The organism is Cupriavidus basilensis (genome assembly GCF_000876015.1).
Classification (GTDB): domain Bacteria; phylum Pseudomonadota; class Gammaproteobacteria; order Burkholderiales; family Burkholderiaceae; genus Cupriavidus; species Cupriavidus basilensis_B.
Window position 1 is genome coordinate 230,687 of record NZ_BBQM01000024.1, and the last position, 89,349, is coordinate 320,035.

Annotated in this window: 84 protein-coding genes and 1 riboswitch (1 of these 85 running past the window's edge); of the genes, 36 read left to right on the forward strand and 48 right to left on the reverse strand. The window is 71.5% G+C overall.

The window, feature by feature from the left end:
• Positions 1–24, forward strand: partial view of an efflux transporter outer membrane subunit gene (locus tag KF708C_RS26945; RefSeq protein ID WP_059414113.1) — the 3' portion only. The gene continues 1,494 nt to the left of window position 1, outside the view; only the last 24 of its 1,518 coding nucleotides appear in the window; its start codon lies beyond the left edge, outside the window; its stop codon occupies positions 22–24.
• Between the two features lie 228 nt (positions 25–252).
• Here KF708C_RS26945 and KF708C_RS26950 read toward each other — a convergent pair whose 3' ends face one another.
• Positions 253–990 (reverse strand): flagellar brake protein, encoded by a 738-nt coding sequence (locus KF708C_RS26950; protein WP_059414115.1) that lies wholly within the window; start codon positions 988–990, stop codon positions 253–255.
• Positions 991–1,197: 207 nt separating this feature from the next.
• Between KF708C_RS26950 and KF708C_RS26955 the strand changes: the two genes are divergently transcribed.
• On the forward strand, positions 1,198–1,461 hold the full coding sequence (locus tag KF708C_RS26955; protein ID WP_231586597.1) for an oxidoreductase-like domain-containing protein: 264 nt from the start codon (positions 1,198–1,200) through the stop codon (positions 1,459–1,461).
• Positions 1,430–2,347, forward strand: a complete 918-nt coding sequence (locus KF708C_RS26960; protein WP_370552860.1) for an NAD-dependent protein deacetylase — start codon at positions 1,430–1,432, stop codon at positions 2,345–2,347. The genes KF708C_RS26955 and KF708C_RS26960 overlap by 32 nt, the downstream gene beginning before the upstream one ends.
• 47 nt (positions 2,348–2,394) lie before the next feature.
• Here the strand turns inward: KF708C_RS26960 and KF708C_RS26965 are convergent, their stop codons facing one another.
• On the reverse strand, positions 2,395–2,997 hold the full coding sequence (locus tag KF708C_RS26965; RefSeq protein WP_156173969.1) for a class I SAM-dependent methyltransferase: 603 nt from the start codon (positions 2,995–2,997) through the stop codon (positions 2,395–2,397).
• A 296-nt stretch (positions 2,998–3,293) separates the two neighbouring features.
• Here KF708C_RS26965 and KF708C_RS26970 point away from each other — a divergent pair, with 296 nt between their 5' ends.
• The 4 genes from KF708C_RS26970 (at position 3,294) to KF708C_RS26985 (ending at position 9,154) form a co-directional block, all read left to right on the forward strand.
• Positions 3,294–5,507: an EAL domain-containing protein gene (locus tag KF708C_RS26970; protein WP_082079952.1), complete on the forward strand. Its 2,214-nt coding sequence runs from the start codon at positions 3,294–3,296 to the stop codon at positions 5,505–5,507.
• A gap of 409 nt (positions 5,508–5,916) precedes the next feature.
• Complete coding sequence (locus KF708C_RS26975; RefSeq protein WP_059414124.1) at positions 5,917–6,828, forward strand: LysR family transcriptional regulator; 912 nt, start codon at positions 5,917–5,919, stop codon at positions 6,826–6,828.
• 239 nt (positions 6,829–7,067) lie between these two features.
• The gene (locus KF708C_RS26980) at positions 7,068–7,763 is read left to right on the forward strand and encodes a DUF4286 family protein (protein WP_231586599.1); all 696 of its coding nucleotides are present in this window, start codon (positions 7,068–7,070) and stop codon (positions 7,761–7,763) included.
• A gap of 92 nt (positions 7,764–7,855) precedes the next feature.
• Complete coding sequence (locus tag KF708C_RS26985; protein WP_029043970.1) at positions 7,856–9,154, forward strand: MFS transporter; 1,299 nt, start codon at positions 7,856–7,858, stop codon at positions 9,152–9,154.
• A 77-nt stretch (positions 9,155–9,231) separates the two neighbouring features.
• Here the strand turns inward: KF708C_RS26985 and KF708C_RS26990 are convergent, their stop codons facing one another.
• Together KF708C_RS26990 and KF708C_RS26995 are read right to left on the reverse strand one after the other, a co-directional pair.
• A complete protein-coding gene (locus KF708C_RS26990) occupies positions 9,232–9,939 on the reverse strand; it encodes a GntR family transcriptional regulator (RefSeq protein WP_059414127.1) in 708 nt (235 codons plus the stop codon).
• Positions 9,940–10,034: 95 nt separating this feature from the next.
• The gene (locus KF708C_RS26995) at positions 10,035–10,247 is read right to left on the reverse strand and encodes a DUF3820 family protein (protein ID WP_059414129.1); all 213 of its coding nucleotides are present in this window, start codon (positions 10,245–10,247) and stop codon (positions 10,035–10,037) included.
• A 252-nt stretch (positions 10,248–10,499) separates the two neighbouring features.
• Here KF708C_RS26995 and KF708C_RS27000 point away from each other — a divergent pair, with 252 nt between their 5' ends.
• Positions 10,500–10,970 (forward strand): DUF2127 domain-containing protein, encoded by a 471-nt coding sequence (locus KF708C_RS27000; protein WP_020204752.1) that lies wholly within the window; start codon positions 10,500–10,502, stop codon positions 10,968–10,970.
• A gap of 38 nt (positions 10,971–11,008) precedes the next feature.
• On the opposite strand, the gene KF708C_RS27005 is transcribed toward KF708C_RS27000, so the two are convergent.
• Positions 11,009–12,889 carry an ExeM/NucH family extracellular endonuclease gene (locus KF708C_RS27005; protein WP_231586600.1) on the reverse strand — a complete coding sequence of 627 codons (1,881 nt, stop codon included), beginning with the start codon at positions 12,887–12,889 and terminating at the stop codon, positions 11,009–11,011.
• Between the two features lie 398 nt (positions 12,890–13,287).
• Here KF708C_RS27005 and KF708C_RS27010 point away from each other — a divergent pair, with 398 nt between their 5' ends.
• Together KF708C_RS27010 and KF708C_RS27015 are read left to right on the forward strand one after the other, a co-directional pair.
• The gene (locus tag KF708C_RS27010) at positions 13,288–13,911 is read left to right on the forward strand and encodes an HAD family hydrolase (protein WP_059414131.1); all 624 of its coding nucleotides are present in this window, start codon (positions 13,288–13,290) and stop codon (positions 13,909–13,911) included.
• Between the two features lie 60 nt (positions 13,912–13,971).
• The gene (locus KF708C_RS27015; RefSeq protein ID WP_029043969.1) at positions 13,972–14,604 is read left to right on the forward strand and encodes a CDP-alcohol phosphatidyltransferase family protein; all 633 of its coding nucleotides are present in this window, start codon (positions 13,972–13,974) and stop codon (positions 14,602–14,604) included.
• A 78-nt stretch (positions 14,605–14,682) separates the two neighbouring features.
• On the opposite strand, the gene KF708C_RS27020 is transcribed toward KF708C_RS27015, so the two are convergent.
• The 11 genes from KF708C_RS27020 to KF708C_RS27070 form a co-directional block, all read right to left on the reverse strand.
• Positions 14,683–16,134, reverse strand: coding sequence for an aldehyde dehydrogenase family protein (locus KF708C_RS27020; protein WP_059414134.1), 1,452 nt, complete (start codon positions 16,132–16,134; stop codon positions 14,683–14,685).
• Between the two features lie 270 nt (positions 16,135–16,404).
• Positions 16,405–18,243, reverse strand: coding sequence for an ATP-binding response regulator (locus KF708C_RS27025; protein WP_020204746.1), 1,839 nt, complete (start codon positions 18,241–18,243; stop codon positions 16,405–16,407).
• Between the two features lie 3 nt (positions 18,244–18,246).
• Positions 18,247–18,942, reverse strand: coding sequence for a response regulator (locus KF708C_RS27030; RefSeq protein WP_020204745.1), 696 nt, complete (start codon positions 18,940–18,942; stop codon positions 18,247–18,249).
• A gap of 518 nt (positions 18,943–19,460) precedes the next feature.
• The gene (locus KF708C_RS27035; RefSeq protein ID WP_059414136.1) at positions 19,461–20,348 is read right to left on the reverse strand and encodes a phosphodiesterase; all 888 of its coding nucleotides are present in this window, start codon (positions 20,346–20,348) and stop codon (positions 19,461–19,463) included.
• A 55-nt stretch (positions 20,349–20,403) separates the two neighbouring features.
• Positions 20,404–21,471, reverse strand: coding sequence for an ABC transporter ATP-binding protein (locus tag KF708C_RS27040; RefSeq protein ID WP_059414138.1), 1,068 nt, complete (start codon positions 21,469–21,471; stop codon positions 20,404–20,406).
• Positions 21,464–22,345 carry an ABC transporter permease gene (locus tag KF708C_RS27045; RefSeq protein ID WP_029043967.1) on the reverse strand — a complete coding sequence of 294 codons (882 nt, stop codon included), beginning with the start codon at positions 22,343–22,345 and terminating at the stop codon, positions 21,464–21,466. The genes KF708C_RS27040 and KF708C_RS27045 overlap by 8 nt, the downstream gene beginning before the upstream one ends.
• Positions 22,346–22,359: 14 nt before the next feature.
• The gene (locus KF708C_RS27050; RefSeq protein WP_020204741.1) at positions 22,360–23,175 is read right to left on the reverse strand and encodes an ABC transporter permease; all 816 of its coding nucleotides are present in this window, start codon (positions 23,173–23,175) and stop codon (positions 22,360–22,362) included.
• Between the two features lie 187 nt (positions 23,176–23,362).
• Positions 23,363–24,385 (reverse strand): ABC transporter substrate-binding protein, encoded by a 1,023-nt coding sequence (locus KF708C_RS27055; protein WP_020204740.1) that lies wholly within the window; start codon positions 24,383–24,385, stop codon positions 23,363–23,365.
• 47 nt (positions 24,386–24,432) lie between these two features.
• Positions 24,433–25,536, reverse strand: coding sequence for a substrate-binding domain-containing protein (locus KF708C_RS27060; RefSeq protein ID WP_082079956.1), 1,104 nt, complete (start codon positions 25,534–25,536; stop codon positions 24,433–24,435).
• A 499-nt stretch (positions 25,537–26,035) separates the two neighbouring features.
• Positions 26,036–26,578, reverse strand: a complete 543-nt coding sequence (locus tag KF708C_RS27065; protein WP_020204738.1) for a cytochrome b — start codon at positions 26,576–26,578, stop codon at positions 26,036–26,038.
• Positions 26,575–27,684, reverse strand: a complete 1,110-nt coding sequence (locus tag KF708C_RS27070) for a catalase family peroxidase (protein ID WP_059414139.1) — start codon at positions 27,682–27,684, stop codon at positions 26,575–26,577. Before KF708C_RS27070 ends, KF708C_RS27065 begins: the two co-directional genes overlap by 4 nt.
• Before the next feature lie 251 nt (positions 27,685–27,935).
• Here KF708C_RS27070 and KF708C_RS36005 point away from each other — a divergent pair, with 251 nt between their 5' ends.
• Both KF708C_RS36005 and KF708C_RS27075 read left to right on the forward strand, forming a co-directional pair.
• Positions 27,936–28,184 carry a hypothetical protein gene (locus KF708C_RS36005; RefSeq protein ID WP_156173972.1) on the forward strand — a complete coding sequence of 83 codons (249 nt, stop codon included), beginning with the start codon at positions 27,936–27,938 and terminating at the stop codon, positions 28,182–28,184.
• Positions 28,185–28,264: 80 nt separating this feature from the next.
• On the forward strand, positions 28,265–28,552 hold the full coding sequence (locus KF708C_RS27075) for a type II toxin-antitoxin system PemK/MazF family toxin (protein WP_156173973.1): 288 nt from the start codon (positions 28,265–28,267) through the stop codon (positions 28,550–28,552).
• A 236-nt stretch (positions 28,553–28,788) separates the two neighbouring features.
• Here the strand turns inward: KF708C_RS27075 and KF708C_RS27080 are convergent, their stop codons facing one another.
• The 3 genes from KF708C_RS27080 to KF708C_RS27090 form a co-directional block, all read right to left on the reverse strand.
• Positions 28,789–29,013 (reverse strand): hypothetical protein, encoded by a 225-nt coding sequence (locus tag KF708C_RS27080; protein WP_020204733.1) that lies wholly within the window; start codon positions 29,011–29,013, stop codon positions 28,789–28,791.
• 353 nt (positions 29,014–29,366) lie between these two features.
• Complete coding sequence (locus KF708C_RS27085; protein WP_063923067.1) at positions 29,367–30,023, reverse strand: hypothetical protein; 657 nt, start codon at positions 30,021–30,023, stop codon at positions 29,367–29,369.
• 117 nt (positions 30,024–30,140) lie between these two features.
• Positions 30,141–30,809 (reverse strand): Crp/Fnr family transcriptional regulator, encoded by a 669-nt coding sequence (locus tag KF708C_RS27090; protein ID WP_020204731.1) that lies wholly within the window; start codon positions 30,807–30,809, stop codon positions 30,141–30,143.
• Between the two features lie 242 nt (positions 30,810–31,051).
• Between KF708C_RS27090 and KF708C_RS27095 the strand changes: the two genes are divergently transcribed.
• Together KF708C_RS27095 and KF708C_RS27100 are read left to right on the forward strand one after the other, a co-directional pair.
• Positions 31,052–32,689, forward strand: a complete 1,638-nt coding sequence (locus KF708C_RS27095; protein ID WP_020204730.1) for an acyl-CoA synthetase — start codon at positions 31,052–31,054, stop codon at positions 32,687–32,689.
• A gap of 92 nt (positions 32,690–32,781) precedes the next feature.
• The gene (locus KF708C_RS27100; protein ID WP_059414250.1) at positions 32,782–33,222 is read left to right on the forward strand and encodes a glyoxalase/bleomycin resistance/dioxygenase family protein; all 441 of its coding nucleotides are present in this window, start codon (positions 32,782–32,784) and stop codon (positions 33,220–33,222) included.
• Positions 33,223–33,314: 92 nt separating this feature from the next.
• Here the strand turns inward: KF708C_RS27100 and KF708C_RS27105 are convergent, their stop codons facing one another.
• From KF708C_RS27105 to KF708C_RS27130, 6 genes are all read right to left on the reverse strand, one after another.
• Positions 33,315–34,634 (reverse strand): D-amino acid dehydrogenase, encoded by a 1,320-nt coding sequence (locus tag KF708C_RS27105; protein WP_059414141.1) that lies wholly within the window; start codon positions 34,632–34,634, stop codon positions 33,315–33,317.
• A gap of 48 nt (positions 34,635–34,682) precedes the next feature.
• Positions 34,683–34,807, reverse strand: a riboswitch (glycine riboswitch).
• A gap of 150 nt (positions 34,808–34,957) precedes the next feature.
• Complete coding sequence (locus tag KF708C_RS27110; RefSeq protein WP_059414143.1) at positions 34,958–35,542, reverse strand: DUF1294 domain-containing protein; 585 nt, start codon at positions 35,540–35,542, stop codon at positions 34,958–34,960.
• 102 nt (positions 35,543–35,644) lie between these two features.
• On the reverse strand, positions 35,645–36,055 hold the full coding sequence (locus KF708C_RS27115) for an FKBP-type peptidyl-prolyl cis-trans isomerase (protein ID WP_059414145.1): 411 nt from the start codon (positions 36,053–36,055) through the stop codon (positions 35,645–35,647).
• Positions 36,056–36,175: 120 nt separating this feature from the next.
• Positions 36,176–37,621 (reverse strand): short-chain fatty acid transporter, encoded by a 1,446-nt coding sequence (locus KF708C_RS27120; protein ID WP_020203607.1) that lies wholly within the window; start codon positions 37,619–37,621, stop codon positions 36,176–36,178.
• Positions 37,622–37,631: 10 nt separating this feature from the next.
• Complete coding sequence (locus KF708C_RS27125; protein WP_059414147.1) at positions 37,632–38,615, reverse strand: ornithine cyclodeaminase family protein; 984 nt, start codon at positions 38,613–38,615, stop codon at positions 37,632–37,634.
• Positions 38,616–38,680: 65 nt separating this feature from the next.
• A complete protein-coding gene (locus tag KF708C_RS27130) occupies positions 38,681–42,148 on the reverse strand; it encodes a molybdopterin-dependent oxidoreductase (RefSeq protein WP_059414150.1) in 3,468 nt (1,155 codons plus the stop codon).
• 96 nt (positions 42,149–42,244) lie between these two features.
• Between KF708C_RS27130 and KF708C_RS27135 the strand changes: the two genes are divergently transcribed.
• Positions 42,245–43,156: a LysR family transcriptional regulator gene (locus KF708C_RS27135; protein WP_059414153.1), complete on the forward strand. Its 912-nt coding sequence runs from the start codon at positions 42,245–42,247 to the stop codon at positions 43,154–43,156.
• Positions 43,157–43,207: 51 nt separating this feature from the next.
• On the opposite strand, the gene KF708C_RS27140 is transcribed toward KF708C_RS27135, so the two are convergent.
• Both KF708C_RS27140 and KF708C_RS27145 read right to left on the reverse strand, forming a co-directional pair.
• On the reverse strand, positions 43,208–44,200 hold the full coding sequence (locus tag KF708C_RS27140) for a Bug family tripartite tricarboxylate transporter substrate binding protein (protein ID WP_043366834.1): 993 nt from the start codon (positions 44,198–44,200) through the stop codon (positions 43,208–43,210).
• Positions 44,201–44,377: 177 nt separating this feature from the next.
• Positions 44,378–45,289, reverse strand: coding sequence for a LysR family transcriptional regulator (locus tag KF708C_RS27145; protein WP_020203602.1), 912 nt, complete (start codon positions 45,287–45,289; stop codon positions 44,378–44,380).
• 346 nt (positions 45,290–45,635) lie between these two features.
• Between KF708C_RS27145 and KF708C_RS27150 the strand changes: the two genes are divergently transcribed.
• The 4 genes from KF708C_RS27150 (at position 45,636) to KF708C_RS27165 (ending at position 51,927) form a co-directional block, all read left to right on the forward strand.
• Complete coding sequence (locus KF708C_RS27150; protein WP_059414155.1) at positions 45,636–46,991, forward strand: MmgE/PrpD family protein; 1,356 nt, start codon at positions 45,636–45,638, stop codon at positions 46,989–46,991.
• A gap of 16 nt (positions 46,992–47,007) precedes the next feature.
• Entirely contained in the window at positions 47,008–49,251 is a 2,244-nt protein-coding gene (locus KF708C_RS27155; protein WP_231586602.1) for an acetate--CoA ligase family protein, read from the forward strand.
• A gap of 46 nt (positions 49,252–49,297) precedes the next feature.
• Positions 49,298–50,461, forward strand: a complete 1,164-nt coding sequence (locus tag KF708C_RS27160) for an acyl-CoA dehydrogenase family protein (RefSeq protein ID WP_020203599.1) — start codon at positions 49,298–49,300, stop codon at positions 50,459–50,461.
• Between the two features lie 233 nt (positions 50,462–50,694).
• Positions 50,695–51,927, forward strand: coding sequence for a bifunctional alpha/beta hydrolase/OsmC family protein (locus tag KF708C_RS27165; protein ID WP_020203598.1), 1,233 nt, complete (start codon positions 50,695–50,697; stop codon positions 51,925–51,927).
• A 144-nt stretch (positions 51,928–52,071) separates the two neighbouring features.
• On the opposite strand, the gene KF708C_RS27170 is transcribed toward KF708C_RS27165, so the two are convergent.
• On the reverse strand, positions 52,072–52,473 hold the full coding sequence (locus tag KF708C_RS27170) for an OsmC family protein (RefSeq protein WP_059414157.1): 402 nt from the start codon (positions 52,471–52,473) through the stop codon (positions 52,072–52,074).
• Between the two features lie 346 nt (positions 52,474–52,819).
• On the opposite strand from KF708C_RS27170, the gene KF708C_RS27175 reads away from it, so the two are divergent.
• Entirely contained in the window at positions 52,820–53,743 is a 924-nt protein-coding gene (locus KF708C_RS27175) for a transporter substrate-binding domain-containing protein (protein ID WP_059414159.1), read from the forward strand.
• A gap of 59 nt (positions 53,744–53,802) precedes the next feature.
• On the opposite strand, the gene KF708C_RS27180 is transcribed toward KF708C_RS27175, so the two are convergent.
• Positions 53,803–54,696 carry a MurR/RpiR family transcriptional regulator gene (locus tag KF708C_RS27180; protein WP_020203595.1) on the reverse strand — a complete coding sequence of 298 codons (894 nt, stop codon included), beginning with the start codon at positions 54,694–54,696 and terminating at the stop codon, positions 53,803–53,805.
• 201 nt (positions 54,697–54,897) lie between these two features.
• On the opposite strand from KF708C_RS27180, the gene KF708C_RS27185 reads away from it, so the two are divergent.
• From KF708C_RS27185 to KF708C_RS27210, 6 genes are all read left to right on the forward strand, one after another.
• On the forward strand, positions 54,898–56,223 hold the full coding sequence (locus KF708C_RS27185) for an aspartate aminotransferase family protein (RefSeq protein ID WP_020203594.1): 1,326 nt from the start codon (positions 54,898–54,900) through the stop codon (positions 56,221–56,223).
• Between the two features lie 262 nt (positions 56,224–56,485).
• Positions 56,486–57,316, forward strand: coding sequence for a phosphonate ABC transporter ATP-binding protein (gene phnC, locus KF708C_RS27190; protein WP_059414160.1), 831 nt, complete (start codon positions 56,486–56,488; stop codon positions 57,314–57,316).
• Positions 57,317–57,425: 109 nt separating this feature from the next.
• Positions 57,426–58,421, forward strand: coding sequence for a phosphonate ABC transporter substrate-binding protein (gene phnD / locus KF708C_RS27195; RefSeq protein WP_020203592.1), 996 nt, complete (start codon positions 57,426–57,428; stop codon positions 58,419–58,421).
• 177 nt (positions 58,422–58,598) lie between these two features.
• Entirely contained in the window at positions 58,599–59,390 is a 792-nt protein-coding gene (gene phnE / locus KF708C_RS27200; RefSeq protein ID WP_020203591.1) for a phosphonate ABC transporter, permease protein PhnE, read from the forward strand.
• Between the two features lie 67 nt (positions 59,391–59,457).
• On the forward strand, positions 59,458–60,003 hold the full coding sequence (locus KF708C_RS27205; protein ID WP_059414162.1) for a phosphonate degradation HD-domain oxygenase: 546 nt from the start codon (positions 59,458–59,460) through the stop codon (positions 60,001–60,003).
• 1 nt (position 60,004) lies between these two features.
• On the forward strand, positions 60,005–60,511 hold the full coding sequence (locus tag KF708C_RS27210) for a GNAT family N-acetyltransferase (RefSeq protein WP_059414164.1): 507 nt from the start codon (positions 60,005–60,007) through the stop codon (positions 60,509–60,511).
• 24 nt (positions 60,512–60,535) lie between these two features.
• Here the strand turns inward: KF708C_RS27210 and KF708C_RS27215 are convergent, their stop codons facing one another.
• From KF708C_RS27215 to KF708C_RS27225, 3 genes are read right to left on the reverse strand one after another with little or no spacing between them, the layout of a single operon-like run.
• Complete coding sequence (locus tag KF708C_RS27215) at positions 60,536–61,648, reverse strand: alkene reductase (RefSeq protein ID WP_020203588.1); 1,113 nt, start codon at positions 61,646–61,648, stop codon at positions 60,536–60,538.
• Between the two features lie 58 nt (positions 61,649–61,706).
• Entirely contained in the window at positions 61,707–62,909 is a 1,203-nt protein-coding gene (locus KF708C_RS27220; protein WP_059414167.1) for an alpha/beta hydrolase family protein, read from the reverse strand.
• Between the two features lie 54 nt (positions 62,910–62,963).
• Positions 62,964–64,157, reverse strand: a complete 1,194-nt coding sequence (locus KF708C_RS27225) for an FAD binding domain-containing protein (RefSeq protein ID WP_059414169.1) — start codon at positions 64,155–64,157, stop codon at positions 62,964–62,966.
• A gap of 125 nt (positions 64,158–64,282) precedes the next feature.
• Here KF708C_RS27225 and KF708C_RS27230 point away from each other — a divergent pair, with 125 nt between their 5' ends.
• Entirely contained in the window at positions 64,283–65,203 is a 921-nt protein-coding gene (locus tag KF708C_RS27230) for a LysR family transcriptional regulator (RefSeq protein WP_059414171.1), read from the forward strand.
• 46 nt (positions 65,204–65,249) lie between these two features.
• Here KF708C_RS27230 and phnN read toward each other — a convergent pair whose 3' ends face one another.
• The 4 genes from phnN to phnF all read right to left on the reverse strand — a co-directional run bounded on the left by phnN (position 65,250) and on the right by phnF (position 68,704).
• Positions 65,250–65,879, reverse strand: coding sequence for a phosphonate metabolism protein/1,5-bisphosphokinase (PRPP-forming) PhnN (gene phnN, locus KF708C_RS27235; protein WP_059414172.1), 630 nt, complete (start codon positions 65,877–65,879; stop codon positions 65,250–65,252).
• Positions 65,876–66,610 (reverse strand): DUF1045 domain-containing protein, encoded by a 735-nt coding sequence (locus KF708C_RS27240; RefSeq protein ID WP_020203583.1) that lies wholly within the window; start codon positions 66,608–66,610, stop codon positions 65,876–65,878. The genes phnN and KF708C_RS27240 overlap by 4 nt, the downstream gene beginning before the upstream one ends.
• A 20-nt stretch (positions 66,611–66,630) precedes the next feature.
• On the reverse strand, positions 66,631–67,824 hold the full coding sequence (locus tag KF708C_RS27245) for an alpha-D-ribose 1-methylphosphonate 5-triphosphate diphosphatase (protein WP_020203582.1): 1,194 nt from the start codon (positions 67,822–67,824) through the stop codon (positions 66,631–66,633).
• A gap of 145 nt (positions 67,825–67,969) precedes the next feature.
• Complete coding sequence (gene phnF, locus KF708C_RS27250; protein WP_059414174.1) at positions 67,970–68,704, reverse strand: phosphonate metabolism transcriptional regulator PhnF; 735 nt, start codon at positions 68,702–68,704, stop codon at positions 67,970–67,972.
• 197 nt (positions 68,705–68,901) lie between these two features.
• Between phnF and phnG the strand changes: the two genes are divergently transcribed.
• The 7 genes from phnG to KF708C_RS27285 all read left to right on the forward strand — a co-directional run bounded on the left by phnG (position 68,902) and on the right by KF708C_RS27285 (position 75,003).
• The gene (gene phnG / locus KF708C_RS27255) at positions 68,902–69,414 is read left to right on the forward strand and encodes a phosphonate C-P lyase system protein PhnG (RefSeq protein ID WP_059414176.1); all 513 of its coding nucleotides are present in this window, start codon (positions 68,902–68,904) and stop codon (positions 69,412–69,414) included.
• Positions 69,415–69,487: 73 nt separating this feature from the next.
• Entirely contained in the window at positions 69,488–70,066 is a 579-nt protein-coding gene (phnH, locus tag KF708C_RS27260) for a phosphonate C-P lyase system protein PhnH (protein WP_059414178.1), read from the forward strand.
• 1 nt (position 70,067) lies between these two features.
• On the forward strand, positions 70,068–71,213 hold the full coding sequence (locus KF708C_RS27265; protein ID WP_059414180.1) for a carbon-phosphorus lyase complex subunit PhnI: 1,146 nt from the start codon (positions 70,068–70,070) through the stop codon (positions 71,211–71,213).
• Entirely contained in the window at positions 71,210–72,172 is a 963-nt protein-coding gene (locus KF708C_RS27270) for an alpha-D-ribose 1-methylphosphonate 5-phosphate C-P-lyase PhnJ (protein ID WP_059414182.1), read from the forward strand. Before KF708C_RS27265 ends, KF708C_RS27270 begins: the two co-directional genes overlap by 4 nt.
• Positions 72,169–72,951, forward strand: coding sequence for a phosphonate C-P lyase system protein PhnK (gene phnK, locus KF708C_RS27275; protein WP_020203576.1), 783 nt, complete (start codon positions 72,169–72,171; stop codon positions 72,949–72,951). Before KF708C_RS27270 ends, phnK begins: the two co-directional genes overlap by 4 nt.
• Positions 72,952–72,953: 2 nt before the next feature.
• The gene (phnL, locus tag KF708C_RS27280) at positions 72,954–73,736 is read left to right on the forward strand and encodes a phosphonate C-P lyase system protein PhnL (RefSeq protein ID WP_020203575.1); all 783 of its coding nucleotides are present in this window, start codon (positions 72,954–72,956) and stop codon (positions 73,734–73,736) included.
• Positions 73,737–73,779: 43 nt separating this feature from the next.
• Positions 73,780–75,003, forward strand: coding sequence for an alpha-D-ribose 1-methylphosphonate 5-triphosphate diphosphatase (locus KF708C_RS27285; RefSeq protein ID WP_020203574.1), 1,224 nt, complete (start codon positions 73,780–73,782; stop codon positions 75,001–75,003).
• A gap of 73 nt (positions 75,004–75,076) precedes the next feature.
• Here the strand turns inward: KF708C_RS27285 and KF708C_RS27290 are convergent, their stop codons facing one another.
• A complete protein-coding gene (locus tag KF708C_RS27290; RefSeq protein ID WP_029043733.1) occupies positions 75,077–75,349 on the reverse strand; it encodes a hypothetical protein in 273 nt (90 codons plus the stop codon).
• 395 nt (positions 75,350–75,744) lie between these two features.
• Between KF708C_RS27290 and KF708C_RS27295 the strand changes: the two genes are divergently transcribed.
• Complete coding sequence (locus KF708C_RS27295; RefSeq protein ID WP_059414183.1) at positions 75,745–76,917, forward strand: AGE family epimerase/isomerase; 1,173 nt, start codon at positions 75,745–75,747, stop codon at positions 76,915–76,917.
• A 39-nt stretch (positions 76,918–76,956) separates the two neighbouring features.
• Here KF708C_RS27295 and KF708C_RS27300 read toward each other — a convergent pair whose 3' ends face one another.
• From KF708C_RS27300 to KF708C_RS27345, 10 genes are all read right to left on the reverse strand, one after another.
• Positions 76,957–78,417 (reverse strand): alginate export family protein, encoded by a 1,461-nt coding sequence (locus tag KF708C_RS27300; protein WP_059414185.1) that lies wholly within the window; start codon positions 78,415–78,417, stop codon positions 76,957–76,959.
• Entirely contained in the window at positions 78,404–79,105 is a 702-nt protein-coding gene (locus KF708C_RS27305) for a YoaK family protein (protein WP_059414187.1), read from the reverse strand. The genes KF708C_RS27300 and KF708C_RS27305 overlap by 14 nt, the downstream gene beginning before the upstream one ends.
• Before the next feature lie 27 nt (positions 79,106–79,132).
• Entirely contained in the window at positions 79,133–80,047 is a 915-nt protein-coding gene (locus KF708C_RS27310) for a hypothetical protein (protein ID WP_059414189.1), read from the reverse strand.
• Between the two features lie 83 nt (positions 80,048–80,130).
• On the reverse strand, positions 80,131–80,457 hold the full coding sequence (locus KF708C_RS27315) for a XapX domain-containing protein (protein WP_059414191.1): 327 nt from the start codon (positions 80,455–80,457) through the stop codon (positions 80,131–80,133).
• 40 nt (positions 80,458–80,497) lie between these two features.
• Positions 80,498–80,944, reverse strand: coding sequence for a DoxX family protein (locus KF708C_RS27320; RefSeq protein ID WP_059414193.1), 447 nt, complete (start codon positions 80,942–80,944; stop codon positions 80,498–80,500).
• Positions 80,945–80,984: 40 nt separating this feature from the next.
• Complete coding sequence (locus KF708C_RS27325; RefSeq protein ID WP_059414195.1) at positions 80,985–82,844, reverse strand: amidohydrolase; 1,860 nt, start codon at positions 82,842–82,844, stop codon at positions 80,985–80,987.
• 131 nt (positions 82,845–82,975) lie between these two features.
• Positions 82,976–83,662 carry a hydrolase gene (locus KF708C_RS27330; RefSeq protein WP_059414197.1) on the reverse strand — a complete coding sequence of 229 codons (687 nt, stop codon included), beginning with the start codon at positions 83,660–83,662 and terminating at the stop codon, positions 82,976–82,978.
• Positions 83,663–84,317: 655 nt separating this feature from the next.
• Positions 84,318–85,199 (reverse strand): helix-turn-helix transcriptional regulator, encoded by an 882-nt coding sequence (locus KF708C_RS27335; RefSeq protein ID WP_059414199.1) that lies wholly within the window; start codon positions 85,197–85,199, stop codon positions 84,318–84,320.
• Positions 85,200–85,429: 230 nt separating this feature from the next.
• A complete protein-coding gene (locus tag KF708C_RS27340) occupies positions 85,430–86,251 on the reverse strand; it encodes an aldo/keto reductase (protein WP_059414201.1) in 822 nt (273 codons plus the stop codon).
• Between the two features lie 143 nt (positions 86,252–86,394).
• Positions 86,395–87,255, reverse strand: a complete 861-nt coding sequence (locus tag KF708C_RS27345) for a LysR family transcriptional regulator (protein WP_059414203.1) — start codon at positions 87,253–87,255, stop codon at positions 86,395–86,397.
• A gap of 187 nt (positions 87,256–87,442) precedes the next feature.
• Between KF708C_RS27345 and mdtD the strand changes: the two genes are divergently transcribed.
• On the forward strand, positions 87,443–88,846 hold the full coding sequence (gene mdtD, locus KF708C_RS27350) for a multidrug transporter subunit MdtD (RefSeq protein WP_052165894.1): 1,404 nt from the start codon (positions 87,443–87,445) through the stop codon (positions 88,844–88,846).
• A gap of 223 nt (positions 88,847–89,069) precedes the next feature.
• Here the strand turns inward: mdtD and KF708C_RS36775 are convergent.
• A partial coding sequence (locus KF708C_RS36775) for a hypothetical protein (RefSeq protein WP_231586603.1) occupies positions 89,070–89,349 on the reverse strand: 280 nt, incomplete at its 5' end.

Genomic DNA, 89,349 nt, shown 5'->3' on the forward strand with positions numbered 1-89,349 from the left:
GCGCCGCTCGCGGCGAACCCGTGAAGCGGTAAGGCCGCGGCGCGCCGACATGGCCGCCGCCCCGATGGCGCAAACCTGAGGCGACTGACGAAGCCGCCAGAACGGGCCAAAGCCGCCAGAGCTGGCCCAAGCAAGGTGTCCTCCCTCTCCCCCGACCCCTCTCCCGCAAGCGGGAGAGGGGAGCACACAAGCGGCAGGCCGATGTCGTCACCACTCCCAAAAGTGCCCCCAGGGCGCTTTTTTTTTTCGCGCCTAGGCCCGATGCGCCAGTTCGCAGGCGAACACCAGGCGCTGCAACTGCTTCTCGGTCTGGCCGTCGACATGGCGGAAGGCGCCGCCGAAATGGTGGACGGCCTTGCCGCCGCGCCAGGCAACGCGGTGCCTGACCACCTCCAGATCGACCTCGAGCGTGCCCAGGTCTGCGCACGACAGCCGGCACCGCCTGATGCGCGCATCGCGCAGCAGTGGCGGCGCGTCGGCCTGCGGGGCGCGCAGGCCGACGCCGGACACGGACAGGTCCGCGATGCGCAGATGCGCGAGCTGGCCGTCGTCGAGCGGGATCTCGCAGCGAAAGCCGCTGCCCGCGGGCACGCTGGCGCGGAAATGCCGGCGGCGATGCAGGTAATGGACGCTGGCCGGAAACGGCGTGACGAAGGCGGGCCGGTCGTCGAAGCGGGTGATGGCCGGCGTGCCGACCGGGAAGCGGACGGGTGCGCCGTTGAGCGAGCCCGAGAGCGTCAGCTCGCGGGCGTTCAGGATGGCGTCGAGCTCGGCGCCGTTGCGGCACCATTCCAGGATGCAGGCGCGGCTTGCCGGCTCGGCCAGCAGCAGCCGGGTGGCGATGGGATGCATGCCGGCGGGCCGCAGGCGCAGCGACGCGCCCTGGCGGGCCAGGCCCAGCAGGACGAGCAGGATCTGGTCCGGATCGGTGAGCCCGCCCTCGTGGTCGGGCGCCGGGGGCGTTCCGGTCTGCGGTGTCGTGGCTGGCATGTCGGTGTTCGTGGTATTGCGCCCGCGGCCCGGGCATGGGCCGCGGGCTGGCGCATGCGGGACCCGCGAGGGGCCGGCCAGCCCGTGATTATGCCAGCGCCGCCGCCGCGCCCGAATGCGCGGGACCGTTGCGCGGGCGCTCCCACGGCGGCCGCAGCCGGGTTGTCCGCCCGGCGGTATACTTGGGGTGCAATCCAACCGGAGTCGATGGTGTCGGTACAAAACCCCGCGTTCACAGCAGAGCGCAGCGCAGCCGCGCAGCCCGCGCCGCAGCCCGCGGCGGCCTTGCCGCCGCGGCCGCAAGCGCCGGTCGCGCCGGACATCAACGAGTGCTGCGGCAACGGCTGCGAGCCCTGCATCTTCGACCTGCACGCCGAGGCGATGGCGCGTTACCGCGCCGAGCTGAAGGCGTGGCAGGCCCTGGCCGGCGAGACGGCGGATGCCGCCGCCGCCGGCGGCCCGAGCTTCTGAAAGCGTGCGCGCCGCCTTGTCTTCCGAATCTCCCGAGTCTCCCGTACTCGCCGCCGGCCAGCCCGCCGTGGCCGATCTCCACGATTTCGTGCGGCGCCATCCGCGCCTGCTGGTGCTGACCGGCGCCGGCATCAGCACCGATTCCGGCATTCCCGGCTACCGCGACGCGCAGGGCAACTGGCAGCGCACGCCGCCGGTGCAGGCGCAGGACTTCTTCCGCTCGCACGCGGTGCGCCAGCGCTACTGGGCGCGCAGCATGCTGGGCTGGCCGGTGCTGGCCAACGCGCAGCCCAACGCCGCGCATTTCGCGCTGGCGCGGCTGCAGGCGGCCGGCCACGTGCGCCTGCTGGTCACGCAGAACGTGGACGGCCTGCACCAGCGTGCCGGCAGCCACGGCGTGATCGAGCTGCATGGCCACGTGGGCACGGTGGTCTGCCTGCAATGCGGCACGCGCCGTCCGCGCGCCGCGTTGCAGGCGCAGCTCGAGGCGGACAACCCGGCGCTGGCCGAACTGCGCGCGTTGCCCGCTTCCGACGGCGACGCCCATCTGGAACTGGCCAGCTTCGAGGCCGTGCGCATTCCCGCGTGCGGCCATTGCGGCGGCGTGCTCAAGCCCGACGTGGTGTTCTTCGGCGAGTCCGTGCCGCGCGAGCGCGTCGATGCCGCCATGCAGGCGCTGGCGCAGGCCGATGCCCTGCTGGTGATCGGTTCCTCGCTCACGGTGTTCTCCGGCTATCGCTTCTGCCTCGAGGCGCAGAAGCAGGGCAAGCCGGTGGCCGCCGTCAACCTCGGCCAGACCCGCGCCGACGCGCTGCTGGCGCTCAAGGTGGACGCCGCCTGCGCGCCCGCGCTGGCGGAACTGAACGCGCGGCTGGGCCTGGCCTGAGCGCCGCGGGCGGCGTCTAGCCGCATCAAGCCTTCATCAGGCCTCCATCAAGCCGCCGCCTTGCGCACGATCAGCCTGTGCATCCGCTTGCCCGGCGGCGGGCCCGCCTCTTCCTGGTCGGACAGCACGCTGTCGCCGCGCCCCAGCGCGCCGGCCACCAGCGCCTTGTCGAAGGCCGCGTAGAAGCGGCCGTCCGGGTCGCGCCGCGAGACGTGGTCGGTGACGCGCCAGCTCAGGCACAGCGTGCCGCCAGGGCGCAGGATGCCGAGCAGGTGCCGCACGGCGCTGGCGATCATGCGTGGCTCCAGGTGCATGATGACGGCCTCGCACAGCACGTTCTGGTAATAGCCGCGCGGCACGCCTTCGAGTTCCGGCAGCGCGGCCTGCTCGAAGGGCAGGGCGGGGTAGCGCCGGCGCGCCTCTTCCAGCAGCGCTTCGCAGGGATCGAAGCCGCACGGGTCGAAGCCGTGCGCGGCCAGCCACGCCGTGTCGCGGCCCGCGCCGCAGCCGATGTCGGCGCTCGGACCGGGCGCGAATGTTGCAAGCAGCGTGGCGTAGAGGCCGGCCGGCGCGGGCTGCGCGTGCCAGTCCCTGGCATGGTCGGCGGCGGCGCGGTCGTAGGCTTGCAGTGTCGCGGTATCGGTGCTCACGATGTGCCCCCTGTGCGCAGTCGCCATGCGGCGCGGAATGCGCCGGGCCCGCAAGGCAAATCTAGCAGATTCCGGCGCCAATCCGGCCCCGCCGGCCCCGTCGGCGGCGCTGCGTGCCGCAACGCACGGAGCGCGCGCCGGCACGCAGCGCATAGTCCGGGCGGCGGCTGTCATGCTGCCGCGCTTGTGCCGCACGCCGCCGCCCGGCTAATATGGATCGCGAGTTCCCACGGAACATGGGAAAGTGGCGCGCAAGCCGCCGGTTGGCGCATCGCCGGTCTCATGAGGATGCCTGAATGTCATCGCAGATGAATCGCCTGTTCGTTCCCGGCGCGCGCTTTGGCGGGCTTGCGGCGGCGCCGCCCGCGATCGGGCTGGATACGATGGACAGCCCGGTGGCCGTTGCCGACGCGCGCGGCCGCATCGTCCAGGCCAATGCCAGCTTCGTGTCCCTGTTCGGCCCGCTGGCCGGCCCGGCGGGCGGCGCGGCCTTGTGGGCGTGGCTGCAGCCGGCGACGCCGGCCGGCGAGTTCCTGGGCCGGCTCGCGGCCGGGCAGGCGGTGCGCGGCGAATGCCTGCTGGACACGGCCGGCGGATATCCCCGCTGGTTTTCCGCGCTCACCAATCCGGTGCTCGACGACCACGGCGCGCTGGCCAGCCTCGTCTGCGTGCTGACCGACATCACCGAGACCAAGCTGCGCGACGGCATCCAGCGCACCGCGCTCGAAGCCATCGCGCAGGACCGGCCGCTGGCGGAAATCATGGACGCCATGTGCCGCGCGATCGAGCGCGTCACGCCCGGCGTCGCGGTCTCGGTGCTGCGCGTCGACGCCGAAGGGCGCCTGCGCCCGCTCGCCGCGCCCAGCCTGCCGCCGCGCTACTCCGCCGGCATCGACGGCGCGCCGGTCGGTCCGTGCAACGGCTCGTGCGGCACGGCGGCGTTCCGCGGCGAGCCGGTTGCCGTCACCGACATCTTCACCGATCCGCTGTGGGCGTCGTTCCAGGACATGGCCCTCCTGTCCGGCATGGCCGCCTGCTGGTCGACGCCGATCAAGTCCGGCGACGGCAGCGTGCTCGGCACCTTCGCGTTCTACTATTCCACCCACCGCGGCCCGGACGCCTATCACTGCCGCCTCACCGAGATCTGCACGCATCTGTGTGCGCTGGCGCTGGAGCGCGACGCCGCGCGCGAGCGGATCCGCTGGCAGGCCAATCACGATGCGCTGACCGGTCTGCTCAATCTTCACGCCGTGCGCCGCCTGACCGAGGACGCCATCGCGCAGACGGACCGCGGCGGCGTGCCGCTCGCCGCCCTGTTCATCGATCTGGACGATTTCAAGCAGATCAACGACGTGCTGGGCCACCGGCAGGCCGACCTGCTGCTGGAGGAAATCGCCGGGCGCCTGCGCGCCCAGGCGCCCGCCGCCGCGCTGCTGGGCCGGCGCTCGGGCGACGAATTCGTCATGATCCTGCCCGGCCTGGACGCGCCGGCCGCGCTGGCGCTTGCTGAAAACCTGCGCGCGGCCATCGCGCGGCCGCTGGTGTCGATACCCGGGCGCAAGCTGAACGTGTCGGCGAGCATCGGCGCCTGCGTCTGCCCCGCGCACGGGCGCGACTGGGACACGCTGATGCGCCATGCCGACCTCGCCCTGCGCGAGGCCCGGCACGGCGGCCGCAACCGCGTGCGCCTGTTCGACGCCGAGCTGGGCGCGCGCGAGCTGGCGCGCGCCCGGCTCGAGCAGGCGCTCAAGGCGGCGCTGCTCGAGAACCGGCTGCAACTGCACTACCAGCCCAAGATCCGCCTGTGCGACAACAGCCTGGCCGGGGTCGAGGCGCTGGCGCGCTGGCACCACGGCGAGACCGGCAACGTTTCCCCGGACCAGTTCATTCCGCTGGCCGAGCAATGCGGCCTGGTCGTCGACCTTGGCTACTGGGCCCTGGACGAGGCCTGCGGGCAACTGGCGCGCTGGCGGGCCGGCGGGCTGCGGGTGCCGTCGGTGGCCGTCAACCTGTCGCCGCTGAACTTCCATCACCACGAGCTTCCCGACGTCATCGCCGGGATACTGCGGCGGCATCGCCTGGCCGGCAGCGACCTGACCGTGGAGATCACCGAGGGGCTGGTGATGGAGAGCAAGCCCGAGATACAGGCCACGCTCGCCGCGGTGCGCGGGCTGGGCGTGCGCCTGTCGATGGACGACTTCGGCACCGGCTACTCCAGCCTCGGCCACCTGCTGAACCTGCCGGTCGACGAGCTCAAGCTCGACAAGAGCTTCGTGCAGGGCCTCGACTCGCACCACGCCGCCGCCACGCTGGTGGACGCGGCCATCCGCATCGGCCAGAGCATCGGCCTGACCCTGGTCGCCGAGGGCATCGAGGAAGAGTCGCAGCGCGCCTTCCTGTGCGCGCACGGCTGCGAGATCGGCCAGGGCTACCTGTTCGCCATGCCGATGCCGCCGGCGGCGTTCGAGACGTGGCTGGCCGAGCGCGGCGTGGCGGAGCCGGCTGCCTGACGGCGGGTGGCGGGCGGCGCGCGCGGCTGCCGCCGCTGCGTCGGTCTTCCTGCTTGCCTTTTCGTCCGCTTTTTCGTTCGCCTCCGCGCCCGCCGCTTTCCTAGGGAATCCCACTACAGCACTGGTGCGGAAATTGCATGAGAATCGCCCTGCCATTACTGTGAAATTTCAGTTTATCGAACAGGGGGAACATGCGAATGACGGCATCCGGGGCGTTCCGGACATCCCGCGCGCCCGGGACATCCGGCGTGCCGGCGGCCACGGCTGTGGCCGCTGCGGTAGCCAGGCAGGCGCCGCTGGCGCCGCGCCGGCGCGGCGGAGGCGGCTCGTGCGGCGGGCACGGCGGGCACGGCGGCCGGCGCTGGTGCCGGCATGCGTGCCGGCGTGGGCGCGGGGCAGGCCCGGCGCCATGAACACGCGCTTCATCGAAGCCTTCATGTGGGTGGCCCGCCTGGGCAGCTTCCGCGCGGCGGCCGAGAAGCTGCACATCACGCAGGCGGCGATGTCCAACCGCATCGCCTCGCTCGAGCAGGAGATCGGCGCGCGGGTGTTCGAGCGCGAGGCGCGCGACCTGCGCCTCACGCCGGTCGGCCTGCGCCTGCTCGGCTACGGCGAGCGGCTGCTGGAGCTGCAGCGCGAGATCATGGTGCTCGGGCGCGCTGGCGACGCGCCGCTGGGGCTGGTGCGCATCGGCGCCATCGAGAGCGTGGTGCATACGTGGCTGGTCGATTTCCTGCGCCACCTGCAGACGCACTATCCCGGCATCGAGGTGCAGCTCACCTCGGAGACCACGCAGAGCCTGCACAACACCCTGCGCGCGGGCGGCATCGACATTGCCCTGCAGACCGATCCGGCGGTGGGCGAGGGCATCACCAGCACGCCGTGCCTGCCGATGGCCATCGGCTGGGTCGGCCCGCCCGGGCCCGCGCAGCCCGGCGAAGGCCGGCTGGCCACGCTGCTCCAGCATCCCACCATCACCATGAGCCCCGGCTCGCAGCCGCATCTCGCGCTCAAGGAGCTGTACCGCAAGGCCGGGCTGCCGGTGGGCAAGGTGCATTGCGTCAGCTCCATCGCGGCCATCGTGCGGCTGGTCAGGGGCGGCTTCGGCAACGCGCTGATGCCGCTGGCGCCGGTGCGCGAGGAAGTGGAGCGCGGCGAGTTGCGCGTGATTCCGTGCGACGTGCCCCTGCCGCACCAGCGGCTGGTGGTCAGCCACCTCGACCACGCCGCCTCCGAGGCGATCCGCCTGGTGGCGGAGCTGGCCTGCCGAGAATCCGACCGCTACGTGCGGTCGCTGCCTGCACCATTTGCGCCGGCATAGGGCGCGCGCGCCGTGCTGGTGCGCGCGCATGGCCGCATCGAACAGAAAAACTGATCGGAAACGCGAAGAAAAACCCGTTTGCCGCGCGCGCGGCCGGCGCCGATCATCTTCTCACCGCCCGCAGACGGCGCGGGCCACAGGAGAGAAGGATGAGCGAGATGCAGGAGAGGCACGATACGCAGGAAATGCACGAGATGCGGCAAATGCGGGAAATGCGGGAAATGCGGCAAATGCGCGGGATGGCCGGAACGTCCGGCGTGGACGACGCGCCGGCGGGCATGGCGCCGCACGGCATGCTGTTCGTCGCCGCCAACGTGGACGCGGCCGACGAGGACGATTTCAACCAGTGGTACGACCGCGAGCACGTGGAAGAGCGCGCCCGCATTCGCGGCTTCATCTCCGCCGCGCGCTACGAGGCGGTGCAGGGCGGCCCGAAATACCTGGGCCTGTACCGCACCGAATCGCTGGCGGCCTTCACGTCCGCCGCCTACCAGGCCGCGTTCGGGCGCCAGACGCCGTGGTCGGTCGCCAACCTCGGCCGCATGCGCCAGCCGGTGCGCCGCGTGAGCGAAGTCGCCGCGGTGGTCGGGCAGGGCAGCGGAAGCTGGCTGGCCGTACTGCCGCTGGCGCGGCCCGACGACGTGCCGGCGCTGGTCGACCAGGCCGCCGACGTGGGCGGCGAGCTCTCTGCGCGGCCCGGCTTCGTGCAGTCCTACCTGCTGGTGCCGGACGCCGTGCTGAGCCAGCCGCTGCCGCGCGAGAGCGTGGAGAACCGGCAACTGCGCCCGCTCCTGGTGATCGAGACCAGCAGCGAAGCCGCCGGCGCGGCCGCGCTGTGCGACGCGGCCGCGTGCCTGGATGCATGCGGCGCGGACGCCGCCGGCGCCGCGCGCTATGCGCTGCGGTGGAAGCTGTTCTCGCGGGAGGTGGCATGATGCGCGGCGCCGACACCGTTATCGCCACCGCCACCGCCGCGCAGGAGCCGGCCGGCGCGCAGGCCGCCACGCACCCGGTCGCGCACGCCGGCATGCAGGCCGGCACGCACGCCGCCGCCGGCAAGCCCCGCATGGGCCGGCTGGCCGCGGCCAGCACCATCGGCACCACGCTGGAGTGGTACGACTTCACCGTCTACAACCTGATGGCGGCGCTGGTCTTCAACGCCATCTTCTTCCCCTCGTTCGATCCGCTCACCGGCACCATCCTGGCGTTTTCCACCTATGCCGTGGGCTACGTCTCGCGCCCGCTCGGCGGCGTGGTGTTCGGCCACCTCGGCGACAAGCTCGGGCGCCGCTTCGTGCTGGTGGCCACGCTGGTCGTGATGGGCGTGGCCACCGGCCTGATGGGCGTGCTGCCGACCTACCAGTCGTGGGGCGTCTGGAGCCCGCTGCTGCTGGTGGCGCTGCGCTTCGTGCAGGGCGCGGCCATCGGCGGCGAGTGGGCCGGCGCGGTGCTGCTGTCGATGGAGCATGGCGCGCAGCACCAGCGCGGGCGCAATGCCTCGTTCACGCAGGTGGGGCCGTCGTGCGGCACGCTGCTGGGCACCGGCTTCATCGCGCTGGTGTCGCTGTGGCTGAGCCCCGAGGACTTCCAGGCGTGGGGCTGGCGCATTCCCTTCCTGTCCAGCGTGCTGCTGGTCGTGTTCGGGCTGTGGCTGCGCCGCGGCGTGGAGGAAACCCCGCTGTTCCGGGAGATGGAAGCGCGCAAGAGCACGGCGAAGACGCCGATCAAGGACGTGTTCGCGGACCACTGGCGGCGCCTGCTCGTCGCCGGCGGCGCGCGCATCGGCTCGGACGTGCTCTATGCGCTGGTGGTGGTGTTCACGCTGACCTACGTGACCGGCGTGCTGCACCTGTCGCGCCCGCTGGCGCTGACCGCCACCATGATCGGCGCCGGCTGCAACGCGCTTGCCGTGCCGCTGTTCGGCAGCCTGTCCGACAGGCTCGGCCGGCGGCCGGTGTATGTCGCCGGGGCGCTGCTGGCGGTGGCGTGGGCCTTCGTGTTCTTCCGCCTGATGGACAGCGCGCAGCCGTGGCAGATCTGCGCGGCGGTGGTGGGCGGGCTGGTGATCCACGCCATGATGTACGGCCCGCAGGCCGCCTTCGTGACGGAGCAGTTTCCCACGCGGGTGCGCTACGCCGGCTCGTCGCTGGCCTACACGCTGGCGGGCATCCTCGGCGGCGGCTTCGCGCCGCTGATCATCGCCAGCCTGTACAAGGCGTATGGCTCGACCACCGCGATCTCGCTCTACGTGAGCCTGGCGCTGGCCGTCACGCTGGTGGCCTTGCTGGTGGCGCGCGAGACGGCGCGCAAGCCGCTGGAGAACTGACGGCGGCGTTGACTGCTGTGTTGGCGGCGCCCGCGTGGCGCCGGCCGGTCGCCCGTTAGCCGGCCGCTAGCCGGCCGCTAGCCGGCCGCGCCGGTCATGGCGAAGACCGGCTCGCGGCGGCCCTGCAGCAGGGCCTGGCGGAACGACAGCACGTGGGCCGTCACCGCGCTGGCCGCCGCCGCGCCGTCGCCGTCGCGCAGCGCCTGCAGGATGGCGCGGTGTTCCTCGCCGACCTCGCCGAGGTGCCCCTCGGACGACAGCGAGATGGCCCAGAAGCGCTGCGAGCGCGCGTGCAGCACCTTCAGGATCTCGATCAGGATGGGGTTGCCGGACAGTTGCGCCACTTCCTCGTGGAACAGGCGGTCCAGGTTCGTCACCAGCGGCAGGTCGCGCCGCGCCACGGCCGCGTCCAGCTCGTGCAGGATGCTTTCCAGCGCGGCGATCCCCTGCGCGGTGACACGCTCGGCGGCCAGCCGCGCGCACAGCGTCTCGTTGGCCAGCCTCACGTCGATCAGGTGCAGCGCGTCGTCGAGCGACAGCGGCGCGACCACCACGCCCTTGCGCGGCAGGATCTGCACCAGGCCTTCGTTGGCCAGGCGGTGCAGCGCCTGGTTGATGGGCGTGCGGCCGATCTCCAGGTCGTCCACCAGCGTGGAGATGTTGAGATGCTCGCCGGGGCGGTAGACCAGCGTGGTCAGGCGCTCGCGCAGGCCGGTATAGGCCCGTTCGTTCTCCGACACGGTCTCGGTCCGGGCGCGCGGCGAGCCGGCGCTGCGGCGTTCCACTGATGGCAAAACTCTCCCCCTGCTGTATGGCGTTGCGTGGCAAGGGCGTAATCGTACTACCAATCCGTGGCGCCGCCGCGGCGGGCGCCGCGCGGCTAGCGCCCGCGCAGCGGCTCCAGCAGCCCCTTGAGGCCGTTGTGGTCCAGCTCGTGCATCAGCGCCAGCAACTGGCCGATCTCGCCGGGCGGGAAGCCTTCGCGCGCGAACCAGTTCAGGTAGTTGCCCGGCAGGTCCGCGATCGCGCGGCCCTTGTACTTGCCGTAGGGCATGGTGCGGGTGAGCAGGAGCTGCAGATGTTCGGGGTTCATGGCACGGGCGTCGGATGGCGGCGGCAGCCCGATGGTAACAGCGTGCCGGCGGCACGGCGCCGGCAATGGCACTGGCAATGGCGCTGGCAACGGCAACGGCAACGGCAACGGCAACGGCAACGGCGCGCCGGTGCGCCGGTGCGCGGCCCGCGTCCGGCGGCGCCGATTGCCGCGCGCGGGCGCGGCGCGGTACGATCCCGCCTTGGGTCCGCGGCGCGTCCGGCAGGCCGGTTTCGACAAAGGAAAGGCAATATGGCAAAGCACGCAGCGGGAGGCGCGGGCCTGAAGGGCATCGCCCTGTTCGAGGCCGCCAAGGGCGCGCTGGTGATCCTGGCCGGGCTGGGGCTGGTCGCGCTCCTGCACCGCGACGCGCAGGCGCTGGCCGAGACCATCGTGATGCGGCTGCACCTGAATCCGGGCAGCCGCTATCCCACCATCTTCCTGTCGCTGCTGAACCATCCGAGCGATGCGCGGCTGTGGGCGATCGGCGGCTCGGCCGCGATGTACGCGGCGATGCGCTTCACCGAGGCCTTCGGGCTGTGGCACCAGCGCGTATGGGCAAGCTGGCTCGGCGTCTGGTCCGGCGCGGTCTACATCCCGGTGGAGGCCTACGAGGCCATCGCCCATCCGACGCCGGTCCATCTCGGCCTGGCCGTGGCCAACGTGCTGATCGTGGTCTACCTGGCCAACGGCATCCGGCGCGCGCCGGCCAGCGCGCGCTAGCGCCACTGGCACCACCGGCGTTGCCTGCGCCACCGGCGTCATTTGCGCCGGCGCCAGCGGCGTGGCCAGCGCCGCCGCCGCGCGATGCATGCCGCCCCGGCCAGCGCGAGGGCCGGCAGCGGGTCCACGGCGCCACCGCCGCCACTGCTGCCTTCGGCCGGCCACGCCAGCGCGCCGTTCTCCTGACTGTCCGCTGCCGGCGTTCCGCCGGCGGGCGGCGCGGCCTCGTCGCGCATCGCCACGTCGACCAGCACCGGATCATGGTCGGACGAGCGGTAGGCGTCGGCCGCGTAGAAGGATTGCCGCTGCGCCGCGCTCTTGCCGGCGAACGGGTAGGCCAGCGCCGCCGGCTCGTCGGCGTTGATATGCCAGTGGCGCGCGGCGCGGACGCGGCCGGCCGCGGCGGCATCGGCCAGCGCGTGGTCCAGGTAGCCGGCCTCGCCGCCGAACACGAAGCTGTACGGCGGCGCCACGGAAAAGCGCGCGATCATGTCCGCGTAGCCGCGTTCGGCCAGATGGCGGACGGGGTCTTCGCGCGCATAGCTGTTGAGGTCGCCGATCACCAGCTTGCCGTCGTCGGGCACGCCGGTGGGCGAGCTGGCCAGCCAGTTGGCCAGGCGCATCGCCGCCGCGATGCGCGCGCGGTTCCAGCAGGCCTGCCCGTCGCCCTGGTCGGCGTCGGCGCCGCGCGCGTCGGTGCAGCGCTTGGACTTGAAGTGGTTCACGGCCACGGTGAGCCGGCGCGCGTGGCCGGGCAGGCTGAAGGTGGCAGCCAGCGGCTGGCGCGTGCGCTCGCCGAACCACAGCGTGGCGGGCCGGCCCGCCAGTTGCACCGCGCGGCTGTCGTAGAGCAGCCCGACCGCGATGGCGTCGCCGCCGAGGCTGACCCCGCCGGGGTCGACCACGCGCCAGTCCGGCCCCATCCGCGCCGCCAGCCGGTGGATGGCGCTGCCAGCGCCGAAGCCGTCGTTCTCGATTTCCATGAGGCCGATCACGTCGGCGTCGAGCGCGCGCAGCGCGGCCAGCAGCTTGGCTTCCTGGCGGGCGAACTCGGCCGCCGAGGCCGCGCCGCGGTTGGCGGGGTCGTCGAAGCCGCCGCCCTTGCCGTCGCCGGTGAAGTAGTTCTGCAGGTTGAAGGCGGCCACGCGCAGGTCGCTGCCGGCCGCGCGCAGCGGCGCGCCGGCGCGCGGGTTGGCCGCCACGAAGCGCGGCGGCGGCGCGTCCGGCAGCGGCTGCACGCGCCAGCCGCCGTAGCGCCAGTCCAGCACGCCTTGCATGCCGGCCACCGTGGCGCCGGCGCGCAGCGTGTTGGCGGCGCTCAGGCCCGGCGCCGGATGGATGACCGTGGCCGGGTTCTGGCGGCTGGAGCCGTCGTCCAGCGCCAGCCGGTTCAGCGCGTTGGCGGCGGCCTGCGCCCGGGCGCCGTCGCCGGGCGCGGCGACGCTGGTGGGGATCGGCAGGCGGCCGTTGCTGAGTACCACGCTGCCGTAGCGGCCCAGCTCGTAGGTGTCGCTTACGGTGAGCGCCTGCGGCAGGCGCACCAGCATGCCCGCGTGGGCGGCCGGCGCCTCCGCGTGCGCGAACGGCAGCGCGATGTCCACCGGCGTGAGCGGCCGGTCCCGCGCGCAGACCGTGGCCGCGCCCGACAGGCGCAACTGCATCTGGCCGGCGCGCTGCTCGACGGTGCCGTCCAGCCGCACGAGGTCGCCGGCGCGCATGCCGGCGCGCGGCGCGGACACGAACATGCCGTCCGAGATGCCGGGGCGGCGCTGGCGCTGCGCGTCGTCCTGCTGGACGAAGAAGCCGGCGAAGCCGTTGCCGCCGGTGTAGTCGGCGCTGACCACGGCTTCGAGCGTGACGCGGCGACCGACCGAGGACGCGCCGGCCGCGCGCAGCTCGGCGATGGCCGTGGCGGGCATGCCGCATTGCGCCGCGCGCGGCGCGGCATGGGCGGGCAAGGCAAGCCACGGCGCCGCCAGGCAGGCCCAGGCGAGGCCGGCGCGGGCAAGGCGCCGGAACGGAGACGACGCGGGCGGCGCGGGTGATTCTGGTGACGGTGGCGCCGGTGGCGCCGACAATGCGGACGACGCGGATGGCGCGGATGGCGCGGGCGGAAACGGCAGGGCGGACGGCGGAGGCATCGGGCGCATGGCTTGGGCCGGCTGGCGGCAGAGGTCGCGATGCCTTCAGCGTATGGCGCGCGGCGCGCCGGTTCGCTGAGAAAAATCTCATTTTGGTCCGCCGCACGGTTTGCCGTCGACAGACTCTGCGAGAATGCCTGCTATTCCGCTGACTTCCGCCCGCCCGGCGAGATCCCGTGACCGTCAATGCCGTCGTGTTCGATTTTGGTGGCGTCCTGTTCGACTGGAACCCCGAATACCTCTACCGCGAACTGATTCCCGATGCCGCGCAGCGCGCGCGCTTCCTGTCGGAGGTCTGCTCGCCCGCGTGGAACCTGCGCCAGGACGCGGGCCGCCCGCTGCGCGAGGCGACCGAGCAGCTCGTCGCCGAGCATCCCGCGCAGGCGGGCCTGATCCGCGCGTTCTACGGCCGCTGGCCGCAGATGCTGCGCGGCCCGCTGGATGCCGGCGTGGACCTGCTGGGCCGCCTGCATGCCGCCCGCGTGCCGCTGTTCGGCCTGACCAACTGGTCCGTCGAGACCTACCCGCACGCGCAGCGCATGGGCGATTTCCTGCACGTGTTCCGTGACATCCTCGTGTCCGGCGAGGTGGGCGTGGCCAAGCCCGACCCGGCCATCTACCGCCTCATGCAGGCGCGCGTCGGCAGGCATCTGCCGGGCATCGCGCCGCACGAGATGCTGTTCATCGACGACAACGCGGCCAACGTGGCCGCCGCCGCCGCGCTCGGCTGGCAGACGGTGCACCATGTCGGCGCCGCCGGCACCGAGCTTGCCCTGCGCGAGGCGGGCCTGCGTTTCTAGCGGCGGGCTCGCGCCTTGCGAGCCATCGCCACATGCCAACGGACCCAGGAGCCCGCCAGGATGGCCTCGACACCGGAACGTCCCAAGCATTTCTCCATGCTGCGCGAGATGCAGCTCGCCGACCTGTTCACGCTGGGCAATGCCGCCTGCGGCATGGCGTCGGTCTTCTTCGCCATGTTCTACGTGGCCACGCGCGCGCCGGCGCATTTCTACGCGGCCGCCGCGCTGGCGCCCGCGGCATTCCTCTTCGACGTGCTGGACGGCCGCATCGCGCGCTGGCGGCACCAGCACTCGGCGCTCGGCCGCGAGCTGGACTCGCTGGCGGACATCATCTCGTTCGGCGTGGGGCCGGCCGCGCTGGCGTTCGCGGCGGGCATGCGCGGCGGCTGGGACATGGCCGCGCTGATCTACTTCGTGTGCTGCGGCGTGAGCCGGCTGGCGCGCTTCAACGTGACCGCCGAGACCTTGTCCGCGGGCGCCGACAAGGTGGCCTACTTCGAGGGCACGCCGATCCCCACCAGCGTGCTGCTGACCGGCGTGCTGGCGTGGTGCGCATGGCGCGAGCGGCTCGGCGACGCGCTGTTCGGCGGGGTGTGGACCATCGGCCCCGCGGACCTGCATCCGCTGGCGCTGCTGTTCGTGCTGTCGGGCTCGCTGATGATCAGCAAGACGCTGCGGATTCCGAAGATCTAGCGCGCGCGGTCGCAAGACGTGCGGCGCGGGGCGGGATATTCACGGCCGCGCGCGCCACTGCCCGCCCCGCTGGGCCGCCTACTGCCGCAGCGCCAGCCAGATCGCCTTGGGCTCGGTGAAGTTGTCGATGGCCGCGTCGCCGTGCTCGCGCCCCAGGCCCGAATCGCCGGCGCCGCCCCAGGGCAGGCGCACGTCGGTGTGGCCGTAGGTGTTGATCCACACGGTGCCCGCGCGCAGCTCGCCGGCCACCTGGTGGACGCGGCCGATGTCCGCGCTCCACACGCCGGCGGCCAGGCTGAAGGCGGTGCCGTTGGCGATGCGCACGGCGTCGGCTTCGTCCTCGAAGCGGATCACGCTGGCCACCGGGCCGAAGATCTCTTCCTGCGAGATGCGCATCTCGTGCTCGACGTTGGCGAACACCGTGGGCGCCACGAAGTAGCCTTTGTCGCCGAGGCGCGCGCCGCCGGTGACGGCGGTGGCGCCCTCGCGCCTGCCGATCTCCACGTAGTCGAGCACGGTCTTCATCTGCGCGGCGGAGACCACCGGGCCCATCGTGGTGTCGGGCGAGGCCGGGTCGCCCACGCGGATCGAGCTGGCGCGCGCCGCGAGCTTTTCCACCACCTCGTCGTAGATCTCGCGCTGGGCCAGGATGCGCGAGCCCGCCGAGCAGACCTGGCCGGAGTTGAAGAAGATGCCGGAGGCGGCGGCGCGCACCGCGGCGTCCACGTTGGCGTCGGCGAAGATCAGGTTGGCGGACTTGCCGCCCAGCTCCAGCGTGACGCGCTTGAAGTTGGCCGCGGCGCCCTGCATGATGCCGCGCCCCACGCCGGGCGAGCCGGTGAAGGTGACTTTGTCGATGCCGGGGTGCGCCACCAGCGCGTTGCCCACCACGCTGCCCTTGCCGGTGACGATGTTGAGCACGCCCGGCGGCAGCCCGGCTTCCAGCGCCAGCTCGGCCACGCGCAGCGCGGTCAGCGGCGTGATCTCGGCGGGCTTGACGATCAGCGTGCAGCCGCAGGCCAGCGCCGGCGCGATCTTCCACATGCCGATCATGAGCGGGAAGTTCCACGGCACGATGGCCGCCACCACGCCGACCGGCTCGCGCACGGTGTAGGTCAGCGCGCCGGGGCGCGCCGGCACCACCTGGCCGTTGATCTTGTCGGCCCAGCCGGCGTAGTAGCGTAGCGTGTCGATCACCGCCGGCATGTCCTGGCGCCGCACCGCGGCGAGCGGCTTGCCGGCGTCCAGGCTTTCCAGCGCGATGAGTTCCTCCTGGTGCAGCTCGAGCAGGTCGGCCAGGCGGTACAGGATGCGGCCGCGCTCGGCGGCGCGCATGCCGTTCCAGACCCTGAGCGCGGCGCGCGCGGCCGCCACCGCGAGGTCGACGTCGGCGGCGCTGCCCTGCGCCACCAGCGCGATGGGCGCCTCGGTGGCGGGGTTGAGGTCGGTGGAATATTCGCCGGTGCCGGGCGGCTGGCGCTTGCCGTCGATCAGCAGGTCGTGTCGGGGCAGTTCGGGCTGCGTGCTCATGGTCGCTCCTCGCTTGGGTCGGTGGAACCGGGCGGCACGGTGACGCGGGGCGTATGCGGCTTGCCGGAGCCCGTGCCTGCTGTCATGCATGCAGTGTGGGCGGGCGCCGGCTCTAAGTCCAATTAATAGGATGGATTGATTAATACGAAATTTGCATGAGTCGGGCGAGCACGCGCCGCGGCCGGCGCCGGCCCGCGCACCGCAGCCGCGCCGCTGGTCGTGCCGCAGCGGCACCTTGGTCACACCTCGGCAGCACCTCGGCCGCGCACCTCAGCCATGCGCTCGCATGCCGGCCGCGCGCGGGATCTCGGGCCGCCAGCCGGCTTCGCTCAGCAGCGCCGTCATGGCCGTGTGCAGGTGCTGCGCCACCACCGGCTTGTGCAGCAGCGCCGCGCTGTCGGCATGGACGCTGCGCAGGCGGTCCGGCGCGGTGTCGCCGGTGATGATGACGGTGGGGATGGGCCGGCCCAGCCGCGCGCGGATGGCTTCCATCGCCTGGCTGCCGGTGCGCTCGCCGCGCAGGCGGTAGTCGGCCAGCAGCAGGTCGGGCTTGAAGTCGTCGAGCGTGTCCAGCGCTTCGTCCTCGGACTCCACCGCGAGGCAGGCGGCCTGCCAGCTTTGCAGCAGCTCGCGCATGGCGGTGCGGATGTCGGGGTCGTCGTCGAGCACCAGCACGCGCAGCCCGTTCAGCGCGGGCCGCGGCAGCAGGCCGGCGGCGATGTCGTCCGGCGCGTCCTCGGGCTGCGCGGCCTGCATGGCCTGCGTGGCATGGCCCATGAGCGGCAGGGCGAAGCGGAACACCGAGCCGCGCCCGGGGCGCGAGTTGAGCAGCACGCGGGTCGAGATGGTGCGCGCCAGGCCTTCCACGATGGCCAGCCCCAGCCCCAGCCCCTTGCGCTGGTCGCGCTCCGGGTTGCCGAGCTGGTGGAACTCGCGGAAGATCGCGCGCCGCTGGCCCAGCGGGATGCCGATGCCGGTATCCCAGACTTCCAGCACCGCCGTGTCCCGCCGCAGGCGGCACGCCACCAGCACGCCGCCCTGGCTGGTGTAGCGGATGGCGTTGGCGATCAGGTTGCGCAGGATCAGCTCGACGAGGTTGGGGTCGGCGAACACCGCGACGGTGGTGTCGCGCGTGCGGTAGAACAGGCCGCGCGCGTCGGCCTGCGGCGCGAACTCGTTCTCCAGCTTGTAGAGCATCGGCTGCAGCGGGAACAGGCGCGGCCGCGGCGTGATCACGCCGGCATCCACCTTGGAGAAGTCCAGCAGCGTGTTGAGCATCTCGCGCGCCGCGCCCGAGGCCGCCTCGATATGCGCCAGCAACTGGCGCTGCTTGTCGTTGAGCTCGGAGCGGCCCAGCGTGACCACGAACAGCCCGAGCGCGTGCAGCGGCTGGCGCAGGTCGTGGCTGGCCGAGGCCAGGAACACGGACTTGGCGCGGTTGGCTTCCTCGGCCTCGCGCTGGGCGGATTCGGCGCGCGCGGTCTGCTCGCGCAGGCGCGCGATCAGCTCCACGTTGGCGAAGCGCAGCGCGATGGCGTGGCGCGCCACGCGCGCGTAGTTGCGCGCGAACACCATCAGCACCGCCAGGTAGAGCGGCGCGCCGAGGAACATGGCCAGGTAGGCGGTGTCCCCGGTGGCGACGAAGACCGCCCACACCGGCACGATGGCCGGCACGAAGAACCCGATCGCCACCGGCAGGCACGCGGAGAACACCGCCAGCGCGGCGGCGCTCATGCCGGCGATCAGCGACAGGATGCAGATCACCGTGGCCGGGGAGCCGACGTCCATGTAGAGCCACGCGGCCAGCCCCCACAGGCCGCCGATCACCGTCAGCAGCGCCGTCATGCCGCGCGCGTAGGCGCCGGCGCCGGTCTCGCCGGTGCGGTCCGGCATGGCGCGCCGGCCGAAGTGGCCCAGCGCGCAGCACGCCGCCAGCGCGGCGGCCCAGGCGAACGCGCCGGGGTGGCGGTTGCCCACGCTCAGCCCCAGCGCGAGGATCAGCCCCGCCAGCGCGCAGCCCAGCATGGCGATGCCGAAGCTCTGGTCGATCAGTTCCATCTCCGCGGCCAGCAGGCGCGGTTCGTCATAGCGGGGAACGGGCAGCGCCATGGCTCACCTGCCGTTCTGGACCAGGCCGCGGCGCTGCGCCTCGAGCACCGCTTCGACGCGGCTGACCACGCCGAGGTGGTCGAGGATGGCCGCCACGTGGACCCGCACGGTGTTCTCCGAAAGGCCCAGGTGATGCGCGATGATCTTGTTGGAGCGGCCCAGGCTGAGCTGCTCCAGCACCTCGAGCTGGCGCGGCGTCAGCGAGCTGGCCTGGTAGGCGCCGCCGCCTGCGCTGCCTGCGCCGCCGGCGCCGCCGGGGTTGCGGGACGCGCCGTCCGCGGTGCCGGCGCTGTCCGGCAGCGCGTCGAGGTCGGGGCCGAAATAGGTCTCGCCGCCGAGGACGCGGGCGATGGCCTGCTCGATCTGCACGCTGTCCGCCGATTTCGGCAGGAAGCCCGCGATCTCCTTGCGCGCCGCGTCCGGAATGGCGTCCAGCCCGGACGTGCCGGAGACGATCAGGATGCGCGCCGCCGGGAAATGCCGGCGCAGCACCTTGACGCCCTCGAGGCCGTTGAGCCCCGGCATCTGGATGTCGAGCAGGATGATGTCCACGGCCGCGCCGCGGTGGTCCTGCACCGCGCCCATGACCGAGCCGGCCTCGATGATGCCGGCCACGCTGGGGCTGTCCGCCAGCACCAGGCGCAGGCCGGTGCGGAACAGGGTGTGGTCGTCGATCAGCAGCAGTCGGGCGTTGAGCATGGGGGCGGTGGGCGGCACGGTGGCCGTGGCAGAAAGACTAAGCATAGCAAGCGCCCCGCCGCGAAGCCGCGCGCGCGATGCCGAGGGCCGAAGGGCGCATTGGACTCGATTCTTGCCGCACTGTCCATCACCCCTACCTTCGAGGGGAAAGGTTTCGCCGCCGGCCCCCGCCGATTTCCCGCCAGGCCGCGCCAGCGCTGGCTTCGCGGGGTGCCGGAGCGGCCCTGCGGCGGGCCGCACTAGTCCGGAAAGATTATTTCGCCGCCGGGGCCCCGCTGTCACCATGCAGGCGTGGGCGATTTCCGCGACTCGCTCATACCACTTTTCTTGCCCACAACCACCCGGCTGTGGGCTTTTTTTCGCCTGTACGATCCGTGCGCCTCGCAGGGTCGATCGGCGCCATCGGCGCCGCATGGCCGGCGGCGGCGCGCGCCCGATGCGGCGCTGCCCGCGCCCGTTGCCCTGCCTGCCCCGCATCGTCGTGTCCGCCTCCGGCCCGCTCAACCCCGTTCAGTCGATCAGTCGATCAGCTTGCCGGCCGCGTCGAAGAACGGATGGTCCGCGCCGAACTCGCCGATCACCGTCGCGTGGCTCGCCAGCCCGTGGGCCGGATGCCACCAGTGCAGCAGATAGCCCGGCGGCTCCATGCGGAAGCGCGAGGCCGCGCGCGGGTCGAGGTCGAGCGTGACCTGGTGCGCCGGCCCCGGCGCGGTCATGGCGATGGTGCCGCCGAAGCGGTGCACGATATGGCGATGCAGGTGCCCGCACAGCACGCGCTCCACCTGCGGATGGCGGCGCACCACGGCTTCCAGCAGGCCGGCGTTCTCCAGCCCCTGCTGGTCCATGTGGCCGATGCCGGTGTGGAACGGCGGGTGGTGCAGCATCAGCAAGGTCGGCCGCGCCGGCGCCGCCGCCAGCGTGGCTTCGAGCCACGGCAGCGCGGCCGGCTCGACGCGCCCGCCCGGCTGGCCCGGCACCGTGCAGTCGAAGGCCACCAGCCGCAGCGGGCCCGCGTCCACGCTGTAGTGGACGGGCGCGTCGCCGTCGCCGTTGGCGAACAGGTAGGCGTGGTCGGCGAACACGCGGCGCAGCGAGGCGCGGTGATCGTGGTTGCCCGGCAGCAGGTGCAGCGGCAGCGGCAGGCCGGCCAGCAGGCCGCGCAGGAAGCGGTACTCCGCCTCGCTGCCGAAATCGACGAGGTCGCCGGTGACGATCACCGCGTCGGGCCGCTGCGGCGCGGCCAGAATGGTGTCGATGCAGCGCCGCAGCGCGCCGGCGGTATCCACCATGCCGTAGGACAGCTTGCCGCCGGCCTTGATGTGCAGGTCGGTGATGTGGGCCAGCAGGTAGCTGCCGGCGTCGCTGCCGGGGGCGCCTGCGGCGGGGTCTTGGTTCGGGGTGTTCATGTGTGGCTTGTGCGGTGCGGATGCGGTGCCGATGCGGTATTCGTTGCCCGTTGCTTCAGGCGGCGCGCGCTTGCGCCAGCGTGATCAGGTGGCCGGTGTCGAGGCGCAGGCCGACGCGGTCGCCCGGGTGCCAGCCGTCGCGCCGCGTGGTGTCCACCACCAGCGGCGCCGGCGCGCCCACGTCCACCAGCAGGCGCGTGTAGTTGCCGAGGAACAGCGCCGTCACCACCGCGCCGCCCAGGTGCGCGTCCTCGGGCCGCGCCAGCGCCACGTCCTCGGGGCGGAACAGCAGTTCGGCGTTCTGCGCGGCGGCCACATTGGCCACATCGGCCGCGCACGGCACCAGGCCGCCGGGCACGCGCCAGGCGTTGCCTTCCAGCGCGGCCGGCAGGCGGTTCATGGTGCCGATGAAGTCCGCCACGAAGGCGTTGGCCGGCGCGCGGTAGATCTGCTGCGGCGTGCCGGCCTGGGCGATGCGGCCGCGGTCCATCACGATGATGCGGTCGCCCAGCGCCATCGCCTCGGCCTGGTCGTGGGTGACGTAGACCGCGGTGATGCGCAGGCTGCGCAGCAACTGGTTGATGTCGGCGCGCAGCGCGTCGCGCAGCTTGGCGTCGAGCGCGGTGAGCGGCTCGTCGAGCAGCAGCACGCGCGGCTGCACGGCGATGGCGCGCGCCAGCGCCACGCGCTGGCGCTGGCCGCCGGAGAGCTGGTCGACGCGGCGCTCGGCGAACGGGCCGAGGTGCATCATCGCCAGCATCTCGTCCACGCGGCGGCGGCGCGCGGCGGCATCCACGCGGCGCACGCGCAGGCCGTAGGCGATGTTCTCCGCCACCGTCATGTTGGGGAACAGCGCGTAGCTCTGGAACACCATGCCCACGCCGCGCCGCTCGATCGGCAGCGGCGTGACGTCGTTGTCGCCGAACATGACCACGCCGCCGGCGTCGGGATATTCCAGTCCGGCGATGATGCGCAGCGTGGTGGTCTTGCCGCAGCCCGAAGGCCCGAGCAGGACCACGGTCTCGCCGGCGCCGATCTCCAGGTCGAGCGGCTCCAGCGCCAGCGTGCCGTCGGCAAAGGTCTTGCCGCAGCGGTGCAGCGTGATGGGAGTGGGTTCATGCATGGCGGGCCTCGGAAGCGGGAAGCGGATCGGCGCCGGCAAGGCTCTCGGCCACGGCGTCGTCGGCGGGCGGCCGGTGCCGGCGGGCGCGCGCGCCGAGCGCGCTTGCGGCCTGCATCAGCACCAGCAGCGGAATGATCATGAAGAAGAACACGATGGTGTAGGCCGAGCCGATCTCCAGCCGCATCGAGGCATAGCTGTCGGCCAGCCCCACGGGCAGCGTCTGGGTGGTGGGCGTGTGCAGCATCCAGGTCAGGTTGAACTCGCCCACCGACAGCGTGACCACCATCAGCGCGCCGGCCAGGATGCCCTGGCGGCAGTTGGGCAGCACCACCGTGAAGAAGCGCTGGACGCGCGTGGCGCCCAGGCTGGCGGCGGCGTCCTCGAGCGTGCGGATGTCGATGGCCGACATGATGGCCAGCACCGAGCGCACCATGAACGGCAGCGTGAACAGCACGTGCCCGACCAGGATGAACACCCAGCTGGTGCGGAACGCCTGCCAGCCGCCGTACAGCAGGATCAGGCCCAGCGCCGTGGCCAGCCCGGGGACGGCCACCGGCAGCATCAGCAGCTCCTCGATCAGGCGCGTCACGCGCCCGCGCCGCAGCGCCATGTAGTAGGCGGCGGGCACGCCCAGCGCCAGCGTGCAGGCCAGGCAGGCCAGCGCGATGCCGAGCGACAGGAAGATGGTGTTGCGGTAGAGCGACCACACCTCCGCCAGCCAGCGCGTGGTCAGGCCGCTGGCCACGCCGATGAAGATGTTGTTGGTCAGCCCGGCCAGCACCGACAGCACCACCGGCACCACCATGAACAGGCACACCAGCAGCGCCAGGGCAAGCTGCAGCCAGTAGGCGCCGCCGCGTCGTCGTGAATGCATCATGTGCGCGCTCCTCAGGCGGTGGCGGCGACGGCGTCGCCGGAGAACCAGCGCGCCAGCGCCAGCAGGGCCCACGTCACCGTGCCCAGCAGCACGGACAGCGCCGCCGCCATGCCGAAGTTGGCGTAGTTGGTGAACTCGTTGTAGATGGTCAGCGGCAGCACGTCGAGCTGCGTGGCCAGCGTGAACGCCGTGCCGAACGCGCCCATGCTGGTGGCGAAGCAGATCGCGCCGCTGGAGATCATGGCCGGCATCAGCGCCGGCAGCATCACGTCGCGCACCACGCGCCAGCGGCCCGCGCCGAGCGAGCGCGCGGCTTCTTCCAGCGAGGCGTCGAGCTTGGCCACCGCGGCCATTACGGTCAGGATCACGCGCGGGATGGAGAAATACAGGTAGCCGACGAACAATCCCGTCAGGCCGTAGGCAAAGGTCCAGCGCTCGCCGGCCAGCCAGTCGCCGGCCATCGCCAGCAGGCCGTTGCGCCCGCCCAGCATGATGACCATGAAGCCGATCACCACGCCGGGGAAGGCCAGCGGGAAGGTCAGCATGGCTACCAGCAGCGCCTTGCCCGGCACCGCGTTGCGCTCGAGAAAGGTGCCCGTGATGCCGGCGATGACCAGCGTGGCCAGCGTCACCGCGGCCGACAGCAGCACCGTGACCAGCAGGCTGTGCAGGTAGCGCTGGCTGGAGAGCACGGTCCAGTAGACGCTGGCGCCGTCCTTGCCGGCGATGCTGATGGCCAGCAGCTTCGCCATCGGCAGGCAGAAGAAGGCCACGAACACGATCAGGGCGGGCAGGGCGAAGAGGAGAAGAGGAAAGGGCTTCTTCATGGGCTGGGCGCGCCGCGGCGCGGGCCGGTGGAGGCGGGTTCGCGCGGCGCCGGCACGGGCGCCGCGGCTGGAATCGGCGGCGGGCCGGGAAGCCCGCCGCCGGCTGCGGCCGGAGCCCGCGCCGGCCCAATGGCTGGCATGGGCTGGCATGGGCTGGCATGGGCCGGCATGGGCGGTCATGCCGCGTTCAGCGGACTTCCTTCAGGTAGGTTTCGCTGAACGCCTTCTGCGCATCGGCCATCTTGCCGAAATCCACCGGCTTGGCGCGCGCGTAGTCCGCCGCGGGCAGGAATTTCGCCTGCACTTCCTTCGGGATGCCGGCGCTGCGCACCGGGCGCAGGTAGGCGTTGGCCCACAGCGCCTGGCCGGCGTCGGACAGCACGAAGTCGAGCACCTTGCGGCCTTCGGCGTCGTGCGGCGCCTTGTTGACCAGGCTCATCACGTAGGGCACCACCACCGTGCCTTCCTTCGGGATCACGAAGGCCACGTTGGCGTTGTCCTTGTAGCGCGCGCGATAGGCGTTGAAGTCGTAGTCCAGCAGGATGGGGATCTCGCCCGACAGCACGCGCGCGTAGGCGGTCTGCTTGGGCACGATGGGCTGGTTCTTCTGCAGGTCCTTGAAGTACTTGAAGGCCGGGCCGAAGTTGTCCATCGAGCCGCCCATCGCCTGGTTGACCGCGACCGCGCCGACGTAGCCGACGAAGGCGCTGGCCGGGTCGAGGTAGCCGACCAGGCCCTTGTACTCGGGCTTGAGCAGGTCGGCCCACGACTGCGGCACCGGCTTGCCGCGCAGCGCGTCGACGTTGACCATGAAGCCGAGCGTGCCCGAGTGGATGGCGAACCAGTTGCCCTGCGGGTCCTTGAGGCCGTCCGGGATGTCGTTCCAGTGGGCCGGCTTGTAGGCGGCGGTGACGCCGTCCTTCTTGGCCTGGATGCCGAAGGTCACGCCGTAGTACACCACGTCGGCCACCGGGCTGGCCTTCTCCGCCACCAGTTGCGCGAGCGACTGGCCGGAGTTCTTGTTGTCGTGCGGCACGGTGACGCCGGTCTTTTCCTTGATGGCGCGGATCTGCGCGGCCCAGTCGGCCCATTCGGGCGGGCAGTTGTAGCAGATCGCGGTCTGGGCGGCCACGCCCTGGCTGAAGGCGGCGGCGCCGAGCGCGATGGCGATCCAGCGTAGCGGTTTGTGCCAGGAACGGCTTGCTTGCATGGTGAACTCCTTGGTTGCGGACTGGGGCTGGGGGAATGGGTCGGGGGTCATGCCTTGCCTCGCGCCGGCGCGGCGACCGTGCCGCCCAGGCGCAGCCCGTGCGGCAGCAGCGTGACGCGCGCGCCGCCGGGCGCGGCGGCGGGGTCGAAGCGGGCCAGCAGGCGCGCCACGGCGCGCTCGCCGATCTCGGCATTGGGCTGCACCACCGAGGCCAGCGGCGGCTCCACCAGCGCGCCGAGCGCGATGCCATCGCAGCCCAGCACGGAGATGTCGCGCGGCACGCGCAGGCCGAGGCGCTTGAGGTCGGAGATCACGCCGATGGCGAGCAGGTCGTTGGTGCAGAAGAAGGCGCTGGGCGCGTCCGGCCCCGTGGCCAGCGCGCCGATCTGTTCGGCGTTGCTGGCGGTATGGCTGGGCAGGCACAGCGCCGGCGCCGGCGCCAGGCCGTGCGCGCGCATCGCGTCGCGGTAGCCGTCGAAGCGCTGGCGCGCGCGGTCGGAGGCGGCGAAGGCGCCCGAGACCACGCGGATGCGGCGGTGCCCGGCGGCGATCAGCGCCGCCACGCCCTCGCGCGCGCTGGCGCGGTTGTCGACCGACACCGAATGGCGCTGGCCGCGCGCGGCGGCCTGGTTGTAGGCCAGCACGTAGGGCACGCCTTCGGTGTCGAGCTGGTCGAGCACGGCGCTGCGCGCGGCGTCGGCCACCGTCAGCACCATGCCGTCGACGCGGTGGCGCAGCAGGTATTCGATGCGCTCGCGCTCGCGCGCGGGGTCGTAGGCGCTGGTCACGAGCATCAGCGAGTAACCGGCGGCCAGCGCGGTGTCTTCGATGCCGCGCCAGCAGTCGGCGAACACGGCGTTCTCCAGCGTCGGCAGCATCACGCCGAACATGCGGCTTTGCTGCGCGCGCAGCTTGCTGCCGAGCAGGTTGGGGCGGAAGCTCAGTTCGCGCGCGGCGTCGAGCACGCGCTGCACGGTGCTCTTGCGCACCAGGCCCGGGCTGTTGAAGGCGCGCGATGCCGTGGCCAGCGATACGCCGGCGGCCTGCGCCACGTCCACGAGGGTGGCGGCGGCGTCGTGCGGGACGGCGGGCGAGCGTTCCTGGTTGCGGTTCACGTTGATGGCGCGGGTCGGGTTCGGGGAAGGAGCCAAGACGTTTTCCAGAAATGAAAACGTTTTCATTCAAGTCGCAAAAAAATCGGGCAGCAAGCCTTTGTGATATTGCGGCGCGTGAGCGAAACCCGCGCCGGCAAGGCGATAACCCGTTACAGCGCGGATTGTGGGGATGGTGCGTGACAGCACGATGACAGCGCCGGGCGCGGCGAAAGCGCCTGGATGCGTCCGGCGATGCCGTGGGCAGCGTGACTGTGACGGTGGCGGTGCCGGGCGCGGGCGTGACGCATGCCGGCTGCTGGCGCTGCGGCGGAGCGTCACAAACGTCACGTGGTGTTTGCCCGGCCGGCCGGTGGCCGCCCGGGCGCGGGGCCGCCCGTGATGCCGCGCCAACGCAGGGAGCGCCCCGGCAACGGCGTGACCGGGGCGCGTGGCGCGCCGTCAAGTCGGCGCGCGGCTGGCGGCGTGAGACGTGATCCTGGGCGGCGCCTTTACGCGCCCGGTGGCGGCCAGGCCGGGTGAAGACCTGGCGCGGCGCTCATTGCGGCTTGCCGCTGGTCATCGCCGCGAGCACGCCGTCGCGCCGGATCAGCCCGTGGTACAGCGCCGCGGCGAAGTGCGCCAGGACGGTGGCGAACAGCAGGAAGGCGAGCACCGTGTGGGCCGCGCGCAGCGGCGCGTACAGCGCGGCGCTGTGCGGCAGGATCGGCGGCAGTTGCGCCTGCCCGTAGAGCACGATCGGGTAGCCGCCCGCCGACTGCATGCCCCAGCCGATCAGCGGGATCGCGAACATCAGCACGTACAGCAGCACGTGCGACAGATGCGCGGCGACGCGCTGCAGCGGCGGCAGCGAGGCCGGCAGCGGCGGGGGCGGGTGGATCACGCGGTTCACCAGCCGTAGCGCCGCCAGCACCAGGATGGCGACGCCGAGCGGGCGGTGGATCGACAGCAGCAGCACATAGCGGTCCGAGACCGTGGCGACCATGCCCACGCCGATGAACAGCATGGCCAGGATCAGCGCCGCCATCAGCCAGTGGAGCAGCCGCGACGGCAGCGAGAAGCCGGGAGCGTGGGGTCTCATGATTTGCCTCCTGCGTTCACTTCCTGCCGCGTGACCGCGCTCGGCGGCTTCTGGCCCCGCTCGTTCTCGCGCAGCGTGAAGGAGCGGGCATAGGCGGCCGAGCGGGCGCTCGGGATGTCGTCGGCGGAGGTGGTGATGCCGGCGGGCAGGATGGCCGGGTCGAAATTGATGTCGGTGCAGCTGCCGCCATCGCCGCCGCCGTCCTCGCTCGCCACCTTGTCGATCGTCACCGTGCCGATGTCGATCTTGCGCCGGCTGGCGGGCCAGGCCTTGTCGGGCTCGACCGGGTCCTGCGGCTCGCCGACCGTCACCACCATCTTCCACTGCGCGGGGTGCCGCGCCACGTCGGAGATCAGCGCGTCGAACAGGTAGTTCGGATCGGCGGGCTGCGGCTTGGCCGCCGGCTCGAACGGCGTGACCGCCTCGGCGGACCAGCGCACCGGCACCGTGGCGCCGGCCTTGTCGACGAACAGGAAGGTATCGAGCGCGTTGTAGGTGCTGTTGGCGAAGCCGGACGACACCGCGCGCTGGCCCACCACGCCGACCGCGGCCACGAAGTCCGGGTGCGCGTCGGCGAACGCCTTCATCCTGGCGGGGTCGGGCTTGCCGGTCTTCGGGTCGGGCACCGACGAGATCATCTGGTCGTAGAACGCCTGCACCGTGCTGAACGGAAACACGGGAATGTCCACCATCGCCGTGCGCCATTCCTGCGCGCCGGCGGGCTTGAACTGCAGGGCGAGGCTGCGCACCAGGCCCGGGCCGTCCGGCACGAACGGCATGCCGCCAGCGAAGGCGAAGCGCCCGGCCACGGGCACGCGGCCCGGCGCGAGCAGCGCCGCGCGGGAAAGCGCGGCGCCGGCGCCGTTGCTGTCGAACCAGCCGCTCGCGCACAGGCCCTTGGCGTGATTGCGGCGGAAGCCGGCGTGCTTGCCGTTCGCGGCCTCGAACCCGAAGATGACCCGGTCCTGCGTGAGCCGGCCCGGCGACAGCCATCCGCCCGCGTAGGCGAAGGCGCAGGCGAGCACGAGCGTCGCCGCCCCGATGCCGCCGTACCGGAGGGTGGCTGCGCTGGCGCTCAGCCGGGGTTTTCCAACGTCGTCGCTCATAGCCACTCCTTTGCCGTGCGGTGGGGGAAGTTCTCTGTCTGGTGGGGATTCTGCAGTATTCCCGCGCGGCGCCTTCTTGGTATCGCCTGCTGGTTTGCAGATTCGCACTGTGGCACGGAATGGCCCACGCCGTATGAGGACGCGGGCGGGAATGGCGCGCGTCACTTTTTCCGCGGGGCGCGCATGGCATGGTGTTTGCGGCGGTATCGGACCATGCCGCCGCCGGCGGCCATCCAAGAAAGGAAACTGCCATGACCCGATCACCCCGCAAAGAACCCGGCCACGCCGCCGGGCCCGCTCGCAGCGGCGGCGCCACGCGCGCCCAGGACGGCCTGGGCAGTCCGCAGCCGCGCCTGCCGCACGAGCACGACGAAAGCCACCACAGCCAGCACAGCGGCCCGCGCAAGGAAGTCCAGCAGGCCGGGCGCGACATCGAGCGCGGGCTGGAGGACACCGACCTCTACCGCACGCGCGGCAAGCGCGCCGGCAGGCAGCCATAGACAGCCGGGCGCTGCCGGCCGGGGCAACGCTTGCTGCGCGTATCGACATATTGAAACGTCCCGGCAATTCGGGACGCGAGATGAAGAACCTGCATCCCATGCTGGTCCTGTCGCCGAAAGCATTCAACGAGCGAACCGGCATTGTGATCGGGCTACCGATGACGACGGCCGAGTTCAACGACACCAATCCGTTCGCAATCAAGTTCAAGGGGCCGAAGAGCATGACGAGCTACGTGCTCGCGCATCAGCCAAAATCATTCGACTGGCGTGCCCGCGGAGCGAAGGCCCACCCGTGGAAGCAGGTTCCCGCGGACGTTTTTGCCGCGGCGTGCGAGCAGTTGAACCAGATCATTGCCATCGGCGAATAGCGAAAGACGGTGTCGCAGAGTAGACCTGCCCGCTGGTGAACTGAGTGAAACGGGTGAAGCGGGTGATGCGGCCCGATGACAAGGAAGCCAGTCTGTTGAGCCACGATCGCCGGCGCACGAAGGATCGTGTGCCGGCCGGTTCAATAAGTGGCTCTGGATCGATGTGCACCGGACCGTGACCGAACAACGGCAACGCGGCGGGGCTTTCGCCCCGCTCCCGCGCCGCCGCGATGCCGTCAGCGTTGCCCGCCTTGCTGGCCGCTCTTCTGCCCTTGCTGGTTCTGCTGGCCGGCCTGGTCGGTCTTCTGGCCATGCTGGCCCTGCTGGCCCTGGCCGCGGTCCTGTTGCTGCTGCTGGTCGCCCTTCTGGTCGTGGCTGCCGGACTGGGAGCCTTGCTGACCCGATTGCTGTTGCTGCTTGCCTTGGTCTTGCTGGCCTTGGCCGGATTGTTGCTGTCCCATCGTGCTCTCCGTGGCGCGGCGGAATGCCGCGTGACGGGAAAGGGTGCAAGCCGCGTGCCACGCGCGGTGGCGCCCGCGCCGCCCGGCGCGCGCCGCATACCCGCGAGGCGCGCGCCGGCAAGGGATCGCCGCCGCGCGCAAAGGTCGCGCAAAAGCAGGGAGGCGCCATCGGGCCGCGCGGAAGTCGGCCGGGCGTCATATGCGCGGCGCCACTTTCACGCACCCGCGCCGCGGTTTCCCGGCGTTTTTTACAACGTCCGCGATTTTTACTGGTGGCGCAGGGGTTGCCCGGTATTTGCGGTTGCGAGCCCGCGCGAAGGTCCGGGCAGGTGGCGTCGAGGCTGCGGCGCGGCTCAGGCCGCGAGATGGAAGCCGGGCAGGCCGAACGCCGCGCTGGCGCGCGGCGCTTCCGGCTCGCCGGCGTCGAGCAGCCGCACGGCGGCCGGGCCCACGGTATTGGCGCAGGCCGCCGCCAGCGCGCGCGCATGAGGCAGCCCGGCCTGCCGCGCCAGCCAGTCGCCGGGAATGCCCCGACCGGTGGCCAGCAGGTAGAGCGCGTGCGCCACGCGCTGCTCGCGCAGCAGCACGCGCAGCGCCTCGCCCTCGGCGAACAGGCGCGCGCGCACCAGCCGCGGCGGCACCTGCCAGCGCTCGGACACCAGCGCGGCGTCCCACGCCAGCCGCGGCAGTTCGAACATCGCGCCGGCCAGCGCGCGCGACCAGCATTTCTCGGCGGCGCCCTGGCCGTGCGGCAGGCCGCCCAGCGTCATGCGCGGGCAGGCCGCGTCGGGCACCGCGCGCAGCGCCAGCGCCGTGTCCTGCCCGGTCCTGGGCAGCAGGTCGCAGTCGAAATAGGCGAAGGCCGGCACCACGAAGGGCTTGCCCGGCACCACCTCGCGCCGCGCGTTGGCGTCGCGCAGGCGCGCGCCGCCGCGCAGGGCGTCCACGCGCACGGCGAAGGGAAAACGCAGGTGGGACAGGCGCAGCTCGGTGCTGCTGACGAGGGCCATGCGAGGTTCAGGGGCGCGGCTGGCGCGCATGCCGTGGGCATGCCGCGCGCGGACGGAAAAGCCGCATTGTACGTGGGTCGGCGCGCCAGATTGTCGTCGCGGCGACCATTGCCCGCGCTACAGCTCCGACAGCCCGACCCGCCGCAGCCGCTCCAGGTCGGTCACGCGGATGCTCTGGTAGGAGATGTCGACCATGCCGTCGGCCGCCAGCCGGCGCAGCGCCTGGTTGACGCGCTGGCGCGACAGGCCGGTGAGCAGGCCGATTTCCTCCTGGGACAGCTCCAGCACGGCGTTCGTGCGCGGATAAAGCGCCGCATGGAACAGTTGCGCGATGGCCTGCGCCACGCGCGCGTCCGCGCCCAGCAGCCGGTCGTTCTGCACGGTGGCGATGAACTGGCCCATGCGCTCGTTGAGCTGGCGCACCACGAAGCTGGAGAAGGGCAGGCTTTCGGCCAGCAGCGTGTGGAACACCGTGTCCGGCACCAGCGCGATGCGCGAGTCGCGGATGGCGATCACGTCGTAGCGGCGCGCCTCGCGCTTGATGACGCTGCCCTCGCCGCACCAGCCGCCGGCCGGCACGCCGGAGAACGTGCAGCCGCGCCCGTCGGGCGTGTAGACCGCCAGCTTGATGAGCCCGCTTTCCACCCCGATCCAGTAGCGCGAGGGCTCGCCCCGGCGCGCCACGAAGGCGCCCGCGGCGAAGTCCTGCATCACCGTCTGCCGCGCGGCCAGCGCCTGGTGCTGCGGCGCCAGCGCCGCGAACCACTCGTGGCGGGCAAGCAGCACGGCGGGCGGCTCGGGCGTGGCGGCAGGGGCTGTGGCGGCGGGGGCGGCGGTCCCGGGCAGTCCGGCGGAGGCAGGGGGGAGGGGCAGGCTGGACATTGATGTGGGTCAAGCCCGGAGCGCTGGCCAGGCGGGCACTGTCATCCGGACGACAAAGCTTTGTCGTGTGGGATGATAGCCTTGCGCAGCAAAAAGTAACAGCGACCGGCGGCGCAGTCAGCGCCCGGCGCAAGCGGAGACCAGCAATGCCAACCGATTTCGACACCGGCCTGGGCAAGAACCCGGCCAACCACGTTCCCCTCACGCCCCTCGACTACCTGGCCCGCGCCGCCGCGGTCTATGGCGAGCGCCTGGCCATCGTGCACGGCCCGGTGCGCCAGACCTGGCGCGAAACCTATGCGCGCGCGCGCCGCCTGGCCAGCGCGCTGGCGCGCCTGGGCGTGGGCAAGGGCGATACCGTGGCGGCGCTGCTGCCCAACACGCCGGCGATGGTGGAAGCCCACTTCGGCGTGCCGATGGCGGGCGCGGTGCTCAACGCGCTCAACATCCGGCTCGATGCCTCCAACCTGATCTTCATGCTGCGCCACGGCGAGGCCAAGGTGCTGCTGGCCGACACCGAGTTCGCCGACCTCGCGCGCCAGATCGCCAACGAGATCCCGGGCCTGAAGGTGGTGGCCGTGATCGACGCGCTCGGCCCGCAGGACGCGCCGCGCTTCGCCGAGACCGACTACGAGGGCCTGCTGGCCTCGGGCGACCCCGACTACGACTGGCAGATGCCCGCCGATGAATGGGAAGCCATCGCGCTCAACTACACCTCGGGCACCACCGGCGACCCCAAGGGCGTGGTCTACCACCACCGCGGCGCGGCCATCAACGCGGTCTCCAACATCCTCGAGTGGGACCTGCCCAAGCATGCGGTCTACCTGTGGACGCTGCCGATGTTCCACTGCAACGGCTGGTGCTTCCCGTGGACCATCGCCGCGCGCGCCGGCGTCAACGTGTGCCTGCGCAAGTTCGAGCCCAAGCTGGTGTTCGACCTGATGCGCGACGAGGGCGTGACCCACTACTGCGCCGCGCCCATCGTGCACACCGCGCTGGTCAACGCGCCGCCGGCCTGGCGCGAGGGCCTGCGCGGCCCGGTGCGCGGCATGGTGGCCGGCGCGCCGCCGCCGGCCGCGGTGCTGGCGCAGATGGAGGCGATGGGCTTCGAGCTGACCCACGTCTACGGCCTGACCGAAACCTACGGCCCGGCCGCCGTGTGCGCCGAGCAGGACGACTGGGCCGCGCTGTCGCAGGAAGAGCGCGCCACCAAGAAGGCCCGGCAGGGCGTGCGCTACCACCTGCAGGCCGACGTCGCCGTGCTCGACCCGGACACCATGCAGCCGGTGGCCGCCGACGGCGAGGAAATCGGCGAGATCATGTTCCGCGGCAACATCTGCATGAAGGGCTACCTCAAGAACGAGCGCGCCACGCGCGAAGCCTTCGCCGGCGGCTGGTTCCATACCGGCGACCTGGGCGTGCGCACGGCGGACGGCTACGTCAAGATCAAGGACCGCAGCAAGGACATCATCATCTCCGGCGGCGAGAACATCTCCAGCGTGGAGGTGGAAGACGCGCTCTACCGCCACCCGGCCGTGCTGGCCGTGGCGGTGGTGGCCCAGCCGGACGCCAAGTGGGGCGAGACGCCATGCGCGTTCGTCGAGCTCAAGGACGGCGCCAGCGCCACCGCCGAGGAGCTGATCGCGCACTGCCGCACGCTGCTGGCCGGCTTCAAGGTGCCCAAGGCGGTCTATTTCGGCCCGCTGCCCAAGACCTCGACCGGCAAGATCCAGAAGTTCGAGCTGCGCCGCAAGGTCAAGTCGGATACGGCGATCGACGTCTGACGATGTTTTCCGGTCCGTGGCGCGTTCAGTCGCGCCCGGCGGACTCGGCAGGGCTTGCCCGAAGCATTTCGAGAATGGGGGCTGACTTGGTCATGGAGCAGGAATTCGCTGGACTTGGCGTGCTGTTCGTTGCCGGTTTCGGTCCGATCACCAAGGATTCGGAGAGCAGTCGCGCCCTTTACGTGGATACGCTTGGCTTGCCCCTCAAGCCTTATGGCGACAACAAGGACTACTTGCTGTCCGAGGCGGGCGCCTTGGAGGGAATCAAGCATTTCGCGCTGTGGCCGTTGGCGCAAGCGGCCCGGTCCTGTTTCGGCTGCGAGACCTGGCCTGCCGATTTGCCGACGCCGCAGGCCTGGCTGGAGTTTGACGTCGAGAATATCGCCGTTGCCACCGAAGGATTAATGGCCAAGGGCTACCATTTGCTGATCTCCAACCGGGAAGAACCCTGGGGCCAGAAGGTGACGCGCTTCCTGAGCCCGGAAGGACTGCTGGTTGCGGTGAGTGAAACGCCGTGGCTGCGAACTTCCTGACCGCCCCGGTGAGGCTCGCGGTGAACGGATAAGTCCGGCCTGCTGCCGCGCGCCCGGCGCGCGGCAGCGATGGCGCCGGCTGGCCGGTGGCGTCAGTGCGCCGCGGGCCGCGCCGCGGCCGGCGCCAGCGCGGCGGGCCGTGGCGCGCCCGCCGGCAGTTCGCCGGTGAAGGCGAAGTCCACCTCCGGCACGCGCCCGCTCACGATGTCCGCGATGGCGCGGCCCGAGCCGCAGCCGTGCGTCCAGCCCAGCGTGCCATGCCCGGTGTTGAGGTACAGCCCGCGCACGGCGGAGGCGCCGATGTACGGCACGTTGCCCGGCGTGGCCGGGCGCAGGCCGGTCCAGAACTGCGCCAGCTCGGGCCGGCTCATGCCCGGGAACACCTCCAGCGTGCGCCGCACGATGGCCTCGCAGCGCACCGGGTTGAGATCCATCGCATAGCCGTTGAGCTCCGCCGTGCCGGCGATGCGCAGGCGGTCGCCGAAGCGCGAGAACACCAGCTTGTACTCGTCGTCGGTCAGGCTCACGCTGGGCGCGCGCGTGGCATCGAGCACCGGCAGCGTGGCCGAGTAGCCCTTGGCCGGGTAGATGTCGAGCTTCACGCCGAGCGGGCGCGCCAGCATCGGGCTGAAGCTGCCCAGCGCCAGCACGTAGGCGTCGGCGCTCTCGATGCGGTAGGCGCCGGTCTCGTCGGCGATCTCCACGCCGCGCATGGCGCCGCCCTCGGCATGCAGGCGCTGCACCCGCACGCCGTAGCGAAAGCGCACGCCGAGCGCCTCGCAGCGCGCCGCCAGCGCGGTGGTGAAGCGGTGCACGTCGCCCGATTCGTCCTCGCTGGTGTAGGTGGCGCCGGCCAGGCGCGGCGCGATGTGCGCCAGCGCCGGCTCCAGCCGCACCACCTCGTCCGGGCCGATCACGCGGCGCTCGCAGCCCAGCTCGCGCATGATGCGCGCCGGCTCGATGGCCGCGTCGAACTCTTTCTGGCTGGTGTAGAAGTGCAGGATGCCGCGCGTCAGGTGGTCGTACTCGATGCCGGTTTCGGCGCGCAGCGCCTGCAGGCTGGCGCGGCTGTAGGTGCCCAGGTTGAGCAACTGGACCATGTTGTGGGTGGAGCGCCGCGCCGAGCACTCGCGCAGGAACTTCAGGCCCCACGACCACTGCGCCGGATCGGCGCGCAGGCGGAACAGCAGCGGCGCGTCCTCGCGCCCCAGCCAGCGCAGCATCTTCAGCGGCGCGCCCGGGTTGGCCCACGGCTCGGCATGGCTGACGGAGATCTGCCCGCCGTTGCCGAAGCTGGTTTCGCGGGCCGCGCCCGCATTGCGCTCCAGCACCACCACCTCATGCCCGGCGCGCGCCAGGTACCACGCCGAGGCGACGCCGATCACGCCGGCTCCCATCACGATGACTTTCATTTCTCAGGCTCCGGATAGCAAAAAGGGACAGCCAGGCCATCCGGCCTGTCTGTCCCCACTGTCCTTTTACCTGAGAGATTCGCCGCACCCGGCATGGGTGGCGGCTTGCCCCTTCGGCGGCCGCGTGCCGCTCACCTTGTCGGTGCGGCCCGGCGCTCTCCAGTTCGTTCGGTTTCCAGTCTTTTGCACCTGAGCGTTTCAGGGGTACGCCTTCGGTAGAGGGGCCTTCCCTTGCGTGGTGAAGGCGCCTCGTTCTCCTGGAAGGCGCACGGTAACACGGCTCGATCGGCGCCGGCAAGCGCCGCCCGCGCGGGTGTTGCGGCTTACGCGTCGAGCACCGTCGCCCAGAACACCATCGCCCCGACGTTCAGCAGGACCGTGGCCCAGAAGGTGGCCTGGAACGACGCCTTGCGGTTCTTGTGCCGCAGCAGGTGCTGGGCCGCCAGCGCGCCCGGCCAGCCGCCGCACAGCGCGAGCAGGTGCAGCTCGTTCTCCGGAATGCGCTGTTCGCTGCGCACGGCGCGCCGCTTGTCGACGGCATAGCGCGCGAAGGCCGCCACGCTCAGCCCGAGGCTGGCCAGCGCCACGCCGCGCGGCAGACGGCCGGCGAGCGAAGCCGCGAAGATCGCCAGCAGCGCGAACGCCGCCACCAGCGCCGGCAGCAGGTTAGCCCGTCCGTCCGGCCCGGCCTGCCCGGGCGCGCCCGCGATCGAGACCTGGCTCGCCTGCGGGCGGCCGTCCTTGCCCGCCGACAATTCGAACGACACGCGGTCGCCGACCTTGGGCGCGACGGCGCGGCCCTGCAGCGCGCTGATATGGAAAAAAACGTCTTTCGACTGGGCGTGGATCTCGATGAACCCATAGCCCTTGTCGGCATGCCATGCCTTGATCCGTCCGCCTTTTCTCATCCCCGTGCCTGCATTCTTGTCGACAGAGAAGTGTAGCGGATGCGGCGGGCCGGCAGCGCCGCGCACGGGCCCGCCGGAGCAGGCCATGCGCCGGTGCCTTGGTCAGCCGCCGATGCCCAGCAGCTCGACCTCGAAGTTCAGCGTCGCGTTGGGCGGGATCGTGTCGGGCACGCCGCGCGAGCCGTAGGCGGTCGGGCCCGGGCAGACCAGCTTGGCCTTGCCGCCGACCTGCATCTTCTGCACGCCCTCGGTCCAGCACGGGATCACGCGGTTGAGCGGGAACGAGATCGGCTGGCCGCGCTTGTACGAGCTGTCGAACTCGGTGCCGTCGGTGAGCGTGCCGCGATAGTGGACCTTGACCGTGTCGGACGCCTTGGGCGACGGGCCGGTGCCCTTGACGAGGTGCTGGATGGTCATGCCCGAGGGCAGCGTCTCGGCCGGGCCCGCGGGCCCGGCGGCGTGGACGGAGCCGGCGGTGGCGAGGGCGGCGAGGAACAGGGTGATCTTCTTCATCGTTGGCTTGGCTGGGTGGAAAAATCGGGTTCCGGCCGTGGCCGGAAAGCCGCATCTTAAACCGGGACGCGGGCCGCCCCGGCGTTTTCTTCCCGCGCGGGTCCCCGCGCCATCGATCCGTCAGGGCATCACGGGCGGACGATAGGGCAGCGTGGTCGCGAAGGCCCACAGCATGAACAGCACCAGCGGCGCGTGGACCAGCAGCTGGGTGAAGGTGAAGCCCACCACGTCCTTGGCGCGGATGCCGAGCACGCCCAGCAGCGGCAGCATCCAGAACGGGTTGATGAGGTTGGGCAGCGCCTCCGCGGCGTTGTACACCTGCACGGCCCAGCCGAGGTGGACCTGCAGCTGGTTGGCGGCCTGCATCACGTAGGGCGCCTCGATGACCCACTTGCCGCCGCCGGAGGGCACGAAGAAGCCCAGCACCGCCGAATAGACGCCCATCACCGCGGAGAACGATTCGCGGGTGGCCACCGAGACGAAGGCCGAGGCCAGGTGGTGCGACAGGCTCGCGCCGTCCACGCCGGTGGCCTTGGTCAGCATGAACGCGATGCCGCCGTACAGCGGGAACTGGATCAGCACGCCGGCCGTGGACGGCACGGAGCGCGCGACCGCGCGCAGGAAGCGCCTGGGCCGCCAGTTCAGCAGCATCCCCAGCATCAGGAACAGGAAATTGTAGGTGTTGAGGTTGGAGATCGCCAGGATGGGATCCTTGCTGGTGAATTCGTGCACCAGCCAGCCGGCGCCGAGCGCGACGATGACCACGGTCAGCAGCGGGCTGTATTCGAGCCATTCGCCGGGGCGCGTGGGGCGCGCGGTCACGTCGGCAGCATCGTCGAGGTCCACGCCCATGTCCTGCGCGGTGCGCGCGCGGTCGCCGGCGGGCGCGGAGAAATAGGCCACCAGCAGCGAGGCGGCGATCAGCACGGCGGTCATCGCCATCGACTGCCACAGGAAGATGGTCTCGGCGAACGGGATCACGCCGGTGATGTCGAGCAGCGACTTGGGCAGGCTGGCCGGGTTCGCCTGCAACTGCGCCGCCGACGAGCTCAGGCCGAGCGCCCAGGTGGCGCCCATGCCCAGGTAGGCGGCCGCGCTGGCGGCCCGGTAATCCACGCGCAGCCCGCTGCGGCGGGCGATGGCGCGCACCAGCAGGCCGCTGAAGATCAGGCTGATCGCCCAGTTCAGCAGCGAGGTCAGCAGGCTCACCAGCGCCACGAAGGCGACCGCGCCGCGCGCCGTCCTGGGCAGCGCGGCGAGCCGCGCGATCAGCAGCGACGCCGGCGGCGACGCCGCCACCACGTAGCCGGAGATGGCCACCACCGCCATCTGCATGGTGAACGGGATCAGGCTCCAGAAGCCGTCGCCGAAGGCCTGCGCCACGCTCTGCGTGGAGGCGCCGATGCCGAGCGCGCCGAGCGCGACCACCACCACCGCGATCGCGGCGAAGATGTAGGAATCGGGGAACCAGCGCTCGGACCAGTCGGTGACCTTGACGGCCAGGCGTTCCAGCCCGCCGCGGCTCGGGGGATCTTCGCTTTCCAGCGACAGGGGTGTGCTCGTCATTGCTCTCTCCTTACTTTGCCAGGGATATGGCGCGCGGCGCGGTGCCGCGCGGGTCTTCGAATCCTTCGTAGGCCATGACGGCCGCGGCCAGGTCTTCCAGCGCGGTGCCGACTGCCTTGAACACGGTGATTTCGCGCTCGTCCGCGCGTCCCGCATGGGCTTGCCGGCACAGCTCGGCGAGCGTGGCGCGGATGTCGGCGGCGCGCAGCACGCCCTGCCCGATGGGGTGGAGCAGGTCGCCCGCCTTGAGGATGGCTTCGCCGGTGTCGACGAACACCGAGGTGCCGCCGAAGCAGGCGTCGTCGGCCTCGCGCATCTCGGGCGTGAAGCCGCCGATCAGGTCCAGGTGCGTGCCGGCGCCGAGGAAGGCGCGCCGCACCAGCGGCACGGTGGCCAGTGTGGCCGAGGTCACGATGTCGGCGCCATCGCAGCCCGCCTCCACGGATGCCGCCACGCGCGCGTCGAAGCCGTCGGCGCACAGCCGGGCGGCCAGCGCGGCGGCCTGCCCGGCGTCGATGTCCCATACCGCGACGCGCGCCACCGGCCGCACCGCGCGGTAGGCGTGGGGCAGCAGGCTCGCCACCCGCCCCGCGCCGATCACCAGCATGGACGACGCCCCGGGCCGGCTCAGGTACGAGGCGGCCAGCGCCGACGCGGCGGCGGTGCGGCGCGAGGTGATCTCGTTGCCGTCGATCATCGCCAGTGGCCGGCCGGTGCGCGCGTCGTGCAGCAGGTAGGTCGAGTACAGGCCGGGCAGCCCGGCCTGCGTGTTGCCGGGATAGATGGTGACGGTCTTCACGCCGAGATAGGCGCCGGTCTGCCAGGCGGGCATCAGCAGCACCGTGCCCGTGCTCGTACCCTGGCCGGGCGCGCCGATGGCGTGGCTGTGCCGCTGCGGGACCTCGCAGCCGCGGATGAAGGCCTCGCGCAGGGCGGGGATGAGCGCGTCGAACGGCAGCAGCGCGCGGGTGGTGTCGGAGTCCAGTGTCAGCATGGTCGCGTGATGAAGTGAGAAGGGAGGAAACGGTCGCTGGCGGTGGCTGGCATGGCGCGCCGCGCTCAGGCGTCGAGCACGAGGTCGCTGGCGGGGATGGCCTGGCACGCAAGGCACATGCCGGGGTCCTCGGGATCTTCGCCGTGCAGGTGGCGCACCTGGCCGGAGGCGACCGGCACCGCGCAGCTCTCGCACTGCCCGACGCGGCAGCCGCTGGGCAGCGCCACGCCCAGCCGTTCGGCGAAGCCCAGCAGCGGCCCGTGCGCCGAATGCCAGGTGCCGGCCATGCCGGACCTGGCGAACACCACGCGGAACTGCTGCGCGGGGCCGGCCGGCGCGCGCCCGGGCGCGCGGAAGACCTCGCGGAAGATGTCCGAGCGGTGCACGCCGAGCGCCGCCAGCCCGTCGGCAAACGCGGTCATCATCGGCGCCGGCCCGCACATGTAGACCAGCGGGCGCGCGGCCAGCCACGGCGCGGGCACGTGGCCGGCGCCGACGCGCCCGGCCACGTCGTAGTCGGTGCCGGGCCGGTCGTGGGGGTCCGGGCAGTCGTAGAAATCGATGATTTCCAGGCCGCGGATCTGCCGGCGCAGCGCGCGCAGGCGCGCCCGGAACGCGTGGGCCTGCCCGTTGCGGTTGGCGTACAGCAGCAGGATCCGGGGCGGGTCGTCGACGCCTTCCAGCGATTCGAGCAGCGAGAGGAACGGCGTGATGCCGATGCCGCCGGCCAGCAGCACCAGCGGGCGCCGCGTGCGCACCGGCATCACGAAGGTGCCGGACGGCGCCCGCAGCGCGACCGCGTCGCCCACCGCGAGGCGCTGGTTGATGTGGGAGGACACCAGCCCGGGCACGGCGCCGCCGGCGCGGCGCACCGAGATCGAATAGCCGCGCCGCCCCGGCACCGTGGCCGGGCCGGTGAGCGAATACGAGCGCACCGCGTCCTCGCCGCCGGGCTGCGCGGCGAGCTGGATCGTCACGTGCTGGCCGGGCAGGAAATCGGGCAGGCCGCCGCCGTCGGCGGGCTCCAGGAAGACCGACGTGACCTCGTGCGCCTCCTTGCGCAGGCCGGCCACGCGGAACGCGCGATAGCCCTCCCACGCGCGCCGCGCCACGTCCAGTCCCGGCTCGCGCTCGACGTTGCAGCGGAACGCGCGCAGCGGCACGGAGCCGCTCAGCGGGTCGATGCTGTCGGTGCCGATCAGCCCGTTGTAGTTGCTGTTGCCCGGCCCGGCCACCGGCAGCGGCGCCTGGGCCAGCGCGTCGCAGCGCTGCCACCAGCCGAACTCGCCGACCACCACGCGCGGATGCAGCCCTTCCCTGACCCGGGCGGTGAAGGTGGCGCTGCCGGCGGACGTGCTCACGCGGATGGCGTCGCCGCTGGCGATGCCGCGCGCGGCGGCCAGCGCGGTGGAGATCTCCGCCTCCGGGCGTGGCGCCTTGCGCCTGAGCGACGGCAGGCCGCGATGCTGGCTGTGGCAGTAGTAGCCGCTCTTGGCCGAGGTCAGCATGAACGGGAACGGCTCCAGGGCTGCGCCGGGCGCGCTGCTCGCCGCGGGCGAATGCTCCGTGGGCGACGACGGGCGTGGCAGCGCCGGGTAGCCGTGGCGCAGCAGCAGCTCGGAGTACAGCTCCACCACGCCGGTCTGCGTGTCGAACGCGCGCCCGCGCGGCTTGGCCGCGTATTTCCTTTCCACGTCGGCCACCGGCACGCGGATGCCTTCGGGGTGCTGGCGCAGCTGGCTCACCGTCAGGCCGCTGGGCGCCAGCATGTGGTTCCAGCCGGCTTCCAGGCTGCCGCCGAAGAACGCGTCCGACATGCCCAGCCTGAGCGCGAGGTCGAACACGATGTCGTTGTCCGAGCGCGATTCGCCGCGCGGCGAGACCATGCGCTGGCGCAACTGCACCAGTTGCTCGGCTTCCGCGCTGATCTCGAAGCCGATGCGCAGGCCCTCGCGCTCCCACGGCGTGTTGACCGGCAGCAGGATGTCGGCGTAGCGCGCGCTGGGCGTCTCGAACAGGTCGCAGTGCGCGTAGAAGTCCAGGCTGCGCAGCGCGCGCGCGCCGTCCTCCACGTCGGCCTGCGACAGCAGTGGGTTGGTGCCGAATGCCACCAGCGCGCGCACGCGGTACGGCTGCGCATGGAGGATGGCGCGGTAGAGGTCGCGCGCGGTGATCCAGCCCTGCGCGGGCGGGCCCAGCGGCCGCTCGCCGTAGCCGAGTGCCTTGGCTTTCTGCTCCGGCGGCAGCAGGCCGAAGCCGCTGACCGGGTTGTAGGGCGGCTTCTGGTAGACGCGGTTGCCGCCGGCGCGGTCGAAGCTGCCGGTCAGCGCGTACAGGCAGGCGATGGCGCGGTCGGTCTGGGTCGCGTTGTCGTGCTGGCCCACGCCGGACCAGGCGTGATAGGCCACCGGCCCGGCGCTGGCGAACAGGCCGGCGGCCTGGCGGATGTCGCCCTCGGGTACCCAGGTCAGCTCGGCGGCCAGCGCCGCGGGGTAGCGCGCGCATTCCTCGGCATACAGGTCGAAGGCGGGCCGGCACGCGATCGCGGGCAGGCCGGGGGCGCCGGTGTCGCCCACGCTGAACGTGCCGCGTAGCGCGACGTGGGGGAAATCGGTGGGCCGCAGCCCGGACCAGGGCTGCGCCCGCGCGGCGCGCGCGTTCCACGCCAGGTAGGCGTCGCCGTCGGCCAGGCCGACGTCGCGCCCGCGCAGGAAGCGCCCGTTGTCGCTGCGTACCAGCAGCGGCCCGTTGGTCCACTGGCGCACGAAGTCCAGGTCGAAGGCGTTGGCCTCGATCAGCAGGTTGGCGATGGCCAGCGCCAGCGTGGCGTCGGTGCCGGGGCACACGCGCAGCCACTGGTCGGCCTGCGCGGCCAGCGCGGTCTCGCGCGGATCGACCACCAGCAGCCTGGCGCCGGCCTTCCTGCCCGCGCCGATGGCGTCGGCCTGCGACAGCCAGGTATTGGCCGGGTTGTGCCCCCACAGCACGATGAGCCCGGCCTGGCGGTAGTCCGCGGTCGGCATGCCGCAGCCGAAGGTGAAGGCGTGGGCGTAGTCCTTGTGCCAGTTGCAGATTTCGGTGGCGTAGCAGGTGTTGGGGCTGCCGAAGAGCCGGATGAAACGCTCGATCCAGTCGATGCTGTCGCTCAGCGGCGTGCCGCTCGGCGTGGTGACGGCGAACGCCACCGATTCGGCGCCGCTCTCGCGCCGGGCCTGCAGCATGCGGGCGGCGATCTCGGCCAGTGCCTCGTCCCACGAGATGCGCTGCCAGCCGGGGTCCGGATCGGTCTTGGGGTTGGTGCGCCGCATCGGGTGGAGGATGCGCTCGGCGCTGTGCACCAGCTCGGGCGCGGACTTGCCTTTCAGGCACATGGCCTTGCCGGTCGGGTGGGCCGGGTCGGGCCGCACCGACAGCAGCGTGTCGTTCTCCACCACGTTGACCGTGCCGCAGCGCGAGCGGCACAGCGTGCAGTAGCCGTGTTTTTCCATCTTGCCCGGGGTGCTTCCCGGTACGTCGTGCGGTTCGTCGTTCATTGCCGGCCCATGCGTCTTGTCTCCAGGGCGGATGCTAGCTAGCATGGCCGGGTATTTCTAATTCTTAATTTTGAAGAAGCAATATCGGAAAAATCGATGCTCCCCACTTTGAAGCAGGTACAGCATTTCCTCGCGGTGGCCGAGTGCGGGCAGGTGTCGCGCGCGGCGCTTCGCTGCCATGTCTCGCAGTCGTCGATGACGGCGTCGCTCAAGGGGCTGGAGGAGGCGCTCGGGGCGCAGCTGTTCACGCGGCACGCCAGCGGCATCCGCCTGACCGACGCTGGCGCGCGTTTTCTGCGGCATGCGCAGCGTATCGAGGATTCGGTGCTGGACGCGGTGGAGGCCGTTGGCGTGTCTCCGGTGGAGATCAGCGGCACGGTGCGCCTGGGCGTGACCGAGACCATCACGGCCTACGTGCTGCCCGGCCTGCTGCCGTTAATCGAGCGGAAGTTTCCGATGCTGCGGCTCGAAGTGCTGGAGCGCGAGCGGCACGACCTGGAAAGCGGCATCCTGGAGGGCCGGATCGACATGGCGCTGCTGCTGGTGTCGAACCTGCCGGGCCTGGGCCACGTCACCTGCGAGACACTGCTGCGCTCGCCGCGGCAGTTGTGGGGGCACCCGGAGCACCCGCTGATGACGGCCGAGCGCGTCGGGCTGGCCGACGTGGCGCGGCACGACTACATCCTGCTGGACATGGACGAGCACATCTCCACGGTCGGCAAATACTGGGGCCAGTACGGACTGGCGCCCGCGGTGCGCTACCAGAGCTGCTCGATCGAGGCGGTGCGCAGCCTGGTGGCGGCCGGGCGCGGCGTGGCCATCCTGTCCGACCTGGTCTACCGGCCGTGGTCGCTGGAGGGCCAGCGCATCACGCGGCGCGGGCTGGCCGACAAGGTGCCGTCGATGGACGTGGGCCTGGTGTGGAAGCGCCAGCCGGCCACGCCCGGCAACGTGGTGGCGATGGCCGACTTCCTGCGCGGCGCGGTGCGCGAGAAGGCCAGGTTCTAGCCGGCGCGAGCGGGGCCATGCCGGCGCGGCATCCGGGCCGTCCGGGCCGCTTCAGTCGATGCGCGCGCCGCTGGCCTTGACGATCGGCTGCCAGGCCTGGTACTCGGCCACGACGAACTTGCCGAACGATTCGGGCGTGTAGGTCATCGGCTCGGCGCCCTGCATCACGAACTTCTTGCGGATGTCGGGGCGGTTGACCGCCTCGGCCACCGCCTTGTTGAGCCTGGCCACGATCTCCGGCGGCGTGCCCTTGGGCGCGAACAGGCCGAACCATGCGCCGGTCACGAGGTTCTTCACGCCGGCTTCGGCCATCGTCGGGGTGTCGGGCAGGGCTTCGGCGCGCTTCGCGCTGGTCACGGCCAGCGGGCGCAACTGGCCCGCGCGGATATGGCTCATCACCGACGGGATGGTGGCGAACATGAACTGCACGCGCCCGGCCAGCAGGTCGTTGAGCGCATCGGCGCCCTTGTACGGCACGTGCACGGCGTTGGCGCCGGTGCGCTCGTTGAACAGCGCGCCGGACAGGTGGGCCGCGGTGCCCACGCCGGTGGACGCGAAGTTCATCTTGCCGGGATGGGCCTTGGCGTAGGCCACCAGTTGGCTCACGTCGGCGGCGGGCACGCCCGGGTGCACCACCAGCACGTTCGGCACGTCGGCGATCGGCGCGACGGCGGCCAGCGTGGTCTGCGGATTGACCTTCAGGTTGGGATAGAGCGTGGGGTTGATGGCGATCGGGCCGACCGAGGTGGCCAGCAGCGTGTAGCCGTCCGGCGCGCTCTTGGCCACGAATTCGGTGCCGATGTTGCCGCCCGCGCCGGGCCGGTTTTCCACCACCACGGTCTGCTTGAGGGTCTGCCCGAGCTGGTTGGCCACTTCGCGCGCCAGGATGTCGGTGGTGCCGCCGGCCGAGAACGACACGATCATGCGGATGGGTTTGTTGGGATAGCTGTCGGTGCCGGCGATGGCAGCGGTGCTGGTGAGAGCGCTGGCGGCGCCGGCCAGCAATAGCAATGCGGCGGCGTGCAGCCGCTTTGTCGGATTCATGTCTCGCTCCACGGTTCGAGGTGGTTTCGGCCCGCGCTGCATTGGCGCGGGCCGTTGGAGACATCGTAGGGGCCTGGCGCGGCCCAGCGTTGATCAAAGAGAAACGCTGCTTTCTTTGCGCATGATGGCTGGTTGTACGGCCGCGCAACGACGCCAGGATCCTTTTGAAACGACTTCTCAGCGCGCGCGCTGGTAGTGCCGCTCCATGCTGGCGCACTGGCCCAGGTAGTCCAGCAGGCGCGCCGTGCCGGCCGGCAGCGACTGGCGGTCGCGCACGCACACGTAGAAATTGCGCGCGGCCCAGGCGTCGGTCAGCGTCAGCAGGCTCAGTCCCATCATGCCCAGGTAGTTCCTGGCGATGCCCTCCGGCACCACGGCGATGCCCAGCCCCTCGCGCACCATGCGGCAGCGCGCCTCGAAGTTCGAGACCTGCGTCTTCACCGTAAGCGGGCGCGAGATGGTGCTGCTCACCAGCTGCAGGAACGCATCGAACGTGTGGCGCGGGAAATAGCCGAGGAAATCGTAGTCCAGCGCGTCTTCGAGCCGCAGCGAGCCGCGCGCCTCCAGCGGGTGGCCGCGCGGCACCACCAGGCCGACGCGGTCCGAGCGGTAGGGCAGCGAGAACACGCCGGGGCTGGGCGCCTCGGCGTGGTAGATGCCGATGTCGGCGTCGCCGTTGGAGACCATGCGCGGGATGTCGAAGCTGAACGACTCGATCAGGTCGATGCGGCTGTCGGGCGCGCTTTGCTGGAAGCCGCTGATGTCGGTGGGCAGGAACTGCAGGATGGTGGACGGGTTGGCCGCCAGCCGGATCTTGGCGGTGCCGTCGGTGGAGTACACGGTCAGCGCTTCCTCGGCCAGCCGGATGCTGCGCACGATGGCCTTGGCGCGCTGGTAGAGCATGGCGCCGGCCGGCGTGGGCTCCACGCCGCGGCCATGCCGCACCAGCAGCGCGGTGCCCGCCTGGCGCTCCATCTCGGAGACGCGCTTGCTGGCGGCCGAGGTGACGAGGTTCTCGCGCTCGGCCGCGCGGGACAGGCTTTTTTCCTCGACGGCGGCGATGAGGATTTCCAGGGAGGCGATGTCCATGCGGGTTAGGGAATGTGTGAGGAAAGACGGTGAGGAAAGACGGCAAGAAAACGAACAGGGCGAACAGGGCGAACAGGGGACGCGGGCGGGCGCCGCATCCGTTGCGCAGCAATGCTATGCATGCGCGCCGCCGCCGTCAAACCGGATTTTCCCGGGCGTGACGGCAACGCCGCCGCAGGCCCTCCGCCGGCGGCCTGGCGGGCCCGCGCACGCGTCGCTTCACGTGCCTGCTCACGAGCTTTCACCAAATTTCAAGTCTTGGCGCCGCGCGCTCCCTAACATTGGGCACCTGGACAGACACGCCGCGCAAGGCGGAAGAACGACAAGAGACAAGGAGCGACGCAGCATGGTGATCGAAGAACTGGCCGAGTATGTCGGCGCGCAGGGCCGGCGCGCGTTGCCGCCCGAGGTGGTGCACTACGGCAAGCGTGCCGTGATCGACTGGTTTGCCGCGCTGTTCCCGGGCACGCGCATGTCGCCCGGCACGAACCTCGTGCAGGCGCACCGCGCGGAGCTGGGCGTGGGCGCGGCCTCGGTGGTGGCGCACGGCACCACGGCATTCCCGGCCACGGCGGCGTGGATCAACGGCAGCGCGTCCCACGCGGCCGAGTTCGACGACATCTTCCGCGATGCCGTCTACCATCCCGGCTGCCCGACCATCGCCGCGGCGCTGGCGCTGGCCGAGTCGCGCGACGCCTCGGGCGAGGACTTCCTGCGCGCGGTGGTGGCGGGCTACGAGGTCTCCACGCGCATCGGCGCGGCGATCCAGCCCGCGCACTACCGCTATTTCCACACCACCGGCACGGTGGGCTGCTTCGGCAGCGCCGCGGCCGGCGCGCTGCTGGTGTCGCCCGGCGACGTCACCGTGGCGGCCGACGCGCTGGCCACCGCCGCCACTTTCGCCTCGGGCCTGCAGCAGGCCTTCCGCTCCGACGCCATGACCAAGGCGCTGCACGCCGGCCACGCCGCCCAGGTGGGCGTGCAGGCCGCGCAGGCCGCGGCCGCCGGCGTCAACGGCGTGCACGACATCCTCGAAGGCGCGGCCGGCTTCGGCGCGGCGCTGTGCGGCAGTCCCGACTGGACGGCCGTCACGCAGGGGCTGGGCACGGACTACAACATGCTGCGCATCACGCAGAAGAACCACGGCTGCTGCGGCCATACGTTCGCGGCCATCGACGCGGCCATCGCGCTGGTGCGCGAGCACGGCATTGCCGCCGAGGCGATCGAGTCGGTCACGGTCGACACTTACCAGACCGCGCTCGACGTGACCGGCAACGCCACGCCGCGCACCGCGTTCGAGGCGCGCTTCAGCCTGCCCTACGTGGTCGCGCACGGCATCCTGCACGGCGCGGTGCGGCTCGATGCGTTCTCCGACGCGCGCCTGGCCGACGCGGGCATCCGCCAGTTGATGCGCGCGGTCGTGCTGCGGGCCGATCCCGGGCTGACCGCGGCGTTTCCGCGCCAGCGCGCGGCGCGCGTGGAAATCCTGCTCAAGGACGGCACGCGCCACGCGCATTTCGCGCCGTACCGCAAGGGCGACCCCGAAGCCCCGCTCGACGACGCCACGCTGGCGGACAAGTTCACCGAGCTGGCCGCGCCCGTGATCGGCGGCGACGCCGCGCGCGCGCTGCTGGCCGCGCTGTGGCAGCTCGATGCCGGCAGCGTGCGCGCGCTGCGGCTGGCGGAACTGGGAAGGGCCTGAAACGATGAGAAACGACATGAAAGAAGTGATCGAAACCGCCGCGCAGACGGGCGGCGCCGCCGGCGTGGAAGCTGGCAATAGCGTGGGCAATAACGCTGGCAATAGCGTCGGTGGCAAGCAGTCCGACACCACGCGCCCGGCGACCGGCGCCGCGCTGGCCGCCGCGCTGTTCGCGCCGCGCTCGGTGGCGCTGATCGGGGCCTCCAGCGACATCGCCAAGAATACCGCCCGGCCCATGCGCTTCATGCGCAAGCACGGCTACGGCGGCAGTCTCTACCCGATCAACGCCACGCGCGCCGAGGTGCTCGGCGAGAAGGCCTATCCGTCGCTGGCGGCCGTGCCGGGGCCGGTGGACCACGCCTTCGTCATGGTGCCGGGCAGCCAGGTCGAGGCCGCGCTGGCGCAATGCGCGGCCAGCGGCGTGAAGGTGGTCACGGTGTTCTCCGACGGCTTCGCCGAGACCGGCGAGGCCGGCATGGCCGCGCAGCAGGCGCTGGTGCGCAAGGCCGCGGAGGCGGGCGTGCGGCTGGTCGGGCCCAACAGCATCGGCGTGGTCAACGTGGCGGCCGGCGCGGTGCTGTCCGTCAACGCGGTGTTCGAGATGGACGAGCTCCATGCCGGCCCCATCAGCCTGGTCTCGCAAAGCGGCTCGATGCTCGGCGCGCTGCTGTCGCGCGGCGCGGCGCGCGGGCTGGGCTTCGCCAAGCTGGCGTCGGTCGGCAACGAGAGCGACGTCGGCGTGGGCGAGCTGGTCGACCTGCTGGTCGACGATGCCGAGACCGGCGTCATCCTGCTGTTCCTGGAAACCATCCGCGACGCCGCCGTGCTCGGCCCGGCGCTGCGCCGCGCGCGCGCCGCGGGCAAGCCGGTGATCACCTACAAGCTGGGCCGCTCGGCGCAGGGCGAGGCGCTGGCGCAGTCGCACACCGGCGCGCTGGCCGGCAACGACGCCGCGGTCGACGCGTTCCTGCGCAAGCACGGCGTGATGCGCGTGGAAATGCTGGAAACGCTGTTCGAGGCCGCGCCGCTGGCGCAGCGCTACGGCAGCCGCGTGCCCGCGCTGGCGCGCCCGCCGCGCGTGGCGGTGGTCACTACCACGGGCGGCGGCGCGGCCACCGTGGTCGACCGCCTGGGGCTGTCCGGCATCGAGGCGGTGGCGCCGCCCGACGCCTTCATCGCCCACATGGCGGCGCGCGGCGTGCGCATCCGCCAGACCCCCATCATCGACCTGACGCTGGCCGCGACCAGCGCGCAGTACAAGGACCTGGTCGAGCAACTGCTGCAGAGCGACTGGTGCGACGCCGTGCTGTGCGTGGCCGGGTCGTCGGCGCAGTTCCATCCCGAGCTGGCCGTGCGTCCCATCGTCGAGGCCGCCGGCAGTGGCGCCGGCAAGCCGCTGCTGGCCTTCCTCGCGCCGGAGGCGGCGGCATCGCTGCGCGTGCTCCAGGCCGCGGGCGTGGCCGCGTTCCGCACGCCGGAGGCCTGCGCCGACGCGCTGGCGCAACTGTTCCGGGCGGCGCGCGCGCCGGCCGACAGCGGCGACGCGCCCGCGCCGCAGGCATGGCCGCGCGGCCTGCCGCTGGCCGGCGACCTGTCCGAATATGAGGCCGCCCAGGTGTTCGCGGCGCTGGGCGTGCCGATCGCGCCGCTGGCGCTGGTGCCCGCCGGCGAGGCCCATCACGGCATTCCCTATCCGGTGGTCGCCAAGATCTGCTCGCGCGACATCCTGCACAAGACCGACGTGGGCGGCGTGCGCGTGGGCGTGCGCGACACCCGGGAACTGGAGCAGGCCGGCGCGGCGATCCTGGCCAGCGTGGCGCGCGCCGCGCCCGCCGCGCGCCTCGACGGCATCCTCGTGCAGCGCATGGAGGACAAGCTGCTGGAACTGATGCTGGGCTACCGCGACGACCCGCTGGTCGGGCCCGTCGTCATGCTCGGCGCGGGCGGCATCGCCGCCGAGCTGCACGCCGACGTGAGCCTGCGGCCCGCGCCGGTGACGCGCGAAGAGGCCGTGGAGATGATCGGCGAGGTGCGCAGCACGGCGCTGGTGCGCGGCTTCCGCGGCCTGCCGCGCGGCGACATGGATGCGCTGGCCGACGCCATCGTGCGCTTCTCGCGCCTGGCGGCGCTGCACGAGGTGCGCGTGCGCGAGGCCGAGATCAACCCGCTGTTCGTGCGCGCCGACGGCGTGGTCGGCGTGGACTGCGTGGTGCGGCTGGCGGAAGCGGGCGCGCAGGACGCCCAGGACGCGCGGCATTGAGCCGCGGCATGGACAGGATTCACCGAAACAGCAAACGGAGACAACGATGGATTTCAAGCTGACCCCGGAGCAGGCCGAGTTCGAGCAGGCCGTGACCCGCTTCGCGCAGAAGGAGCTGCTGCCCGGCGCGGTGGCCCGCGCGCACACCGACGACTATCCCTGGGACGTGGCCCGCAAGATGAGCGCGCAGGGGCTGCTCGGCATCACCGTGGCAGAGGCCGACGGCGGCCAGGGCGGCAGCCTGATGGACGCCATCATCGCCATCCAGGCGGTGGCGGCGGTGTGCCCGCGCAGCGCCGACGTGATCCAGGCCGGCAATTTCGGCGCCATCCGCGTGCTGGCGGAGTACGGCTCGCCGGCGCAGAAGGACAAATGGCTCAGCCGCCTGCTGGCCGGCGAGGCGCTGATCTCGGTCGGCATGACCGAGCCCGAGGCCGGCTCCGCCGTGACCGAGCTGCGCACCACCGCCACGCCCGACGGCGACGATTTCATCATCAACGGCACCAAGGTCTTCACCACGCACGGCCCGCACGCCGACGTGATCCTGGCCTACGTGCGCTTCGGCCCCGGCGTGGGCGGCATCGGCTCGGTGCTGATCGACACCCGCCTGCCGGGCGTGCGCATCGGCCAGCGCTCGCGCTTCATGTCGGGCGAGGAGTGGGCGCAGATCTACTTCGAGGACGTGCGCATCCCCGCCACCGACGTGCTGCTCGGCGAGGGCGGCTTCAAGAAGCAGATCGCCGGCTTCAACGTGGAACGCATGGGCAACACCGCGCGCTCGCTGGCGCTCGGCCGCTACGCCTACCAGGTGGCGCGTGAATGGGCCATGCAGCGCCGCCAGTTCGGCCGCCTGCTGTGCGAGTTCCAGGGCCTGCAATGGAAGTTCGCCGAGATGAAGATCAAGCTCGACGCCGGCCAGTTGCTGCTGTACCGCGCCGCCGCCAACGCCGACAGCGGCTTTCCGTCGGCCGAGGAGACCGCCATCGCCAAGGCCTTCTGCAACCAGGCCGGCTTCGACGTGGCCAACGAAGCGCTGCAGGTGATGGGCGGCATGGGCTACAGCCAGGAAGCGCTGGTGGAATACTGCCTGCGCCGCTGCCGCGGCTGGATGATCGCGGGCGGCTCGATCGAGATCCTCAAGAACCGCATCGCCGAGTCGGTGTTCGAGCGGACCTTCTCCCAGCGGCCGGAAAAGCCGAAGGCGGCGTAGTCATCCCGGCAGCTTGGATCGCCCGGGCGGCGGGCGCGGCATCGCCGCCGCCCGGGGTGCCTTCCTGTGTACAACGGAAGGCGCATGCTGGCAAGCGTGCGGCGCGCGGCCGCGCGCGCGGTGTGGCGCGCCGGGGCATTGCGCCCGGTAGCGCACGCCGCGCCGCCCCCGCGGCGCGAACTTGCGCTAGAGTGGGAACCCCCGCACAGCTTGCGTTACCGATGAGGATGCCCATGGAAGCCCAGCGCCTGCAGTTTCCCGGAAGCGATGGCGAGCAGCTCGCCGCGCGGCTGGATCTACCGGCCGGCCCGGTCCGGGCCTTTGCCCTGTTCGCCCATTGCTTCACCTGCGGCAAGGACGTGCTTGCCGCCACGCGCATCGCGCAGGCGCTCACCGAGCACGGCATCGGCGTGCTGCGCTTCGATTTCACCGGCCTTGGCGGCAGCGGCGGCGACTTCGCCAACACCAATTTCTCGTCCAACGTGGCCGACCTGCTGGCGGCGGCCGACTACCTGCGGCAGCACTACCGCGCGCCCGCGCTGCTGATCGGCCACAGCCTCGGCGGCGCGGCCGTGCTGGCCGCCGCGGAAGGCGTGCCCGAAGCCAGGGCCGTCGTGACCATCGCCGCGCCCAGCGATCCCGGCCACGTGGTCGGCCTGTTCGGCGAAGAAGCCGCGCGCATCGCGGCCGAGGGCGAAGCCGAAGTGCAGCTTGCCGGCCGGCCGTTCCGCATCAAGCGCCAGTTCCTCGAGGACGTGGGCGAGCAGAAACTGCTCGAGCGCGTGTCCCGGCTGCGCCGCGCGCTGCTGGTCATGCACGCGCCGCAGGACACCACCGTGGGCATCGACAACGCCACCCAGATCTTCATCGCCGCCAAGCACCCGAAAAGCTTCGTCTCGCTGGACCGCGCCGACCACCTGCTCACGCGCAAGGAAGACGCCATCTACGTGGCCAACACCATCGCCGCCTGGAGCCAGCGCTACCTCGGCACCGAGACGCTCGACATGCCGCCTGCGGTGGCCGAGGAAGGTTTCGTGCGGGTGGAAGAGGCGCACATCGGCAAGTACCAGCAGCGCATCGCCGCCGGCCCGCACCGGCTGGTGGCCGACGAGCCGGTCTCGTTCGGTGGCCTCAACGGCGGCCCGGCGCCCTACGACCTGCTGCTGGCCGGGCTCGGCGCCTGCACCTCGATGACCATGCGCATGTACGCGGACCGCAAGGGCTGGCCGCTCGAACACGTGGCCGTGTCGCTGCGCCACGAGAAGATCCACGCGGCCGACTGCTCGGACTGCGCCACCACCGAAGGCAAGATCGACTGGATCGAGCGCGAGATCACCATGCAAGGCCCGCTCGACGACGCGCAGCGCGCCGCCCTGCTGGAGATCGCCGACAAATGCCCGGTGCACCGCACCCTGCATTCCGAGGTGGTGATCCGCACCCATGCGGCGGAGGCTGGGGCGAAGTAGGTTTCTTTGCTGGTAGTCGGTCGCTGGCTTTCCCCCTCTCCCGCTCGCGGGAGGGGCCGGGGGAGCGGGTCAGCGCTCGCCAGAGCGAAGTCGCCCGCGTGCCCCAACCGGGCAGCGCCCCAAGGCTTTTCCCGATAACGTCCCCTACACCAACGTCGTCTCGATCCGCGACGCCGCCTTCAGGAACAGCGTCACCGGCGTGCGCTCGCAGATCTGCGCGAGCCGCTCGCGTTCGGCTTCGCCCAGGTCGGCGCCGCTCACCTTGACCTCGCGCCGGATGAAGCGCGCCTCGTCCTTTCCCTGGAACGCCGCCGTGACTTCCACGTCGGCCACCGGCCATCCCTTGCGCTGCATGTACATCTTCAGCGTGATCGCGGTGCAGGACACCAGCCCCGACAGCACGAAGGCGAACGGCGCCGGTCCCTGGTCGGTGCCGCCGAGGCCGGCGGATTCGTCGCCGGTCAGCGCGTGGCTGCCGGCCTGCAGGTGCACGAGATAGTTGGCGTCGGCGGGGCCCAGGCGGGCGGTGGCTTGTGAGTTCGACATGATGGGTCCAGGCAGGGGTTGCGGGGCGGCGCGTGTTTTCCGTTCTCGGATCAACGGCCCGGCGGCCGCGATGCGGCAGCGCGGGGCGCGGGCGGCGAAGCCGATTGTAACCATGCCCGCGCCCGCCCGCAAAAGGGGCCGGCGGGGCCCGGGGCGCTGCCGTGCGCCAAAACCATGCCGCTTTGCACCATGTGTTTCACCACGATTGTGCATTGCATCGCCTGTTTCGGTTTTTTCTCGGAAAATACGATTGTTTCATGGTTATCCATGATGGAACAAATGTTGCTCAGTGGCTAGCATCTGAAACGACGACGGATGTCCGTATCCGCCAGACAAGGAGCAATCGATGAAAGCACTGGAAGCAACGAAGGCAATGAGGGCGGCGGTGTGCGGCATGGCCGCGGCGGTGTGCGGCGTGCCGGCGGCCCATGCGGCGGATGCGCCGGCCGGCGCCACGCTGGCCAAGATCCGGGAGACCGGGACGATCTCGATCGGGCACCGCACCTCGTCGATACCGTTCTCGTTCTACGACGGCAGCCAGAAGGTGGTCGGCTTTTCCCAGGACATCTGCGACAAGGTCATCGCCGAGGCCGGCAGGCGGGCCGGCGTGGCCAGCCTGCAGGTGCACATGGTGCCGGTGACGTCGCAGAACCGGATCTCGCTGGTGCAGAACGGCACCGTCGACCTGGAGTGCGGCGTGACCACCAACCTGAAGGCGCGGCAGCAGCAGGTGGCGTTTTCCACCACCTTCTTCGTGGCGGGCACGCGCCTGCTGGTGAAGAAGGGCAGCCCGGTGCAGGACTTCGGCGACTTGTCCGGCAAGGCCGTGGTGACCAACGCCGGCACCACCTCCGAACGCATCCTGCGCAGGCTCAACGACGAAAAGAAGGCCAACATCGCCATCCAGAGCGCCAAGGACTACGGCGAGTCCTTCCTGATCCTGCAGTCGGGCCGGGTGGCCGCCTTCATGATGGACGACGTGCTGCTGTCGGGCGTCAAGACCACGGCGCCGGCGCCGGCCGACTGGACCGTGGTGGGCACGCCGCAGTCGTTCGAGGCCTACGGCTTCATGATGCGCAAGGACGATCCCGAGTTCAAGAAGCTGGTCGACGGCGTCATCACCGGCCTGATGAAGAGCGGCGAGATCCGCGTCATGTACGACAAGTGGTTCAACAAGCCGATTCCGCCGAAGAACGTGAGCTTCGAGTTCCCGATGAGCGCCGCGGTCAGGAAGGCTTACGAGCAGCCGAGCGACGAGGCGTTCGAATAGGGCGATAGGGCGATAGGGCGATAGGGCGATAGGGCGGCGTTCAGCTTCCCTCAGCCTCTTCAGTTCCTTTTCGCCGCCACATACGCCCCGGTCTGGTGAAGCTGCCCCTCCGCCAGTTCGAGCGCCTTGATGGCGCCCTTGCCCTTTTTCGCCAGCAGTTGCTCGACCAGCGCCTCGGCCAGCGCCACGCCGGCGGTGATGGAGGGGAAGAAGGAGGGGCTGTCGAGCGAGAACAGCAGCGTGCAGTCGGCGTGCAGGGCGATCGGGGCGACGGTGCTGTCGGTCAGTGCGATCACACGGCAGCCGGCTTCGTGCGCGGCGGTGGCCACGCGGATGCTTTCCTGCGAGTAGGGCGCGAAGCTGGCGACCACCACCGCGTCCCTGGGCGCGAAGGCGCGCAGTTCCATTTCCAGCGTGCCGGCGTCGCCGCGCACGAGGTGCACCGAGGCGCGGAACAGGCGGTAGAGGTAGTGGAAGGTGAAGGCGATCGGGTAGCACGAGCGGAAGCCCGCCACGTGCACGCTGGGCGCGGCGCTGATGAGCTCGGCCGCGCGCGGCATGGCGTCGGCGCTGGCGGCGCCGGTGCGCTCGAGGTTGCGGTGCTGGACTTCGAGCATCTCGGCCAGCATGCGCGTGGAGCCGCTTTCGCGCACCACCTTGCGGGCGCGCTTGGCGTAGGGCTGGGGGCCGCCGCGCAGCGAGGCCACGAACAGTTCGCGCAGGCCCTGCCAGCCGTCGAAGCCGAGGAACTGGGCCAGGCGTACCAGCGTGGCGGGTTGCACGCCGGCGTCGGCGGCGATCTTGCGCATGGACAGCATGGGCACTTCCTGCGGGTGGTCGAGCAGGTAGCGTGCGCCGGCCTGGAACTGCGCGCTGAGGGAAGCGAAGTGCTCGCGCAGGTGGGCCTGCAGGTCGTCCAGGGTCTGCGGCGGCTGGGGGCTTTCGGTCGGCATCGTGGGTCCGGTGTGAATGGATGCAACGATTGTTGCACAATCTTCGGCGGCGCGTTCCGGGCGGCTGGCCGGCGGGGCTCCGGCAAGCAAGAATCAAGTGAATCCATCCATCGTATTTGGGAAACATATGTTGCATACGCGGCGGCGTTTCCTTATACTTGCCCGGGCCGGCATCTCCGCCCCGTTCCCGTACCGCACACCATGACCCACGTCTTCCACCGCAATCCGCGCCAGGCGCTTCCCGTGGCCGTCGCCGGCCGCGGCATCGAGCTGATCGACAACAACGGCAAGCATTATCTCGATGCGTCCGGCGGCGCGGCGGTGTCCTGTCTCGGCCACGGGCATCCGCGCGTGATCGAGGCGATCAAGCGGCAGCTGGACGGCATCGCCTACGCGCATACCTCGTTCTTCACCACCGAGGTGTCGGAGGCGTTGGCCGACACGCTCGCGCGCGCCGCGCCGGGCGATCTCGATCACGTGTATTTCGTCTCGGGCGGCTCGGAGGCGGTGGAGGCGGCGCTGAAGCTCGCGCGGCAGTATTTCGTGGAGACCGGCCAGCCCGCGCGCCGCCATTTCATCGCGCGCCGGCAGAGCTATCACGGCAACACGCTCGGGGCGCTGGCCATCGGCGGCAATGCCTGGCGGCGCGAGCCGTTCCTGCCGCTGCTGGTGCCGGCGCATCACGTCTCGCCCTGTTATGCCTACCGCGACCAGCGCGCCGGCGAGACCGGCCAGCAATACGCGCAGCGGCTGGCCGACGAGCTGGAAGCGATGATCCTGGAGCTGGGGCCGGACAGCGTGGCCGCCTTCGTGGCGGAGACGGTGGTGGGCGCCACGGCCGGCGCGGTGCCGCCGGTGGCCGATTACCTCCGGCGTATCCGCGCGGTGTGCGACAAGTACGGCGTGCTGCTGATCCTCGACGAGGTGATGGCGGGCATGGGCCGCACAGGCTACCTGTTCGCGTGCGAGGAAGACGGCGTGGTGCCCGACATCGTGACCATCGCCAAGGGCCTCGGCGCGGGCTACCAGCCGATCGGCGCGATGCTGTCGACTGGCCGCATCTATGACGCCATCGTGGGCGGCAGCGGTTTCTTCCAGCATGGCCATACCTACATCGGCCACGCCACCGCGTGCGCGGCGGCGCTGGCCGTGCAGCGCACGATTGCCGAGGAGAATCTGCTCGACAACGTGCGGGCGCGCGGCGAGCAGCTGCGCGCGGGCCTGCGCGCGGCGCTCGGCGATCACCCCAACGTGGGCGACGTGCGCGGGCGCGGGCTGTTCGTCGGCGTGGAGTTCGTGGCCGACCGCGCCAGCAAGGCCACGCTGGACCCGGCCCTGAAGACGCATGCGCGGCTCAAGTCCGCGGCGATGCAGAACGGGCTGCTGGTCTATCCGATGGGCGGCACGGTCGACGGCGTGCATGGCGACCACGTGCTGTTCGCGCCGCCGTTCATCTGCACGGCGCAGGACATCGACCGCATCATTGCGCGTTTCGCCGACTCGGTGGCGGCGGTGCTGCCGGGCTGAGGCGTGCCCGGGGCGGGACCGGCGTCGGCAATGTCGTCTCCCGTCTACAGGACGGGCCGCCCGCCGGAAAGCGGCCCCCCGGTCGCGCGCCGCGGCCGGGCGCCGCGGCCGGGCGCCATGTCGTCCCGGCACCGCTTGGCATGCGCCGGCGGCATGCCTGGCCGCTTTCCAGGGCGCCATGCTCGAACCTTCATCGTTTTGTCATCAGCGCCACCCAGAATGCGCTCACTGTTTATGCAAGTGATGATGCAAGGAGAGCGGGATGACGCATGCGATCGAAGTGCACGGCTTGTCCAAGTCGTTCCAGGCGGGACGCAAGGCGCTGGACAATGTCGGCCTCGCCGTCGCCCAGGGTGAAATGGTGGCGCTGCTGGGCGCTTCCGGCTCCGGCAAGTCCACGCTGCTGCGCCATCTGGCCGGTTTCGTGGCTGGCGACGCCGGCGCCGGCAAGGTCGTCGTCAACGGGCGGGTGATCCAGCAGGACGGGCGCCTGGCGCGCGACGTGCGCCGCGCCCGCGCCGAGATCGGCTTCGTGTTCCAGCAGTTCAACCTGGTGGGGCGCCTGCCGGTGATCACCAACGTGCTGACCGGCATGCTGCCGCGCGTGCCGCTGTGGCGCAGCCTGGTGCGTTATTTCCGGAATGAGGAAATCGACGCGGGGCTGCAAGCGCTTGCCCAGGTTGGTATAGACGACTATGCGTTTCGACGGGCTTCGACCCTGTCGGGCGGCCAGCAGCAGCGCGCGGCGATCGCCCGCACGCTGGTGCAGAACGCGCAGGTGATCCTGGCCGACGAGCCGATCGCCTCGCTCGATCCGGAATCCGCGCGCCGCGTGATGGAGCTGCTCGCGCAGATCAACCGCACGCGCAAGGTGGCGGTGGTGGTGTCGCTGCACCAGGTGGACGTGGCGATGCGCTACTGCCCGCGCGTGGTCGCGCTGCGCCACGGCCAGGTGGTCTACGACGGCCCCTCGGCGGCGCTGACGGCGGCCATGCTGCGCGACCTCTACGGCACCGAAGCGGATGAACTCCTGCCGCATGACGCCTTGCAGGACGCGCCGGCGCTGGCGCCCGCCGGGCTGGCGGCCGCCTGACGCCGCGCGTCCCGCACCGGTCCCGATGTCTTTCCCGTAGCGCTTTCGCCAGTCTTACCGCAAGCAATCCCAACCCAGCCTCAATCCCGTTTTCTCCCGGAGCCTTTACATGCTGCGCAGAACCTTTGTTGCCCTGATCGCGACCGGCGCCGCCAGCGCGCTGTCGCTGCCCGCCCTTGCCCAGGAAGGCAAGACCATCACGATGGGCTTTATCTCGACCGAGACCTCCTCCAACCTGAAGTCGGCCTGGCAGCCGGTGATCGACGACCTCAGCAAGCAGCTCGGCATGCAGGTCAAGCCGTTCTTCGCCTCCGACTACGCCGGCATCATCGAAGGCATGCGCTTCAACAAGGTGCAGGTCGCGTGGTACGGCAACAAGGCGGCGATGGAAGCCGTGGACCGCGCCAACGGCGAAGTGTTCGCCTCGGTGATCGACAAGGACGGCAACCCCGGCTACTGGTCGCTGCTGATCGTCAACAAGGACAGCGACCTAAAGTCGGTCGACGACGTCATCAAGAACGGCAAGTCGCTGAGCTACGGCGCGGGCGATCCGAACTCGACCTCCGGCACCGCCGTGCCGGGCCACTACCTGTGGGGCGCGCGCAATATCGAGCCGAAGACGCTGTTCAAGACCGTGCGCGTGAGCAACCATGAAACCAACCTGCTGTCGGTGCTGAACAAGCAGGTCGACGTGGCGGTGAACAACACCGAGAACTTCGAGCGCTATCGCATCAACACCGGCAAGAACGCCTACGACCAGGTGCGCGTGCTGTGGAAGTCGCCGCTGATCCCGGCCGATCCGCTGGTCTACCGCAAGGACCTGCCGGCCGACCTCAAGCTCAAGATCAAGACCTTCTTCGTCAACTACGGCAAGGGCGCCGACGCCGCCCGCGAGAAGGCCAACCTGGCCCCGCTGACGTACCAGGGCTTCCGCGCCTCGACCGACGCGCAACTGGTGCCGATCCGCCAGATCGAGCTGGCCAAGGAAAAGGCCAAGATCGAGTCCGACACCACGCTGGCCGGCGCCGACAAGGAAAAGCGCCTGGCCGACGTGAGCCGCAAGCTGGCCGAGCTGGACAAGGTCGCCGCGGCCAGCGCCCAGTAAGCGCCACCGCCAGCTTCACCGCAGCAACGTAGCAGCCGTACCGCAGCAGCCGCGCCGCCGCGCGCGGCCCGTCCCGCAGAACCGGGGCGGGCCGCCCGGGCGGCGCCGCAGTACTCACGCCCGCCTTTCCGGGCTTCCGGTTTTCTTGTCTTTATGCATCGTCCCGCCAACCCCGCCATGATCCCAGCCACCTCGCCCCGCGCCGCCCGTCCGCCGCGCACCAGCCTGCCAGTCCTGTTCGTGTGGGCCGTGGTGCTCGCGCTGCTGGCGCTGTCCTGGCAGGGCGCCGACATGCGCCCGCTCGATCTGCTGCGCGACTCCGGCAACATGGGCAAGTTCGCCGCCGACTTCTTCCCGCCGAGCTTCCGCGACTGGCGCATCTATCTCGACGAGATGATCGTGACGGTGCAGATCGCCATCTGGGGCACCTTCCTGGCCGTGGTGGCGGCGGTGCCGCTGGGCCTGGCGTGCTCGGCCAACATCGTGCCGGGCTGGGTCTACCAGCCGATGCGGCGCGTGATGGATGCCTGCCGCGCCATCAACGAAATGGTGTTCGCCATGCTGTTCATCGTGGCGGTGGGCCTGGGGCCCTTCGCCGGCGTGCTGGCGCTGTGGGTGCATACCACCGGCGTGCTGGCCAAGCTGTTCTCCGAGGCGACCGAGTCGATCGACCCGCGCCCGGTCGAGGGCGTGCGCGCCACCGGCGCCAACGCGCTGGAGGAAATCGTCTACGGCGTGATCCCGCAGGTGCTGCCGCTGTGGATCTCGTTCGCGCTGTACCGCTTCGAATCCAACGTGCGCTCGGCCTCGGTGCTGGGCATCGTCGGCGCCGGCGGCATCGGCACCGTGCTGTGGGAGATCATCCGCAGCTTCCAGTACGCCGAGACCTGCGCCGTGATGATCATCATCGTCATCTTCGTCACCGGCATCGACGTGCTGTCCGCCCAGATCCGCAAGGCGCTGGTCTGAGCGCGACGCCACCACGTCCGGCGCGCAACCCGGAAGACGCCGGCTTTTCCACTCGACACATCAGTTCATGACCATCCTCAGGCGCATCGAAATCCTCTTCTCCGGCCACGGCGCCAACTACTACGGCGGAGAAGCCATCACCCAGACCGAGCACGCGCTGCAATGCGCCCACCTGTCCGAGCAGGCCGGCGACCCCGAGCCGCTGGTGGTGGCCAGCCTGCTGCACGACCTCGGCCACCTCGTGATGGCCGAGGACAGCACCACCGACATGCGCCACCAGGAAGTCGGCGCCGACCTGCTCGCGGTCGGCTTCGGCCCGGCCGTGACCGAGCCGGTCCGCCTGCACGTGGCCGCCAAGCGCTACCTGTGCGCCATCGAGCCGGGCTATCAGGCCGCGCTGTCGCCGGCTTCGCAGCAGAGCCTGGCGCTGCAGGGCGGCCCGTTCGACGCGGCCCAGGCCGAAGCCTTCCTCGCGCAGCCCCACGGCGCGGAGGCGGTGCGCCTGCGCCGCTACGACGATCTCGCCAAGGTGGTCGGCCTCGCCACGCCGCCGCTGGAACATTACCTGCCGATCGTGGCGCGCTGCCTGCGCCGGCCGGCACAGGCAGCCTGATATGGCTGAGGACAATGCGCCGGGCCGGGGCGATGTCGTGTCCGCCGCGCCGGGCGCGCTGACGCTGCACGAAGTCACCGGCACCGACGCCGAGCTGGCGCAGGTGGCCGCGCTGCTGTCCGAGATGGACGGCGAGGCGCCGCTGCCGCTGCCGCGCATGCGCGCGCTGTTCGCCCGCGTGCGGGCCGTGCCCGACTACCGCTGCTACCTGATGCGCGATGCCGGCGGCGCGGCGCTGGGCACCTTCAGCCTGCTGGTGTTTCCGGTGCTGGTGCACGCCGGGCACAACGAGGCCGTCATCGAAGGCGTGGTGGTCACGCAGAGCGCGCGCGGCGGCGGCGTCGGCTCGGCCATGATGGATGCCGCCATGCGGCTGGCGCGCGAGGCCGGCGCGGACAAGCTGGCGCTGTCGTCCAACGGGCGCCGGCTGCAGGCGCACCAGTTCTACCGCCGGCTCGGCTTCCGCGAGCACGGCATCAGCTTCAGCATCGACCTGGCCGCAGGCTGAGCCGCCAGCCGGTCCGCCTGCCGTTCAGCCGAGCGCCGGATAGTCGGTGTAGCCGCGGCTGTCGCCGCCGAAGAAGCTGGCCGCGTCGGGTGTGTTGAGCGGGTGGCCGCCGCGCAGGCGCGCGGGCAGGTCGGGGTTGGCGATGAACAGGCGGCCGAAGGCGATCAGGTCGGCCCGGCCGCTGGCCAGCGCCTGCTCGGCGGCCTCGCCGTCGTAGCCGCCGGCCAGCATCAGCACGCCGCGGTAGGCCGCGCGCATCTGGCCGATGATGGCGTCGCGGCGCGGGTCGGCGCTCTCGTCCTTCACGGTTCCCGCGATGGCCGGCTCCACCAGGTGGAGATAGGCCAGGTTCCAGTCGTTGAGCCGGCTGGCGATATGGCCGAAGGTGGCCTCCGGGGTGTCGTCGCCCATGCCCATGAAGCGCCCCATCGGCGTGAGCCGCACGCCGACGCGCCCGGCGCCCACTTCGTCCGTCACGGCTGCCACCACTTCCAGCAGCAGGCGCGCGCGGTTCTCGATGCTGCCGCCGTAGGCATCCTGGCGGTGGTTGCTGCTGCTGTTGATGAACTGGTCGAGCAGGTAGCCGTTGCCGGCGTGGATCTCCACGCCGTCCATGCCGGCGCGCATCGCGTTGCGCGCGGCGCGCCGGTAGTCGGCGACGATGGCGCCGATATCTTCCACCGTGAGTTCGCGCGGCACCGGGATGTCGCCCCAGGCGCCCTTGCCCTGTTCGTCGATGATGAAGGTCTTGCCCGGCACGGGCAGGGCGCTGGGCGCGACCGGCAGCGCGCCGTCGGGCTGGAACATGGGGTGCGAGACGCGGCCGACGTGCCAGAGCTGCATGAAGATGGTGCCGCCCTGGCCGTGCACGGCGTCGCTGACCGCGCGCCAGGCCTCGACCTGCGCGTCGCTGTAGATGCCGGGCGTCCACGCATATCCCTGGCCTTGCCGCGAGATCTGCGTGGCCTCGGTGACGATGAACGCGGCGCCGGCGCGCTGCCGGTAGTATTCGGCGTTCATGGCGGTGGGCACGTCGCCGGGCTGGCCGGCGCGCGAGCGCGTCAGCGGCGCCATGACGACGCGGTGTTTCAGGGTGAGCGGGCCGAGCGCGATTGGCCGGAAGAGGTGCTGGTTCATGGTCTTGCTCCGTGGGGTGAGGGGGCGCCGCGCGGCGCGCGGCAGCCTGCGGCAGGGGTCAGGCGCGGGCCAGGGTGTCGTCGAGCCAGTCGAAGATGGTCTGGTGGGCGCGGTACATCGCGCCCATGTGGCAATGCTCGCCGGCGCCTTCGGCCTCGGTCAGCGTCACCAGCGCCTTGGGCGCGTTCAGCGCCGCGTGGATTGCCTGGGGCTGGCCCTTGAGGAACTGGTCGTTCTCGGCGTCGAGCACCAGCGTGGCGGCGCGGATGTCGCCGGCCACGCCGGCCAGCGTGTAGCGCCGCGTCAGGCGCACGAACTCGCTGGGCGAGGACGTGCCGAAGGTCCACATGCCGTTCCGCATGGCCCAGCGCGCGCCGGTCTTGGCGAGCATCAGCATGCGCAGCACCGCGTCGGCTTCGGCGTCCTTGTGCGCGCCGATCCAGTCCAGCAGGAACGGCGGCAGCATGTGCTCGAAGGCGGCGTGGAAGTCCAGGATGCCGTCGTCGAGGATGATCGCGGCGGGGCGGTGGTCGAAGGCCGCCGCGCGGGCGACCAGGTAGCCGCCGAGGCTGTAGCCGAACAGGGCGATCCTGGCGGGGTCGACTTCCGGGCGCGTGAGCGCGAAGTCGATGACCGGCGTGATGACGTGCTCCCAGTCGTGGCGGAACGGCAGCCCGGCGCCGCGGATCGCCGCGCCCTGGCCGGGGCCGTCGAAGGCCAGCACGTTGTAGCCGCGCCGCAGGGCCGCGGCGCCGATTGCCACGTACGACTCTTCCTGCGTCGAATCGAAGCCGTTGTTGTAGATGACGGTGGGGCGCGGCTCGCCGGTGCTGTCCGCCAGGAACAGGTAGCCGGGCAGCGTGGTGCCCTCGTAGGGGATCTCGACGATCTCGAACGGCGTGTCGAGCAGTTGCGCGGCCTGGATGAAGGTCTGCGTGGAGCGGCCCGACAGCCGCGCGACGTCGGCGTCGCCCACGGGCGCGGCGCGCTTGAAGAACTCCGCCGTGCGGTAGTAGTTGGAGGCGCGCAGGAACGCTTCGCGCGCGCTCACGCGGTGCCCTGCGGCGAGCGCGTTTTCGCCGATGCGGGCCACGCGGTCGGCGGTGGCTTCCCACTGCTTCAGCCAGGCGGCTTCGTCGCCTTCGGGAATGGCGCGCGCGGTGACGATGACCTCGCCGAGATCGGCGCCGCCGTAGTTGGCGAAGCCGGCGGTGCGCAGGGTTTCGAAAGAGAACGATTCGTCGTCGAAGAGGAATTTCATGGCATGGCTCCTTGGCTTGAGTGGAAAAAAGACCTGGGTGTGGCGCGTGGGCGACTAGCCCACGCCGACGGGATGGGCGGCATGAAACAGCAGGCGCTGGCCGATGTCGCGGCCGTGGTCGCGCAGGCGCTGGCCCAGCAGCACCTGCTGCGGCTCCCAGCTAGCCAGCGCGCGGTCGGGGTCGTCCGGGAAGGCGCGCAGGGCGGCGGCGAGCGCGATGGCGTTGGCGGCGGCCTTCGAGGTGCTGGCGGCGGTATGCGGGCGGGGAATCGAGGCGGCGTCGCCCAGCAGGATCACGCGGCCGTCGACCATGTGGTCCACCGCGAGGTCGCGGATGGCCTGGGCGAAGGGCTGCGCGGTGGCCCTGACCACCGCGCGGAACGGCGCGGGCAGCAGCGCGTCGGCCTCGCGGTAGACGTGCTCGCGCCACGCCGGCGCCAGCAGGCCTTCGGGAATGGCGTGGCCGCGCTGGCGCCCGGTTGCGTCGGTCATGATGCTGCGCAGTTGCGCGGCGCCGGCCACGCGGTACCAGACCCAGTTGTAGAGGCGGTGCCCGGGGCGCGTGTCGTTGCCCGGGCCGGGCACGAGATAACCGAGGATATGGGAGCCGCGGTTGTTGGCGAAGCCGAAGTCGCCATGCAGGGCTTCCCGGGCGACGGCCGGCATGGCGTCCTCGGGCAGCAGGCCGCGCCAGGCGAGGTAGCCGGCGTAGGACGGCTGGGCGAGCGGCCACAGTTGCCGGCGGATGCGCGAGTTGCCGCCGTCCGCGCCGACCAGCAGGTCGGCGCTTGCCTGCGTGCCGTCCTCGAAGATCGCAATGACGCGCCGGTCGGCAAGCTGGCGGACCTCGGCCAGCGCGCGGCCCTGGTGATAGTGCGCCGCGCCGAACGCCTGGCGCAGCGTCGAATAGATCAGCGACCACGAGGTCTGCGTCTGCGGCGCGTCCCGGCGGCTCTGGACCGAGCCGTCGGGGCGCAGCACCACGCGCGCTTGCGAGCCCACGCCCAGCGCGCTGTCCGGCAGCGTCACGCCGGACAGCCGGAAGGCCTCGACGACCTCGGGCTGCAGCACGATGCCGCCGCCGCGGCTGTCGAGGTCGCGCGGGGAGCGTTCGTAGATGTCGGCCTCCCAGCCGGCGCGGCGCAGCAGGTTGCCGGCGAACAGGCCGCCGAGCGAGCCGCCGACGACGAGCGCGCGCCGCCGGGACGGGGTCTCGGGGCGGGGAGGCTGGGGGCGGGAGGCTGGCATGGTTGGCTCCGGGGTGCGGTGGTGGTGTTGACGCCCTCACTTTAGGCCGTAGCGACGGCGCTGATAATCGGGTAAGGTTCGGCAGGTGCGTTGCGTTGTACGCAACGATAAACCGGACCCCGTGCATGGACACATTCGCTGCCTTGAAGGCTTTCGTGGCGGTCATCGAGGAAGGCGGCTTCGCGCCCGCGGCGCGGCGCATGGGCGTGGCCACGTCGTCGGTCACGCGGCAGGTCGATGCGCTGGAGGCCAGCCTCGGCACGCAGCTGCTGAACCGCTCGACGCGCAGCGTGACGCTGACCAGCGTGGGCGAGAGCTACCTGGAGCACGCGGTGCGCATCCTGGGCGACCTGGAGAGCGCCAACCTGGAGGCCGGCGAGGCCGCCGGGCCGCCGCGCGGGCTGCTGCGGGCGAGCCTGCCGGTGGCGTTCGCGCGCCTGCACATCGCGCCGGCGCTGCCCGAGTTTGCGCGCATGTATCCCGGCATCCGGCTCGATCTCACCATGACCGACGACGTGGTCGACCTGGTGGCGCAGCGGCTCGACCTGGCGATCCGGCTGGGCAGCGTCGACGCCCCCAGCCTGGTGGCGCGCAGGATGGCGCCGCACCGGCGGCTGGTGTGCGCGAGCCCGGACTACCTGGCCCGGCGCGGCGAGCCGCAGGCGCCCGCCGAACTGGCCGGGCACGACTGCCTGACCTTCTCCTACGCGCGCGGCAGCAGCATCTGGCGCTTCTCGGGGCGCTCGGACGAGGCGGTGCGCGTCGGCGGCAGCCTGCGCGCGAACAATTCGGAGATGCTGCGGGAGGCCGCCATCGGCGGCATGGGGCTGATCCTGATGCCGAGCTGGCTGGTCGGCGCCGACATCGAGGCCGGCCGGCTGCGCGCCGTGCTGCCGGGCTGGGAGGCGGGGCTGGGCGCGGGCGGGGCGATCCAGGCGGTCTACCTGCCGAACCGGCGCGCCTCGCAGAAGGTGCGCGCGTTCGTGGACTTTTTCATCGAGCGTTTCGGCGCGCCGCCGTACTGGGACCGGCAGGGCAACGCCTGAATGGCGCGGTGGCGGCCGGCTGCGCGCCGCCGCCGCCGCGTGACATTCAGGCGCGCCGCGCGGCCGGCAGCCCGGTGGCTTCCTGTGCTTCCCGCACGACTTCCAGCAAGCGCTGCGCCGCCGTCTCCAGCCTGCCGCTGTTGTCGATTTCGGTGAAGCGGCATCCCGCCGGCACGGCAAACGGCTCGGCCGCGCGCGCCAGGCGCCGGGCGATGTCGGCTTCGTCCTCGCGGCCGCGCTGGCGCAGGCGCTGCGCCAGGACCTCGGGCCGCACGCCGACCTGCACCGCGTGCAGGCCGGGGTAGCGCGCGTGCGCCCGCGCGAGGTATTCGCGCGAGCCGTTGACGACCACGCACAGGCCCTGCGCCAGCCAGTGGTCGAGCTCGATGCCGATGCCGTAATGCAGGCCGTGGCTGTCCCACTGCAGCGCGAAGCAGCCCAGCGCCGCGCGGCGCGCGAACTCGGCCGGCGTGATGGCGACGCTGGCCTCGTCGGCGCCGCTGGCGCGCGTGATGTAGCGGTGCGCGATCACCACGCGCTCGCCGGGGCGCAGGCGCTCGTGCAGCGCGCGCAGCAGCGAGTCCTTGCCGCTGCCCGACGGGCCCATCAGGTAGACCAGCTGGCGGCCGGCGTCGCGCGTGACATCGCTCGTGACATCGCTGATGCCGCCGCTCATGCCGCCTCCTCCAGCAGGGCCGCGCCGGCGGCGTCGGCGGTGCTGCCGTCGAAGCCGTAGTGGCGCGCGGCCACGAACGGCGCGTCGGGCGCGGGCTGGACGAACAGGCTTACGTCGCGCACGGGCATCGGCGTGGCCAGCAGGTGGCCGGCGTGCGCCTGCAGCAGCGCGGTGGCGGCGGCCTGGTCGGCCGCGTCGAGCTGGCCGCTGAGCGTGATGTGGAAGATGAAGGTCTCGAACGCATAGGGGTAGCCCCAGGCTGCGAGCATGCGGCGCGCTTCGGGCTGCAGCGCGTCGGGCTTGCGGCGCGCGATTTCCGCGCTGGTGGGCTGGGCGCGGAATGCGTCGAGCTCGCGCACGGCGGCGTCCGCCAGCGCGTGCATGCGCGCGTTGGCGGCGTGGTCGTCGCCCAGGCACCAGGCCAGGAAGCCGCGCAGGTTGCGCAGCGCCAGCGGCACCGCGAACGGATGGCGGTCGAGCGCGAATGCGCGCAGGGCGGCGTCGAGCGCGGTGGGCGTGCGGCCGGGCGCGAGGCGGAACGGCGCCTTGAGCGTGGCGTGCAGGCCGTAGTGCGCGGGCGCCTCGGTCCAGCGCGCGAGGCGCGCATCGCCGGCGAGGCGCTCGACCGGGGCGCCGGTCTCGGCGCTGCGGCCGAGCCAGCGCGCGCCGAGGTCGCGCCACGGCGCCGCGGGAGTGAGGTAGATGGCGTAGCGGTAGGCGGGCGGCTGCATCGGGCTGGGCGGGCGTGGGGTCAGGCGGCGCGGCGCTCGCCGCCGGCTTGCTGCAGCGGGAAGGCGCGCGTGGCGTGGTGCAGGACGCCGCCGACGATGGTGGCGCAGACCTGGGGCAGGGCGGGGTTGCGGTCGTCGACCAGGATGGCGTCGGCGCGCAGGCCGGGGCCGAGCGTGCCGCGGTCGGTCAGGCCGGCGGCGCGGGCCGGGTTGCGCGAGACCAGGTCCCACGCGGCCGGCAGCGGCAGCACGCCGAGCTGGGCGACGCGGAAGGCGGCCTGCAGCGGCGCCGGGTAGTAGTAGTCGGAGGCGAGCACGTCGCACAGGCCCGCGGCGATCATCTCGGTGGCGTCGGGCGCGCCGGTGTGGCTGCCGCCGCGCACCACGTTGGGCGCGCCGAACACGGTCAGGTTGCGCAGCGCGCGCGCCGCGCGGGCCACGTCCACGGTCAGCGGGAACTCGGCGACGAGGCAGCCCTGCTGGTGGAAGCCCTGGCGCGTGGCGGCGTCGCCGTCGTCATGGGAGGCCACCTGCAGGCCGGCCGCGCGCGCCGCGGCGATCAGGCGGGCCACGGTGGCGGGCACCTCGCCGGCGCGCGCGGCGGCCTGCTCCAGGCGAGCGCGGAAGGTGGCCGTGTCGCACTCGGCGCGCTCGGCGTAGCCGGCGAGCTTGCGCGTGTCCTGCATGCGCCGGAGCATCATCGGCAGGTGATCGTTGATGGCCAGGAAGCGCACCTTGCCGCTGGCGATCCACGCCAGCGCGGTGTCCAGCCCGCCCACGTGGTGCGCCTCGAAGCGCAGGTGCACGTGGTGCTGCGCGCCCAGCGCGCCGCGCATGCGCTCCAGCCCGTCGAACATGCGCTCGGCATAGGCCTCGCCGCGCAGTCCGCCTTCCCACGACAGCGTGACGCCGTGCAGCTCGGTGGTGATGCCGTGCGACAGCAGCTGGCGGTCCACGTCGAACAGCGCGCCGGCGTACGGGAAGCTGACGCCGGGGCGCGGCATCACCGCGCGCTCGAAGGCGTCGCCGTGGATGTCGACGATGCCGGGCAGCACCAGCAGGTCGCCGGCGTCGAGCGTGGGCCCGGCGGCGCCGGGCGCGCCGATGCAGCCGTCGCGGAACGCCAGGCTGGCCGGCGCGATGCCGCCGGCGGTGAGGACGCGCCGGCCGCTGAGGCCGGCGAGAGTGGGATGAGGGGCGAGAGTGGTATCCATGCTGGCGACCTTAGCGTGGTCAGATGACAAGCGGATGTCTAGACCAATTTTGTTGCTCGGGCGGCCATCGCATGATGCGGCAATGGCCTGGAAAACGATGCTGCTGCCCGGCGCCCGGCGGCGCCGGTTTTCCTGTGCGGGCCTCTCAGTCCTGGTCGGCCACGGTCAGTTGCACCCAGTCGCCGGCGAAGCGCACCACGCTGTAGTGCAGCGGCGTGCCGGCGGTATCGACGTTGAGCGCTTCCACCTGCAGGATGGGCCGCGTCTTGGGCTGGTTGAGCTGGCGCGCCACCGGCGCGGTCGGCATGGCCGCGGTGATGCGCGACCACTTGCGGGTGTAGTCGGCCACGCCGAAATGCGCGAGCGCCTTGGAGATCGACTGGCGCGCGCGCAACTGCGCCTCGAGCTCGGGGAAGCGCGCCGCATCGAAGTAGTGCTCGGCCACGTCGATGGTGCGCGCCTCGGCCTTGCCGAGCATCTGCACGCGCAGGATCGGGGCGTTGCGCGCCAGCCCCAGGTGCTTGGCGATCTCGGGCGCGCGCAGGGTCTGCGACTCGATCACCTCGACGTGGCCGCGCACGCCCTGGCTGGCCAGGTTCTGCGAGAAGCGCGTGCGCCGCCCGATGGCGTAGTCGATCGCGTGCTCCTGCACGAAGGTGCCGCGGCCCTGCTCGATGCGCACCAGCCCGTTCTGCTCCAGCTCGCCCATCGCGCGGCGGATGGTGTGGCGGTTGACGGCGAAGCGGCTGGCCAGCTCCGGCTCCGGCGGCAGGCGCTCGCCCGGTTCGTAGAGCTTGTTGCGGATGTCGAGCGCAAGGGCCTCGCCGATCTGGCGCCACACCGCGACTCCCGAACCCCGTTCGACTTCCTGTTCCAGCATCGTTTCCCGTCCCTTCGTCATCCAGCGTTCATCATCGGCATGCTTCAATGGAATGCGATTGTGCCTCAACGGCGCGCCGCGTGCGTCGATCCGGACAAGCTGGCGGGCCGTCATGAAAGATTCATCTGCCTGTGGTCTAGTTCGGTCGGTGGATGGTATTCTACATCTAAACGTATAGACGTATAGGGGATGTACAGATGGATCGAACCGATACCGAAGATACCGAACGCACCGCCGGCGCCCCGCGCGGCCTCGCGGCGGAGCAGGCGGCGCGCGCCGCCTGGCTGCGCGAGCTGGCGCTGGCCGCGCCGGAAGCGCTCGAGCGGGCCTTCGGCGAGCTCGGCACGCTGCCCGCCCACCGGCTGCTGCGCAAGCCCGAGAGCGGCATGGCGATGGTGCGCGGCCGTGCCGGCGGCGCCGGCGCGCAGTTCAACCTGGGCGAAGTCAGCGTCACGCGCTGCGCGGTGACGATGGCGTCGGACGAGGGCGGCGTGGTCGGCGTGGGTTATGTGCAGGGCCGCACCCACCGCCAGGCGGAACAGATCGCGGTGCTGGACGCGCTGCTGCAGCTGCCCGGCTGGCACGAGCGCGTGCAGGCCGCGGTGGTCGCCCCGCTGGCGCAGGCGCGCGCGGCGCGCGACGCGCGGCAGGCGGCGGTGGCGGCACAGACCAAGGTGGAGTTTTTTACGATGGTGCGTGGAGAGGATTGAGATGCCAGGCCAAGCGATTGCCGCCCCGGCGGCAGGTAGTGACAACGCGGCCGCGGGCCGTGCCGGCGCGGCGATGCTGCTGCCCGGCTTCGACGACGCGGTGACGTCGGCGCAGCGCACCTTCCGCGCCGCGCTGGACGCGATGTCGCGTCCCGGCAGCGTGCGCGAGCTGCATGAGCCCTGCGGCGTGCCGCACGGCCTGTCGCCGGCGCTGAGCGCGCTGCTGCTGACGCTGGTGGACGCCGACACGCCGCTGTGGCTGCCGCCCGGCACGCCCGCGGCGGTGCGCGCCTTCCTGCGCTTCCATTGCGGCTGCCCGCTGGTGGACGAGGTGGCGCGGGCGGTCTTCGTGGCGGTGCCGGCGGGCCATGCCGCGCCGGACCTCGCGGACTGCGCCCAGGGCGATCCGGCCTACCCGGACCGCTCCGCCACGCTGCTGCTGGAAGTGGCCTCGCTGGCTAACGGCCCGGCGGCGACGCTGCGCGGCCCCGGCATCGAGCACGAGGCCACGCTGCGCGCGCAAGGCCTGCCCGCCGCTTTCTGGACCCAGTGGCGGGACAACCACGCGCGTTTCCCGCTCGGCGTCGACGTGCTGCTGACCAGCGGCCACGCCCTGAGCGCGCTGCCGCGCACCACCCAGGTGGAGGCCTGACATGTACGTAGCCGTCAAAGGTGGCGAACGCGCCATCCTGAATTCCTATCGCATGCTCGACGACTACCGCCGCGGCGACCGCGCCGTGCCGGAGCTGACGCTGGCGCAGGTGCGCGAGCAGATGCCGCTGGCGGTGTCGCGCGTGATGGCCGAGGGCTCGCTGTACGACCCGCACCTCGCCGCGCTGGCCATCAAGCAGGCCGCGGGCGACCTGATCGAGGCCGTGTTCCTGCTGCGCGCCTACCGCACCACGCTGCCGCGCTTCGGCTATTGCGCGCCGCTCGATACCGGCACCATGCGCCTGCAGCGCCGGATTTCGTCGACCTTCAAGGACGTGCCGGGCGGGCAGGTGCTCGGGCCGACCTACGACTACACCCAGCGCCTGCTCGACTTCACGCTGGAGGCCGAGCGCGACCGCGCGCCGCTGCCGCCCGCGCAGGCGACGCTCGATGCGCGCATGCCGCGCGTGACTGACCTGCTGCGCCAGGAATCGCTGATCGAGCCGGAGACCGTGCCGGCCGGCGACCCCGCTCCGCCCGACCTGACGCGCGAGCCGCTGGCATTGCCGGCGGCGCGCCCCGCGCGCCTGCAGAACCTGGCGCGCGCCGACGAAGGCTTCCTGCTGTCGATGGGCTATTCCACCCAGCGCGGCTACGGCAACTCGCATCCGTTCGCGGCCGAGATCCGCTACGGCCAGGCGGAGGTGGAGCTGTTCGTGGAGGAGCTCGGCTTTGCCGTGACCATCGGCGAGGTCGAAGTCACCGAATGCCAGATGGTCAGCCAGTTCGCCGGCAACGCGCAGGAAGGGCCGAGCTTCACGCGCGGCTACGGCCTGGTGTTCGGCTACGGCGAGCGCAAGGCCATGTCGATGGCGCTGGCCGACCGCGCCATGCGCGCCGCCGAACTGGGCGAGGCCGCCGACGCGCCCGCCAACGACATCGAGTTCATGCTCTACCACAGCGACAACGTGGAAGCGTCCGGCTTCACGCAGCATCTGAAGCTGCCGCACTACGTGGACTTCCAGACCAACCTCGAACTGCTGCGCCGGCTGCGCGCCGAGCGCGCCCAGGCCGCGCCGGCCGGGCCCGAAGCGGACGCCCGGCCCGCGCAGGACGGCCCGCAAGCGCAGGAGGCACTCGCATCATGACCAACGCCAGCACGACCCCCAACGAGAATGCCGCGCCCGACGCCGTGGTGCGCGACGAGCACTACAACTTCGGCTACCTCGACGAATCCACCAAGCGCATGCTGCGCCGCGCGCTGCTCAAGGCGGTGGCGATCCCCGGCTACCAGGTGCCGTTCGGCAGCCGCGAGATGCCGCTGCCCTACGGCTGGGGCACCGGCGGCATCCAGGTCACGGCCTCCGTCATCGGCGGCGACGACGTGCTCAAGGTGATCGACCAGGGCTCGGACGACACCACCAACGCCATCAACATCCGCCGCTTCTTCGGCCGCGTCACCGGCGTGCGCACCACCGAGCGCACCGCCGAGGCCAGCATCGTGCAGACCCGCCACCGCATCCCCGAGACGCCGCTGGCGGCCGGGCAGATCATGGTGTTCCAGGTGCCTATCCCCGAGCCGCTGCGCTGGCTGGAGCCGAGCGAGACCGAGACGCGCACCATGCACGCGCTGGCCGAATACGGCGCCATGCACGTCAAGCTGTACGAGGACATCGCGCGCCACGGCCGCATCGCCACCACCTACGACTACCCGGTGATGGTGAACCGGCGCTACATGATGCGGCCCTCGCCGATCCCCAAGTTCGACAACCCCAAGCTGGACCACAGCCCGGCGCTGATGCTGTTCGGCGCGGGGCGCGAGAAGCGCGTCTACGCGGTGCCGCCGTACACCAGCGTCAAGAGCCTGGACTTCGACGACCATCCGTTCGCGGTGGAGACCTGGGCCGGCTGCTGCGAGCTGTGCGGCTCGACCGACAGCTATCTCGACGAGATCATCATCGACGACGCGGGCGGGCGCATGTTCGTCTGCTCCGACACCGAATACTGCGCCACGCGCCAGGAGCAGGGCCTGACCGGCCCGGCCAACGCCGCGGACAGCGCCGGTAGCACCAGCACCAGCACCAGCACCAGCAAGGAGCCAGCATGAGCCGCACCGACCAGCCGCTGTTGTCCGTGCGCGGCCTGACCCGCACCTGGGACGGCGTGCACGGCTGCCACGACGTGAGCTTCGACCTGTTCCCCGGCGAGGTGCTGTGCGTGGTGGGCGAATCCGGCTCGGGCAAGAGCACGCTGCTGCAGGCGGTGTCGTGGCAGGCCGCGCCCGAGGCGGGCAGCGTCAGCTACGACACCCGCGAGCAGGGCCTGACCGACCTCGCCACGCTGTCGGACGCGCGCCTGCGGCTGCTGGCGCGCACCGACTGGGGCTTCGTGCGGCAGAACGCGCGCGACGGCCTGCGCATGCGCGTGAGCGCCGGCGCCAACATCGCCGAGCGCCTGATGGCGGTGGGCGGGCGCCACTACGGCGAGCTGCGCCAGGTGGCCGGCACCTGGATGGAGCGCATGGAGCTGGACCTCGGCCGCCTGGACGACGCGCCGGCCAGCTTCTCGGGCGGCATGCAGCAGCGCCTGCAGATCGCCCGCAACCTGGTCACGCATCCGCGCCTGGTGTTCATGGACGAGCCCACCGCCTCGCTCGACGTGTCCGTGCAGGCGCGCCTGCTGGACCTGCTGCGCGGCCTGGTGGCCGACCTGGGGCTGGCCGCCATCATCGTCACCCACGACCTCGCCGTGGCGCGCCTGCTGGCGCACCGCACGCTGGTGATGCAGGGCGGGCGCGTGGTGGAAAGCGGCCTGACCGACCAGATCCTCGACGACCCGCACCACCCGTACACCCAGTTGCTGGTGTCCTCCATCCTGCAGAGCTGAACATGACGCAAGACTTCGACACCAATCTCGCCGCCAACGCTGCCGATGCCGGCGACCCGCGCCGCATCGCGGTGCGCGGCCTGGGCAAGACCTTCGTGCTGCACAACCAGGGCGGCACGCGCCTGCCGGTGCTGCAGGCCATCGACTTCGACGCCGCCGCCGGCGAATGCGTGGTGCTGGCCGGCAGCTCCGGCGCGGGCAAGAGCACGCTGCTGCGCTGCCTGTACGGCAACTACCTGGCCACCGAAGGCAGCATCCGCATCCGCGACGACGCCGAGTGGGTGGAACTGACCCGCGCGCCCGAGCAGCGCATCCTGCGGCTGCGGCGCGAGGTGATCGGCTACGTCAGCCAGTTCCTGCGCGTGATTCCGCGCGTGAGCACGCTCGACGTGGTGGCCGAGCCGCTGCAGCAGCGCGGCGCCAGCTTCGAGGAAGCGCGCGAGCGCGCCGCCGTGCTGCTGGCGCGGCTGCAGGTGCCGGGCCGGCTGTGGGCGCTGCCGCCGGCCACCTTCTCGGGCGGCGAGCAGCAGCGCGTGAACATCGCGCGCGGGCTGATCGGCGGCCATCCGGTGCTGCTGCTGGACGAGCCCACGGCCTCGCTCGACGCCGACAACCGCGCGGTGGTGGTGGCGCTGATCCGCGAGGCGCTGGCCGAGGGCCGCTGCCTGGTCGGCATCTTCCACGACGAGGCGGTGCGCGATGCCGTGGCCACGCGCCTGCTGCCGCTGCACCCGGTGGCGGGCGCCGACGCGCCGGCCGGCCGGCTGTCCGCCGTGCCGGCCTGAACCTCCCGTTTTTTCCGTGCCTGACCCGTACCCGGAACCGACCATGCTTCCTGCCTACCTGACCCGCGCGCGCATCGTGCTGCCCGACGGCGTGCTGAGCGACAGCGCGCTGCTGATCGAGGACGGCCGCATCGCGGCCATCGAACCCGACGCCGCCGACGTGCCGCGCGCCGCCCAGGTCATCGACCTGCGCGGCCAGACCCTGATGCCCGGCCTGATCGACCTGCACTGCGACGCCATCGAGAAAGAAGCCGAGCCGCGCTCGCGCGTGATGTTCCCGCTGGACTTCGCCGTGGCCCAGGTGGACCGCCGCAACGCCGCGGCCGGCATCACCACGCCGTACCACGCGCTGTCGTTCGCCAGCACGCAGTTCGGCGTGCGCAACAACGAGACCGCCTCGCAGATCGTGCGCACCGTGGCCGCCTTCCGCGCGCACAGCCTGGTGGACAACCGCATCCACTGCCGCTACGAAGTCACCGACGCCAGCGCGCTGCCGGTGCTGGAGACGCTGCTCGAAGCCGGCGTGGTGGACCTGATCTCGGTGATGGACCACTCGCCGGGCCAGGGCCAGTTCAAGACGCTCGAAGCCTACGTGGCCTACATGATCGGCAACCACGACATGAGCCGCGAGGAAGCCGTCGCCGCGGCCGACAGGAAGGCCGCCGCGCAGCAGGGCGCGCTCGCGCGCGTGGAGCATCTGCTGGCGCTGGCCGCGCGTCTGGGCGTGCCGGCCGCCAGCCATGACGACGACTCGGTGCAGCGCATCGCCACCATGCAGGCGCTGGGCGTGCGCATGAGCGAGTTCCCGATCAACCTGGAGACCGCGCAGGCCGCCGTGGCGCGCGGCCTGCCGACCATCCTGGGCGCGCCCAACGTGCTGCGCGGGCAGAGCCAGAGCGGCTCGATGCGCGCCATCGACGCCATCCGCGCCGGCGTGGCCGACTGCCTGTGCTCGGACTACCAGCCCTCCACGCTGATCGCCGCGGCCTTCGCCGCCGAGCGCGAGGCGGAGCTCACGCCGTCGCAGGCGGCCGCGCTGGTCAGCGCCAACCCGGCGCTGGCCTGCGGCCTGTCCGACCGCGGCCGCATCGAGCCCGGGCTGCGCGCCGACCTGGTGGCGGTGGCCACGGTGGCGGGGCAGCCGCTGGTCACGCACACGTGGTCGTGCGGGCGGCTGGTGTTCTCGGCCGGTTATCCGGCCAGCGCCGTGAGCGCGGGCCATGCCGGCGCGGCGCCGGTGCGCGGCGAGGGGCGCGTGGCGGCGTGAGCGCCCGCGCGGGTTGCGGCGCGCGGAAGGCGGGAAAGAAGGCGGGGAGAAGGATGGGGAAGCGGCGCGGACGCTAGCGGCTGGCGGCGCGGCCGGCCGTGTGGCGCGGCGCGTGCCATTCGCCGGGGATGTCCGGCACCACTTCGCATTCGCCGCGCACGATCAGCTCCACCGTGGCGCATACGCCATTGACACCGCGCGGGCCGACGCAGACCAGGCTGCGTGGATGGTCCGAATGGTTGGGGATGGCGTAGACCCGCATCCCTTCCTGGTAGAGGGGATGTTCGGGCAGCCTGGCGTTCAGTATCTCGACGAACCTCGACGGGCTTACGATCGGCTTTTCCATCGCGCTCTCCCAAGGAGCGTGGGCACGGTATCCGGCGGCGCCGGATGGCCCGAAGGTGCCTGGCCGGCGGGAAGCGGGTGCTTTCCGGGCGATCTTGCAGGCACGGACCAGGATATGTGGCCCGGGAGCCGCGGCGGGGGCGGCATTGCGGCTCGGTAGCCGCTCGGCGCGCAGCGCGATGCCGGGGGCCACGCGGTAAGGTTAGGCGATCTGGCGGCAGGATCAAGGATTCTGGCCGTTCGCGACCGAAAGGGGATGCGCGCGGCACTCCGGCGCGCCGGCACCTGGCTGCACCGGCGGCGGCGCGCGCGCGGCCCTGATGTATATTTGCGGCCATAGCAGCATCCGCGCCGCCCCGAGCCGCCGCCGGTGCGCCTTACCGACCCGCCATCCGCATGAATGCCACCCCGAGCCTTGCCCCCGACGATGCCGCGTCCGCCGCTGCGTCCGTCGCCGCGTCCGTCGCCGCGCTGCGCGCGCACTACGACGCCGCCGTCCTTCCCCTGTGGCGCGGCCCGGGCTGGAACGCCGCCATGCAACTGCCCTGCGAGGCACTGGGCGGCGCCGACCGGCAGCCGCTGCCGGCGAGCCGCTACCGCGCGATGGCCTGCGCGCGCCAGTTGTATGTGTTCTCGCAAGGCCCCGGCGCCGGCGATGCCGCCCACGCCGGGCAGTTGTTCGACTCGCTGCGCCGGCATTTCGCCGACGCCGCGCGCGGCGGTTTCGTCTACAGCATCGACGCGCAGGGCAAGCCGCTCGACACCACCAAGGATCTCTACACGCACGCCTTCGTGGTGTTCGCGTGCGCGGCCTATGCCGAGCGCACCGGCAGCGCCACGGCGCGCACGCTGCTGGAGGACACCACGCAGTTGATCGAGGCGCGCTTCGCCACCGCGCACGGCCTCTACCACGCCGCGCTGGCCGAGGATTTCAGCCCCGCCGCCACGCCGGCGCAGAACCCCATCATGCATCTCACCGAAGCCTACCTGGCGGCCCACGCGCTGACCGGCGACAGCTTCTATGCCACGCGCCTGCAGGCGCTCGCCACGGCCGTGCTGGGTGCCTTCGTCGACCCGGCCACCGGCTGCATCGCCGAGCTGCCGCTGACGCCGGGTGTGGCGGGCGCGGTGGCGCCGGCGGACAACCGCGTGGAGCCCGGCCACCAGTTCGAGTGGTTCTCGCTGCTGGCGTCGGCGCCGGCGCTGTTCGGCGGCTCGGCGCTGGCGCAGTCGCTGGCGCGCGCGTTCGACTTCGCGCTGGCGCACGGCGTGGACCTGGAGACGATGGGCGTGGCCGCCGCGCTGCATCTCGACGGCGCGCCGCGCGACGCCACCCAGCGCATCTGGGCGCAGACCGAGTTCGCGCGCGCGCTCGCGGTGCGCGGCGACGCCGCCGCGCTGGCGCGCCTGCGCGCGTGGCTGCGCGCGTTCCCGGCGCGCTTCCTGCACGCCGGCGGCTGGCACGAGTGCCTGGCGCCGGACGGCACGGTGGCGCGCGCGGAGATGCCGTCGACCACGCCTTACCACCTCGCCACGGCGTACCAGGCGCTGGCCGAATCATGCGGCTGACCGTGCAGTTGACGAGCAACTGACGAGCAGCGCCGCCGGCTACCAGCCGTACTTCAGCTCCACGCCGACGTAGTCGGCATTGCGCCCGCCCAGTTCGCGGATCGAGTCGCCGACCTGAAAGTGCACCGCCTCGACCGCGCCGACCAGGTTGGCGGCCAGCGTGACCTCGGTGCGCAATTGCAGGTACATGCCGGTCCAGCGCGAGCCGCGCCCGGCGGTGCCGGGCACGATGGCGTTGCCCTGCGCGTAGACCGCGTCGCCGGTGGTGGCGCGCCACTGGAAGCCGGCCGCGGCGAGCACCGACAGCTTGCTGGTCGGCTTGACCGTGATCGAGGGCTTGACGTGGATCAGGTTCGAATATCCCGTGTAGCCGGCCAGCGTGAAGTAGTAGCCGTTCGGGAACAGCGGGTTGAAGGTGCCGATGTGGCCGTCGCCGGGATGGCGGTCGCCCGAGGCGGCGTCGACCTGCAGGCCCGCGCGCGGCTTCCACGGCACGGTGGCGAAGGTGTAGCCGCCCAGCGAGCCGAGCGCCCAGGCGTTGATCGTCCGGTTGCCGACGTGCCCGGTCTGGACCATGCCCTCGACGTCCCAGTCGATGTGGTTCGCGTTGCCGGAATAGCGCGCGTCGAAGACGTTGCGATGCTCGTCGCCGCCGCCGTCGAGGAAGCGCGCGTTGCGGCGGTTGTAGCGCGAGTAATAGGCCGACAGGTCGCCCGGGCCGACGTTCTGCCGCTCCACGCGCACGCCGCTGAAGGTCAGGTCGCGGTTGGACACGTCGTCGAACGACTGGTTGTCGCGGTACTGCACCGGCTGCGTGGCGTAGGCGATCAGCCGCCAGCGGTGGATTTCCCAGTCGGCCCAGAGCGCGTCGAACGCCTGCCGCACGTTCGGCCCGTCGCGCACCGAGACGAAGCGCTGCAAGTCGAACGCCATCTGCTGGCGCCCCACGCGCGCCTTGAACACGCCTTCGCCGAGCGGATGCACGACGGCGATGAAGGCCTGTTCGACGTCCGCCACGTTCTTGTCGGCCGGGCTCACCGTGTCCTTGCCGAACGGCCGCGCGTCCTCCAGCTGGACGAACACCTGCACGTACTTGCCCAGGCGCGCGTCGGCGTGTATCTCCGCGCGCTGCAGCAGGTAGGTGTTGGCGCGCGCGGCGCCGAGGCCGAACACCGGCGAGTTGTTGACCTCGACGCGCTCGCGCAGGTTGGCGCCCAGCGACAGGTAGGTGTCCGGGTCGCCGGAGAACGGGATGTATTTCAGCGCGTCGAACGGCTGGCGCGGCACGCACGGGCTGGCCAGCACGGACCAGTCTTCCTGCCAGCGGTTGAACATGACCGCGGGCCGCTTTTCGGCGCAGGCGGCGGCTGCGGTGGATGCGGCAGGCGCCTCCTGCGCGCCGGCCCGCTCCGGCAGCGCCGCGCACGCGGCCAGGCACAGCGCGGCGCGGGCGAGCCGCCGCGCATGGCGGTGGCGGGCGGCGCGGTCAGCGGGCGGCATCGCGGCTCTCCGTGGCCGGCGCGCCGGCGCCGGACCTGAACGCCAGCCACACGATCAGCGCCAGCGGCAGCGCCAGCGCGCCGAACGACAGGCGCACGTAGGTCGTGGCCCCGGCGATGGCGCCGATGCCGAAGCCGGCCAGCGGCCCGAGCGTGCGCATCAGGCGCTCGCGCGCGATGCGTCGGGCGGCGGCGTCGGGATGCGACAGCAGCGCGTCGAGCGTGTCGAGCACGGCCTGCGTCACGTTGCCGGTCATGACCGTGTTGGGCACGCCCGGGCGGCCGACCAGCCTGGCGTGCGCGTTCTGCACGCCCATCGCCACCGCGCCCAGCAGCCCGCACAGGATGGCGGCGGGTGCCTGCGCGTCGCGCACCGGCGCGGCGTACAGGCCCGCGACGAGGAAGCCGGCCAGCAGCACCGCCTGCAGCGCGTACAGCGGCCGCGCCGCGGTGGCCGGCGGCTTGCCGCCGCGCGCCCTGACCACGGCGCTGCTGAGCGCCACGCCGGCGATGAAGGCCGGGAACGCCAGCAGCTTCATCAGCACGCCTTGCCCCAGCCCCGCGGCCTCCGCGCCGATCAGCACGAAGTTGCCGGTGACGTGCGCGGTGAACAGGCCGAACAGCGCCACGAAGCCGAGCGTGTCGACGAAGCCGGCGACGACGGCAAGCACGGTGTCTTCATGTTTCATCCGGCGCCTCCCGTTGGCCGGGCCGGTTCAACGGCCGCTGGCCGCGTGGATCTCCGCCACGTAGCCGCCGGGAAAGCGCACGATGGCCGCGTCGCGCCCGTCGGCCGCGTAGGGCGGCACCAGCACCGACACGCCGGCCGCGGCCGCCTTGGCCAGGGTGTCGGCAAGGCTGGGGACCTCGTAGCCGGTCAGCTCGTGCCCATACGGATAGGGCAGGTGGCCGTCCGTCACCAGCACGGTGATCTTGCCGAAGCCGGATTCGATGCGCACGCGGCGGTAGGTATCGTTCGGCCGGCCGATCTCGATGCCGGGCGCGCGCGCGCTGTCCGACACCACCTTGCCGTGCGAGAAGCGCGCGAAGCCGCGGATGAAGGCGTCGGCGCGGTCGGCGGACAGGTAGACGCGGTTCTCGGGAATGGTCGCGAGCTTCGGGTAGTCCGGCGCCGTGGCGTGCCAGTAGAGCTGCATGTTGACGCCGCCCGGCCATTGCACGATGGCGTCGCGGCCGATCGGGTCGGGGAATGCCGAGACGATGACGTCGGCCCCCGCGGCGCGCGCCGCGGCGATGGCCTTGTCCATGTCGGTCACGAGGTATCCGGTGCGCTCCGCGCCGAACGGGTACGGGACGGGCGTCTTGAAACCGAACACGGACAAGGTGCCGGCCGGCGTCAGCACCAGCTGCGACATGGTCAGGCTGGGCGTGGGCGTGACCGTGAACTCGCCCTCCTTCGAGGTCGTGCCGCCGAAGGTGGCGACGAGGCTGTCGACGAAGCGGCTGAAATCGGCCGGGGCGACGTACACGTGGGTGGTGTCGTACTGGGGCCCGACCGAGATGGCCGCCGCCGGGGCCTGGGTCCGGGCGTGCGCCACGCTGGCGGCGGGACCGGCCACGCTGGCCACGACCAGCGCGGCGGCTGTCAGGAAGGTTCGGATCGAACGCATGAAAACCTCTTCTTGTTGAATCTGAATCGACGGGTGAGGAAACACGGGTGGCGCGGCCCGGGCAGCGGCCCGGGGCGGGCGCGTCAGCGCGGCTCGGCGGCGTCCTCGCCGGGCGGCGTCGCGGGCTGGTTCTCGGCCAGCATGCCGGCGGGCGTCGTGGCCGGCGTCGCGGCTGGCGTCCTGGGTGGCGTGCCGGTGATCTTGGGCACGCACTCGGAACTGAACCACGCCGCCGTGACCGGCTCGCCGGCGATCATGCGCTTGATGGGCGGCACCACCTGTTCGCCGATCAGCATGCCCAGCAGGCCGATCAGGGCCACCACCGGCGGCGCCGGCGAGCGGACCTGCAGCAGCGCGTAGATGATGCCGACCAGGATGCCGGCGGCGAGAGAGACGAGATAGAGCTTCATCGGGGGCTCCAGGAAAGGGATTGAGAGGAGGGCATCGGGCCTAGCGCTGCGCCGGCGTGCCGCGCCGGATGCCTTCCCACGCCACCAGCAGGAAGCCGCCGGCCAGCCCGACATGCTCGAAGAAGGCATTGGCCATCATGAACTGCTCGGCGGGCGGCGCGGCCCAGAAGCGGTTCGCCAGGAAGCTGGCCATCAGCGTGAAGCCGGCCAGCGCGAGCGCGCCCAGCCAGCGCAGCCAGCCGGTGAGGATCAGCAGCGAGGCGCCCAGCTCCAGCGCGATGGTGGCCGCCGCCAGCGGCGCCGCCGGCGCCAGGCCGAAGTGCTGCATCTCGGCGATGGCGCCGCCGAAGTCGGCGAGCTTGGCCAGCCCGCCCTGCAGGTAGGCCGCGCACAGCGCCAGCAGCGCGAGCCAGCGCACCCAGGCCGGCGCGAGGCGCGCCCGCGCGCCGGCCTGGGCGGGCCCGGCGGCGGCAGTGGTCTTGCTCATGGTTGGCTCCGGTGTCCTGGGCGCGGCGTCCGGGCGCGCATCAGAACGCCCAGCACGAGCAGCCGAGCGAGCCCCAGAAGGTGCTCTCGTCCGCGGCCGGCACGTTCGACGCCCAGGCCCGCGCATGCGCGTGGCCGTGCACGCCGCAGGCGCTGGCGCAGGCGCACGCGGTGCGCAGCGCCGCCGCCTGCGGGCGCGGCTGGTAGCCGCCGTGGTGGCGCGCCGGCGACCAGTCCGGCATGGCCGGCGGCAGCGGCGGGGCGAGCTTGCCGAAGTCGCCGTCGCCGTAGACCGGCTCGCCGCCCAGCAGCGTGAGCACCGAGGTGATGTCCTGGATCTCGTCGCCGGGCACGCTGAAGTAGTCGGCCGACAGCACCACGAGGTCGGCCAGCTGGCCGGCCTTGATCTCGCCTTTCTTGCCTTCTTCGGAGGAGAACCAGGTGTTGGCCTCGGTCCACAGCCGCAGCGCGGTCTCGCGGTCCAGCAGGTTGGCCTGCGGGTACATCGACAGCCCGCCCACGGTCTTGCCGGTGGTCAGCCAGTACAGCGACACCCACGGGTTGTACGAGGCCACGCGCGTGGCATCGGTGCCCGCGCCGACCTTGACGCCGCGCTCGAGCATGCGCTTGACCGGCGGCGTGGCCTCGGCCGCGCGCGCGCCGTAGCGCTCCACGAAGTATTCGCCCTGGTAGGCCATGCGGTGCTGCACGGCGATGCCGCCGCCGAGCGCGGCGATGCGGTCGATGTTGCGGTCGGTGATGGTCTCTGCGTGGTCGAAGAACCAGTGCAGGCCGTCGAACGGCACGTCCCTGGCCACCTTCTCGTAGACGTCGAGCGCGCGCGAGATGGTTTCGTCGTAGGTGGCATGCAGCCGCCACGGCCAGCGGTTCTCGGCCAGCAGGCGGATCACGGGCTCGAGGTCGCCTTCCATCGAAGGCGGCATGTCGGGCCGCTCGACGCGGAAGTCCTCGAAGTCGGCCGCGCTGTAGACCAGCATCTCGCCGGCGCCGTTGTGGCGGTACAGGTCGTCGCCCTGGCCGGGCTTGACCTTGCCGGCCCAGTTCTTGAAGTCGTTGAGTTCGTCCTTGGGCTTCTGCGTGAAGAGGTTGTAGGCCAGGCGCACGGTCAGGTCGCCTTCCTTGTGCAGCTCCTCGATGATGCCGTAGTCCTCGGGGTAGTTCTGGTAGCCGCCGCCGGCGTCGATCACGCCGGTCACGCCGAGCCGGTTGACCTCGCGCATGAAATGCCGCGTGGAGTTCTTCTGGTACTCGGGCGGCAGCTTCGGACCCTTGGCCAGCGTGGCGTAGAGGATGGTGGCGTTGGGCTTGGCCAGCAGCAGGCCGGTCGGGTTGCCGGCGCTGTCGTGCACGATCTCGCCGCCCGGCGGGTTGGGCGTGTCCTTGGTGTAGCCGACCGTACGCAGCGCGGCGGCGTTGAGGATGGCGCGGTCGTACAGGTGCAGGATGAACACCGGCGTGTCGGGCGCCGCGGCGTTCAGTTCCTCGATGGTGGGCAGGCGCTTTTCGGCGAACTGGTGCTCGGTGAAGCCGCCCACCACGCGCACCCATTGCGGCGCGGGCGTGCGCGCGACCTGCTCCTTGAGCATGCGCATGGCGTCGGCCAGCGAGCGCACGCCGTCCCAGCGCAGTTCCATGTTGTAGTTCAGGCCGCCGCGGATGATGTGCATGTGGCTGTCGATCAGCCCGGGGATGGCGCGGCGGCCTTGCAGGTCGATCACCTTGGTGGCGGGGCCGGCAAGCTGCATGATCTCGTGCCTGCCGCCGACCGCGGCGAACTTGCCGTCGCGGATGGCGACGGCCTCGGCCTGCGGGTTGGCGCGGTCGAGCGTGGCGAACTTGCCGTTGACGAGGATCAGTTCGGGAGTGGCCGGTGCGTTCATGGGAGGCTCCTGCGAATAGGGGGCGCCAGCCGGGGGCGATGGCTGCGGACCGGCGGCGAATCCGCGGCCGCCCCGGCGGGCGGAAAGGACAGGGCGCCGGGACGCGGCCCGGCGCCTGCCCGCGCTGCGTGTTACCTGGCCGGCACCGGCGCCAGCACTTCGTGCGCGCCGGCCGCGCGCTGCGCCGCCTTGTGCACCATCGTATAGGCGTAGTCGACACCCATGCCGTAGGCGCCGGAGTGCTCCTTCACCAGGGCCATCACGGCATCGTACGTATCGCGGTGCGCCCAGTCGCGCTGCCATTCGAGCAGCACCTGCTGCCACGTCATCGGCACCACGCCGGCCTGGACCATGCGCTGCATGGCGTAGTCGTGGGCCTCCTTGGAGGTGCCGCCCGAGGCGTCGGCCACCATGTAGATCTCATAGTCGCCTTCGGCCATCGCGCACAGCGCGAAGGTGTTGTTGCAGACCTCGGTCCACAGGCCGGCAACCACCACCTTCTTGCGGCCGGCGGCCTTGAGCGAGTCGCGCACCTTCTGGTCGTCCCAGGAGTTCATCGAGGTGCGTTCGAGCAGCTTGTGGCCGGGGAAGACGTCGAGGATTTCCGGGTAGGTGTAGCCGGAGAACGAGGCGGACTCGACGGTGGTGATGGTGGTGGGGATGTTGAAGATCCTGGCGGCCTTGGCCAGGCCCACCACGTTGTTCTTCAGGGCCTGGCGGTCCATGGACTGCACCCCGAAGGCCATCTGCGGCTGATGGTCGATGATGATCAGCTGGCTGTTCTGGGGGGTCAGGACTTCGAGCTTCGGATTGGTCATGGCGATTTCCGGTTGCGCACCATTGCTGGGGCGGGTTCGCAAGAGACAAGGACGACGTCGGGAAGCCGGCATCGGCGATCGACATCGGCTTGCAGCATTGGCGTGCCATGCATGGCGTGAGGCACGTCATTCTCCACGGGGCGGTGGCGAATCTGGTATCAACGAATCTAGTGCAAGCGCTTGCGCTTTACAAAAAAGGAATCAGGAAGCGGTGATGAAAATATTCGACTGCCCCCAGCGGCCCGCGTGGCGGGACCGTGGCAATGCCGCATGCACATATGCCGGCGGCGGGGCGATATATGGGTACGGAGATTATGGGATCGCCTGCGCCGTGTCTTGTACGAAAGGCAGCAAAGTTAGCGAAAAGTGTGGTCGCGTGGTGCGGCGCAGCGGAGGGCGCGGGAAACCGGGCCAGGCCGGACAAGGCCGGACAAGGCCGGACAAGGCCAGACAAGGCCAGCCGCGCGCCCAGGGGGCGGGCGCGGCGATGGCCGGCGCGGGCTTGGGCGCGGGCGCGGGTTTCTGCGCCGGTTCGGGCACGCGCGCCGGCATGGCCCGCGCGCGGCCGGGTCACATCGTGGCCGCGATTATTCCGGTGATTATTTCGGGATTATGTCGGTGCCGGTGCCGGGGGAACTTGCCGGCGGCGTGGCGTTTATAGGTCGTTGCGATTCCGCCATTTTGCCGGCGGAATGCCGACCACCGCGCTGAAAATGCGCGTGAAATGGCTCTGGTCGGAAAAGCCGTGCAGCGCGGCGATTTCGGATATCGGCATGCCCTGGCGCAGCGATGCCTTGGATTGCTCGATGCGGTGCTCCAGCAGCCAGCGGTAGGGCGTGACCCCGGTATTCTGCTTGAAGGCCTTGATGAAATAGCTGCGCGACAGGTTGCAGTGCGCGGCCACCATCTCGATCGAGACGTCCTCGCCCGCGTGCGCGACCAGGTATTCCTTCGCCAGCGCTTCCTGCCGGCGCGACAGCATGGCCGTCTTCAGCATGTGCACCGAGGCGCTGCCGTAGTGCGCGACGAGATGCGCCATCATGGTCGTGGCCAACTGGTCGAGGAACAGCCGCGAGGCCTGTTCCGGCGCCTCCAGCGAGGGCAGCAGCGCGCGCGCGAGCGAGAGCATCACGCCGTCGGCCTCGCCCTCGGGGTTGCGCAGGGAAATCGGCGCGCGCGCGCCGTGCTCGCGCGCGAAGGCCTGCAGTTCGTCGCAACTGACCTGCAGCCGCACGTTGTCGAACGACGCGCGATGATGGCAGCGCCAGCTCTGCTGCAGGCTGGTGATGGCCAGCGCGCCCTCGCCGTGGCCGCCGGCGAACACCTGCCGGCCGTCGCGCCACAGCGTATGGGCGGCGAACGGGCGCAGCTGGACGATGGCGGAAAACGCATCCTGCGAGGGAATGGCGGGCGCCGGCGGCAGCCCGCCGGGCACGTCGCAGCGCATGCGCGCGATGGTGGCGTGGGTGGTGTCGAGCCGCTCGACGATCAGGGCCGGGGCCGCGGGGGAAGGCGTCCGTGCCGCGCTTTGCGTCATGGGTGTGCAGTGTCCTTGGCGAAGCGTTGCGGGCGGGCGGAAGGCCGCCCGGAAGATGCCAGTGTGCTATCGCCGCGCGCACGGCGCAATGGGCAGCGCGCCGCGCCGGGGCAAAAGACCGAAAAAGCGGCAGGGCGTCCCCTTTGGCCTCTTTGGCCCCTCTTGGCGCTTTTGCGCGGCGCCGGGCCGGGCACATGCGGCCGCCGGCGCGCGCGGGCCCGGCGCCAGCGTCATGCGTCCCAGTCGGGCGCGAACGGCGGCGTGACGTAGCGCAGGTTCTTCGGCAGCGCCGCGATGGCGCGCCGGTCTTCGTCGTCGAGCCGCAGCCTGAGCGCGTCGAGGTTCGCCTGCTGGCTTTCCCGGCGCTGCGCCTTGGGAATCGCCGCCACGCCGTCCTGCTCCAGCAGCCACGCCAGCGCCACCTGCGCGGCGCTCGCGCCATGCCGCGCGCCGATGCCCTGCAGCACCGGGTCGGCGGCGGCGCGGCCCTGCGCGAGCGGCGCGTAGGCAACCAGCGGGATGCCCTTGCCGCGCAGGTAGGCGAGCATGCGCGACTGGTCGAGGAACGGGTGGTACTCCACCTGGTGGCAGGCGATCGGCGCGCCGATGTCCTCGATCGCGCTGCGCAGCATGGCCAGGTTGAAGTTGCACACGCCGATGGCGCGCACCGTGCCGGCTTCGAGGAAGCGCTGCATGGTGGCGAGCACGGCGCCGAGGTCCATGTCGCGCGACGGCCAGTGCACCATGTACAGGTCGACGTAGTCGACGCCGAGCTTGCCGAGGCTGGCGTCGAGCGCGTGCCGGATGGCATCGGGCCGCAGGTTCTCGTGCCACACCTTGGTGGTCAGGTGCAGGTCCTGCCGCGCCACGCCGGACGCGGCGATGGCGGCGCCGACGGCCGCTTCGTTCTGGTACATCTCGGCCGTGTCGACGTGGCGGTAGCCGAGCGCCAGCGCGCTCTCCACGACCGGCTGGCAGTCGCCGCCGGGCATGCGGAACGTGCCGAAACCGAGGCGCGGGATGCGGATGCCCTGTGTCTGCAAGCCTTCCATTTCAATGAACCCCCACTTGGTTGAAGCCTGCGCGCGAGCCCGCCGCAGTGCCGGCATGCAATGTCGCACGGCCGGGTTGCCGGATAAAGCGCGCGCCGCGCATTTCATTCATGATCGCGGGTCCGCATGGCGGGACCGGGGCGCTACTCGTCGAGCGAGGACCCGCGCAGGTCGCTTTTCTGCAGCAGTTGCAGCAGCGTCTCGGCCGGGCGGCTCAGGCGGCCCGCGCGCAGCGAGATGAATTCCACCTCGGGCAGCGCCGGCAGCGCGTCGCTGTTGACCAGCGGCGCGAGGCCGCGCCCGGACAGGTATTGCGCGCGCACCGTGATGCCCAGCCCGCCGCGCGCCGCGGCGATGCAGCCCGAGTGGCTGCTGCTGGTGCAGACGATCTGCCAGCGCGTGCCGGCCTTGGCCAGCGTGTCGAGCACGATGGCGCGCGTGACGCTGGGCTCCGTCACCAGGATCAGCGGCAGCGGCTGGCGCAGGTCGGCCACCGTGCCGGGCCGCGCCAGCCACTCCAGCTTGCCGCGGAACAGCGGCGCGCCGCGGCGGTCGCCTTCGCGGCGCTTGCCGATCATCAGGTCCAGCGCGCCGGCGTCCATCAGCTCGTAGAGCTTGCCGGTCATGCCGATGGTGATCTCCAGCTCCACGTCCGGGTGCGAGTTGCGGAACGCCGCCAGCACATTGGGCATGGTGCCGAGCACGAGATCCTCGGAGGTGCCCAGCCGCACGCGGCCCTGCAGGCGCGGCGCGTTGAACTGCGACTCGGCGCGCGCGATGGCCTCCAGGATCAGGCGGGCGTGCGCCAGCAGCGCCTCGCCGTCGGCGGTCATGGCCAGGGTGTGGGTGTCGCGCACGAACAGGCGGCGCCCCACGTGCTGTTCGAGGCGCCGGATGTGGTCGCTGACGCTGGATTGCGACAGGCCGAGCTGGCGCCCGGCGTCGGTAAAGCTGTGCGCGGCCGCGACGGTGGCGAAGGTCTTGACCCAGACAGGATTGAGCATGCGGCATTGTCATCGGATTGACCGATGACAGTCAATATGTCCAGCGGGGTTCCCGATTGGGCCGCCAGTCATTAACATCGACACATTCGTGGCGTTTTCCTGCGCGCGCCTTTTCCGCGTGCCGCCGGGCGCTGTCCTGCCCGGATGCCACGCCGGCCCCCGCCGGTTCTTCAAGAGATGTACCAGAATGCACAGTCAATCCTCGCAGAAATCGCACACGGCCATGCTGTGGATCGTCGCCGCCGGCTTTTTCATGCAGACGCTCGACACCACCATCGTCAACACGGCCTTGCCCGCGATGGCGCACAGCCTCGGCGAGACGCCGCTCGACATGAAGCCGGTGGTGGTGGCCTACACGCTCACGATGGCCATGCTCACGCCGGCCTCCGGCTGGCTCGCCGACCGCTTCGGCACGCGCCGCGTGTACTTCACGGCCATCCTGATCTTCGTGCTCGGCTCGCTGTTCTGCGCCACCGCGCAGAGCCTGGACCAGCTCGTGGTGGCGCGCGTGGTGCAGGGCATCGGCGGCTCCATGCTGCTGCCGATCGGGCGCCTGGCGGTGCTGCGCAGCGTCACCGGCGAGCAGTACATCGCGGCACTCGCCTTCGTCTCGGTGGCGGGGCAGGTGGGGCCGATCTTCGGCCCGGTGCTGGGCGGCTGGATCGTGCAGACGGTGGCCTGGCACTGGATCTTCCTGATCAACGTGCCGGTCGGCGCGATCGGCCTGCTGGCCGTGCTGCGCTACCTGCCCGACAACGCGCTGGCGCGCCCGCCCGCGTTCGACTTCATCGGCTGCGGGCTGCTGTCGCTGTGCATGGTGGCCTTCTCGCTGGCGCTGGACACCCCGCGCGAGGCCAGCCACGCGGCCTGGAGCGGCAGCCTGTTCGCGCTCAGTCTGCTGTCGGCGCTGCTCTATATCCCCTACGCGCGGCGCCGGGCCAATCCGCTGTTCCGGCTGTCGCTGTTCCGCGAGCCCAATTTCAGCGTCGGGCTGGCCGGCAACCTCGTGTGCCGCATCGGCTCGGGCGCGGTGCCGTTCCTGATGCCGCTGCTGCTGCAACTGCAGCTCGGCTACACGCCGCTGCATTCGGGGCTGATGCTGCTGCCGGCCGCGCTGGCCGGCGTGGTGGCCAAGCGCGGCATCGTGCCGCTGGTCAAGCGCTTCGGCTACGACAACTTCCTGCTGGTCAACACCGTCCTGGTCGGCGGCTCGATCGCCTCGTTCGCGGCGATCTCGCCGGGCTGGCCGCTGGCGCTGTCGATCGCGCAACTGGCCCTGTTCGGCGCCACCAACTCCATGCAGTTCGCCGCCATGAACAGCGTCACGCTCAAGGGGCTGAGCGTGGAAGACGCGGGCAGCGGCAACAGCCTGTTCTCGATGGTGCAGATGCTGGCCATCGGGCTGGGCGTGACCATCGGCGGCGGTCTGGTGAGCCTGTTCACGGGGCAGTTGGGGGAGGGCGGGACTGCGTACCGGCTGGCCTTTTTCAGCGTGGGGACGATTACGCTGCTGTCGGCGCTGGTGTTTCGGCGGCTCGATGTGGCGCAGTTCGATAAGGGGCGGCCGGCGGTGGGGGTGGCGGGGAGATGATTGGTTAGGTGGGGTCTGGTCTTTGTCTTCTTCGGGCCTTTGTGGGTCTTGGTGGCTTGGGCTTTGGTTGGTTGTCTGGGGGTGTCAAGTCTGCTGGCCGCTGCGGGCCTGGCGGCTTGGGCTTGGTAGCCCGTTCGCACACATGTAAGTGTCACTTTTCTTTTCTCGAAAAGAAAAGTAACCAAAAGAAAGCGACCCTTGCAGGGGGCTGGGCGCTCAGCCTTCAAGGCGTTGCCAGTTTCGTGGTGCGGTTCGTGGCTTCGATATGGCTGCTGACGCTACCGGCTTGCTCGCCTGCGGCGTTGCGGGTGGCGTGCGATTCGTGGTGGCACTGCATGATGGCGATGGCCCAGGTGGTTCTGGCCGCTGCCGCGACCGGGGCGGATGGGTGCGTCATAGAAACGGCGCTGGTTTCGTGGTGGGTGCGGTGGCCCCGGCTTGGGATGCACCCGGCACGGCTTGAGATGCGCCTGGCACGAGAACGCTCAACGCTGACCGAAACC

Excerpts from the sequence above, each read along its gene's own strand:
- KF708C_RS26950 (WP_059414115.1), bottom strand. The coding sequence starts at position 990 with ATGCCAGCCACGACACCGCAGACCGGAACGCCCCCGGCGCCCGACCAC.
- KF708C_RS26955 (WP_231586597.1), top strand. The coding sequence starts at position 1,198 with ATGGTGTCGGTACAAAACCCCGCGTTCACAGCAGAGCGCAGCGCAGCC.
- KF708C_RS26960 (WP_370552860.1), top strand. The coding sequence starts at position 1,430 with ATGCCGCCGCCGCCGGCGGCCCGAGCTTCTGAAAGCGTGCGCGCCGCC.
- KF708C_RS26970 (WP_082079952.1), top strand. The coding sequence starts at position 3,294 with ATGTCATCGCAGATGAATCGCCTGTTCGTTCCCGGCGCGCGCTTTGGC.
- KF708C_RS26975 (WP_059414124.1), top strand. The coding sequence starts at position 5,917 with ATGAACACGCGCTTCATCGAAGCCTTCATGTGGGTGGCCCGCCTGGGC.
- KF708C_RS26980 (WP_231586599.1), top strand. The coding sequence starts at position 7,068 with ATGGCCGGAACGTCCGGCGTGGACGACGCGCCGGCGGGCATGGCGCCG.
- KF708C_RS26985 (WP_029043970.1), top strand. The coding sequence starts at position 7,856 with ATGCAGGCCGGCACGCACGCCGCCGCCGGCAAGCCCCGCATGGGCCGG.
- KF708C_RS26995 (WP_059414129.1), bottom strand. The coding sequence starts at position 10,247 with ATGAACCCCGAACATCTGCAGCTCCTGCTCACCCGCACCATGCCCTAC.
- KF708C_RS27000 (WP_020204752.1), top strand. The coding sequence starts at position 10,500 with ATGGCAAAGCACGCAGCGGGAGGCGCGGGCCTGAAGGGCATCGCCCTG.
- KF708C_RS27005 (WP_231586600.1), bottom strand. The coding sequence starts at position 12,889 with ATGCCCGCCACGGCCATCGCCGAGCTGCGCGCGGCCGGCGCGTCCTCG.
- KF708C_RS27015 (WP_029043969.1), top strand. The coding sequence starts at position 13,972 with ATGGCCTCGACACCGGAACGTCCCAAGCATTTCTCCATGCTGCGCGAG.
- KF708C_RS27020 (WP_059414134.1), bottom strand. The coding sequence starts at position 16,134 with ATGAGCACGCAGCCCGAACTGCCCCGACACGACCTGCTGATCGACGGC.
- KF708C_RS27025 (WP_020204746.1), bottom strand. The coding sequence starts at position 18,243 with ATGGCGCTGCCCGTTCCCCGCTATGACGAACCGCGCCTGCTGGCCGCG.
- KF708C_RS27030 (WP_020204745.1), bottom strand. The coding sequence starts at position 18,942 with ATGCTCAACGCCCGACTGCTGCTGATCGACGACCACACCCTGTTCCGC.
- KF708C_RS27035 (WP_059414136.1), bottom strand. The coding sequence starts at position 20,348 with ATGAACACCCCGAACCAAGACCCCGCCGCAGGCGCCCCCGGCAGCGAC.
- KF708C_RS27040 (WP_059414138.1), bottom strand. The coding sequence starts at position 21,471 with ATGCATGAACCCACTCCCATCACGCTGCACCGCTGCGGCAAGACCTTT.
- KF708C_RS27045 (WP_029043967.1), bottom strand. The coding sequence starts at position 22,345 with ATGCATTCACGACGACGCGGCGGCGCCTACTGGCTGCAGCTTGCCCTG.
- KF708C_RS27050 (WP_020204741.1), bottom strand. The coding sequence starts at position 23,175 with ATGAAGAAGCCCTTTCCTCTTCTCCTCTTCGCCCTGCCCGCCCTGATC.
- KF708C_RS27055 (WP_020204740.1), bottom strand. The coding sequence starts at position 24,385 with ATGCAAGCAAGCCGTTCCTGGCACAAACCGCTACGCTGGATCGCCATC.
- KF708C_RS27065 (WP_020204738.1), bottom strand. The coding sequence starts at position 26,578 with ATGAGACCCCACGCTCCCGGCTTCTCGCTGCCGTCGCGGCTGCTCCAC.
- KF708C_RS27070 (WP_059414139.1), bottom strand. The coding sequence starts at position 27,684 with ATGAGCGACGACGTTGGAAAACCCCGGCTGAGCGCCAGCGCAGCCACC.
- KF708C_RS36005 (WP_156173972.1), top strand. The coding sequence starts at position 27,936 with ATGACCCGATCACCCCGCAAAGAACCCGGCCACGCCGCCGGGCCCGCT.
- KF708C_RS27075 (WP_156173973.1), top strand. The coding sequence starts at position 28,265 with ATGAAGAACCTGCATCCCATGCTGGTCCTGTCGCCGAAAGCATTCAAC.
- KF708C_RS27080 (WP_020204733.1), bottom strand. The coding sequence starts at position 29,013 with ATGGGACAGCAACAATCCGGCCAAGGCCAGCAAGACCAAGGCAAGCAG.
- KF708C_RS27085 (WP_063923067.1), bottom strand. The coding sequence starts at position 30,023 with ATGGCCCTCGTCAGCAGCACCGAGCTGCGCCTGTCCCACCTGCGTTTT.
- KF708C_RS27095 (WP_020204730.1), top strand. The coding sequence starts at position 31,052 with ATGCCAACCGATTTCGACACCGGCCTGGGCAAGAACCCGGCCAACCAC.
- KF708C_RS27100 (WP_059414250.1), top strand. The coding sequence starts at position 32,782 with ATGGAGCAGGAATTCGCTGGACTTGGCGTGCTGTTCGTTGCCGGTTTC.
- KF708C_RS27105 (WP_059414141.1), bottom strand. The coding sequence starts at position 34,634 with ATGAAAGTCATCGTGATGGGAGCCGGCGTGATCGGCGTCGCCTCGGCG.
- KF708C_RS27110 (WP_059414143.1), bottom strand. The coding sequence starts at position 35,542 with ATGAGAAAAGGCGGACGGATCAAGGCATGGCATGCCGACAAGGGCTAT.
- KF708C_RS27115 (WP_059414145.1), bottom strand. The coding sequence starts at position 36,055 with ATGAAGAAGATCACCCTGTTCCTCGCCGCCCTCGCCACCGCCGGCTCC.
- KF708C_RS27120 (WP_020203607.1), bottom strand. The coding sequence starts at position 37,621 with ATGACGAGCACACCCCTGTCGCTGGAAAGCGAAGATCCCCCGAGCCGC.
- KF708C_RS27125 (WP_059414147.1), bottom strand. The coding sequence starts at position 38,615 with ATGCTGACACTGGACTCCGACACCACCCGCGCGCTGCTGCCGTTCGAC.
- KF708C_RS27130 (WP_059414150.1), bottom strand. The coding sequence starts at position 42,148 with ATGAACGACGAACCGCACGACGTACCGGGAAGCACCCCGGGCAAGATG.
- KF708C_RS27135 (WP_059414153.1), top strand. The coding sequence starts at position 42,245 with ATGCTCCCCACTTTGAAGCAGGTACAGCATTTCCTCGCGGTGGCCGAG.
- KF708C_RS27140 (WP_043366834.1), bottom strand. The coding sequence starts at position 44,200 with ATGAATCCGACAAAGCGGCTGCACGCCGCCGCATTGCTATTGCTGGCC.
- KF708C_RS27145 (WP_020203602.1), bottom strand. The coding sequence starts at position 45,289 with ATGGACATCGCCTCCCTGGAAATCCTCATCGCCGCCGTCGAGGAAAAA.
- KF708C_RS27150 (WP_059414155.1), top strand. The coding sequence starts at position 45,636 with ATGGTGATCGAAGAACTGGCCGAGTATGTCGGCGCGCAGGGCCGGCGC.
- KF708C_RS27155 (WP_231586602.1), top strand. The coding sequence starts at position 47,008 with ATGAAAGAAGTGATCGAAACCGCCGCGCAGACGGGCGGCGCCGCCGGC.
- KF708C_RS27160 (WP_020203599.1), top strand. The coding sequence starts at position 49,298 with ATGGATTTCAAGCTGACCCCGGAGCAGGCCGAGTTCGAGCAGGCCGTG.
- KF708C_RS27165 (WP_020203598.1), top strand. The coding sequence starts at position 50,695 with ATGGAAGCCCAGCGCCTGCAGTTTCCCGGAAGCGATGGCGAGCAGCTC.
- KF708C_RS27170 (WP_059414157.1), bottom strand. The coding sequence starts at position 52,473 with ATGTCGAACTCACAAGCCACCGCCCGCCTGGGCCCCGCCGACGCCAAC.
- KF708C_RS27175 (WP_059414159.1), top strand. The coding sequence starts at position 52,820 with ATGAAAGCACTGGAAGCAACGAAGGCAATGAGGGCGGCGGTGTGCGGC.
- KF708C_RS27180 (WP_020203595.1), bottom strand. The coding sequence starts at position 54,696 with ATGCCGACCGAAAGCCCCCAGCCGCCGCAGACCCTGGACGACCTGCAG.
- KF708C_RS27185 (WP_020203594.1), top strand. The coding sequence starts at position 54,898 with ATGACCCACGTCTTCCACCGCAATCCGCGCCAGGCGCTTCCCGTGGCC.
- phnC (WP_059414160.1), top strand. The coding sequence starts at position 56,486 with ATGACGCATGCGATCGAAGTGCACGGCTTGTCCAAGTCGTTCCAGGCG.
- phnD (WP_020203592.1), top strand. The coding sequence starts at position 57,426 with ATGCTGCGCAGAACCTTTGTTGCCCTGATCGCGACCGGCGCCGCCAGC.
- phnE (WP_020203591.1), top strand. The coding sequence starts at position 58,599 with ATGATCCCAGCCACCTCGCCCCGCGCCGCCCGTCCGCCGCGCACCAGC.
- KF708C_RS27205 (WP_059414162.1), top strand. The coding sequence starts at position 59,458 with ATGACCATCCTCAGGCGCATCGAAATCCTCTTCTCCGGCCACGGCGCC.
- KF708C_RS27210 (WP_059414164.1), top strand. The coding sequence starts at position 60,005 with ATGGCTGAGGACAATGCGCCGGGCCGGGGCGATGTCGTGTCCGCCGCG.
- KF708C_RS27215 (WP_020203588.1), bottom strand. The coding sequence starts at position 61,648 with ATGAACCAGCACCTCTTCCGGCCAATCGCGCTCGGCCCGCTCACCCTG.
- KF708C_RS27220 (WP_059414167.1), bottom strand. The coding sequence starts at position 62,909 with ATGAAATTCCTCTTCGACGACGAATCGTTCTCTTTCGAAACCCTGCGC.
- KF708C_RS27225 (WP_059414169.1), bottom strand. The coding sequence starts at position 64,157 with ATGCCAGCCTCCCGCCCCCAGCCTCCCCGCCCCGAGACCCCGTCCCGG.
- KF708C_RS27230 (WP_059414171.1), top strand. The coding sequence starts at position 64,283 with ATGGACACATTCGCTGCCTTGAAGGCTTTCGTGGCGGTCATCGAGGAA.
- phnN (WP_059414172.1), bottom strand. The coding sequence starts at position 65,879 with ATGAGCGGCGGCATCAGCGATGTCACGAGCGATGTCACGCGCGACGCC.
- KF708C_RS27240 (WP_020203583.1), bottom strand. The coding sequence starts at position 66,610 with ATGCAGCCGCCCGCCTACCGCTACGCCATCTACCTCACTCCCGCGGCG.
- KF708C_RS27245 (WP_020203582.1), bottom strand. The coding sequence starts at position 67,824 with ATGGATACCACTCTCGCCCCTCATCCCACTCTCGCCGGCCTCAGCGGC.
- phnF (WP_059414174.1), bottom strand. The coding sequence starts at position 68,704 with ATGCTGGAACAGGAAGTCGAACGGGGTTCGGGAGTCGCGGTGTGGCGC.
- phnG (WP_059414176.1), top strand. The coding sequence starts at position 68,902 with ATGGATCGAACCGATACCGAAGATACCGAACGCACCGCCGGCGCCCCG.
- phnH (WP_059414178.1), top strand. The coding sequence starts at position 69,488 with ATGCTGCTGCCCGGCTTCGACGACGCGGTGACGTCGGCGCAGCGCACC.
- KF708C_RS27265 (WP_059414180.1), top strand. The coding sequence starts at position 70,068 with ATGTACGTAGCCGTCAAAGGTGGCGAACGCGCCATCCTGAATTCCTAT.
- KF708C_RS27270 (WP_059414182.1), top strand. The coding sequence starts at position 71,210 with ATGACCAACGCCAGCACGACCCCCAACGAGAATGCCGCGCCCGACGCC.
- phnK (WP_020203576.1), top strand. The coding sequence starts at position 72,169 with ATGAGCCGCACCGACCAGCCGCTGTTGTCCGTGCGCGGCCTGACCCGC.
- phnL (WP_020203575.1), top strand. The coding sequence starts at position 72,954 with ATGACGCAAGACTTCGACACCAATCTCGCCGCCAACGCTGCCGATGCC.
- KF708C_RS27285 (WP_020203574.1), top strand. The coding sequence starts at position 73,780 with ATGCTTCCTGCCTACCTGACCCGCGCGCGCATCGTGCTGCCCGACGGC.
- KF708C_RS27290 (WP_029043733.1), bottom strand. The coding sequence starts at position 75,349 with ATGGAAAAGCCGATCGTAAGCCCGTCGAGGTTCGTCGAGATACTGAAC.
- KF708C_RS27295 (WP_059414183.1), top strand. The coding sequence starts at position 75,745 with ATGAATGCCACCCCGAGCCTTGCCCCCGACGATGCCGCGTCCGCCGCT.
- KF708C_RS27300 (WP_059414185.1), bottom strand. The coding sequence starts at position 78,417 with ATGCCGCCCGCTGACCGCGCCGCCCGCCACCGCCATGCGCGGCGGCTC.
- KF708C_RS27305 (WP_059414187.1), bottom strand. The coding sequence starts at position 79,105 with ATGAAACATGAAGACACCGTGCTTGCCGTCGTCGCCGGCTTCGTCGAC.
- KF708C_RS27310 (WP_059414189.1), bottom strand. The coding sequence starts at position 80,047 with ATGCGTTCGATCCGAACCTTCCTGACAGCCGCCGCGCTGGTCGTGGCC.
- KF708C_RS27315 (WP_059414191.1), bottom strand. The coding sequence starts at position 80,457 with ATGAAGCTCTATCTCGTCTCTCTCGCCGCCGGCATCCTGGTCGGCATC.
- KF708C_RS27320 (WP_059414193.1), bottom strand. The coding sequence starts at position 80,944 with ATGAGCAAGACCACTGCCGCCGCCGGGCCCGCCCAGGCCGGCGCGCGG.
- KF708C_RS27325 (WP_059414195.1), bottom strand. The coding sequence starts at position 82,844 with ATGAACGCACCGGCCACTCCCGAACTGATCCTCGTCAACGGCAAGTTC.
- KF708C_RS27330 (WP_059414197.1), bottom strand. The coding sequence starts at position 83,662 with ATGACCAATCCGAAGCTCGAAGTCCTGACCCCCCAGAACAGCCAGCTG.
- KF708C_RS27335 (WP_059414199.1), bottom strand. The coding sequence starts at position 85,199 with ATGACGCAAAGCGCGGCACGGACGCCTTCCCCCGCGGCCCCGGCCCTG.
- KF708C_RS27340 (WP_059414201.1), bottom strand. The coding sequence starts at position 86,251 with ATGGAAGGCTTGCAGACACAGGGCATCCGCATCCCGCGCCTCGGTTTC.
- KF708C_RS27345 (WP_059414203.1), bottom strand. The coding sequence starts at position 87,255 with ATGCTCAATCCTGTCTGGGTCAAGACCTTCGCCACCGTCGCGGCCGCG.
- mdtD (WP_052165894.1), top strand. The coding sequence starts at position 87,443 with ATGCACAGTCAATCCTCGCAGAAATCGCACACGGCCATGCTGTGGATC.